The following is a 115343-nucleotide window of genomic DNA, read 5'->3' as shown; positions in this document are numbered from 1 at the left end:
CTCATAGCTCCTCCGCCTCAATTAGTGGTAGTACCAAGCTAAAACGCGCGCCCTTACCTTCAACGTTGTCTGCCTGCGCAAACCCTTTATGCGCGTTAGCGACCGAATTAACCACCGCAAGTCCTAACCCAGTCCCCTGCGACTTAGTTGTGAAAAATGGCTCAAACAACTTGTCTACTAAGGTTTCATCAATACCTGGTCCATTATCAATAACTGAAATACGTACATACTCGCCACACGGCTCGCGCTCTGCATTAAGTTCAATGTGTGCCGCACTGCCAATTATTTGAACACTGTTGTGGATCAGATTTTGGATCGCACTTGCAAGCGCAGTGCGATTACCTAATATTTCGATATCTGGCTCAGGTAAAAATGCTTCCAACTTTGCTTGGTTAAGCTCAACCATAGCGTCAGCACCCGCTTTGACTTCACTCAATAACTGTTGCATTGACACTCGCTCAACCACTTGTTGTTCACCGCTTTTAGCGAACAACAGCATGTCATTAACTTGGCTTTCTAAGTCTTTTAACCGAGACATCAACTTATCGTGAAACTTTTCTCGAGAAGCCGGAGGAAGATTAGCTGCACCTAGATTTGCACCATATAACATCGCAGCCGATAACGGCGTACGCACTTGATGCGCCAATGAAGCAACCATTTTTCCTAACGCACTTAACCTTTGCATATGCGCAACACGGCTTTGGAGCCGGCGCGTCTCGGTGAGATCTGTCATCAAAATGAGTTGCCCAGGTTCTGGTGTTAGCGCGGTTATATCTAACTTAATTCTTCTGCCATCTTTAAGAGAGACTTCATGACCATCGTCCTGCTGTGGTCGAAATGAACGCTGAATAACGCTAAACCACTTTTCACCTTCGAGTGGTTCACCCAACATATCCATCGCAATTTGATTCGCCTTGGCAATCATACCTTGACCATCAAGTACCACGACTCCCGCAGGCATAGTATCAACAAGATGACTTAACCAACTCGCCTGCTGCCTAAGGTCGCTTAGCTCACCGACGTAGGCTTCTTGCAGCAAACAGGGATTGTAGCGATTCGTCGTTGGTACAAATTGTGGATTAATAACATGTGCTAATGCCATTTTTCCGCTCTCTTAAAAATAAACTCAATGGATAAAAGCAAAAAACGATCCAACTTTATATTTTATTTAAAACATAGAGTTACATAACACTTAACAATATCAATTTATTGACACTGTTTTTATATACAGCATTATGCTAGAGTTTTTGAAAGCCAAATGTGATGCCGCAATGAGTAGTTGGCGTAGTAAATCATTTAGCTTATTCATATTCACAATTAGATAGAAGAGAGCCAACAATGACAATACGATGCGGCTGGGTGGACGAGAGCAAACCCGATTATGTTGAATACCATGATAAGGAATGGGGAAGACCTGTACTGGATGACCAGAGCTTGTTTGAGTTTATCACATTGGAATCTGCACAAGCTGGCTTAAGCTGGTATACCATTTTGAAAAAACGTGAAGGCTATAGAAAAGCATTCCACGATTTTGATGTACACAAAGTGAGCCAGATGACAGAGCAAGATGTCGAGCGGTTATTAGCATTTGACGGAATTATCAGAAACCGCGCAAAAATCGCAGCCACGATAAACAACGCTAAGCGATTTATTGAAATTCAGCAAGAGTTTGGCAGCTTTGCAAAATACCAGTGGCAATTTGTTAATTACAAGCCTGTTATCAATCCCATGCGTGACAAACACGATGCCGTTGCCACCAGTGAACTCAGCGACAAATTTGCCAAGGACTTAAAAAAACGTGGGTTTAAGTTTTTAGGTTCAACCACCGTGTATGCGCATATGCAAGCTTGCGGCATGGTTAACGACCATGCCGATAACTGTTTTTGCAAACAAACCATTATTGCCAGTTATCAAGACTTGGATTTTACTCGACTTTAAACAATAAAACACAAGGCCGCGTATTAAGCGGCCTTGCTGAGTTGATTCGGTAGTAATTGATGAACTATCAGTCACGATTGAGATTATACTTTTTCATCTTCTCAACTAATGTTGTTCGGCGAACGCCCAAGATTTCAGCCGCGCGAGCAACCACATAGTCGTAGCGCTCTAAAGCTTGAGTGATCAAATCAATTTCAAGCTCTGCTAAATATTCTTTTAACTCTATCCCCTCGTCCGGCAGTAAGCCAACATTCGCTGCTTGCGGCGCAAAATCTTCCGCGACCATGTCCTCTTCGTCGTCACTAAAACCATCGCTAAATAGTTCATTGAACGCATCTTTTTCTAATAGTTCCTCTGGATATTCAGGCTCAAACGCTTCAACTTCTATATAGCGGTATTTTTGTGGTAAATCCGTCACATCGACAACCTTGTCTGGGAACATAATCACCATTCGTTCCACAAGGTTTGCAAGCTCTCGAATATTCCCAGGCCAAGCATGCGACTTTAAGCTGTCTACGGCTCTATCCGTAAACTTAACCGAATTACCCGTTTGTTCATTTACTCTACGTGTTAGTTCTTTTAGCAGTAGCGCAATATCTTCCGCACGCTCGTTTAAAGAGGGGTTTTCAATGGGGAATACATTGAGTCTATAAAATAAGTCTTCGCGAAACTTGCCGTCTTCAATCATGGTTTCAAGATTACGGTGCGTTGCGGCAATCACACGAACATCGGCCTGAATAGGCTTTGTGCCCCCTACTCGTTCATAGGTGCGTTCTTGCAAAACTCGTAACAACTTCACCTGCATTTGCAGTGGCATATCACCGATTTCATCGAGAAAAAGCGTACCGCCTTGCGCAAGTTCAAAGCGCCCTTTTCTGGCTGAAATCGCGCCAGTAAACGCGCCTTTTTCATGACCAAAAAGCTCGCTTTCTAACAACTCCCCAGGGATAGCACCACAGTTAACTGGCACAAATGGTCCCTGCGCACGTTTAGACAATAAGTGTACGTTACGTGCAACCACTTCCTTACCGGTTCCCGATTCCCCCAAAATAAGGACATTGGCGTCGGTTTTAGCCACTTGAGAAATCAAGAAACGAACGTTTTTAACCGCTTCGGTTTCCCCAACTAAACCATCAAAGCTCTTATTTAGTAGCTTGTTCTCTTTGTTTGGAAGCATACGTAAATATTGCTGACAGTCATGTAGCAATTGCATCGTGACTTCTTGCCCAAAGGGTTCGGTGATGAGCCCTATCACATTCGGCAACGCAAGTAGTGGTCTGAGCGTTTCACCTATTAATAAAAATGGGACGGCTGGATGAGATTTTATTAGTGCTTCGTGTGTTAAGCTTTGCAAAGCGCCTAGCACAAAAATTGGTTCTTGGTTGTTATCAAGGATCTTGGGCTCATAATGCTCTTCGGCCAGCACATCGTTTGCTTGACCGACAAAACTAAGTGCCGCACCTAATCCGATCGCTCTTTTGTTGTTGTTATCTAAGATCAAGACCATTGCTTGAGAACCAATCTACTTAAATTTTTTCAATAGTTAGATTGTAAGAGAGATTAAAGGGGATGCAATACCTAAGTGGCAACTTTTTGACATTAACGCCAAAAAATCGCCACTAGAGCTGTTCTATATCAATACTTTGGTATTAATTTATAATAAACCTAGTACCGATGATGCAGACTGATTAGCTTGGCCACGCAAAGCAATAGAAGCTTGCGACAAAATATCGTTGGCGACTTGATCGCTCACTGCTTGCGCGTAATCGGTGTCTTGAATTCGACTTTGGCTAGCCGCAATGTTCTCACGTTGGTTACTCGCAGAGCGAATCGTACTAGATACCGCATTTTCAAATGCACCAAGCTCAGCACGTTGGCTGTTTAAATCTTCAGAAACGGTATCTGCTGCATCGATGGCTGCTTGTGCGCCCGCCTGCGTCGATATGTCCACACTCAATATTGCACTGGCAAAACCACCATCAGTCTGCTGTAGCGACTGAGTCGTATTAGCGTCGGGACCTACCTGAAAACTACGAGACTCACCGTCAAAAATTTGTGCGCCGCCAAACGTGGTATTTTCAAACGTTTCGCTGATTTGCGTTTGCAGCTGCGATACTTCGTCTTGCAATGCTTGACGGTCACTATCTGTCAACGCCCCATTACCAGCTTGAATCGATAATTCTCTAATCCGAGAAACCGCATCATTCACTCCAGACAATGCCGAGTCAGCGGTTTGCGAATACGAGATACCATCATATGCGTTACGAATGGATTGACTGTAGCCGTCCTGCTGAGACGTCAAACGATTGATGATCTGCAGAGCCGCAGCGTCGTCTGCAGCAGAATTAACCTTCTTACCAGAAGCCAGCTGTTGATTGAGTTTATTAGCAGTCTGCTCCGTGCGATTAAAAAAAGCAGTACTTTGTGATTGGATTTTCATATATACCCCCATTCACTATCATTAGTTTAAATCTACGCTATCGTGAGCAAAAAGTCACCATAGCCGTTAAATTTCCTGCAATGACTGGCATAAATACTGCAAAACACATAGAAGTGATATAAAGTATTGAGTAGTAGCTAATTTATTGTATCGGTGAGATATCTAGAGCAGTTTCGATACTCGATACTGTAAAGTTTTGATTGCACCTGTAGGTGGATACCCTATGTTTGATAATAAAACCATTTTAATAACCGGCGGCACTGGCTCTTTTGGCAAAAAATATGTCAAAACATTGTTAGATCGTTATAAGCCAAAGAAGATCATCATATTTTCGCGCGACGAGCTAAAACAGTTTGAAATGCAACAAGAGTTTAATCAACGCTGCATGCGATACTTTATCGGAGATGTACGAGATAAAGATAGGTTACGAAGGGCAATGCAAGGCGTCAACTACGTCATTCATGCCGCTGCATTGAAACAAGTTCCTGCTGCCGAATACAACCCAATGGAGTGTATCAAAACCAATATAAATGGTGCCGAAAATGTGATTGAAGCCGCTTTAGATAATGACGTCGAAAAGGTAATCGCACTTTCTACCGATAAAGCAGCTAATCCAATCAACTTATACGGCGCTACAAAATTAGCGTCGGATAAGCTTTTTGTCGCCGCAAATAATATGGCTGGCGGACATAAAACTCGATTCTCTGTTGTTAGGTATGGCAATGTGGTTTGCTCAAGAGGTTCAGTGGTCCCGGTATTCCAAAAGTTTATTGATGAAGGGAACGGTCATATTCCTATTACTCATGCAGATATGACTCGCTTTTGGATTAGTCTTCAGCAAGGCGTTGACTTCGTACTTAAGAATTTTGAGCGTATGCTTGGCGGCGAAATCTTTGTGCCAAAAATTCCATCGATTCGAATCGTAGATCTTGCAACCGCAATGGCGCCCAATGTACCGCAAAAAATTATCGGGATACGCCCTGGCGAAAAGCTTCACGAAGTAATGTGTCCTCAGGATTTAAGTTTTGACACCTTTGAATTTTCTGATCATTTTGTTATTGCTCCGGGGATCAAGTTTAGTAGCAGAAGTAATTCTTTTGACCTTAATGCGCTTGGTGAGCAAGGAAAAGCGGTGCAACCTGGATTTGAATACAACTCTTTGACTAACCCAGTTTATATGAGCGTGGAAGAGATAAAAGCGTTTAACCTACAAGCACTATTATGATCCCATACGGAAAGCAATCAATAGACCAAGCGGATATTGACGCCGTTATCGAAGTACTGCAATCGGACTGGTTGACACAAGGCCCCAAAGTCCCAGAGTTTGAGCAAAAACTTTGTCAGTATACTGGCGCAGATCGTGCCGTTGCGGTAAACAGTGCAACATCTGCACTACATATTGCCTGCCTCGCCCTTGAAGTTGGTAAAGGTGATATTGTCTGGACCTCACCAAACTCATTTGTTGCTTCATCTAATTGTGCGCTTTATTGCGGTGCGAGCGTCGATTTTGTCGATATTGAAATCAGTACCGGTAATATGAGCATTCAAGCGCTCAGTAACAAGCTAGCACTAGCAAAGCAACAAAACCAACTCCCCAAAGTAGTTATACCGGTGCATTTTGCAGGGCAATCATGCGATATGAAGGCCATCCATCAATTAGCCGTGCAGTATGGTTTTAAAATAATTGAAGACGCGTCACATGCTATTGGTGGTTCCTATCATGATAAAAAGGTGGGTTGTTGTGAGTACTCTGATATCTGCGTTTTTAGCTTTCACCCAGTAAAAATAATTACCTCGGCTGAGGGTGGTGCTGCGCTGACAAACGACTCAACGCTGGCAAATACGATGGCGAGGCTTCGCAGTCATGGTATTACTGGAAATCCAGACGAGTTTAATGAACCCAGCCATGGGGTCTGGTACTACCAACAGCAAGATTTAGGCTTTAACTACCGTATGACGGATTTACACGCGAGTTTAGGGATAGCACAGCTTACTAAGGTCGATACATTTGTTAAGCAGCGAAATAATCTTGCTAACACGTATGATACGCTATTTGCAGATAGTATTGGGATCACACCTCTCGCGCGCTCTGAAAGCTCAATTTCTGCCTATCACTTATATGTTATTCGACTCGAAAGTTGTACGCCTGATCAGCATAACTTTATGGTCAGCGCGCTTCGGAATAAAGGCGTTTTTGCGCATGTTCATTATATTCCAATATACCTGCAGCCCTATTATCAGAATTTAGGCTTTAAGGCTGGCTATTGCGCTGAAGCTGAATCCTACTACTACAGTGCAATCACTTTACCTTTGTATCCAACCCTCACTTTAACCCAACAAGAGTACATCGTTAGCACGACTGAAGCGCTTTATCTTGAGTGTACCAGCAGTGATGAAAGCTAAAGGAAAGATTATGAATAATAGACCATTGCAACTGGCTTTTATTGGCGGAGGTAATAACTCTGCAGTCGGCTATGTACACTTTTCAGCAGCACATTTAGATAATAAGTTTCAGGTCGTCGCGGGTGCATTTAGTCGAGACGCTAAGGTCAATCAGCACACGGCTGAGCAATGGAATATAAGTACAGAGCGTACCTATAACTGCTGGAAGGAGTTAATTTTAGCAGAGCAAAACGCGGTAGACGCTTTTGTTATTTTAACACCAACCCCTCATCACACTGAGGTGTTAAAGGCCTTATTGGCAAGAGACTTAGCCGTGATTAGTGAAAAGTCATTGACTTGTGGATTGGCTGAGGCGAAGGAAATTGAAGCTTGTTACGATCCCAAAAAACACTTTCTTGCAGTAACTTTCAACTACAGTGGTTACGCTATGGTGAGGGAGCTCAAGCATATCATTTCTAATGGTGCGCTTGGAGAAATACAAAAAATTCATCTTGAAATGCCCCAAGAAGGCTTTAAACGCCCACCAGATATCGCAGGTAAGCCTAGCCAACCTCAATCATGGCGTTTAAAAGATTACGACGTCCCCACTATCTGTCTCGATTTAGGTGTGCACCTTCACCATTTATCTAGCTATCTATTAGAAGTCGAGCCTGAAGCCACCTGCGCGCAATTTGCTAATCACTCAGAGTTCAAAGGATTAGTTGATGACGTTAATATGCTCTTGAAATACCCAAATGGTATCGTTGGCTCAATGTGGATGTCTAAAACAGCAATTGGTCATAGAAATGGTCTGTCCGTACGCGTGTATGGCACAAAAGGAAGTGCTCGCTGGTTTCAGTTAAATCCTGATGAATTAGAACTCAACTATAATGATGGGCGTCGGGAAGTGTTAGATAGAGCAGGCCAATGCCAGTATGCGAATCAATTTCGATATAATCGGATGAAACCTGGCCACCCCACCGGTTTTGTCGAGGCCTTTGCCAATTTATATAGCGATATTGCGGGAGCACTCCAATTACACTTAAGCAACCAACCCAGTCGTTCAGAGTACGTTTTTGGATTTGAGCAAGCCAAGCAAGGTTTGGCTTTATTTGAAGCCGCAAAGCGCTCTGCTGAAAGTGGTACATGGCAGCAGGTGAAGTAGTTTACTTCGCCTGCTTAGGTTATTCACTCTATTGACTAAATTGTGTCTTAACGTCGTTGCGAAGCACTTTTCCCATCTGGTTTCTCGGTAAAGCTTCCACTCTTTCTATAAATCTAGGCTGTTGATAGTCAGTTAGCTCTTGCAAGCACGCTTTTCTAATTACAGGAATTAAGTCGGTGTCTTGGCTTTGCTCTATGACCACTTTTACAATTTCGCCCAATTGCGCGTCTTTTATCCCAAACGCAACGCAATCTTCTACGCCTTCGACTGATTTGACAACTGTCTCTATATCTTGAGGGAATACATTGATCCCGCCGCTAGAAATCACCTCTTTTTTACGGCCAACGTAGTAGAGATATCCGTGCTCATCCACATAACCTAAGTCTCCGGTTTTAAAGAAATCTCCCACATAAAAAGCCGCCCGAGTTTGATCTGGCATTTTTAGGTAGCCACCAAAAATGGTAGAAGTGTTACAACATATCTCTCCTACTTGACCAGCTGCGACTTCACACCCTTGATCATCCGTAATTTTCAATGAGACAAATGGCAGTGCTTTGCCAACACTACCACTTTGATTAGGATTTTCTGAAACCGCAAAATCAGTGACCACACCCACTTCTGAAGCGCCGTAGCACTCATGAAAGCGACAGCTTAGCATACCTAATAAACGCTTTTTGGTCGTATCCTCAAGCACAGCAGATGATGAAACGATACATTTCAAAGAACTTAAATCTGCACCAGATGTACCTTTTGCAATCAAACTTTCTAGTTGAGCAGCTACGGCAAACAAAAAACTGACCTTATACTGCTCAATCGCACTTAGCCATTGTGAAAGATTAAACTTGGGCATAACAACGGTTGTAGCGCCAAGCATTAACGGCATTAGCACCCCTCTTTGTGCTAAAGAGTGATACATTGGCGTTGCTACTAGGATCACATCTTGTTTGGTCAAACCGTAATATTGGATAGTTGCATCCATAGCGCGGTTTATTTTACATGCTTGGCTTAACACAATTGGTTTCGGCTGCCCAGTGGAGCCTGAGGTCATCGTCAAAATAAACGGCGCATCAAGATCAACACCATGTTGCAAGTCATCTAATTTTTCACAAGATTGAACTGCTTCCCAACTTAGCTCTTCACTCACAGCTTTACCAAGAGTTACCAAGTTACTAGGCTCTATCAAATTGGCATCGAGTAATATTTTACTTATCGTCGGCCATGCTACGACCATGGCAACCGGCGTTTTCTTCAGCGCTGTTATTAATGCATTACCTTTGAGGCTAATTGGTAATGGCACAGCTGCGATTCCCAGCTTAGCAATAGCGAGTAGTGTTACGACAAATTCGATGCCATTAGGCGCAAATACACCCACTCGTTGACCGGGGGTAAGGCCCGACCGTACAAAGTGTGCACTTAACTTTAATACCTGTCGATTCAGCTCCTCATAGCTCACTTGCTGATCTAAATAGACAACCGCCGCTTTCTTGGGAGTCTGTTTAACATTTTCTCCGAATAACTCGTAAATACTCTTTGTCATGTATTTACCTCTTTACCAACATAATTAAACTCGCAGAGCGATGCATTTGGAAACAACTGTTGCGTTGCGCGCATTTTCTTTTCATCATGTTCGATAGACACGAAGCCCGCACGCTGGTTGAGCAGATTCACAAACTTATTTTCTTTGTTTATTACCGCAAGCCAAATGGCTTTAGGATATTTAGCTGCGGTTTCACGGAGTTGCCACTCCAAAACCATTTGTGCGTGGGCAAAGTTCACCTCATCAGAGGCTGCAAACCACCCACCAACCAGATATTCTTGCGCTTCAATACTATGCATTTGATGCCAAACGTATAGTAACGGTTTGCTGTTAGACTCCATCACAAATGACTCTCTATTGTTAGCAAACCACCACTGATAATGCCCCAGCACGTCAATACCAGAAGTAATCGTCATACGCCAAGTGTTATCTGGTAAATTCCTCGCTGCAAGGTATCTATTTACGTCTGAGTCGTTGACTTGACGGATCTTCACCTGTGCGGTTAGCTGGCATACATTTTCCTCTTGGCTATTTAGAGTTCTTTGTGTCACAGAAGATCTGATGTCATTCGCTAAAACCAACTCTGCAACTCGAATTGCCCCTTGGCCATCTACCTTAATCCTCGCAGTTTCTCGCGCTTTTATTATTCGCGTAGACTGCTTCACTAACGTCAAAATTAACGCGACAACCTCACTAGCCTCTCGCGTTAATAGCTCTGGTACATGAAAATAATGACCTAAATCATCAAGCGCGCTTTGTTGATTGTCTTGATTTGGTGCAATCGAAAACGTCAATGCTGGCGTGTTGGTTGCGGCCAGCTCATAAAGCGAAGTACCAAGTGCCCCCACAAATAGGCTACAACTTTGATAATAAGGCACAAGGGAAGTCGGTTGCCGAATTAGCTGCAATCTAGAAGTTGTATTCGCAAGCAGAGTTAACGCCTCTACTCTCTCAGCCATTGGCCCTAAGATAACGTCAATTTCAATTTCTGGTGCCATATTTAGCAACAAGGCTATCCAGTCAGAAACACTATGCCAATCCCCTCCACCGCCAAGAGAAAACATCACACGATTTAGCTTACGCTCTTGATGTGTGCAGTGTTGATATGCCGGTGACAGCATAGCAAAATCAGGGCCTAGTAGCTTATACTGCGAGCTTGCGTAGCGCTCACCAGTCTTATCACCACACCACTTGCTATCAATAAGTAGCTTAGCACTATGCGCTCTTTCTAAATCGTCCACTGCGACAATTGAGGGAATCTGTTTCGCAACTTCAAGTTCCCACTCTGAGTCAAAACGGTAGCTGTCCACGATAATGCTTTCAACCGGCTCTTGTATCTCAGAAAGTACCTTCAAAGTATTGTGAGCATCTTCTTTTTGCGTTTGTGCAAAAGGTAAAGTTTTTATGTTGCTCTTCAGCTCAAGTGATAATTGCTCGAGAACGGGTTTATCGACAAAAACTATCACCTCTTTGCCACAAGCTTGAAGCGCTAACGCTAACCACTTACAACGCATAAAGTGGCCAAGGCCACATAAGGTATCAACTCTTATCGCGATCATTGACAAGCTTAACCAGTGAATTTACCAAAGTGCCTACATTTGCATTTTCCGTGTCCATTAATAATTCGGGCGGCACCGCAATACGGTAGTCACTTTCTAACTGCATGATTAGCGTTAATATTTCAAACGAATCCAGTGTCCCTTCTGCTACAAAGTTATAACAGTCTATGTCATTGTCGGCGACCATTACACCTCTTTCTAGCAAAAACTGTTGAATAGTTTGGGTCAGCATTTCTTTGTTCAAATTCACGATAAATCACTCCATGCTAGTTGCTCACCACAGCGCAGATCTCTATTCACTGACCGGCCTATTAAGCTCGGCAGCTCTTTTGGCATAATTTCACCGCCGCCGGGTCGCATCTGCCTTAGATGTTCAGTAGTCAGACGTTCACCTGATTTAATATCTTTTATAATGTAGACACAGCGACGAGCTTTTGACGCTTCAGTAGGATAATTAACCTCACCCATCGCTTTTTCAATCTGTCTAACGCCATGGACTAGCGCCTTTAATTCATCTGGTGTCATTGAAAAAAAGCTATCCGCGGTGTTGTCACTTTTATCGAGCACAAAGTGCTTTTCTATCATGCATGCCCCTACCGCAACTGATGCCAGAGGTACATCATTGCCAAGCGTATGATCGGATAACCCCACAGGACATTTAAACGCTTCTCTCATATGTGGAATTGTGCGTAAATTGATCGTCTCAGCAGGGGCTGGATAGGTACTCGTACATTTCATTAGCCCAAGCTCAGTTACACCCGCCTCTTCAGCTACTTTTACTGCTTCAGCTATTTCTGGTAGCGTCGCGCCCCCGGTAGACATTATTACAGGCTTGCCTGTTGCGGCGACATCTCGGATCAGCTGATGATCGATCAATTCTGGTGAAGCAATTTTATATGCTGGTGCATCCAGCTGGCTCAATAAATCTACTGCGGTTTTATCGAATGGCGATGAGAAACATGTCAAGCCAAGTTTAGCGGCTAGTTCGAAAAGCTCAGCATGAAAATCCCATGGCATGTAAGCTGTTTTGTATAAATCGTGAAGATACTGACCTTTCCAAGGTCCCGTGGCTTCAAAATGCGGCAGTTTGCAGTCCATTGTTAAGGTGTCTGCTGTATAGGTTTGCAATTTAATTGCATCAGCGCCGGATTCATATGCCGCATGCACTAATTCTTTCGCTTTGATTAAGCACTGCCCATGGTTTGCCGACATTTCAGCAATAACATAACAAGGGCGATCGTGTCCTATCACCCTACCATCGATTTTAAAACTGGATTGAAATGTCATTGTGTTCCTAAATTCAATTTTTATCTATGTTCTTCAATACTGTTAAAGATTTAATCTTTCGCCAAGAGCAAAATAGGGGTATCATTTATCTTTTGGCACGGCATAAAACTGAGTTTCTAGTAACCAATGCCCTTCTTGGCGAACGTAATAATGATACCTATTGGCTGCAAAAGATTCGATTAATAACGGAATTTCCCATAAGTCCTCTGACCTGTGGTAGAGAGATAAAGCAAGTGTCGGTGTACACTCCGCTATATAATCTCTGCATTGAACAAGAGCATCATAATCGGCTCCCTCAATATCCATTTTTATCACATTACATTGAGTCATTGCCGTTAATTCACTTAAGTTGATACTCTCAACCAAACAGTCTTCTGACACGTTTGCAACTTCACCTTCTTCAATAACACTCACATAAGTTGCTGATAAGTTCTCTTTCACTAAGAGTTTTTTATTTTCTGGAAGCCCTACAGCTTTGCGATAAATACTAACATATTCAGTAGCATCTCCCATGGCTTTCAAACGCGATTCTAGCAACTTGATGTTCTTAGTACTTACCTCGACAGCAGCATAATGATTGATAGTTTGGGCGTAACGCTGAAAAAAACCAGCCAAAGTATCCCCATCATATGCACCGATATCTAAAACTCGCATCTTCTCGTATTTATACAATTTAGGAATGTCATCTGGGAAGTACATTTCGTATTGCTCGGGTAATGGGTAGTTATCGCGGCACGGACTAACACGGTAGTTAACAAGTAAGTTATAAGTATCTCGAGATTGTTGATCGGATAGCAAAGACAGCACTTTTGCACATTTACTTTCATCAACCAAATCGCTAGAAGGCTGCATCCAGAGTACACCACACTTGTTCAGGCGCTTTAGTGCTGCCGGAAACAAGTCGAACGAATCTAGAGTCGAAACAATTTGATCAAACCCAGATTCAAGTAAACTTTTTTCTACACCAGCGTAACCAAGTATAGAAATAATAACGGGAAAACATTTATCAAGCTTATCGTTGGGAAAAGCGTGACAAGGAATTCCCATGTAATCATTAAATTTTGGCGACTTATCTAAAATTGCGCGAGGCTTGAGACCTTTCTCCAACAAGTACGCAGCTAATACTTGGCCATAATGGCTTGCACCATAAATATAGAATTGACTATCTTGTATGTTCACTGCTGCTCCCTATTGTCTGCTAGAGGATTCTTTTGGGGGAATAATTCAATACTTACTTTTAATCGGCCACTCTAAGCAAAACATTAACTTACTACAAGCTTCTCCAAAAAAACTATAAATAAACAGTAGAAAATCGTTTATTTTCAGAACATTCTCGCTCAAAGAAGGTACCACTATCCCCTTTAAACCATTTCAACTTTACTTGCATGAAACCTCTGTATATCATCTAATTGACAACTATCTCCAATAAATAGGTTTGCCTTGAAGGACTTACAAATAATAATTCAGGCCCGAATGACATCGAGCCGATTACCGGGCAAAGTTATGTTGCCGTTATGCAATAGCTCTGTACTACAAGTGATGTTAGATAGACTCGGGGATTTGGTTAATAATGTAGTTATTGCAACCACCGATGATGGTACTGAACAACCCATAGTAGACCTTTGTAGACGCTTAAATATAAAGTATTTTCGCGGAAGCACAGAAAACGTATTAAGCCGCTATTACCTAGCCGCTCGTCATTATGGTGCTCAAGACAATACAGCAATTGTTCGCCTGACCAGTGACTGCCCCCTTATAGACTCTACGTTGGTACGCTTAGCTATTGATTATTATCAAAACCATAACGTGGATATGGTCAGCTTAGGACCACATAGTGGCTTTCCCCGAGGTTTAGATACCTGTGTATTTGCCTTTCGTCTACTGGCTCGCACGCATGAACTTGCACATAGTGCACCAGACAAAGAACACGTCACCTTAGGTATGCCTAAATTCAACACCATCAATAGCCACACTATCAGCGCTGGAGAAGATAATAGCCACTATCGCCTGACACTGGATGAACCAGATGACTACACCGCTATTCAAGCAATTTACCTGCAATTTAACAACAACCTTAACTTTAGTTACAGCGAATTATTGGAAACATTAAAGAATCACCCCCACCTAGCCGATATAAACAAGCATGTTGAACAGAAAACTGTCTAGCACAGAATAAGTCAATTGTGCATGAATATTTAGGCGCAATTTTTGCTTCAGCAAGATCATGCCTGGTGATTAACGTATTCAAAAAGAGAGAAAAATGAATAAAAAAACCGTATTAGTTACTGGTGCTACCGGCTATAAAGGAACGGTGCTTGTTCCTAAGTTGCTGGCTAAAGGATATCGAGTTATCGCGCTGGACACCCAATGGTTTGGGAATTTCTTGACTTCACATGAGAATCTCACCGTAATTAAAAGCGATGTTAGACAAACTGAAAATATAGACCTCTCAACTGTTGACAGCATCATTCACTTAGCTTCTATTGCTAACGATCCTTGTGGAGATTTAAACCCTAAGTTAACTTGGGAGGTCAGTGCGCTCGCCACAATGCAGCTGGCTGACAAAGCGAAACGTGCTGGTATCAAGCAATTTATATATGCCTCGTCAGGCAGTGTTTACGGTGTAAAAGACGAAGATCAGGTTACTGAAGACTTAACGTTGGAGCCCATTTCCGAGTATAACAAGACAAAAATGGTCGCTGAAAGAGTACTACTTAGCTACGCAGATGACATGACCGTTCAAATTGTCCGACCCGCCACCGTTTGTGGTTTATCTCCTCGCCAACGCCTGGACGTATCTGTCAACATGTTGACGATGCAAGCACTAGAGAATGGCAAGATTACGGTCTTTGGTGGCGCACAGGTGCGGCCAAATATCCATATCGATGATATTACTGACCTGTATATTTATATGTTGGAACATCCCGAAAAAACCAGTGGTGTGTTCAATGCAGGATTTGAAAACATCTCCATTATGGACATCGCCAATATGGTAAAGGCTCGGATCGATTGCGACGTTGAAGTGACGCCATCGAACGATCCAAGGTGTTACCGCATCAACTCGGATAAATTGTTGGCGACTGGATTTAAGCCCACTAAAAATGTCGCCACTGCGATTGAAGAACTGATTGACGCCTATCGCAGAGGCCAGTTAAAAAATGAAGATCGCTTCTATAACCTTAAGTGGATGCAGCGAGAAGTATTATGACTAAGCAACAAAGTATCATCACTCCGTTACCATCAATTGACCCCATCGTGTCGTTAACTGAAAGCTACGTTGAGACATTGCACAAAGTATTAAGCAATCTTGACGGTAATGCAGTCAAACAGCTGGTCAGCACTTTGCTGGATATGAAAGCCAACGGCGGTACCTTGTATTTGTGTGGCAACGGTGGCTCGGCCGCCAATGCCATCCACCTTGCAAACGACTTTACATTTGGTGTTCACCCTCAGGGCGATGCCCTGAAAGTGGAAGCACTGGCAGCAAACAGTTCAGTGTTGACCTGTCTTGGCAATGACATCGGCTACGACAACATTTTTGCTCACCAGCTAAAAGTGAAAGCATCCGCGCAGGATGTGTTGCTGGTTCTGTCTGGCAGTGGCAATTCAGGCAACATCATCCGTGCCATTGAGCAAGCCCAGGCTTTGGGGATGCACACTGTCGGAATTCTTGGATTTGATGGCGGCAAAGCCAAGCCATTGCTCAACCAGGCATTTCACTTTGCGATTCAGGATATGCAGATCTCTGAAGATACCCAGGTGGTGATCGGACACATTCTAATGAAAGCCCTTTATCAGGAGCTCAATCATGGCTAATGCGCCAATCCTTGTACTCGGTAGTAACTCCTTTTCGGGCGCTTCTTTTTGCGCCCATTTACTAAAACAAGAACATTCAGTGTTGGCAGTCAGTCGCTCAGCAGAACCTCACACCGCTCTGTTGCCCTACAAATGGCAGACTAACCAGCCTGATTTTCATCAGTTCGACCTCAACCACCAGCTGGACGATATTATGGCCCTGATCAAACGCCATAAGGTCAGTACTGTTTATAACTTTGCGGCGCAGAGCATGGTGGGACAAAGCTGGCAATATCCGGAACACTGGTTTATGACCAATGCGGTGTCAACCATCAAACTGCACAATCAGTTAAAAGACCTGGATCACCTGGACAAATACGTACATATCTCTACACCAGAAGTGTACGGCAGCTGCGAAGGTCTGGTGAAAGAGCATAATAACTACCAGCCCAGCACCCCTTATGCGGTATCGCGTGCTGCGGCAGACATGAGCTTGCATACCTTTTTTGATGTCTACAAATTCCCAGTGTTATTTACCCGCGCAGCGAATGTGTATGGTGAAGGTCAGCAGCTCTATCGCATCATCCCCAGAACCATTTTGTTTGCGCTGCTCGGTAAGGTATTACCTCTGCATGGCGGTGGTCATTCAACCCGCTCGTTTATCCATATCGATGACGTGTCAGACGCGACACTGAAGATTGGCACACAAGGCACATTGGGTGAGACGTATCATATCTCAACCGAACGCATGATCACCATTCGCGCCTTGGTTGAGCTGATCTGCGATATGCTGCAAGTGCCTTTTGAACAGGTCTGTGCCGTCACCGAGGATCGCCTCGGCAAAGACGCAGCCTACCTGCTTGACAGCAACAAAGTCCGCTCAGAACTGAACTGGCAGGATCAAGTCTCTCTGGAAAACGGCCTGGAGCGTACCATTGCCTGGGTCAAACAGTACCAGAGCGAACTAAGTACATTACCCCATGACTACATTCATAAAGCGTGAGTTCCCTATGTTCGGACAAGAAATCGATTTATTAAAAAATTACCCTAAGTCTAAGCGCGATACTAAGGGCCGTGCCAACGTGATCACCGAAGCAGATCGCGAAATTGCCAGGCAATATGGCAAAGACTTTTTTGATGGTGACCGTACCTATGGTTACGGTGGCTTTAGTTACTTTCCGCGTTTTTGGCAGCCTGTTGTACCGGACCTGAAGGCACACTTCGGCCTTAATGAAAGTTCTAGCCTGCTGGATGTTGGATGTGCAAAAGGCTTTATGCTGTACGACCTGCAGCAGATGATCCCGGGTATGACATTGCGCGGACTGGATATTTCTCGATATGCCCTGGAAAATGCCAAAGAAGAAGTCAAGGAGCTATTGACTTTAGGCAATGCCAAGGCGCTGCCCTATGAAGACAACAGCTTTGATGTGGTGATGTCAATCAACACCATTCACAACCTGGAAGAAAATGAATGTGCCATGGCACTGCGTGAAATCGAGCGCGTCAGTCGTGGCAAATCTTTTATTACCGTCGATGCCTACCGTAACGATGAAGAAAAAGAACGCATGATGGAGTGGGCACTGACAGCCAAGACCATTATGCATGTGGATGACTGGAAACAGTTTTTCCGTGATAACGGTTACACTGGCGATTTTTATTGGTTTATTCCGTAGGCGTATTATGACTTTGAACTCCATCGCAGCGCAGATCCGTTACACTTTGTGTGACGTATCCAGCCAGACTAAAACACCACACCTGGGCAGTTGTTTGTCCTGTGTTGATATTCTGACCGTGTTGTATTGGCGCACGATGCATATCACGCCCAACAACCCCGCTAATCCTGAGCGTGATTACTTTTTGTTGGGTAAAGGACATGCCGCCAGCGCGCTGTACACAACCCTTGCCTACCGTGATTACTTTTCTCCAACGGCACTGTACGAGCATGGTCAGACTGGCAGCCAGTTTGAAGAGCACCCGGGAATACACGCCCCAGCAGGCATGGAGACGGTTTCAGGATCTCTGGGCCATGCTTTATCGTTAGCAACCGGCATGGCACTGAGCAAACAGTTACAAGGCGCTAAGAACCGCTTTTACGTGCTCATGGGCGACGGAGAGATCAATGAAGGGACAGTCTGGGAGGCTGCGATGTTTGCAGCCGGTAAGCGCTTAAGTAACCTGGTTGCCATTGTCGACTTTAACAAATTACAAGGTACAGGTGAAAGTACCGAGATTATGCATCTGGAGCCGCTTGAAGAGAAATGGCGTGCCTTCGGCTGGCATACAATGCGCGTCGATGGTCATGATCTTGGTGCGCTGGAACAAGCTTTGGAAGCCGCAAAATCCATCCAACAACCTGTGTGCATTGTGGCCGATACGGTTAAAGGTAAAGGCGTGTCATTTATGGAAAACGACAACAACTGGCACTACCGCATTCCGACTGAAGAAGAAGTTGCTCAGGCAAAACAGGAGCTGGGAATATCATGAGAAACGCATTTGCACGAGTCCTGACTGAGCTTGCTAAAGACGACGAATCACTGTTGCTCTTTTACGCAGATATAGGTAACCGGTTGTTTAACCCCTTAAAGGAGTTTGCCGAAGAGCGCGCTATCAACGCGGGAATTGCGGAAGCGAATATGGCCTCTATGGCCGCTGGTAGCGCCATGATGGGCCATAAGCCCTTTATTTATACTATCACCCCGTTTACCACGTCACGTAACTTTGAACAGATCAAAATTGATATCGCTTATCAGAATCAGCCTGTGGTCATCGTCGGCACCGGCTCTGGCTTATCTTACGCTAACCTGGGTCCCACTCATCACTCATTCGAAGATATTGCGCTGATGCGCGCACTGCCAAATATGCACGTGGTCTGCCCGGCTGACGCATACGAGCTTGAGCAACTGATGCCACAGCTGATAGAGCTTAACGCTCCTTGCTACTTCAGAATTGGTAAGAAAAACGAGCCGGCAGTCCACGAAGGAAACCCTGCCCTTACCTTTGGCAAGGTGCATGTGATGCAACCAGGTGAGCGCATTGCCGTGCTGAGTACTGGTACCATTATGCCTCTTGCACAAGCATTAGTAAGCGAACTGACGGAGCGCGGATTATCGCCAGAACTGGTGAGTTTCCACACCGTAAAACCGCTCGACCAAGCGTATTTAAACGATGCGATAACCCGTTTTGACCATGTGATCACACTCGAAGAACACAATGTCAGCGGTGGCTTTGGTAGCGCTGTGCTGGAGTACTTTAGTGAACAGGCAAACTGGCCACGGGTGCACCGTTTCGGGATCCCGGACCGCTTTATCGATCAGGTGCATTCCACCGCAGATGCAAGAGCCAAAGCGGGTCTGACTGTGCCTGATATTATGAGCACCTTATCAGAGCGAGGTGTGGTGTGATCATAGGCATAGATTTTGATAACACCATTGCCGACTACACCGGCGTATTTTATCGCGTCGGTTGTGCGCTTGGCTGGCTACCAGAGACGGTCGGTCAAAGCAAAAATGAAGTTAAACAGTATTTTATTGACCAGGACAACGAAGCCAAATGGACCGAGCTACAGGGTATCGTCTACGGGAAAGAAATCACCCAGGCACGCCCCTATCCAGGTGCACTAGCAGCAATGCAATGCCTTTATGCACAAGGACATAGACTGGCCATCGTGTCGCATAAAACTAAATACCCGATTATTGGGGAGCGTGTTGACTTTCATGACGCAGCCACACAGTGGCTCCTCAGCCACGGTTTTATCGGATCAGCCGATGCGCCTGTTGACTCTGATTTGGTCTTTTTTAGCGAGACCAAAGTACGAAAGGTTGCGCGTATCTCACAGCTCAAGTGTGACGTGTTTATTGATGATCTGCCAGATATTCTGACGCACAGTGATTTTCCTGCACAGTGTCATGGGGTATTGTTCGCACCCAACGCACTTCAGGGGTTCAGCGGCCCGCAAATCAACCATTGGCAAGCATTGGATGCCTGGCTATGTTCTCTGCTGAATTAACAGACTTTATCTCATCTACTCTGGGACAAACCCACTGGCGCAGTTCCAGCTTGCCGCAGGGCGCAAATAATCAGGGGCATAAGCTCTTTTCGGATAACAACGCCTATTTTCTGAAATGCTTTGCGCCAGGCGCACGGGCATTCGACAAGCTTTACAATGAATTTCAGTTTAGTCAGCAGCTACACAAGGCCGGTATCTCAAATATAGCCAGGCCTATCAGTTATTGTTCTAACACCCTGTCTGCCATATACGAGTTTATTGACGGCCACACCTTTGACACAGTGAGAGCACAGGATGTCAGTGCAGCATGCAATTTCATTGCAGCCATCAACAGTCATCAGGTTGAGCGCACGGCGCTCAATACGGCTGCGGATAGCCCGGCTAAACTGGAAGACTTTATTCAATTAGTCACACGGCGTCTTTCACGATTCGAATCTCTGCGTGACAACGTTGAACTCAATACTCTGCTGACGGCGATAGAACTTCGCACCAGAGTTATCAGCACAACGCCCGGTATAGACTGGCAACAGCCCTGTCCAAACGACGTGGTCTCCCCCTCTGACTTTGGCTTTCATAACGCACTGAAATATCGCGATGACGTGTATTTTATTGATTTCGAATATGCTGGAAATGACAGTGCCTGGAAGCTGCTATGCGACTTTTTTGCCCAGCCAGCTGTGCCCGTGCCACTGTCTTACTTACCACTGTTTTTACGCTCGCCACTATTTGCAGCACAAGCATCCGCTGGGAACACTCTAAAGTGCGTCTTTGAGCTCACGCTGCTCAAGTGGTGCTTAATCATGCTCAACGAGTTTTTACCTGATGTTCAGGCCAGGAGACTGTTTTCCTGGAACATTTCTTGCTTAGAAGAAAGAAATGCAAAATTACAGCACATGCAGGCGCAGCAACTTGACAAGAGTCAACGCTACTTTGCTCAAATTAACGTTAAAATGCATACGTTACAAACCCAATTAAGAGACAACTAGAATGAAAGCAGCAGTACTATTTGAAACAGGTCAGCCTCTTAAGATAGTTGACAACATTCAACTGCCGGCGCTTATCACAGGCCAGGTGCAGGTCAAAATTCTCTACAGCGGCTTGTGCCACTCCCAGTTGATGGAAGTCAATGGTGGTCGTGGTGAAGACAAATATCTGCCCCACCTGCTTGGATATGAAGGTGTTGGTATTGTCGAGGCGGTGGGTGACGGCGTCACCAAAGTACAGGTCGGCGACAAAGTCGTAATAGGCTGGATCAAAGGTGAAGGTCAGGATGCTCCGGGCGGAAAATATCCACATGACGGATACCTCATTAACTCGGGGAGCGCGACGACGCTGTGCGATCAAACCATAGTGGCTGAAAACCGGGTTGTGAAGCTGCCTGAAGGCTTTCCGGACAAGCTCGCCATACTACTTGGCTGCGCCTTGCCCACAGGGCTTGGCCTGGTGTTCAACGAGCTGAAGCCTGAGACAGAAAAAACTCTGGCCATTTTTGGACTTGGCGGGATCGGCATGAGCGCGCTGCTCGCCGCAAAGCTGAGTAATCCAACAAAGTTAATCGCTGTTGACGTTAGCGACGAGAAACTCGCCATCGCCAGGCAGCTGGGTGCCACGCACACCATCAATGCCAACGATTCAGATCCTGTCAGTGCCATCTATGACATCACAGAGGGCCTCGGCGTTGACTATAGCCTGGAAGCCGGCGGAACCACAACCACCATAGAGCAAGCTTTTGAATCTGTGAGAGATGGAGGCGGTCAGTGCATCTTTGCCTCTCACCCTAGCAGTGAACTCAAGATCCAGCTGGAACCCCATGCCTTCCACCGTGGCAAATCTCTTCGCGGCAGCTGGGGAGGCGGAAGTCAGCCAGACAAAGACATTCCTATCTTTGTCGAATTATTCAAACAAAATAAGCTGGATCTGCACTCTTTGATCAGTAAAACTTATGAGCTCGACCAGATCAACGACGCTTTGGACGACCTCGCAAACAAAAAAATTATCCGAGAAGTAATTAGGATGGAATAGAAACGATGTAACAAGGAAAAAATATGAACAAACAAGATAAGACATTTTTTGGCACCGGCTCATCTCAGACGGCCAAAGAGACCTGGCTAAAACAGGATGAGAACGTTGACATCGAAGAACAGGATCTGCTGACACTCGGTCCTTATAACAGCCAGGGGATTTTACAAGACCCAAAGCGCTTTAGCTTCTTGATGTCTCGCCATAAATTTGTTTCTAAAATGTTTGCAGACTTCGATAATGTACTTGAAATTGGTTGTCAGGAAGGGATGGGATCTTTGATCGTTTCTCAGACTGTGAAAAAGCTCACATCCGTGGACTTTTACAAGCCACATATTCAAGATGCACAGAAATATATGGGGAAAAATCTGGACAATGTGACTTTTCAGGGGCACGACATTATTGGTGGTCCGGTTGAAGGCACATTTGACGGTGTATTTACGATGGATGTATTCGAGCACATAGATCCCCAACAAGCTGGTTTGTTCATGGAAAACATTGTTGCTTCAATGACTCCTCAGGGTACTTTAATCTTGGGGATCCCCTCGCTAGAGTCACAGAAGTATGCCTCAAAGGCATCTAAAGAGGGTCATATAAACTGTATGTCAGGCGCGGATCTTAAGGTATTTTGTGAACAGTATTTTCACAATGTCTATCCCTTTGGGATGAACGATGAAGTGGTTCACACCGGCTTCTTCCCAATGTGCCAGTACCTGATCATGCTGTGTGTGGCACCCAAGAAAGAGTGAGTTGGTTATGCACGTTGGTATTTTCACCTATCAAACAGGTCACTTAATGACCTATCAGTTGATGCAAAAATTTTTGACTATGGGGTATGAAATCTCGCTATTTGCTTTTCCTTTTTCATACCGCCCAAGTCAGCCGCGCCCTTTTGAGGAGCGGCCATTTCAACTCATAGAGCTAGATGTAGAGGCCTTTTGCCATACCTGTGGCGTTCACTACCACGCTATGAATTGCTGGGGTGCAGCTTCGTCAGAGCGTCTGAATACGCTGGCAAACAAACCTGATTATTTTGTCACAGCCATCGCAAAAATCATCCCGCAGCACTTTATTGAAGGTAATACTATTTTTAACTGTCATCCGGGTCTGATCCCGGAAAACAGAGGCTTAGACTCGTTTAAATGGGCCATTGTCAGACGGCAGCCAATCGGTATTACTCTGCATAAAATTGATAAACACACTGATGCAGGCACCGTGATTAAAAAAATGACAGTGCCGGTTATAGCATCAGACACCTACAAAGAGGTCTGTGACAGGGCGTATAACATGGAGTGTGAGCTGCTCTCGCAGTTTGCACTTTATCTCGACGACACTTCGAGCCACTTTACGGTAGACCCGCAAACGCCATTAAGCAGGCAGAAGATCCCGTCCGAAGTCGATGCTGATTTTGAACAGGTATTTGCACACTATCTTAAAGCACTACACAGCGATGTGAGCCAGTAATGTTTCAGCTTGTCTGATCCAGGAAGTCCTTATGAGTGAAATAAAAACCCGGTTTCTCGAACAGTATCACAAGCACAACTTGGCCACCGAGCCTTATGCCATTTACGGCAGTGGTGGTGGATGTGAGCAAATTCTGGCGCTGATTAAACAAGATGCTTTAGTCTCTCCGGCTATGCTCATCGATGACAAATCCGGCACAGACACCGTCACCGGATTAACCGACTTAACGCGTGAAGATTTACAGCACTATAAGATAGTAGTGTCATCACAAACATTTTTTATGCCATTAAAGATAAATTACTCGAACGCTTCGCTCCGGCAGAGCTTGAGATAATCTCACTGCTTGATTATCAAACCAGCTTTGATAACCCCTTGTATCGCTCAGAGCAGGCATGGAAAGAACACACCCATCTGGCTCGACGCGACTACGAAGGCGCGCACACAGCAGATTTTGCTCGCAACAAATTTTATATTGGTGAGGTTGACCCAGCTTTTGCCGACCGCTTCAGGCAGGTTGCCGAATCTCTGCCTCGCTCAGGCTATGACACAACTGCCAGTCAGTCAGACTACACCTATTACCGCAACTTTACCTCACTGAACGATGATTCGGAGGTGCAACGATTACAATTAACGCATGAGGCCCGACAGCATATCGATGAATTTCTGGCTCATGTGTATGACGATGTCTGCACTCAGCTTGGTTATAACTGGCAAGTCGTCAATGGCCGCATTACCCGCCTGGCGCAAATATCAGACTCTCAATTGGGCTCAAATGCTTATCACACCGATAGTTTGCCAGACACAGTCATAAAGCTGCTGCTCTTTTTGACACCACCAAGTAAAGCGCTTGGTACAACAGCAATAAAAACAGAGCAAGGCCAGGAAGTGTTTGTGACCGGGCCAACCGGCACCTGGGCTTTATTGGAGGTCAGCCAACTACTACACAGAGGCATTTCGAGTGACTCTGCACAGCGCATCGTCTGCGAGCTAACCATTACGCCCAGCCGTCGTCGCAACACTGCGGCCATGATAAAAGGGATTGTCTCACATTATCCCCTTATGCCGTGGCAACGTTGTAGTGAACTCAAAGTGTGTGTTTATCCAATTGGCTCACTGGAAAACGACAACTGGGCCATCTATGGCGACTCACCATCGCTGTTTTACAACACACTCAGCCCAGAGAATGAGCAACCAGTCGTTCTCTATCATGACGCCAACAGCGTAGCGTTGGTTTATCTGACCCCCCGCACACTCAATCTTGAGCACAGCCGGTTACAAGCGTTACCGGCCGAAGCATTGCGTGTACTTAAGCCCGGTGGGGATCTGCTGTTACAAGTGAACGACCAAACACAGTCAAATCAGGCAGCGTTGCTAGAGCGCACAGCAATAGAGCTTGGGTTTACGTTTATTAGCTCGGAGCAGGCGTTACTGAAAAGCATCTTCAGCGATATCACAACGCTTAATGCAACCGACACACATATTTTATTATTTAAAAAGCCTAAGGGAGACCTTCTATGAGAGTGATCATTTTTGGCACAGGAAAAGGCGGGCAAAATACCCTGCAGCTATTCTTAAATCAGCAAGGGCATGAGGTTGTATGCCTGATAGATAACAACGCTGCACTTTGGGGCTCGATGCGTGAAGGAGTAGAAATCAAAGGGCCTGACGTTTTACCGTCTTTGTCCTGTGATCAGATCATCATTGCCAGTCAGTACCACAAAGAGATTAAGCCCCAACTGCTCTCTTTAGGTGTCCTGGAAGAAAAAATCTATGTCGCGCACCATAATATGATGAACGGGTTTAGCTTGGAGTTTGGCATTTTCACTGGCTACCCACAAGGCAAAGCGCCCGACGTTCACACCTATTTTAGCTTCCGTGAAGACGTGCTTCGAACGCTAGCGATGCAAGTCGAGTTAGTCATGGCCAATCAGGTCGCAGGTAATATTGCTGAGTTCGGATGTGGCACTGGCCAATCCAGCTATATGCTTGCCAGAACCCTCAGAGACTGCAGCCAGTACTACAATATGCCGGCTAAGCACCTGCACCTGTTTGATAGTTTTGAGGGCTTGCCAGCTTCTACCCATGATATCGATCTGGAGTCCCCTCTTGTCCAGAGTAACGTCTGGGGAGAAGGCGCCTGTGCAGATATCAGTGCACAACAGCTGGCAGATACACTCAATACTCAGCTAAAGTTTTCAGATTTTAGTATTTATCAGGGTTGGTTCGAAGAAACTATGGTGCAAATCAAACCCGAAGAGCGGTTTGCACTGTTGCACCTGGACTGCGATCTGTACGAATCTACCTATCAGGTACTCGATTATATGTTTACCAACGAGCTGCTTTCTAAGGGTGCCATTTTGCTGTTTGATGACTGGAGCTGCAACGGTAACCTCCCGGAGTTTGGACAGCAAAGAGCCTGGGCCGATATCTGCAACAAATACAACATCGAGTTTGAACCGCGTGGCCACTATGGCATCGGCTCATATATCCTTGCGATACGTGGCTACAGTAAAAAATCAGCGAGCAACACCTGATGAGTGTTGCTATCTTCAACGACAAAGACGTGTTGACAGTCGATAACAGTACCTTAGACATGTTAAAAGCGCGTGCGTTGGCTTCCCCGACCAAGCGCTTTAGATTGTGTTGTCACAGAGATAATCAAGACCCTATCCAGGAGATGATTATTGTGTTGCATCGCAGCGCGTTAATGACGCCTCACCGCCACCCCCAACATAAATCGGAGTCCTATCATCTGATTGAAGGGGAAATGGAGGTCTTTATTTTTGACGACAAGGGGCTGGTATCACAGCGTATCCCCATGTCAGATAATGGTCAGGGTGCTTTTATGTATCGCCTTAGTGCGCCATTATGGCACCTGCCAATTGCCCGCTCAGAGTGGGTTGTTTATCACGAATGTTATGTCGGCCCATTCGACAAAGACATAGATGTTGAATACGCCCCCTGGGCACCGTCAGAAAATAAACCTGACGAATTGCAAGAGTATTATAGAAGAATAACAGGTCAGTAATGAAAATAGCTTTATACGGTGTTAATACAGTCACCGAACAACTTACTTCAACACTAGCAGATGAGCACGAACTAATATATGCCTGCACATCGGGACAAGAGCAGTTTGAATCCCACCCTACTTTATCTTTGCCTGAGCTAGTCCAGACAGAGATTGACAGGATCATCATCTGCTCCATGTTTGTCGACGAGATCGCACATGACTTAGTTAAACACGGTATCGACCTGGAAAAAATTTACTTTTACAACCAGATGCAAAGCATCATCGTAGCGTGCAAGGATGTTATTATCCCCACCGTGCGCAAAGACAAAGTACTCTACGCTGTCTTCGATTTGTCTCGCAACGTTGCGACATTTGATTGCTGCTGTTTTGCTATCCAAGCAGAATTGTACCGAGAAGAGCACCAATACGATTCCATCCATTTTGTGATCCAGCCGAAGCGCTCTTCAGATCCTGACTCCCTGAGTTTTACCACTTCTCATGAGCTGGATGATGTTGAATGGCGACTCAATCATATTGTTATTCCTGTTTTTGAAGCGCTCCCAGCCTGCTCGGGAGTGTCTAAAATGTCCTACCGCCAACAAGCGGTCGAGATGTTGCAACATCAGCCCCATGTCTTTCCTGAGTCATTCCGTGAAACACATAGAGGTATCCACCTGAAAATTGAGCAAGTGCTTAAATATAAACGAGCGGGTATAGACACAGCACGTTTCAGACCGCACGCCCATGCCGAAGCATTAGTGGATAGCTTTGTTCAGGACCGTAATATTGGCGGTAAAAAGTTGCTGGTCATCACACTACGTGAGTACCCTCTGCATGAACACCGCAATAGTCCGGTGGAAGAATGGGCTGAATTTACCAAACGGGTCGACAGCGAAGAATTCCACATTATTGTCGTGCGCGATACCAGCAAAGCATGCGAAGCTCTGCCCGAGTGCCTGAGTCATTGCGATACCTTGCCGCTGGCTTCTATAGACATGCATGTCCGGTTTGCCCTGTACCGTCGTGCCCATATCAACATGAGTATCAATGGCGGCACCAGTTATACCTACTTCTTTACCGAAAACGTCAATTCGATCATGTTTATCCCCACTAGCCGGGAGCATTTTTCAAACAGCGTCAAAAATGTTGCCACCGGTGGCTATTTCTTTGGTGAACAACCAGAATTTAGAGCTCATGAGAATCAGGTTGTTATCTGGCACAGTGGCACCACTGAAACCATTAATGGTGCCTTCTTAAAACTCCATCGTCAGATACAAACCGGCGAGCTACAAGACTTCTCCGACCTTTATGACGATCCTGCTGATATGGAGCAAAGCTAAATAATGAGCGCACACACTTCACTTTCACTGGCACTGGTTGGACTCGGCAGTTGGGGACAAAAAATTGCGCGTACACTCAATGAAGAAATCACCAGCGCGTCTCTGGACTTTGTAGTCACAAGCAACGAAAACCCTCACGACTTTGTATTACCGCATTGCCAGGTGTTTAATTCTGTAGATGCGCTACTGAGCAGTGATGTAATAAAAGTAGATGGCGTGATTTTGGCCCTGCCTCCGCATCTCAACAAAGCTGCGTCACTGAAAATTATGGCCGCTGGTATTCCTTTATTTATCGAAAAGCCTATGGCTATGAGCATTGCAGATGCAACCGAGATGCTTGACTTCGCCAGAGCACGTAAAGCCATTGTGGCTGTCGATCACATCGACCTGCATCACAGTGCAATTACACAACTGCGCCGCCTGCAACCTGGTGTGCCTACACATCTTGAGGCCAAAATAGGGGCGGCCTACAATCCCCGAGAAAATTGGCCGCCACTTTGGGAGTATTCCCCCCACTTTATTGCCGCAGCACTGGAGTTTTGCGGCGAATTGCCTGACACCATTTCCAGTCGGGCACTCCCTGTCGACGCTGATCTGTCACAGGATGTATTAAGAGAAAATATTGAAGTGACTATGACCTTTAGTAATGGCAGCACGGCAACCGTTGTTGGTGGGAATGGGATGGCCAAGAAAACCAGACAAATGGCTGTGACCTATGGCAACGATGTCTACCATTTCGTAGACAGAGAGGACCCGGATCTGTTTGTCGAACACCTGGATAGCGGACAAAGTCAGCCGCTTAGCTCACCAAATCGGATGCCACTTGGGCTGTCTCTTGAGTCTTTCATCGCTAAGGTTCAACGCGGTCAGTCATGTTGTGAGGAGTTTGAGCTGGGCCTCAATGTAGTGAAAATACTCACTGGCGCAGATCTGTCGCGTCAGACAAAACAACCTGTCAGGTGGAGTGCGTTATGAGTAAACAACCCCTTGCTATCTTGGGCGGCAACCCGGTACGTACCACACCTATGCCTGCCCGAAAGGCATTTGGCACGAGTGAAATAGACGCGCTCAATAAGGTGATTGCACATTATCAGCACAGTGAATCTGATCCCCCCTACGGCGGCGACTTTGAGCAAGCTTATTGCAACGCCTTTTCAGAGTATATGGGTGGCGGTTACAGCGTAGCCGTTGCAACCGGCACCGCATCCGTATTCGTTGCCCTTGCAGCGCTGATGCTACCTCAAGGTCAGGAAGTTATTCTTTCACCGGTGACCGATTCGGGGCCCCTCGCGTCCATTATTCACCAAGGATATGTGCCTGTGATAGCCGATGCGGCTGAGGATAGCTATAACAGCACCTGGGAACAAATCGAACCGCTGATCACGGACAAGACCGGTGCGATTATTCTGGTTCACTGTGCGGGTATCCCCACCGACGTTGAAACCATAGTGACCCAGGCCCACCAGCGCGGTATCAAAGTCATTGAAGACTGCTCTCAAGCGCCAGGCGCGAGATGGAATGGTCAAAAGGTTGGTGGGTTTGGCGATATCATGGCAACCTCTACCATGTATCGTAAAAATATTGCCGCCCCTGGCAGCGGCGGCATTGTCTACACTAAAAACCAATCTTTATATCACATGGCTCTGGCACATGCGGACAGAGGAAAACCAGTTTGGCAAGAAGGATACGCAGAACGAGACCCCTCGCTTAACCTGTTTCCCGCCCTTAACTGGAACACCAACGAGCTTTCCTGTGCGGTTGCCCATGCTTCTTTGTCTCGTCTTGACGAGACCATCACTGCGCGTAACGCGGTGCAAAATGCGCTAATTGAATGGATTAACACCCAATCGACATGTTGTTATGTTGCCAGATTCTCTGGCAGTGCGTCACCGTTTTTCCTTCAGGTGTTTATTCGCGAGGAGACACTCAGCGTAGATAAACTGACATTTTGTCAGGCCCTGCAAGCTGAGGGAGTAGACCTGAATCCGGACTATAAATTCCTGATCAGTGACTGGAAGTGGGCATTGCCCTACATCAAGCCCCCATTATCAACGCCAAATACCGTGTCTGCGCGGGACAGATCGTTTAACCTGTACTTAAATGAACAATATACCCAGCAAGAAGTGACGGATATTTGCGCCGCCATTGTCAAAGTCGAACAACACTATGCCAAATGACACTCCACAGAAACACACAAGATCTGTCCTGGTCCAAGGCAACTTTGACGTCTTGCATGCAGGACACATCAGACTTCTTAAATTCGCCAAAGAATGTGGGGACAAGTTGATTGTCGCTGTCAACGCGGACAAATCTATGGCCGTACGCAGCCGTGTCAGTGAAGAGCTTAGACTGGAAGTGGTGCGGTCCTTAGAGTGTGTTGATGAAGCGCATATAACCACGGCCACACCTGAGCAAGAGGTTGCACGGTTCAAGCCCCAAATAGTTGTTAAAGGAAAAGAGTTTGAGTCACGTTCAAATCCTGAACTCGCAGTCTTAAACAGCTACGGGGTAAGCTTATTTTTGGCTCAGGTGAGTTTGAAAGTAATTCTGAGCACTTTTTCCGCCGCAGCAAAAAGCCGGTGCCGGGCATGGATTTTGCCGAGGCACGAGGATTTGCCAACCGTCATAAGATTGCAGCTGACGACTTATATGAGTTGTTTGATGCAATGAAATCCCTGCGTGTCCTGGTCATTGGCGAAGTCATCGTCGACGAGTATGTACAAGGCACAGCCGTAGGGTTGTCACAGGAAGATCCGACTATCGTGATCACCCCAAACCGCAAAGACACATTCCTAGGCGGCGCAGCTATCACAGCAGGACACATAAAAGCACTGGGAGCAGAGCATGTAGTGCTGGCTTCGGTATTGGGCGAGGATCAGACCGCTAATTATACACGCTCGCAAATTGCAAACTACCAAGTTGAGCCTTTGTTCTTTAGCGATCAAAGTCGTCCGACCCCTTTAAAAACACGTTACCGCGCCAGCAATAAAACCTTGCTGCGGGTTAATCAGGTACGTCAACACAAGATATCACAGGAGTTGCAGGCACAAATATATCAGGCAATCGAAAGCCAGCTCAACCAGATTGACCTGTTAGTATTTTCCGATTTTAACTACGGTTTGCTACCACAACCACTGGTTGAGAAAATTGCTGCTGCCTGCCACCTGCGAGGGATCAGACTGGTTGCAGACTCTCAGACTTCTTCGCAAGTGGGAGATATTGCCCGCTACTGCAATATGGATCTGTTAACCCCAACAGAGCGAGAGGTGCGAGTATCTCTGAATAATCCGGATGACGGCTTGGTTATCCTGGCGCAGAAGCTCACAGAGGTGTCACAGCCAAAAAACCTGGTGATTACACTCGCCGAAGAAGGGATCCTCATTCACAAGCCCAATCACACATTTGATGACTGGGAGAACGACCGCCTGCCCGCGCTGAACACCAACGCCGTCGACCCTGCTGGCGCAGGTGACTGCTTTTTAGCTGCCAGTTCACTGGCGTTGGTTGCAGGTGCAAACATTTGGCAGGCCTGCTACCTGGGTAGCCTGGCTGCCGCATGTCAGGTTGCGTCACTGGGTAATACCCCTTTGTCTTGTCAGCTCCTTGAACAAGCCGTTAAGGATTCATTTAGTTAATATGAAAGCTATTTTGCTTGCCGCAGGCCTTGGCACCCGCCTGCGACCAATCACAGATACTCTGCCAAAGTGCCCTGTTCCGCTCAACGGTCAACCCTTGCTGGGTTTATGGATAGATAAACTCGTTCAACTTGGGGTTGATGAGATCCTGGTTAATACCCATTACTTTAGTGAGCAGGTTGAAGCCTTTGTAGCCGCCAGCCCGTATCATGACCGCATTATCCTGAGTTACGAACCTGAATTGATGGGCACGGCAGGAACACTGGTACGCAACCGAAATTTCTGGCACAGAGAAACATGTATGGTGATCCATGCTGATAACTACTGTCAAAGCTCATTAGCGGGCATGCTTGAGGCACATAAACAACGCCAGACGCAGACCGATGCTACTTTACTTTTGTTCGAAACCCCGACGCCACGTAGCTGTGGTATTGTTAAATTGGATGAAAATCAAGTTATTCAGGAGTTTCATGAAAAGGTCGAACACCCTCCTGGCAACCTTGCCAGTGGCGCCCTCTTTATATTTACACCTGAAGTCTATGAACGCTATTTCTCGCACCTAGAAGTGGATCGGCCCTATGAGCTTAGCCTGGATGTAGTGCCTAGTATGATTGGTAAGTTACAAGGCTGGCTGGTCGATGAGCATTACATTGATATTGGTACACCAGAAAGCTACTCAGAAGCGCAAAAGATTGCCGAAAATCAGACAATGCCACTGTTATAATGGCGCAAACTTTGCTTAACTTAAAAGAATAATCTAAGTCTAAGGATTTATAATTTATGTCATTTTGTCAAAACTGGGATCAACTTTACCGCAGTAATCAGCACATGTCCGTTTGGCCATGGAGCGAAATTGTGAGCGGAGCTCTGCGCAACACTAAGCTGCGCGAGAGCAATCCAGACTTTACTATTTTGGAAGTCGGATGTGGTGCTGGCGCAAACTTTCCCTTTTTTCTCAGTTATTGTCCCAACGTTTATGGTATTGATGGCAGCGAGTTTATTATTGGTGAGCTGAAACAAAGATTCACTAACATTTCAAATAATCTGTATGTGGGTGACTTTACACAACCCTGGCCCTTTCAAACACAGTTCGACTTAATCGTCGACCGGGGCGCATCCGTACACAATCCAGCCAGTAGCATTCAGCGCTACCTAGATGAGGCTTACGATAAACTTAAGCCTGGCGGTGTATTACTGATCACTGACTGGTTTAGCACTGAGCACTCTGATTATGCTAAAGCGCCTGAGTCGGTCGATGAATATACTAAAACAGGCTACACTTGGGGACCATTTGCAGGTGTTGGAAACGTCAATTTCTTTAACGCAGACCTCATCCACCAGCTAGTATCGCGATTTGAAATTGTGTCACTCAGTCACGCTCAGTCTAGCGAGTACGGCAGCGATGGAGTACATGCTGCTTGGAGTATGGTACTGAAAAAGCCAACTCATGAAGAATAAGTTTACTCTTGAGCGTTGTGAGCTGGACCATCACTGGGACAGCTTTATCGCCACATCTCCCCATGGTAGTCCGTTTATTCATAGCCAGTTTATTGCGCTGCTGGGTGTGAAGTATCACGCCTATTATTGCTGTAAAGGCAAAGAAAAAATAGCCGCTGTGCTACTGATCGTAGATGAAAGCGAAACTCAGGTCATCGGCCACCATGATGTTATCCATGACGGCATAGTGCATCGCAATATCAGTCACCTTAATCGTGCCCAGGGCCACTCCGAGTTGTTCGCAGCGCAAGAATATATTGCCGAGTACCTCACAGAGCACTACACTCAGGTGCAGCTCAAATTGCACCCGGCCATTAAAGATATTCGTGCCTTTTTGTGGATCAATTATCATAATGATGGCCCTATGTTTGCAGCTGTGCCGCGCTATACTTCCATACTTGAACTCGATGAATTTAGCACCACAGAGGTAGAACTTGAACAGTCTGATAACTACAGCAATAGCTCAGTATCAAGGCGTCAGGAGATACGCTATGGCATTAAAAAAGGAGTAACACTCCAGCCGTCACAAGACTTTGATTTGTTCGCTCAATATTACGGGCTGACCATGGCGCGTCAGGGAATTGAGGTCGATGGTAGGCAGTTATCGTCACTAGCACTAAGAATAAAAAGCTTAGCAGAACAAGGGCTGCTATATATGTATCAAGCACAAACTCAGGACCAAAAAATCGGTAGTTTTGCGACCTATTTAATTCATCAAGATACTGCTTACTATTTTTACGGCGCAAACCACCCAGACATGCGCGATAGCCATACTGGGACGGCTGTTTTGTGGCAAGCCTTCCCGCTACTAGCGCAAAAAGGTATCTCGCGATTGGATTTAGAGGGGATTAACAGTCCGCAGAGGGGCTGGTTCAAATTGAGTTTCGGTGGCAATATCGAACCATATTTTCATATCAGGCTTGGCTAACACAGGCCGACGCTTAACTCGCGTCGGCTACCCGCATAATTGACTCATAAGCCTCAATCAATACCTCAGCCTGACGCCAGCATTTTCCACTGAAACGACCCGAAACAACGACATTGTCGACGCAGTTTGTCAATGTCTCGTAGTTCTGCTGATTAACGGCCTGAAACTCTGTTGTTGGAACTGGAAAAGTATTATTGATCACTTGAGTATGACCGCTTACCAGCTTCGCTTCTGAGTCAACAATCCCCATCTCCTTGAGTTGTTTGATAATCTCAGCTTCTGTAAAGGAACTTACTTCATCAGGACCGCACAAAATCTCCGCAGATATGTGATGATGTGTGCTTCGGCCAATTAAGTTTGGATATAACGTCAAACGAAAAATAGCGCTATCTGGATCCCAAACCCAAAGATAATGGGAATTTCTATCTAGTAAAGGACGGTCAAAATTTAGGTGAAAAATTAGCGCAGTTCGCAAGGTAACTTGGCCTCTGGAAGGCGTCAGCCCCATTGCTCTCAAAGCAATGAAAGGTGGAGCACTCCAGAATAAAAAGTCACACTTTAACACTCGTTCAGTATTAGCCAACATCAAGTTGGTAACCTTATTGTTGTGATGCACTATTTGCGTAACTCGCTCTGAAGTAATGATTTCTACTCCTGCTTGTTCAACCTGCTGTTGCAGTTGCGTTACCCAGTAACCAATCCCCTCCCCCTTGGTTGGATAGTAATAGGTTACCTCACTGAGGTTATCTTGCGCCTTGCGTTTTTGAAAGTCAGATTCACGCTGGTATCCAAGCTTAGCATCAAATGCTGGTAACTGCTTGAGGTTCGCAGTCACATCTGCAGGTAATGCAAGAATGCGTGTAAATCCAAACAGCCCCGCCGCCATTGTTAACTCCTTCAGTGGCGCATCCTTACCATAGAGCTTTTCTAAAATAGGCAGCACAATACTTTCAGTAAAAACAACGCCTAAGGAGTCTACACAATAATCGTAAATCAGGTCAGTATCCGGTAGTTCTGTACAATTGATCAGTTCACCGCAGCCACTTAAGTAAGTCTCTTTTGGTAACTTAGTCGCATCAGGAAATGGACTGTTCAAATCCCAACTACCGCCGAAGAAGTTTCCTGAGCGTAGTCTAGATATTTTATTCCAACTGCCACTATCGGCATCCGAAAACAAAATCTTATCAAGCTCTTCTATTCCAGTAGCATTAGGTATATGCGAACCCATATCGTAAGCAGCACCAGAGCTATCTTTCACGGAACAAAACAAACCACCAACGGTTTCTGCCTGTTCAATCAGTACCACATTGGTAAAGCGTCGTTTTAACAGTAAAGCTGCGACCAGACCACATATACCTCCCCCAACGACTACCGCTTGACTATTTGCCATCATGACTCCTCCCTATTAGGAGATAACATTTTTAGTAGCGCATGCCCCTCAAGTTTACTGATTGCACTTGCAAACTCCGTAACCGGTTGACTGTACTTACGTGCAATATCTATCGTGTCATGTTCCCCGTCGCTGTAGCAAAGTAACATCTTGATATGATTTAGTTCATCCAGTTGGCGGGTTCGCTCTTCACTAAAAAAGCTGAGAGTTGGGTATAAATCACGACTACCCAAATTGGGCTCACCATAAGGATGCGTGTTTTCAAACCGCGCACTTTGCTCAAAGGCTAGGAAGATCTTTTCCAGTTTGTCTATGCTATCTAATAACGGCTTGATCCCCATATATTCTTTGTTATCTAATGATGTATGGTATTCTTTGTAACCTGTGTGGAAACTGCGGCTGACGCAACAAACTGGAAACTGGAACCCAGGGGCATTATACTGACGCTCATCAGAGCCACTCAGTGGTGTGAACGGAATATTGCTATGGCCATATCCTTCTTCGCTAAGATGATAAAGCAGCTTATCTAATAACCCATTATCATTTCGACTGTGCTTAAACACTAACTCCCGTGGACTTCCGCCCAAGCAATTCAGTACAAGCCCTGAAACTAAGTTTTGGCGGAAATGATTTTGCATTACATGTAACATCCCCAAACTTCCAATGGTCTCGGGGTGAAGCGCAAAACGATATGAGTAGCGGCGCTTTGGCCATTGCTTTATTCGATGATAAAGCCCAAGCAACACCAGAGGACCACTAAGCTCATTGTTCGCCATAGAGGGGTGACATAGATAAGAGCTAAGTAGCACTTCCTGTTTAGATTGCCCTGCAAGCAGCGTGTGCTCGATATCTAAATGACCGTCCACAAATTTGCTTTTAATTACAGCTCGATACTGACCAGCCTTTAGTTCGTCTCTACGTGTCTGGCTCAGGCAAAAGCCCCAACGCTTTTTATAATAACTAGTAACATAGGGAACAGCTTCTGGTAATTCAGGTAAGCTATACAGGTGAGGCTGGAGTTCTTCTAGCGTTAAGATCTTATCTACTGGCTCAGAATAATTAACAACTTCAAGGTTAAGCCGTTTTATGTCAGCAATACGTTCGCCGTCAGGGCCCACCAAGTAAGCCTCATCACAGTGCCACTCCTGAGGGACCTGCCAGTCAAATAAAGCAGTACCAGTTGGAATAGATAGTCTCTCCAATGGCATATATCGTCCAAAAATGTCGTAACTTTGTCTGAGCCCAGGCCCTGTGATAGACCTCAAGATTGGAAACAACTCGTCATAAAGGTCACTGTAAAATTGCTCACTTTCTTCGTAGTGCACTACTGCAACTCCTTTCCTAGATCACATTTTTCAGTGTAATGATCACAAAAATGAGTATAAATTTCCTTGATATAACTCATCCAAAGCTGATTCAGCCTTTCATATTGTGCTAAACAAAAAGTTTCATCTTCGTATGTATAAAGTAAGGTTATCATCGGACAGTGATAATACAGTAGCGACCCTTTTAGCAAGTGAAATAGGTGTCCCAGAATAGAGTCACGATATGCAAACAAATAGCGTGATTGACGTCTTAGCTGATCCGCTGCTTCTTGCCTAGACTTCACGGGTTCTGACGCTATCTCACAAATATGCAAAACAAGTTCACTAAGGCGATCTAAAGCAATAAATTCGTCACTTACATCATCAAGATTAAATACATCAAAGCAATCAGACTTTATTAGCTCTACAGTTTCAGTAATATCATAATCTTCTTCAATATCGAGTAAGTCATCTGCTTTTACTGGTAGTGCCTTTTCAATTTTAGCGCCGCTCCCGATATTTAAACATGTATTGACGTCATAATAATTAAGCAGCTTTTCAAGTTGGGCATGAGCGATCATAAATAGATCGTTTGATACAACAATGCCACCGAGATTACCGTCTAAAGTGTGGCCTTGTATCTCTAAGTGGCCCAACCCCAACGATTCATCATCGTCATTACTAGGTCTGTAAATACTGTCTTTACTGTGATGAGCACCTCTAGGGTCTTTTCCATTATCAACGCCAAATAGGTACACATTTCTAAACCCTAAATACAAGGCAAATGATAAAGCGGTATTCGCAACAACTGGATTACTATACGGGATTTTTGGCAAAGTCTGTGACATATAACGCAATGCGATAATGTCCATCATCGAAGTACCAGCCTCAGAGCCTTTCGCAGCGATGCCAGCCCATTTGTATCTTTTATTTGTATCTGGGTATAAGGTGCTTAACCCGATTAGATTGGTATTTTGATAAACCTCTGGTGGAACAATATCACCAAAGATTTTGTAATTTGAATATGGCCTTTCTACTAAAACGTGGAAATCAACTGGGATCCCCTTTCTGTACAAAGTGGCGATCGATGTGCCTGCAGCAATTACAATTGCTTTTTTGTGATTGCGCTTAATAAAATCTTCAGCTTCATCTAACGAAGGACCATTGCCTATAATGAAAACAGGTGTGTCTTTATTTAAGCTTGTGCTTGCTTTGGTAAGCCATGCCGCTTTGTTTCTAACATGGTGAATGCTGTGAGCTAATCCTGTCACGGCGTCATTGTAAAACCCGTGTCCAAACTGAAAGCGGAAATAATCCTTCGCCCATTGTTGAATAAGCACATTCAATCGTGCATCTGGTGTGTGCTGATAACAAAAGCTTCTAACAAGAGCAAATGCACCAACATCTTCCGCTATTTTTTCAATGTCTCGGATAAACGTACTGTGGTCAACTCCCAAGTGAAAAAATAAGCATCCACCCTGCTCGTCAATATCTGAAATAATCTGGTACCAGTCGGTACAAAATAGGCTCGCAAAAAACTGCTCAAAGTCGGGCTCTATTAGGAAAGTATAATCAAACTGAGTCCGTTCAAACAATAATGGGATGTGATACCCCAAACCAATACCAAAAATAATTGCTGTTGGGAAATGTTCAGGTAAATTAGTTAGTTTTTCTTCGCCTTGGTTTCGAATATCAACCATCAAATTAGTCAGTTCGGTCATATAACGGACATGCAGGCGATCATCTTCTTGATTTTGACCGTATCCGGTATAATCAGTAAGACTTAGTACAGGTTTACTGAGCTGCTTCTCAACTTGAGTTTGGGTTTGTTCTATCGGTGACTGAGAATAAATTGGCGCTGTGCAGCCCTTTGGAATAAAGTTACCATGCCCTGATGCAGTCACGTGCAGACAAAAGTCTTCACGAACATGATACTCCTTGATGGTCTGTGCAATACTGGGGAAATATTTTTCGAAACTTTTTAAATTTAGATTAAAACGTTCGTTAGCTTCTTCAGCAAACTTGGCTTCTTTAGCCTGATGAGCAGCGGTATCCGAAAGTTGCTCACTCAGAGACTCTAATTGTTGTGATAAGGGGTCTTTGTTCATACATTTGCCGGTGTCGTATTAAATATTTTTATACGCTTTGATCTTTTTTTTATTGCCAATAACTTGTGATAGTTCTTTTGCAACAGCGCTTTTTTCCTGCAGCAACTGGCTCATTATTGATTGGATATGATTGAATATGACTAAAGCCGATTGTTGAGCTTGTTCTGAATCAGCTAACACATCAGCTGTTAATGTTGTCCGGAGCTGTTTGTCTATCTGAATGAAAAGACATTGAGCCTCTTCCAACTCACCTGCCTGACAAGCAGCATCCAGCTTATTAAGGGTTGCTTCTATGTGAGCTAACTCAGCCGACATTAGCATCCGCGCCGTTAGCATCCAGTGTCTGCTTACGTACATCAATTGGAATCGCGTCCCAAGCAGACTTGATTTCCTTCAGCAAATTCGATACTTCATCAACTATAGCAGGATCATTTTGCATGCTAGCATCTAACAACCTGTCTAACATGTATGAATAGAGGGCATACAGATTCTCTGTTACTTCGCCACCAACTTCAAAGTCTAAGCTTCCACGAAGTGCTTCAATGATGGCTGAAGCCTTAGAAATATGTTCTGCTTTGGCTTCGAGATGACGCTTTTCAATAGATACCTTCGCAAGTACCATTTTTTCAACGGCACCAGCCATCAACATTTGAATTATTTCATAACGGTCTGCACCTGCAACTCTCGTTTTCAATGCTTCTCTTTGGTAATTTTTGACTCGGGCGTTATACATATCACATGCCTCTTAGTTTACTTAGATTTAGTGAAGCCAGGTAAATTTGCTAATTGAGCACCTAAATAGGACTGTGTTTGCTGCATTTGAGCAATCAACACGTCTAGACCAGCATATTTTTGACGTAACCCTTCTTCCATCGATTTCATTCGATATTCATGATTCAGGACGTCATCTTCTAAATCATCTAACTGGCTATTTAAGCTCGTCTCACGTTGCTTCAATATGCCTTTAGAATCGACGTAATTACCTAGCAACTCTTCAAGTTGTTTAGCTACACCGTTATCACCTGCAAAAGCCTTGCCAATATCATCGTAGTTATCGTCCATAGCTTCATTAAGACTTCTTACCAGTGAAGATTTTTCAAGATATCCATCTTTTTTAACGCCGAGGCCAATATCAAAAATGGAACCAAATGGACCTGCGTCTGTAAGCTCTGACGATAGAGTCGATATCATCTGGTCGCTCAATGTCCTCATTGAGGAGTCACCGTTTAACGGTCTACCAACTCGAGTGTGAAGACCAATAGTGCCAATCAAATTATTATAATTTGCAATAAACTCGTCAATCATTTTGCTAATAGATTCACGATCGTAATCAATATTTAATTTAGCTGTCGCATAACCATCAGTATCGTTACCTTCACTAACTTCAAGGGCTCTAATCGTCATGTCTTGTACCGCATCCTTGAATGTGTTGCTATCACTTGTCACTTCAAGGCCATCAACAGTAATAATTGCGTTTTGCGCAGCTTGAACTGTTGTCATTCCACCAGCACCACCACCAGATGCAGTTGTGCTGATTGCATCAAGCTCTGCAGTATCCGAAGTTATTGTTAAGTCGTTATTGTCGCCGGTGACATTGGAAGTAAGTACAAGCTTGGAACCAACATTACCCGTATTCACGATATTCGCGGTTATCCCGAAATTAGACTCAGAAGAGTTTATTGCGTCTCTGAGTTCAGCAAGTGTCATTCCCGCTGTCACATCTAAATCAAATGACTTATCTGGCCCAGCTCCGAACGAAAGTGTACCTCCGGATGCACTAACGACCGCATCAGTCGATGCAAATGCGTCGTCTGCTGAAATGATACGGCTACCCTCTGCCAATTGTTTGACGGCAACTTTAAAGTTTCCTACGGATATATCTGATGTTGGAGTAACGCTGATTATATCTCCGCCACTAGGTTGGGTAATGTTTGCTACTCGCTTACCAAAGTTGTCAGGATCTGCAAGCTTCGCCATCGTGTCTTTGAGTTTAGAGATTGCGGACTTTAACTCACCAACCGCAGATAACTCCACTTTTAAAGAGTCTTCTTTTTTGGCAAATGCTTGTAACTTAGGAACATTTTCAGCATCAATTGTCGCTTTAATGATGCTTTCTAAGTCAAGCCCCGAGCCTATACCCGCTGATGTAATTAATGGCATACAACCTCCAACCCAATATTAAGCTGTTTTATCAAACAGCAATCCTCTACTTGACACCTTATCGGCAAACTCTTCGAGAGCTTTAGCCATTTCACGAAACTCCTCGGAAGGAATTTCCCGTATTACTTCATCATTGTTCGTATCGATCACCTTTACAACGGGAGGATCTCCACGTTCGTCAAACTCGAAAGACAAATTAGTTGCTGTAACAGGAATAAACTGATTCAGCTTTTCTAAGTTGCTTTTAATTTCTTCCAAAATGTCAGGCTTTACAGCACCTTGTTCCTCGCTTTGCTTCGTACTAGATTCTGTTTTGCTAGTAGACTCAACCGCACGAGTCGTCTCAGCAGAAGATGCCGTCCTAATTAATTCTTCTGGTTTTGTATGATTGACGAATCCATTTGGTGTAGACGCTTGAACTTCTTTCACAACACACCTCCAAACCTTTTACCGTAAAGTATACGCCAAGTTTGAGAATTATTCACAAACCTGACGCTACAATACTAATCAATTAACCTAGTAGCGATAAAGCTACTTGCGGTCTTTGATTCGCTTGGCTCAAGATAGAACTACTTGCTTGTTGCAAAATCTGCATCTTAGTCAAGTTTGCAGTCTCTTGTGCGAAGTCTGTATCTTGGATCCGAGAACGTGCAGCCGTTAAGTTTTCAGCAACATTCGATTGGTTACGAATAGTTGATTGGAATCGGTTTTGAACCGCACCCAGCTCTGCGCGTTTCTTATCAACTACCGCAATCAAGTTATCCATACCAGCTAATACAGCCTGGGCATTCGCTTGCGAAGATACAGAAATACCAGCCGCCGTGAATACATTTGAGAAGACTTTCGCATCTGCTTCGGTACCAATCGTGGTACTAATTGTACCTGTAGTCGCACTGAGTGCCACACCAGTTACACCACTTGCGATACCTGCGATACCAGACAGTGTGAAACCGCCATCCGCTTGTAAATCGTTTGTAGTACCTGCTACGTTTTGCATACTAAAGCCGATAGTTTGAACTGCATCGGCACCGACTTGGAAGTTCGCATCATAACTGCCATCAAGCAAGTTTTGGCCACCGAATGTCGTATCCGCAGCGACGCGGTTTACTTCTTCAGCTAATGAACGAATTTCCTCTTGTAGTGCAAGCCTATCTTCATCCGTATTCGAACCGTTCGAAGCCTGCTGAGCAAGCGTTCTAATACGCTGGAACATCTGAGTGGTTTCATCCAGTGCACCTTCGGCTGTTTGCGCTAATGAAATACCGTCGTTGGCGTTTCTCATGCCTTGATTCAGACCATTGATCTGACCATTTAGACGGTTTGTGATTTGCATACCTGCAGCATCATCTTTTGCGCTGTTAATGCGCAAACCTGACGACAAGCGTTGAAAGGATGTATCTAACGCACCTGAGGATTTATTTAGTTGCCGCTGCGCGTTCAATGAACTCACATTGGTATTTACATATAAAGCCATAATAGCCTCCGCTTTATCAACATAACTCGCTGGAGCGGGATACCCCTACCCTGCTACCAACGATGAATAAGAGTCCTAAATTTATAGTTCTCTAATTCTGCTATCGGCTGCTAAAGCGAAAGCTTGAGCTTTATTTGTAATTTTTTTATTTTTTATTCATTTCTAACCCTGAAGTAGGCTCAGTGCCGCTTGTGGACGCTGATTTGCCTGACCGAGAATCGTCTGACTTGCTTGCTGTAATATCTGATTCTTCGTTAATTTGGCTGTTTCTAGTGCAAAGTCAGCATCCTTAATTCGCGATTTTGCTGCCGACAAGTTTTCAGAAATATTAGCTTGGTTCCGTATTGTTGACTGGAATCGGTTTTGTACAGCACCCAACTCTGCACGCTTTTTATCAACTACCGCAATCAGCGCATCCATACCTGCCATAACAGCTTGTGCATTGGCCTGTGAAGAAACCGAGATCCCTCCTGCTGTGAAAACATTTGAGAACACTTTGGCATCAGCCTCAGTACCAATATTTGTACTAATCGTAGCAGTTGTTGCACTTAATGCGGCGCCAGAAACACCACTAGCTACCCCTGCAATCCCAGAAAGTGTAAAGCCACCATTGTCAGCCAAACTATTTGCTGTCGCACCTACATATTGCATGCTAAACCCAATAGTTTGAACCGCATCACCACCAACTTGGAAATTAGCAGCATAAGAACCGTCAAGTAAGTTCTGTCCACCAAAAGTGGTATCAGACGCTACCCTATTAACCTCAGAGGCTAACTGTCTAATTTCTTCTTGAATGGCCAAGCGATCTTCATCAGTGTTAGAACCATTCGCTGCCTGTTGAGATAGGGTACGGATACGTTGGAACATAGAAGTGATTTCATCCATTGCCCCTTCAGCGGTCTGAGCCAATGAAATTCCGTCATTGGCGTTTCGGTTCCCTTGGGTTAAACCTAAAATTTGAGATTGTAATCGATCGGAGATTTGTAACCCGGCCGCATCGTCAGCAGCACTATTAATACGCATACCAGATGACAAACGTTTGAAAGATGTATCTAGTTCATTGCCCGAGTTAGTTAGCTGTCTCTGTGCATTAATAGCACTAACATTTGTATTTACATATAAAGCCATAATTCACTCTCTTTTTGTCAAATCAATATCTAATTGATAGATAGTTAAATGACAAAGCGGCACTTATGCATCGGGTATTCAACCAACTAAGGCAACCAATTGCCACTTTGACGCCAGAATTTACTGTAACTAGTAGCAAGCAAATAGCAGGCCAAAAATCCAAAGCTATGATTAAATAACACAGGGAACTTAAAAATAGGTATTAAATACTTTGTTTATCGAGGAACGACTAACTAGCATTTCGGCATCTAGCCGCGGCTTTTTTGATGGGTGGAGAGGCTTCAGCTCAAAGTGTAGGGAAATAAAAAGAGGCCAGTTGGCCTCTTTAGATAAATTTGAGAGTGAGTGTCATTTTTCTAGCATAAAGTTGGCATACTTAATGCTTTAATTAACGTGTTCATTGTTTTAATGAACGCTATTGGATTTAAGCACCTCCGCTTTATCATCCAATTCGGTGCCTAAGCAAATACCCCATTCGGCTTAGGCACCTTTACCTTCCAACTGTTATCCTAGAAGACTTAAAGCAGCCTGAGGACGTTGGTTAGCCTGACTTAGGATTGTTTGGCTAGCCTGTTGAAGGATCTGCATTTTGGTTAAGCTTGCAGTTTCCTGAGCGAAGTCAGTATCTTTGATACGTGATTTCGCAGCCGACAAGTTCTCAGAGATATTTGCTTGGTTACGAATCGTTGATTGGAATCGGTTTTGAACCGCACCTAACTCTGCACGTTTCTTATCAACTACCGCAATCAAGTTATCCATACCAGCTAGTACAGCCTGAGCATTCGCTTGCGAAGATACTGAGATGCCGCCAGCTGTGAATACATCTGAGAATACTTTTGCATCAGCTTCAGTACCAATGTTTGTACTAATAGTTCCTGTTGTTGCACTTAGTGCTACACCTGTTACTCCACTTGCGATACCCGCGATACCTGACAGTGTAAAACCGCCGTTTGCCTGCATATCATTTGCTGTACCAGCAACATTCTGCATACTGAAACCGATAGTTTGTACCGCATCAGCACCTACCTGAAAGTTTGCTGAGTAACTGCCATCCAGTAAGTTTTGACCACCAAAGGTCGTGTCAGCAGCGACTCGGTTTACTTCCTCGGATAGTGAACGAATCTCTTCTTGAATCGCCAAACGATCTTCGTCTGTATTTGAGCCGTTTGATGCTTGTTGTGCCAGTGTACGAATACGCTGGAACATTGAGGTTACTTCATCCATCGCACCTTCGGCTGTTTGCGCTAGTGAAATGCCGTCGTTCGCGTTTCGGTTACCTTGGTTTAGACCATTGATTTGTGAACTCAAACGGTCAGAAATCTGTAGGCCTGCAGCATCATCAGCAGCGCTGTTGATACGAAAACCTGATGATAGACGTTTGAATGAGGTATCTAGTGAATTACCAGATTGCATTAATTGTCTTTGTGCGTTCAATGAACTTACGTTAGTATTTACATAAAGTGCCATGATGGTTCTCCCACTTTAAATCGAGTCTTTCACTCTCAAACTTAGATTCTTTTCCAACCTTTGAATGTTTTTCACTCTCCGGCTTGGTTAATTAAGTTATCGGTCGGCAAAAAATTTCCTTTAGTATTTTTTTTAAAAAAAAATTATCGTCATGATTTCTATATGCTTTTATTATTGCTCAAACAAATATGGCAAAGTTTTGACGCACCTAGGTTACGGTCAGGTAATTATATAAAACTGTATTATTATTCAGCTTGTTACGAGGAAAAGTTGAGTTTAGAGCGGTGTGAGAGTAAACGGCCCGTAAAGGCCGTCTTTTAACGAATATAGTCTAATAAAGAAAGGTTAGTTAGGCGGCCAAATGTTGCCTGAGAGGCCTGCAGCGCAGTTTCATGCTTAGTGAGTTCTGAAATCGCAGAATAAAAATCGACTTCTATTAAAGCCGCTTTATTTGCTTTGTTATCGACGTCCAAGTCTGAATTTGCATCAGATACAAGCTTTGCAGCATTTAACCTACCGCCGAGCCCCGCTTGTCCTTGCGATATCTTGATTTTGGCATTATCTAGGCCAGTAATACCATCAGCCAGGACCTGTTTGTAATCATCACCCGTAATACTAGTGTCTCTCAATGACGTAATCATAGATTCTAATGTATTTAGAATGTTTTCCTTCTGGGGCTTTTCTAAATCAAAACTGATTTGACCAGAACCGGCACCTTCATATTTAAATTCCATACCTGCCACTTTAACCGAATTACCTTCAAAGCTACCCGTTGAAATAACCGTTCCTCCCTGCTCAAGCTGGTAAGTATTTGGCGTACCCGCTGTCACCACTAAGTCAAAGGTGTTTGCACCGGCAGGCGCACTAGGATCAGCGTTGTAATTTGCCTTATGAAACTTGTCAAAAGTCCCTTGTTCGTCCACATAAACGGAGGCCGATGTAATACCACCAGAAACCACAGCTGTATTTGACGTAATATTCAGTCGCTTTTCTGCACTTTCAAATACATCAAAACCGTTATCACTTGAGCGTATTTCAACCCCTTCAGAAACCTTTATTTTATGCTGTCCTTGATCACCATTATATACGTACTTTCCAGTGGCAGAATCAAAGCTGTAGGTTTGCGTATTATCTTGGTAGCCGGAAAATATAAACTTACCATCCTCACTTTTTGAGTTCATTAAATCCAAAATAGTATCCTGAATGGACTCGAGCTCATCAGCAATCGTTTCACGGTCAACGTCAGATAACCCACCGTTACCTGCCTGTATCGACTTCGCATAAGCGCTATCAATGGCCGTTTTAATATTTTCTAGTACTGATTCTTGAGTATCTAATCTCGAAGACAACATAGTCAGGTTCTTGGTAAACTGATCGTTTGCTTGGATCCTGTCATCAAAAAGCATGGCTCTTGCAGTCGCTGAAGCATCATCAGAAGCACTCAGTACCCGCTTTTGCGTGTTCAGCTGCTGTGTTGCTTTATTCACGTCCTGCTGATTACGCAAAATAGAATTGAGATTAGAATTAAAAATTTGATTTTGAGATAAACGCATAATTACCTCGCTGCACTTAATAAGGTATCGAACACAGTTCTTGCTGCTGAAATGACTTGCGCCGAAGCCGAGTAAGACTGTTGAAAACGTAACAAGTTGGCCGCCTCTTCATCTAGGTTTACACCCGATAGAGACTCAAACCATGCACTCGACTGATTAGCCAGCGCTTCAAATGCCGCGCTATTAGTTTTCGCTTGATTGGTAATAACGCCTACACCTGTGACAATATCGGCATATGCTTCATTAAAGGTTTTATGGCTTTCGGTACTACCTGTAGACTCTACATTTTGTCTAACTAAATCCGATGATTTCAGACCATCGAGCGCTGCACCATTACGGTTGTCATCAAAGCCACCTGTGTTAAAGCTAATCTCAAAACTATCACCGGTATTCGGTGTACCCTCGATATCGAAAGTGAAGCCAAGATTATCAAAAGGTACAGGCGCGGCTCCCACTCCAGAAAGAATATCTTTACCATCGGCAGGAGCCGTAAAAGTATGCGTTGTACCTGAATTACTGGTTAACGTATATTCGTTAGCATTTGCTGTTTTAGTCAGGGTATAAGGACCATCATTCAACGTTGGCGGCGTTCCTGCAGTAAACGCACTAGTCGCTGGATCGGTATCAGTGACAACCCCAGCTGAAATGGTTGCCGTACCATTATTGTCTGCTGATTTTTCAGTACGAATTGGCGACGCTAATGCGAGTGCTTCTGGTCTTTGAGTTGCAAGCTCCAACCCAGTTGCAGCCTGTTGATTTAATTTCACAAGAAATCTATCACCTGTTGCACCACTACCCGTTACGTTCATTTGTAAGCCAAAATAATCGCCCGTTCCCGCGATGACTCCACCTGCAATATTACCAGTCGTCGGAGTACCGATAGGATTACCTTTGGCATCTACAGCTGTTATTTCAACGGTTGTTGCACTGGTATAAGTAACTTGGAAATCGGTAGCTGGCAACTCATTGCCGCGCCCAGGCTCAAGTGTTGCCGTAAGCGCTGCGGTGCCTGTATTTTCGCTGTAAGCAAAGCCACCCACGGTAGGTATTTTAAATATATCTCCACCTATGTTGCCATCTAAGTCCATTCCCAATCTATTTTGCTGATTAAAAGCATCTGCCAATGCGAGGCCAATTTGACCTAGTTGGTTTTGTGCCGGGATTAAGACTTCATCTCTAAACGCCAGTAACCCGCCGATTTTGCCTTTCAAGCTGCCGCTATCTAACTCGAGCTGCACAACATTTTTATCTTTAATGTCTAAGATTAGTTCTTTATGGTTAGGATCTGGGTTGCCTTTCATCGCGAATAAATTGAAGGCTCCACCTTGCATCACAAGCGCATCCCCAGTGCCTAAAAACACGAGCTTCTCGCCATTTTCACCGTCGAGTGTTTCTATATCTACGAGCTCAGCAAGCTCTTTAATTGCTTGATCTCGCTCATTAAGCACGCTGTGATCGACATTGTTAAGATTGAGCGCTGACTTACTCGCTACTTGCTTGTTTAATTCACTGATTTTTTGAACAAGGTTATTGGCTTCTTCCGAGAAAATATCCAATTGCTCGTTCACGATACTGTTTTGATCAACAACAATACCTGACAATCTATCCATTTGATCGACTAGGCCTTGAGCGCCTGTCATAAATAAAGAGCGGTTAGTTGTCGATGAAGGCAAGTTAATCGCGCTTTGTAAATTATTAAACATCGAGTTGATGCTCTTGCTCAGACTGTTTGAGTCTTGTGCAAACAACGTGTCAACGCGGCTTGCCTCAGTGACAAACTGCTCATAGTAAGACTGATTAGAAATATCACGATTTAACTGCTGCTGCGCAAATTGGTTGAGTAAACGCACGGTTTCACCGCGGCCAACCATCCCACCTATCATAGTTCCGTGTTCAGTCCGTTCACGGATATACCCTTTGGTATTTAGGTTAGCGATGTTTTTACTGGTGGTTTGTAGTAACTCAGAGTTAGCCCTAACCCCTGCCGCACCAATATTTAATAGATCAAATGACATCTCATCTGACTCCCTTTGTTAGCGCACCGGATAAGAAATCGGATACATCAATACGCTTTAGAACTGACTTAATTTTGTTGGCATAATTCGGATCGGTCGCGTAGCCTGCATTTTGAAGCTCACTTAAATAAGCATGACTATCACCAGCCTTATTTAAGGCTTGCTCGTATCTCGGATTACCTTTTAGGAAACTGACATAATCATCAAAGCTTTGTTCAAGCGACTTATAAGCACGGAAATCGGCTTGCTTTTGCACCGGTAACCCTTGCTCAAATTCAAGTGTCGATTTTCTGGCGCTTTCACCACTCCAGCGGCTATCCGCTTTGATATTGAATAGATTAAAACTGCTACTACCATCTTTTTTGCTGATGATGTGTTTACCCCAACCGGTTTCCAGTGCAGCCTGTGCAACCATTACCGCAGGGTTCAAGCCTAACTTTTTCGCAGCTGTTTGAGCGTATTTCCAAATTCTGTCGACGAATTCCTCCGGAGAACCAAAGCCTGTTTGTTCATCGCTTGAGGTATCTGCCTTCACATTGACAGCCTGCGGTTCAGACTTATTCATACTTTCACTCGTTGTCGCCTGTCTTTTAAAGGAAATATCGCCGTCAGCTCTCATTACTGAGGCAGGCTTATACTTTTCAGAATTAGGAGACAATTGCTGCACAATCAGATCTGCAAGTCCTAAGCTGCCCTGCTCAGATAAGTGCATCGAAAGTTGCTGATCATGCATTTCTTCAAAAAATTTGACACCGCTAGAGTTAAATGGACTGTCTTTATCCTCTAGCGCCTCATTCGCTTTACGCATGCTTTGTAACAACATTTGCGTAAAGATAGACTCAAACTGTTGTGCCGCCTTCTTCAATGCCTGATCTGAGGCACCTTGATCGCCAGCACCTTTCAGCGCCTCTTTACGGATCGAATCAAGGTTTCCTAGGTCAAAAAAGCTTTGATTTTTCAATTGGTCGGTGTTCATACACTCAGCACTGTTTGACGTTAATAACTATACAAATAGAAATGCAAAATCCGAGCCAAAAAAAAGCCTCACAATTGTGAGGCTAACTAGTTGATTAATAATAGAACATTAAATGACGACTAATTGACCATTTATTGCGCCCGCTTCCTTTAGCGCTTCAAGGATCGCCATTAAATCACCAGGCGCTGCGCCAACTTGGTTAATTGCCCTAACCAAATCATCAAGGCTCACACCCGGGTCAAACACAAACGCTCGAGAATCATCCTGGTTTACATCAATAATACTTTGTTGCGTCACTGTTGTTTCGCCATTCGCCAGCGCATTAGGTTGTGACACATTTTGCTGCTCAGCAATTGTTACGGTAAGGCCGCCATGAGTAATTGCCGCAGGCTGCAACTTGACATTTTTGCCGATAACGATAGTGCCAGTGCGCGAGTTAACGATGATCTTCGCAGCGGTATCCGCTGGTTTGAATTCAAGATTCTCTAGCGTAGATAAATATGCAACGCGCTGAGACGGATCTCTTGGTGCAATTACTCGAACTGATGCTGCATCCATAGGTTTTGCACTATTTGGTCCAACAAGGCCATTGATAGTATCGGCCAAGCGTTTTGCCGTAGTAAAATCTGGTCTATTCAAGTTAAAGGTAATGTAATCCCCCTGAGTAAACGGGCTTGGAACTGCTCGCTCCACTGTCGCGCCGTTTGCCACCCGACCTACTGTCGGGGTGTTGATCACAACTCGACTCCCGTCGGCACCATCAGCGCCCAAACCACCAACAATCAAGCTACCTTGCGCGATTGCATATACGTTACCATCGACCCCTTTTAGAAAGGTCTGAAGTAAAGTACCACCTCGTAAACTACCAGCACTACCAATAGATGAAACAGTAACGTCAATGGTTTGACCGGGTTTAACAAAAGGTGGTAAGTCAGCATGAACCGCAACAGCCGCAACATTTTTAATTTTTGGCTTTAAGCTTGCGGGCATCGTGATCCCAAAGCTATTCAACATCGCTTTAAAGCTTTGCTCGGTAAATCTGGTTTGCTCACCGGTACCAGGCAAGCCTACAACTAGGCCGTAGCCAACCAGTTGGTTTGAACGAACACCTTCAACCATACTGACGTCTTTAACTCGCTCAGCAGAAGCCAAAGAAGAAAAACTAACCAACGTAATGGCCGCACCGATAAGCAAAATATTCTTAAGCATATTGTTCATTTTCAGCACCTTAAAACGGCATCAGCGCGCTCATAAAGAAACTCGTTAACCAACCTGCACTTTGCACTTCTTGTTGGTCGCCTTTACCTGAGTATTGAATTCTAGCGTTTGCCACTCGATTGGACTCAACAGTGTTATCTGCCGTTACATCCTGAGGTCTTACTAATCCTTCTAAGCGAATAAATTCCTCGCCAGTATTGAGAGTTAACCACTTTTCGCCGCGGATCACTAAATTGCCGTTTGGAAGTACTCGGGTGACGTTTACTGAAATATTACCAAATAGGCTGTTTGACTGATTGGCTTGAGAATCACCAGAGAATGAAGAGCTTGAACTTGCTCCAAATTGTATCGCTTCCTTACCAATATTGATGGCATTGCCACCAAGACCAATAATCGGATCGAGACTAGCATCACTAGATTTATCAAGTTGAGAATTCGCAGCTTTGGTAGCCTGAGTCGTTTCTCTGAGTACGATGGTAATAATATCACCGACTCTTAACGCCTTTTTGTCAGCATAAAGATCATTGGAAAACTGCGTATTAAACAATGATCCTGTTGCTACCATTTGGGCTTGATTATCCTCGGGATAGATAGGTGCATAATACGGATCGTCACGCACCACATTTTTATTTTGTGTTGTACTACATCCAGATAATGCAGCGACCGTTACGATGGCTAAATATAATGCACGCATAATACCCCCTACCCAATTACAACTGTTGATTAATGTAGCTCAGCATCTGATCTACCGTTGAAATCACTTTTGAGTTCATCTCATACACGCGCTGTGTTTCGATTAGATTTACAAGCTCTTCGGTCACATTAACGTTTGACGTCTCAAGTGCGCCTTGCACAATCTTACCTAGCCCTTCAACACTTGGATTACCTTGCACTGGTGCACCACTTACCGCAGTTTCCGTGTACAAGTTTTGTCCAATCGGTTCAAGACCTAATGGGTTAATAAAGTCACTGATCGTCAATTGCCCAATGACAACGTTTTCAGCTTGTCCAGCAACGCGCACTGATACTTCGCCATCTTGAGAGATAGTGATTGACTGTGCATCGTCGGGCACATTCATCTCAGGTAACACAGGAAAACCCGCACCAGAGGTAACTATCCGCCCCTCTTCATCCGTCGTGAATTGACCGTTTCTTGAATACGCAGTTGTGCCATCTGGCATCTGAATCTCAAAAAAGCCCGGACCTTGGATCATCCAATCCAAAGAGTTTTCGGTACTTAACATATTACCTTGAGAAAAATTCTTTTGGTTAGCGACCACTTTGGCACCTGCACCAAGCATTAGGCCTGATGGTAGTTCTGTATCTTGAGAGCTGCGGCCACCTGGTTGATTGATGTTTTGATACAGCAAGTCTTCGAATATCGCCCGACTCTTTTTGTAGCCGACGGTACTGGCGTTCGCCAAGTTGTTCGAAATAACTGAAATATCAGTTTGCTGAGCATCTAAGCCTGTTTTACTTATCCATAATGCCGGATTCATAATCTCTACCTCACTCTTAAACTATGCGTAGGAGCGAAGTGTGTCGCTCATCTATTTCTTCAGCTGTTTTCATCAGCTTAATTTGCATTTCAAATTGTCTTTGATGGTTGATCATATCCACCATCTCATGAACGGGATTGACGTTGGACATCTCTAAGAAGCCACTCATTACTTTTGCAGTTGGAGATATTTCACAAAAGCCACAGATCCCATCTTCTAACTTATCTTCTTTTGGTCTATAGAGGCCGTCATTACCTTTCTGTAGCTTACTATTATCTGCTTCAATAATTTTCAGCCTATCAACCACCTCAAGAAAGTTAGCGGGGGCACCTTGTGGACGCACTTGAATAGAGCCATCGTCACTAAACACCACTTTATCAACGGGGATAGGTAAGACAATAGGTCCACCTTCGCCAATAAGTTGACGCCCGTGAGCTGTGACTAACGCACCGTCATTACGAATGTTAAGCGTGCCGACTTTGGTGTAAGCTTCTTCGCCCGACGCATCAACGACGCTGATCCACGACTTATCATCCACTGCAATATCAAGCTCACGGCCAGTTTCAACGATTGCACCACCGGTCATATTAGTACCTGGACGTTCTTGCATAGCAAAAACCCGAGAGGGTAACCCTTCTCCGAATGCCTGCATTGAACGCGCTTGAGCAAAATCTGCTTTGAAGCCAGTCGTGTTGGCATTAGCAAGGTTATTCGCTTTAAGTGCCACACCGCGTAAGCTCTGCTTAGCGCCTGACATTGCGATATACACCATTTTATCCATGACGATGACCTATAAAATTCAAACTTAATCTAGTTAATGCAAACACAGTGCCAAAGTGATGAGATGTTTTTGACGGACATAAAAAAGGCTGCTTTTGTAGCAGCCTTTGGAGGGCATAATATATTATCGGATCTGTAATATATTTTGTTGTAATGTTGAGTTAACCTCAAGCGCTCGAGAGTTCGCTTGGAAGTTACGTTGGGCACTGATAAGGTCAACTAACTCGTTTGTGAGGTTGACGTTCGATTGCTCTAGGGCCGATGAACTAATACCACCGAGAGTACCTGTGTTTGGCTCGCCTGCAAGTGGTTCACCAGAAGATAGGCTCTTCTTCCACTCAGTATTACCAATCGCCTGAAGGCCTTGAGAATTCGGGAAGCGTACTAGCGCGACTTGCCCTAGGAAAGTCGAGTCACCGTTAGTGTATGAAGCCACAACTTTACCATCAGTACCAATATCAATACCTGCTAAACGGCCAACGGTCGCACCGTCTTGCTCCAATGCTTTTACTTCAAACCGACCCGATGAATATTGTGTCGGTAACCTCTGAGCCGTGTTTGCTTCATCGCGCCAGTTAACAACAATATCATTCGGGAAAGTTGCGCCGTTTTCTAACAGGTTTGACATACCAATAGTTGGATCGACCGCATCTTGAGGACCTGCAAGACTAAGCGGGTTAAACGTTATCCCCGTATTGTTACTAAATGTCAGTGGTGAAGCTGATGGATCATCCGCTGTTTGTGAAGGAATACCACTTGCGTCGAAACGGAAAACACTGACAGGTGTATAAGGAACAGGTGGTGTTGCAGCTGGATCAATTTGCTGCGCATTGTGGTTAAATGGCTTATCGTCCATTGTTGCATAAGTTGACCATTCATTATCCGCCGTTTTTCTAAAAAACAGTTGTAACGTGTGCGCCTCACCCAATGAGTCATATACCGTAATAGCTGTTCTTGAATTATATGAGGCACGTTGCTCAGGATCAAACGCAATCGTAGGTGGCTGCGCCGTTGCATCTAGATTAAATGAAGTATAGATTTGCGACGTTGCTCGTGGTGAACCCGATGCATCAGGAATTTGAATTGGTGACGTCTGACTTAAACTCAAAGATGTATTATCACCTGTCGATGGATCTACAGGGAAGCCTTGCAAGTAGTCACCTTTTGCATTAACGATAAAGTTGTCTTTATTTAGTTTAAATGCACCAGCTCGAGAATACGTAAAATCCTGAGACTGAAGAGAGTTTGACATGGCAAAATAGCCTTCACCCTCAATCGCCAAGTCTAACGAGTTCTGCGTGAACTTTAATGACCCTTGGTGAAACTGCTGCGCTACCATGGTAGTTTGTACACCATCACCATTTTTCGTTTTGCCAGAGCTAAAAACCGAAGACGCGTAAACATCAGCAAATTCTGCGCGAGATTCTTTAAAACCCGTCGTATTCACGTTAGCAATGTTATTTGCTGTTACGTCCAAGTCTTTTTGCGCGGCGGCAATGCCTGTCAGTGCTATATTGAAACTCATACTCTCACCTCTAAGTTCTTAAGGTTAATTCTTTAAAACTACTATGCTATTTCAGCAATATCAGTTAAGCGCACCGCGCCTTCTTTGGTATTAATGACGATGCCGTTAGCACCATTAACATTAACACTGTCTATATTTCTAAATGTGGCCGAAGGTAAAGTCTGATATTCACCTTCAATCATGCCTTCCGCTTTTATGGTGTATTCACCAGGGGGCATCATCTCGCCATCTTTATTCTTACCATCCCAATCGAATCGCACTGCGCCCACACTTTGTTCGCCAAACTCAAGCGTCTTAACAAGCGCTCCAGATTCATCATAGATACCCACTGATAGATTCTGAACTGGTTCCTGTACAATCACCGAGCCTTTGGTAAGTGCATCATCGCCATGTTCTAACGTCGTTGATTCGAGTAATGCTTTTTTACCAATCAGCGTTGATGCTTGAAGCGCCGAGTTAGAAGTCATTGATGCAGCCAACGAGTCAAAGTTTTCATTTAACTTTGAGATCCCCTCGGCCATAGTAAAACTTGTCATCTGCGCGATCATTTGATCGTTGTCCGCAGGCTTACTTGGATCTTGGAAAGAGAGCTGTTGAGTAAGCAGCGAGAAGAAATCTTCTTGCGATAGCTCATCTCTGGGCTTTTTCTCCTCGGCCTGTTTTTGCCTATCCCAGTAGAGTGAATCTACACCCGTTGAAGAAGTGGCATTTACATTATTACTCATCAGCTGTTACTCCCAATTTAGCGCTGGCCTAGTTGCAATGTTTTACTAAGCATTTGCTTTGCAGCGTCTGCAACTTGAACATTGGTTTGGTAAGAGCGAGAAGCAGAAATCATGTTTGCCATCTCCTCTACCACATTCACATTCGGTTTATAAATGTAGCCATTTGCGTCAGCACTTGGGTGGTTTGGGTTGTACTCAACTTGAAGCGGCTTGTCGCTCTCAACCACACCTAAGACTTTTACTCCAACTGAAGATCCCGCAACATTATTCTGGGAAGCTGCAGCTTTGGAAAGTTCTGCGGCAAATACAGGGTGCCTAGCGCGATACACGGTATCTTGGCTAGAACTCACTGAGTTTGCGTTTGAGATATTACTTGCGGTGGTATTTAGTCGCACATTCTGTGCACTCATTCCTGAACCCGCAATATCGAAAACGTTATATAAACTCATAATTATGCCCCTTGCCCACCGAGTGCCTTTTTAAGACCACTGAACTTACCACCAAGAAATTGCAAACTGGCTTGGTACTCTAATGCATTTTGTACATACAAGTTTCGTTCCACTTGTATATCAACTGAGTTACCATCACCTGTATCTGCTTGATTTGGCGAACGATATAGTTCAGATGAATTACTCATTTTGGTACCACCACTAAGGTGTTTTGCATCTGTTCTAACCATATCATTGCCGCTTCTTTGCATTGTCTTTGCCGCTTTTAAAGCACTAGCAAAGTCAATATCTTTAGCTTTGTATCCTGGAGTGTCTGCGTTTGCGATATTGCTTGCTAGAATTTCAGCGCGTTGTGAGCGAAGCAGCATAGTATGCTGATGTATACCCAACGCTTTATCGAAACTAATTGCCATTATCTGACTCCAAAAAATTGACTCAGGTATGACAAAGCAATCTTTAGGCCAGTTTTGAATTAAAATTTATCCCTTAATTTTCAATACGTTAAACTTAATTCTTGAAATAATTAAACTTGAATTAATGTTTAGGAGGTGACGTAAATAAGAGCAAATATTCGAATAATTGACAACTTGACTGAAGCAATTTGAGGCTGAAAGGTAGGAGATAGTTATTAGAATTACATTACAAATTGCAAATACTAGCTATAGCGACTATCCCTGCCGCTATATGTGAGTATTAAGTCTTTTTCTGGTAGATAATCCCAGGATTACAACGGATCATATTAAAGTCGTCACTCAACCCCGCCATCGATTCTGACGCACCTAAAAACAAATAACCATTAGGGTTTAACGACTGAGCAAATTGCGAAATGATTTTGGCTTTCACTTCCGGTGAAAAGTAGATCAAGACGTTACGGCAGAAAATAACATCAAACTTACCCATCAATGCATAAGAATCTAACAGATTTAAATGCCTAAAACTGACCATTTTACGGATCGGTTCAACGACCTTAGCCATTCCATTGCCACTATCCATAAAAAATTTCTTTCTGCGCTCAGGCGATAACCCTCGCGCCAACGCCAACGCGTCATATTCAGCATTCTTACACATATCCAGCATGGTGTTAGAAATGTCTGTACCAACGATCTGCACACCCATTTTCAGCGCACCTGGGCTTTTACTCACATACTCACTCGCAGACATCGCGATTGAATATGGCTCTTGTCCTGATGAGCTTGCCGCCGACCAAATCTTAACTGGACGTCTCAAGTCTTTAAACTCTGGTAAGATTTTCGATTTAATTAGCTCGAACGGATAAGTATCCCTAAACCAAAGTGTTTCATTCGTTGTCATCGCATCCACCACAGCGGCACGCAATTGCCGCTCATGGGGACTGAGTGTTTTAGCTACTAAGGACGAAAGTGTTTCCACACCAAAGCGAGCCATCAGAGGAGCGAGTCGGCTTTTGACCAAGTACAATTTATTGTCACCCAGTACAATACCGCACTGTTGCTCCAAAAAGGTTCTAAATTGATCGTACTCTTTTTGCTCTAAATGCTTATTTTCCAAGTGCTACCACCAGCTTTAATCACAATGAACCCATTTTTTAACCGCTGAAGCTAATTCATCTGGGTTAAACTTAGCAATAAAATCATCAGCGCCCACTTTCTGAATCATGGCCTGATTAAATACACCACTCAGTGAAGTATGGAGTATCACATGCAATGGCGCTAATTTTGGATCAGCTTTTATTTCAGCCGTTAGCGTATAACCATCCATTTCTGGCATTTCAACGTCAGAAATCAATAGCCCAACTCGCTCGGTGACATTATTTTGACAGTCCATTTCCGCAATTTCGCGAAGCCTGATAAGTGCTTCTTTGCCGTTCTTTGCCAGCTCAGTCTGAACACCTAATGGCTCCAATGCACGTTTGACCTGATTACGAGCAACCGCGGAGTCATCAGCGATAAATACAATACGTTCGCCTAAATCTTTTTGCATTTCACCATCAGAGACAATATCAGCACTGACTTCTGTGTTGATTGGGCAAATTTCATTGAGGATCTTTTCTACGTCTAATATTTCAACTAGCTCGTTTTCAATTTCTGTAACCGCTGTCAAATAGGAATAACGACCTGCCCCAGATGGTGGGGGCATTATTTTTTCCCAGTTCATATTCACAATGCGTTCTACTGCACTGACTAGAAAACCTTGGACTGAACGGTTGTATTCTGCAATCACAATAAAACAGTTACGAATATCTTGAATAGGAGGTCCACCTACCGCAAGTGACATATCAATTACGGATATAGTTTGGCCTCGAATATGAGCAACCCCTCGGATAAGCGGGTTTGACTTGGGCATGCTTGTCAATGCTGGACATTGAAGCACTTCTCGGACTTTGAAAACATTAATGCCGAAGCGCTGTCGACCTTGAAGTCGAAAAAGTAATAGCTCGAGACGGTTTTGTCCAACCAGCTGTGTACGTTGGTTAACCGAGTCTAAAATACCTGCCATTTCAATCTCCTACTGTATAAACCGCTAATCGGAACGATCTTTGCTTCGACTCTGATATGGTTTACCACCCTTGATTAGGTGCAGTTATTAAAGCAGAATCTTTATACCTTGTTTCACCCCATAAGCATAGTCGAAACATCATGAGTTTGTTAAAAAAAACCCATTACATTCAGTTTTTTTGTTTGTTCGCTTATTTTATAGGCGTTGATTATGGTTATTGTCAGCAATATGACAACAAAACTTTAGAACAAAGCGCTATAGAATTTGTTGAACCGAATGTAGAGCAGGATCCCGATAGTCAGCTGTCACTGACTGCGATACCACTTGATTCAAGAATTCCAGCACGGGATTGTCAATCGCCGTTGCAATATAGTACAGCGATGGCTCCGCCTTTTGATACTCAAGTGACAGTTCAAATTAGATGCAACGATACCCTCAGCTGGACTCAATACGTCCACGTACGTATCGATCACCTCTTCCCCATATTAGTTAGCGCAACCATGTTAGAAAAAGGCCGTGTTATTCAAGATGAAGATGTAAAAATAGAGTATCAGCCAAAACGTTTTCGCAGAGTTTCTTATGTTGAAGATAAGTCGATACTAATAGGTAGTCGCAGCAAACGTAATATAAGAGAAGGCCAAGCCTTTACTCAAGCCCATATCTGCATGGTCTGCAAAGGCGATACTGTGACGATTATTGCTAAATCAGGTGGACTCGTGATCAAAACTCAAGGAGAAGCGCAGCAAGATGGCAACCGTGGTGAACTGATTAATATTAAAAACTCTCGCTCTGGCAAAACCTTACGTGCTAGAGTAATAGAAGTGGAAACAGTAGAGGTGAATTTATAAAAAATTTGCTAAAGTAATACTATTAAACGCCGATAACAAGGCTGAGAGTATAATTTTATTGGGTCTACAATCATGGTTAATCAAGTTAACGGTCAGAATCAGTCTACATCCGTTGCTAATAATGTTAAGCAACAGAAAGCTGAATTGCAAAGAAATGATGCCAACAGCGCATCAGTTAAATCACCAGCTACACCAAAAGCAGCTGCGGATTCAGTCAGTCTGACTCCACAAGCGCAACAGCTGAAAACAGTCAACGAAAAAGCGCAGCAATCATCAGGCTTTGACGACAAGAAAGTCGAAGAATTGAAAAAAGCGATTGCAGAAGGCAAGTACCAAGTTGACGCGGAAAAACTCGCCAAAAACATAGCTGCATTTGAGTTCGAAATATATGGATGATTTGGTTCGGCTTTGCCACCACAAACTTTCTGAACAAATCTCAACGCTAGAAGCGATGACCCAGCTTCTGGCGCGTGAGCTTGACGAGCTTGCATCTCGGCGTGGCGACAACTTAAAAGAAATCGCTCGTGAAAAGCTAACTCTCATTTCAAAACTGCAAAAGCTCGACAATGAATTGTCAAAAACAGAGTCTCACGTCTTTGAACACAATGAAGTAGCCCCGCTCGTTACTAAAGTGCGAGCACTACTCAGTGAATGCCAAACCAAAAATGAAATCAATGCTAAAACTGCTCATCAGGCGAATGTAAGCACACGTGAATTAAAAGGGATCTTAATTGGCGCACCAACTTCGATTACATATGGTCAGGATGGTAGTGTTAAAAGTAGCGACAGTGAGTTAGTACGTAACCTAAAGGCGTAGCCACGCCAATCATATTTCAGTATTGAAGAACAACCGAAATGCAGCATATTAAGTAAGCGACATGTGATGAGTGCTTACTTAAAACTATAAGATATTTTCTTAATTTTCTGCGGCTTGACTTGAGTAATATACAAATCATAAACGCGTTTCATATCAAGCTCTAATTCCGTCGTGTAAGTATCACCAACAGCGTAACTTTTCAGCACCTTAGCCCCTCGAACGAGTCCATTTACTTGGCTCTTAAGGCCGTCGTTTTGCGCAACCGCCCCTTTTACCGTAATAGTAGATGTCAAATTCTGGCCATACAGTTGCTCAGCCAATTCACGATACGCTTCTAATTTTGAGACTTTAATAGCCATTAGTTGCTTCTCACCCGCAGTTTTACCCGGCTGAGCACTCAAAGGAGCGTACCCCACAGCCCGTAAAACAGGAAAGGTTTCCGGTTGCACCGTCTCATATTCAATGTGCTTGTCAACGAGGCTTGAACAGCCACTGAGTCCCGCTAGCGAGCAAACCATAACAACTGCACTGATAGAATTAGTGATACGCATTTCACTACACTCCGCTACAATAAATACCAATCAAAATTTAACGCTTCCCCAGCATCTTGGTCTTGCAAGGGTTGTTGTGGTTTCATCGAGTATTGGCAATAAATAAAATTAACTTTCATAAAATATGATTATGCACGAACCTTGCCAAAATTTGGCACAGGTATTGCTGAGTTAAAGGGTAGTTTTTGATCTGGGCATTTAAACATGAAAAAGCAATTCGCGACCAGTCTATCATTGTTGTGTATCACCTTAACTAATCCTGCTTATGCCGAATGGTTTGAAGTTACCGGCATGGCTGACGTTAAAAATGGCGATCATCAAAAAGCAAAAAGAAAGGCCGTAAATGACGCCATTACACAAGCATTGCTGTTTTCTGGCGCTTCGGTGAGTAGTGTACAAACCGTCACCGATGGTGTGCTCACCCAAGATCAACTTAAGATCCGCTCAAATGCTGAAATCCAGAGCGCCAACGTGATTGCTGAAGCAAAAGTCGGTGACTCATGGCAAGTAACATTGCATATCGATATTACCCCACAGAGTGCTCAGTGCCCAACGAGTGCTTACAATAAACAGGTTGCAGTCACACAAAGCCAGCTAAAAAATAAACATCAAGCAACTTTAGGTCAAATTTTTGACATAAATAAAGCCGTGAGCGAGCGCCTATATCAAACAATGACCGAACAAAAGTCGAGCTTAGAACCCGTTCCCTATTTTGCACAGACCATAGATGTTAGCCGCTTTTTCAGTCAGCGTTTTGATTATAATGAACAGCTAATCGAGACCATTACAGCAAATACCAACAGCCAATTTGTACTGCTGAATCAAATTACTGATGTTGCTAGTGTCGATAAACTTAATAGTGACCTCGCATTTTGGCAAAGTGATAAATACTTAAGAAGCTTCAAGGTAGACTTTGCGCTGTTTGATGCACTTTCTCATGAAAGGGTATGGCAAAAACAATATGCCACTCAAGGCGTGTGGCCGTTTAAGAAAACCAAATTAATTGATGTGTACAGTGAGCGCTTTTGGCAGACAGATTATGCTGATGAGATCCAAACCACGCTGACACAAATCGCAACTGATTTAAACGCAGCGGTCGCCTGCTTACCAACCAATGGCAAAATCCTACATATCGATGATGAACAAGTCGTTATTAATTTGGGCCGTATGCATGGCTTAGAGAATGGCCAGATCCTTAACGTAGCGCATAGCAATCCGCTGACTAATGTCGATGGTAAAGTGTTTATGCATCAAATTAAAACCATCAATAAACTGCAAGTTATCCAAGTGAATGCGCAAAACGCCATTGCGGTAAATATCAGCAATCGCCCACTTCACAATGTGCAAATTAACGATTTGGTTGAAATTCAAATAGAAAATGAAAATGAGTTTGAATTGTAAGGCAGAGCATTCCTGTAGCAAAAGGCAAGATTTTCGATGACTTTACACCCTCTGCATCATGCTTCCACCACCCATTTACTTTGGTCATTCCACGCAGAAATGAATACCAATGGCGTCCCCAGTAGGAATCGAACCTACATCTAAGCCTTAGGAGGGCCTTGTTTTATCCATTAAACTATGGGGACAATCTCTAAAGTCAGATAACAATCGCTTTTTTGACCTTCACTAGCGGGATCTGCGGTACTTAATACCAATGAAGTCGAGAGTTGTCGATTCTCTGTTGTACTGCATCTCAGTGACTTCGCTTTAGTATACTGATCTTAATGAACTTTTAAAGATTAATAGTCAATTTATTCGCGCTAATAAATGAGGTGGTTCAGTAGGTGAATACGCAGCAGTTAAGACCCACTACTGCGCTATCAGTTACTTCGCTTGAGGTGTGAATAAGAAGTAGGATAGTTCTTCGTTTAATAAAACCTAAACGGTATTTTCTTCTAAAAAACGCTATTTGAAGTACTACCTTGAAGCGGTTGCCTGATCATCAAGGATAAAATACGGGATAGTCACCACCGTGCTTGCGATCACTAAGTTAGTATTAAACTCTAACAACCTTGCGTTCACCTCCACGCCTCGTGGACGGTAAACCATAGTGCCTGTGAGCAAATGACTGGGAGATTGAGTGTTTTTCAAGCGACTTGCATTACGCGAAAAAGTCAAATCACCACTAGATGTCACTTCAATTTTCCCCAATGCTTTAAAGTCTAATGCTTGATAACCCAGCTTTTGCATTTGATGCATTAAAGACTCAGCCAATTGGTTTCCTAGCTGGTTTGTATCCCTTAATGATTCATTAAAGTTAACAAAACTAGCTACCGCTATCGACTCGGGCTTTTGCCCTAACACCGTATCTGACAGCTCCAACGCAATTTGATTGGCGTAGTTAGCAATTTCTTTGCGATGACGATAGCTAACGAAGCCAATATCTTGCGATATCGCCGCTTGTGAATCTTCATTACGCTCTTGCTCTTCCATCATGGCATATAATATTTCCATATCGGATTGCTGCGTTTCTGTAGATTCAGGAGTCGCCTGATTTGTCACTTCGCAACCACCGAGTAATGCGAGTGTCGTCGCGAATAGCACTACATTTTTCATCATCGCCTCCGAATTAGTTCGCACGCTCTATACGAATGCCATCGTATGCCGCACCATCTTGTAGGGCGTTAACTACGTTTTGCGGTAAAAACCCTTGAGCAGAACCCACGACACTTTTACTTCTAAGCCCAACCACTCTGGCATTAACCATAACTCCGCCCTGATGATTCACCAAAGTACCACCTAGCACGTACAAAAAAGGGTGGTCGTCAGATAGCTCTAAAAAGTCACGACTAAAAATAAAATCGCCTTCAGGTGTCACCCGGATATAGTCTGTTGTTTTAAAGTCCACAACAGGGATCCCAAATGCATGAAGCTCATGGATAAAGCTTTCAGCCAACTGGTTACCCAGCAAGGAACCTTTATCAAATTCTTTATCTAAAAATACAAAGCTTGTCACTGCTACCGGTGTTTTCTCATTCACGTGTTTCAAGTTTGCAACCATGTCTTGCATTATAGACTGGACATAGTGAGTGACATTTTTACCAGCCATTTGCTGAGAAACAGAAAATTGCTTCATACCGTTTGGGTTACTTTGATACATCGAAGATTTTTCAAAGCCATTACGCACGGGCTCAGCCTGAGCATTATCCACCGCAAAAAAGTGACTCTGAGCACAGCCAACCATCAATGAAAGCGGCAAAACCAAACTTAATACTTTTTTCATTACTTTCATCTCCACTAATATTGGCTTCGTATAATCTGACCGTCACGATTTGTGACACGCTCCGTACCCCACATCACAGCTTTAGGTATGCTGATTGATGCGGCTGAGACGGCTCGATTATGTAACGTATCAACCAGCCGCGCATTGACCAAATAGGTATCTCGACTTTCTACGATTGTCCCAACCACCACGAGGTCAATTTTCTGGCGCTGATTCAGCACATTCAATTCTCGACTTAACATACTATCGGCAGAACTTTGTAAAGATAAAGCGTTTCTGAGTCGATATTCCACGACATCTGCCCCCATTTGACTTAAATGGGTCATGAGGGATTCTTGCAAGGCCACGCTCAAGCCTGAACCTTGCCCAGCAACGGTATCATCCAGCTGATTAGCCTTAAAAAAACTCGTCACAGCAAGCGTTGAATTCGGCTTGAACGGCCGTACATACTGCCCAAGTTCCGCGGCTAACTGAGCGCCAAACCCATCTAAGTCAGGTAAGATTTCTTGCTGCTGGGTCGCTTCTCTTTTGCCGACCTGTTGGCTGTTTGTACACCCCGCCAACAACATAATCACTATGAGTGCTAGATATTTCATTTCACCAAGCCCACGATAAACTTATTGGATAAAATGCAAAATACGCACCAAGTTTTAAAGTCGATGACTGGTGTAATGGCTAACCAAGCAACTTAAACCTGCACGCTTAAGCTGCTGGCAACCTTTGTATGCAGAGGCCTTATCTGTAAATGCACCTAATTTGAGTCGATAATATTTGGTATTTTGAATATCTATTTGCTCGATATTCACTTCGCTTGTTGCAAAGTCTTGCGGTAACTTATCCTTGAGTTGCTCGTAGGTTTGCCTAAGCTTGGTATATTCCGTTGTAGAGGCCAATTGAATTGCAAATTCAGCTATCTCTACAGGCTGTTCTTGTTTCTCGGTGGGCTTTGTTTTTTGCTCTATCACTTGCTCGGGTTGCTCTGCTAAAAGCTCAGCATCCTTTTGCTTTGCAAGCGAATTTGATAGCTGCATCGCAATAACATCTAAATCTTCCTGCACTTCTTCAAACCTAGCAACCTGCTGTTTTAGCGCTCTGAGCTGCTCTACTTCTTGTTGTAAGGTGCTTACCTGCTGTTCCAATAAAGATATCTGCTTCTTCATTTGTAATGAGTCAAGTTGACTCTTGCTCGCAGTTGCTTGGCAACCACTTAACGCAACGAAACTGAGCATAATGAGGTGCCACTTAATTGATTGCATTGTTTTCTCTTTCATAAATAGTTAAGGCTTCCACCGTGCAAGAAACTTTGAAGGGAAGTAGATTTTGGCAAATATTTGCCGCATTTTGTGTGGCGTCATCTCTTAATATAAGTAAATAAGTGGCGTCGCCTTCTTTTTGCGCATACCCAAAACCACCGCTTAATAACGCGGGATAACGCTTAGCCAAAATCGCCGCATACACTTTTAATATCGTTAATGTCTTGAAGCGTCCAGCTACAGCAAACTCTTGCGTGGTTGCGCGCTGTCGTTGTAGTTCGTGATTTACATCAAGCAGTAAGTCTCCCTCTGCACTTAACTCCACTTCTATCTGTTGAGTACTGGCTACCGCGAGCCTTTTCGCATCACTTATCGCTGTACGGTAAGTCCCAGGCTTCAAACCAGTAAATACATAGTAGCCGTCATATGCCGTCTGAGTGCGCGCGACTTCGTTACCCGTTTCATCAAGTAAACTCACGGTGGTGAACCCTGCAGGTCGGCGCTCAGTACCCTCATTGATTTCAACAATACCTTCAACTTCCGACGAGTTTACAAATGGTATTTCAACATATTCAATATGACCGGGTCTTGGAGTGAATGAAAAGCCATCGTTAGCGGGAATTAAAAAGGGTTCGGGGATCGTTTCTTTGTCAACAATAATATCTGTTCGTTTGTAATTAACCATTGCGGGTAATAGAGCCACACCATCGTCGTCAGTTTTACCTTGTGCAAAGTTTTGTAATGCTTTTATAGTTACCCCCTTCAGCGGTAACTCCCCATCGTCAAGATAGCCGTTATTATTTTGGTCGATAAAAGCACGAACCATCAAAGAGCCAAACTGCGACAAGCGTTTGCCAGTTAAAAAAACCTGATCTATGGATTCGCCCGCTCCGATACTTACTTGTCCAGAGAGGCCTACTTGCCAGTTATCATCGTTATCGTATTGCAAGTCTGTTAACAACCTAAACTTCTCATGGTTCCAGCTCAATCCAAGTTCGGTTTTATAGTAATCGGCAGCAAAGTCTTTGTATAAGGTAATGCCAAGATCAAGCTCAGGACTTAGTTCTTTGCTCAACTCTAGCTCTGCGGATGTAATTTCATTAGAAGGTTTTATGTCATACCAAGTAGTAAAGCGACTATATATCCCAAACACTCTGCGCTGCCAGCGCAAGTAGCCACTCACATCGCTGGCTTGATTTGTCTGCTCTTGCCACACAAATTGGTTACTGAAAGTGCCCCAATAATTACCCGTACTAAACAGTAGCGACGCTTGCTCGGTGGTGTCTATATTAGCTCTATTAAGCTGAAAGTATTCAGCACGATAGTAAATCTTAGCGGCATCAAAAAGAGACCAATCTCCCGCCGCCGTTAATTTTATCTCGGTCGCATTTTCATCCCGTTCTAAATCTTCCTTTAGCTCAAATTTAGCACCTACCTGCTGGCCAAATAGACGGGTTCGAGTATTTGCAGAGAGACGTTGGTTCGTTTCGCTCTTACTATAGTCAACATCCAGTAATAGTCGTTTATTAATATTGGTGTTAAACCCTGCAGAAAAGTACTGTTCCGAGGCGCTATGTTTCACACCTTGACGATGCTGCAAACCTGCATACGCCACAAAGTTTTTAGTAAGACCGTAGTCAAATCGACCATTTACTTGCCAGCTTGATGCTCCTGATTCCGCAGTCTTGTCGCCCAGTATACTTTTGCCCGTCTCAGTAATTGATACGGCAAAAAAGCCTTCACCTTCGTTTACGGTGCTCTGTTCAACATAATAGGTCTGCACTTCTTTTGATACTTGACCTTGGCCTCCATACATCACCAGTTCAAAGGTATTTTCACCAAATAGTAAATCAATATTTTCAAACTCATAGCGCCCAGATTGGACATTATTTTCTTGTCCTATTAGCAATCCATTTCGATAAAGCTCTACGTCCCACCCTACCTGAACAGGACCTGAGATGACAATGCGCTGACGGTTCGTACGCCTATCTAACGGCGCGTTACTGAAGCTCACTCCTCGCCCTTCTTCATTTAGCGCATCGACTCCAACTTGAACACTCTGGACATCACCGAGCGATACCTTGGTAAAGTTGCCAAACGGTAAAACATCGGCTTTTTTAGAAGCACGGTTGAGGGATAATCGCGAACGATTAATCACATCCCCTTCTCTACCAGCAATAAAGTACTGAGCTTGCCAATAGGCGATGTCTTGCGAGCCAATAAGGGAATAAGACATCTGGCTAATGTCTTCAGTCACCTGCGCATTTATCTGAGCATCCAACACTGGTTTACCGATGCTTTGATAAGGACTTGACCGCCACGGTAATGTTGCGCTGGCATTGCGGTCAAAGCTAACAACCTCTCTTCCTAATCGCTGTTGCTGCGCTTCTATTGGCAGAACTTGCCTACTTTTAACCGTAAGAGATAAATCCTGTATATCGGTAAACAGGCTCACATCGAATAAGGTCGCAACGATATAATCAGCGAGAAATACCTCACCATTGATAACCTGGATCTCCCTATTACTCAATTGCGTTCGCTGTCCTTTGCTCTCAACTAAAAGCGCTTTGGCATTAAGACTAAAAGTGTTTTCAGGTGTGAAGAACCAGCCATCAAAAGTTCCTGACACATCTTCTGATACCACAAACCCCAAAGCTGAAAACAAGCTCAAGAGTTCCACATTGACGCCTTGTTCCGACGTCACCGCGATCACTTCACCTAAATATAAATTCCCTTTATAGGCGGATAAAAACAGTTCCGTACCAACATCAACCCGAGAGACCACCCGCTCACTTTGCTGTATCGCAAGTTTTGCTTTCACTCGTTCAACCCGTTCAAATAGCTGTTGCAAAGTATCAACCTGCGATGCCATAGCAGGTTGATAGCATAGTATGCCTATTAGTAACGTGCGCCAAATAGCGGGGGCTCTCATTACGTTCGCTTACCCTAAACTACAAAGATACCGAATCATCTACAAAGGTGCGGTCAGTGTACTCCTCATCACCCACATACTTGATTAAGACCTTGCCTGATGGCCCGAGCTTGATTGCAGGGTCTATCGAGAATTCTACACTCCTTTGATTAAGCTCTGGATATACGGCAAACTTATTTAATACTCCGATCCGCACAGGTTTAACGTCATTTTTCCCCTGCCAATAAGCGGATAATTCGCCAAAGCTACTATATTTCCCAGTTCGATTAAGTAGTACCGTAATTGCCTGACGACCATTTTTTGCGTTGCTTACAATGACATCCTCAAGCTGTACTTGCGGGTTCGCATCGCCAACTCGTAGCATCACCGGAATGCTATAGCTCATCAGCACGTCAATATTGATACCTTCTTGCAGCTTGCCTTTATTATTCGGCAGCTCCCTAAAAAGCAAATGTGAGCGATACTCTCCTTGTTCCATATTCGCCTTTCTGCGCACAGCCAGCTTTATTACCTGACGCTCACCAGGTCCCAGTGTTACTTGCCTAGGTGAAATACGGATGAAATGGCTTGCAGCCATAGGGTTCATTTTTTGCTCGGAAAAGTTGGCATAACCACCTTCTTTAAGTGCTAGCTTCTCTTGAAATTCAAGTCGATAAGATTTGGTCACATCACCATTATTAATGATTGTAACCCTCTCAATTCTCTGACGCTCTTCGAAAGCAACCCGTGTTGGGGTGATCATTAGATTGGCGCTTACTTTACAGCAACAAAACAAAAGCAGCGTTAATATTAATTTATTCATAATGTAGGGCCTGTTTATCTTTCAAGTTTGTTTTTGCAGCAGTTTAATTGCCATTTATACAAGGCGGAGCCTGCGTAGCATAGTTATTCTATGTAAGTCTGGCGATAAAGACTTTGTGCTCCTGCAAAGTCACCTTACCCCACATCCTTGTGGGGCAATACAGAAGAAATGCCAATCAAGCGCTGCCCTTTGGGTTCCCCTGAGTGCGCTTTGTTCATTGTTGCTCAACTTTTGCTTAGATTACTAGGCGGCAAGTCGAGCGCCGCGACCAAAACCCACTCAGGGGAACAAAAATCAAACAGCAAAGGTCAACAGGCCCTAGTAAGACAAAGTTATTTCAACGTTCAAGGTTTGCACCCCATCCGATAGCGATTTACCGTTGCCAGCAAAGCGCAATTGCCCCCCGACCTTAAACTCACCAGACCCAACACTATCAGTGTAAATAGCCTTCTCGTGATACAACTCAGTCAATTGGAAGGCATCGGATGCACCAAGATTCCAATAGCCAAACCAGTCGTTGTAAACGGTAGATTGGACGCTAATTTGGCGATTATGAGGAAAATCGGTCAAGAGGATTTCTGCCGCATGACCAAACTCTACGAATAGAATATTGCTTGAGGTTTGTGATCTAACATTAGGTTCTATCGTCACTGTGCCTGCGCTATTTTGGTCAATAATCGCAATAGTGCCAAAGCTCAATTTCTTAACGACCGATATATCTTGAGCTTTGGCCAAGTGACTGGCAAAAAGCAATGCCAGTACCATGTAACGCCACATGTTTTAGTAAGCGATTTCGATATCAACTTTACTGGTGTATACACCACCGCCATACGTATCTGTTCCAGAAAGTGCTTTCGTACTTAATGTCGCACCAACGGAAAGCGTTGCGGCACCATTTGCATCAACCCTAAACTTGTTGTTTGTCACTTCACTGTTAGGCTGAGCACCGCTCACCACATAAAACTCAAAATCCTTTAAATCAAAAGAGGCATTACCTACGCTATCAACCGTAGTTGCGGCTGGAACCGTAATCGTTAACTCAGTATTTGGCGCGGCATCGGTGATATTGATAGAGCCAGCTCCACCTGTACTAATAAGGTTTATTATTGCATCACCAGTATTCTTAATTTCAGGATCGGTCAATGTTGGATCCGCCTCAATCTTTATAGTGGCGACATCCGCTGCATACAGAAGAAATGCCAATCAAGCGCTGCCCTTTGGGTTCCCCTGAGTGCGCTTTGTTCATTGTTGCTCAACTTTTGCTTAGATTACTAGGCGGCAAGTCGAGCGCCGCGACCAAAACCCACTCAGGGGAACAAAAATCAAACAGCAAAGGTCAACAGGCCCTAGTAAGACAAAGTTATTTCAACGTTCAAGGTTTGCACCCCATCCGATAGCGATTTACCGTTGCCAGCAAAGCGCAATTGCCCCCCGACCTTAAACTCACCAGACCCAACACTATCAGTGTAAATAGCCTTCTCGTGATACAACTCAGTCAATTGGAAGGCATCGGATGCACCAAGATTCCAATAGCCAAACCAGTCGTTGTAAACGGTAGATTGGACGCTAATTTGGCGATTATGAGGAAAATCGGTCAAGAGGATTTCTGCCGCATGACCAAACTCTACGAATAGAATATTGCTTGAGGTTTGTGATCTAACATTAGGTTCTATCGTCACTGTGCCTGCGCTATTTTGGTCAATAATCGCAATAGTGCCAAAGCTCAATTTCTTAACGACCGATATATCTTGAGCTTTGGCCAAGTGACTGGCAAAAAGCAATGCCAGTACCATGTAACGCCACATGTTTTAGTAAGCGATTTCGATATCAACTTTACTGGTGTATACACCACCGCCATACGTATCTGTTCCAGAAAGTGCTTTCGTACTTAATGTCGCACCAACGGAAAGCGTTGCGGCACCATTTGCATCAACCCTAAACTTGTTGTTTGTCACTTCACTGTTAGGCTGAGCACCGCTCACCACATAAAACTCAAAATCCTTTAAATCAAAAGAGGCATTACCTACGCTATCAACCGTAGTTGCGGCTGGAACCGTAATCGTTAACTCAGTATTTGGCGCGGCATCGGTGATATTGATAGAGCCAGCTCCACCTGTACTAATAAGGTTTATTATTGCATCACCAGTATTCTTAATTTCAGGATCGGTCAATGTTGGATCCGCCTCAATCTTTATAGTGGCGACATCCGCTGCATCGCCCTGCACTCGAATGATACCGAAATCAAGCGGATCACCGGCTTCAGCTGAAAATAAGTTTTTAACTTCTACTTTAACTTCAAGACGAGCAGTATCCTTAGCAATTGCTGAAGAAGTAAGTAAAGCAGCGGAAATAGAGCTTGCAATAAGCGCAGATTTAATCAGTGTTTTCATCTTTAAATTCCTTTAGGAGTCATTTTTATCATCACCGCAATACCGTTTTTTGGTGACTTATTGTTTATCGTTCCCAAATGGGAAAACTTTAGTAAAATTAAAGCATTAATCTTCTACAATCAATGCTTTGGATAGAAAATAGTCTACAGTAGACTTTTGCTTCTTGAGTTGTTCTTAATCCAGAAACTGTTGCCCAATTTCGCATTTCAAACGCTTGAATTTGCAATTCTGCCTCAGAAAATATACTAGGAAACTTTCGCTTTACTGCCGCTAATAGCGCTTGATGCTGCTCAACTTGAGGCATGGAATTGATAGATAGGGGAAACAACTTGAGTTGAATTCCAGTCGTTTGATTCGCCTTTTGTTTACTCGCGGAATAACGCTTAATCTCTACGTCAGGATTCGATGTTGCTTGGATATTATCGACGCTAGCTTGAGACTCTAACAAAGTCAGCAGGTTTGAGAGATCCTGCTCTAATGAGCTCAATCGCTCAATACTTTTGAGCTGCTGCTCACTTAACAGCGAAGGCTCTTTAGATGAATGACTACAGCCACCTAAGGTGATTACAGAGCCGAGTAGTAAAAATTTAAAAAAACGAATATACACAATAAGTTATAACAAAAATCCATTTTCACCTATGGTACATAAATCGCGGTAAATAACCAAATGCTTTTACCGCAAATATCGGTACATTTAACTTTATGTAATTACCTTTTAGCAATTGAATCGATAAGAGAAGCAAGCTCAGTTGAATACTCGTCTCTTCTCATCGCATGCTCAACTATCGCTTTTAAATAGCCGATTTTACTCCCGCAATCATGACTCTTTCCTCGTAACGAGTATGCATCGACTTGCTCTTGCTCCATCAACATAGCAATAGCATCAGTCAGTTGAATTTCGCCACCAGCGCCTAGCGGTGTTTTTGCCAAAAGTGGCCAAATAGATTTGTTAAGTACGTAACGACCAACAACGGCTAAGTTTGAAGGTGCACTTTGCAGTTCAGGCTTTTCGACAATAGACTGCATGGCGCCTGACTCTCCTTGCGCGAGTGCTGCTCCTCCCAAGTCCACAATACCAAACTGAGAGACGAGTTCAGGCGCTACCGCTTCTACCATCACTTGGCTATTACCTGACGTTTTAAAACGCGCGATCATATCAGCAAGATTATCTTTTGTTAGATCGCATGCAGCGTCATCAACCAATACATCGGGCAGCATAACAACAAAGGGCTCATCGCCAATCACAGGTGCAGCGCAGTTGATGGCATGACCAAGGCCACGAGCCTCACCTTGACGCACATGGATCAGCGTAACACCTTTGGGGCATATAGATTGTACTTCTTCTAGCAGTTGACGCTTAACCCGCTTTTCCAGTGTCGCTTCCAGCTCAAAGCTCTTATCGAAGTGATTTTCAATTGAGTTTTTACTTGAATGAGTTACCAGTACAATTTCTTTGACGCCAGCCGCAGCTGCTTCATCTACTACATACTGGATCAAAGGTTTATCGACAATTGGCAGCATTTCTTTGGGAATGGCCTTCGTCGCGGGTAACATGCGAGTGCCAAGACCCGCCACTGGAATAACGGCTTTCATAAATGCTCCTAAATCGCGACCGGTGCCTTTATATGCGGGTGACATTCGTAGTTCACCAACTCAAAGTCCTCAAACTTAAAACCAAATATGTCTTTTACTTGAGGGTTGATCTGCATTTGTGGCTTCGCAAACGGCGCTCGGCTTAGCTGCTCTTCAACTTGTTCCATATGGTTTAGGTATAAATGGGCATCGCCGAAAGTATGTACGAAATCCCCCACTTCTAAGTCACAAACTTGTGCAATCATCATCGTTAACAGCGCATAACTTGCGATATTAAAGGGCACACCTAAGAAAATATCCGCACTGCGCTGATAAAGCTGACAAGAAAGCTTGCCATCTAGTACATAAAATTGGAATAACGTGTGGCAAGGTGGCAACGCTTGTTTGCCCATCGCTGCATTTTCTTTGGGTGAATAGTTAGTATCAGGCAAAAGCGCAGGGTTCCAAGCACTCACAATCAGGCGACGAGAGTCAGGGTTGGTTTTGATTTGCTCTACAACATCTTTGATTTGATCTATCACTTCACCATTTGGCCCAGTCCAAGAGCGCCACTGGCTGCCATAAACTGGCCCTAAGTCCCCTTCATCCGTTGCCCAGCCATCCCAAATGCTAACGCCATTTTCCTTTAAGTATTTGATGTTAGTATCGCCTTGCAAGAACCAAAGTAGCTCGTGAATAATCGAGCGTAGATGACACTTTTTCGTCGTTACAAGTGGGAAGCCTTCTTGCAAGTTGAAGCGCATCTGGTATCCAAAAACACTCACTGTGCCAGTGCCCGTGCGGTCTTCTTTTTTTGTGCCATTATCACGCACATGGCGCATCAGTTCTAAATATTGCTTCATTGTTCGCTACTCTTTAACTTTTAACTTGCCCGGTAGATGGGTTGCTACCTTCTCGCTTATATGCCCACACCATAAGGATAGCGCCTGCAATCACCATAGGGAGGGATAAGATCTGACCTTGAGAAATAAAGCCACCATATAAGCCAATATGTGCATCTGGTTCACGGAAATACTCGATTGAGAAGCGGAACACACCGTAACCGGCTAAAAATAGACCTGCTACACTGCCCGCTGGGCGCGGTTTTTTCCTAAACCATACCAACATCACAAACAATACCAACCCTTCAAAAAACGCTTCATAAAGTTGTGATGGGTGGCGCGGCTGTGGTCCGCCCGTTGGGAAAATAAATGCCCAAGGAACATCCGTTATGCGACCCCATAATTCGCCATTAATGAAGTTACCGATACGACCGGCAAAAAGCCCAACAGGCACCATAGGAACGACAAAGTCGCCTACCGATAAAATCGAACGTTTGTTTTTAAGCGCATACACGATAATCGCCGTGATAACGCCCAATGCACCGCCATGGAAAGACATACCGCCTTGGTCCACCCTAAATAAATAAAGCGGGCTTTCAATAAAATGAGAGAATTGATAAAACAACACGTAACCAATTCGCCCGCCCAAGATCACGCCGAGCATACAGTAAAAAACTAGGTCGCCAACTTGGTCTTTATTCCAACCAGAGTTTGGTTTTTTTGCTTCTTTCCCTGCCCACCACATGGCGAACATAAAGCCGATCAAATACATTAATCCATACCAACGAACACTTAACGGTCCGATGGAGAAAATCACAGGGTCTATCTGTGGAAACTGCAAAGCCATAGCCTTTCCTTAATTCATTAACATATTGCCAGCGATAACAATGAGTAACGCCGCAAACACTTTCTTAATCGTTGTGACAGGTAAGTGGTGCGTAGCTTTAGCACCAATAGGCGCCATAAACCATGAAGTTGCCACTATACCAAACAAAGCCGGTAAATAGACAAAACCTAAAAATCCATGTTCAATATCCACATGTTGGCTGCCAGAGGCGATATAGCCAAAGGAGCCAAAGATAGCAATAACAATACCACTGGCAGACGCACATCCTATCGCTTTTTTCATATCAACAGAGAAAAATGTCAGTAGTGGGACGATTAATGCTCCCCCGCCGATACCAATCATTGCAGACAGCGCCCCCGTTACCGAGGTTAGCATCGCAAGTATCGGTCCTTGTGGTATAACTCTGGTTGATTGTGGCGGTCTTCTGGAGCTCCACGCCATTTTCAATGCAATGCCTACAACACTAACCACAAAAATAATTCTGACGAGTTTTTCAGGCAACATCACTGCGGCAAAACCACTGCCCAACGCGCCGACTGCCACACCTAACATCACCCATGGAGCAATGTGCCATGGAACATTGTCATTTTTATGATGCGCTTTGGCTGAAGATGTCGAAGTGAAAATAATGGAGGCGAGAGACGTCGCAATTGCAACTAACACCACTTGATCTGTGGGTATAACATTAAATTTGGTCAAGATGACAGATAAAATAGGGACTATCAGCAGCCCGCCGCCGATACCAAGCAGACCTGCCAAAAAGCCAACTGCACAGCCGAGCAAAGCGCAAAGTACAACGATGAGTATAATAGTTTCCATCAACAAGCTCTTATTCTTATAGCGCCGTAATGGTAGCGTAAATAGCCTTAAGAAGCACCCTTTGCTTGGTGGCTGGTATAGAGTAATTCTGCAAAATGATGCTCTATCATGAATTCTTTAATAATTCGGCGCACTTGCTTAGATGAAGGTTGTGCTAAACAATTTTCAAGTAGAGCTTCCATATCCGTTACTCTCAGTCTGCGCAGCACCCATTTTACTTTGTTCAGTGATGAAATATTCATACTCAAACGGCGATACCCCATTGCAATAAGCAAGATTGCTCCCTCAGGCTCACCGCCTAACTCTCCACACAGGCTAAAAGGCAGCTCGTGTAATTCACACTGCTGTGCAATCTGGTTTAACACTCGTAATACACTGGGATGATAAGGGTCAAAAAGATCTGCCACTTGTGCGTTGGTTCTATCCACTGCTAATAAATACTGCGTCAAATCGTTACTGCCCACAGAACAAAAATCGATTTTTTTCGACCACTCAGGTAACAAGTACACGCTAGACGGTACTTCAAGCATTACGCCAATTTCTGGCCGGTCGATGGTGTAAAAAGGATCGGCCCATTCGTCTTGCAGCTCAAAACAAGCCTGCTCAATGAGTGCCATCGCTTCATCTATTTCCTCACTATGACCCACCATAGGCAACATGATCTGTAAGTTGCCAAGACCCGCGTTTGCTTTGATCATCGCTTTGATTTGATCCAAAAAAAGCTCGGGATGATCCAGCGATACACGAATGCCTCGCCACCCTAAAAATGGGTTTTCTTCTTTGATATCAAAATAATCTAGAATTTTGTCGCCACCGATATCTAAAGTCCGCATTACTACAGGCTCAAGGTGATAACGTGATAGCACCTCACGATACCAGACTTCTTGCTCCGATTGTGTTGGGAATTGGCCTTTTTGCATAAACCAAGACTCAGTACGATAAAGACCAACGCCATCACAATAACTGGCGCTTAATGTCTCGGTCGATAGATCAAGCCCAGCATTTAAGAGTAAATTTATACGCTCACCATCGAGTGTAATGGGCGGCAAATCATGTTCCGCCTCAAACTTATCATGCAGAATGTTGTCTTTACGTTTAATTTCAACGTACTCATTGACCAACATTTGCGAAGGCGAAATATAAAGCCGTCCAGAATACGCATCCATGATCATAGACTTACCATCAAACTGTAATAATGGAATGTCTTCTATGCCCCAAATAGCGGGGACGCCCATCGCGCGAGTGAGAATGGAAGCATGGGAGTTGGCCGAGCCATGCACACTGACCACCCCTTTGAGCTTTTCTTTTGGTACTTGCGCTAACATAGTCGGGGTCAAAGTATGGGCGATTAGAATCGTATTATCTGGATAGTGTTTAACAGCTTGCTCAATTGAGACTAAATGCTGGAGCACGCGCAGGCCAATATCATTAACATCAATCGCACGCTCTTTGATATAAGGGTCACTCATCATATCAAACTGAGCCACAAGCTTTTCGATAACAAGCTTTAGCGCTGTTTTTGCGTTCCAGCCTTGTTGTATCTCAGACTCCACTTGTTTACCTAAACTCTTGGCATCCAAAAGTTGCTGGTAAACCTCAAACACAGCTACCGCTTCTTTTGGAATATCATCACTCAGAGTTTTGGCTAAAATATGGAATTCTTGCCGAGTCGCAGCCACCGCTTGATGAAACAGCTGAATTTGCTGCTGAATATTGTCACTATGCTGCGGTTCAATACTCGCAAAATCAATATGGGGTAACACCACATAACCATCACCTAAGGCAATACCTGGTGCACTCGATACCCCTTTTAACACTGAGGTTCTGTGACTGCTTGCATCTTGTTGAAGTAAAGTTTGAATTTCGGTGTTGGCAAGCTGTGAAGCCAATTGCGCTGAAAGCGTAATAAGAAAGGACTCTTCATCATGGCTAAATACACGAGCAATCTTTTGCTGCACCACAATAACCCCAAGCACTTTACGCTGGTGTACAACGGGCACTGATAAGAAAGCATTGTAGCCTTCTTCATTGACCTCAGGTGACAGTTTGAATCTTGGGTGTGATTGGGCGTGGACAACATTAATCGGCTCTTCACGCTGGGCAACAAGACCGACAAGGCCTTCGGTAAATCCCATTCGGAATTTTCCGATTGCTTCAGGGTTTAAGCCATCCGTTGCCATCAGGATAAAGTTATCTTGACTGTAATCGGCAAAATAAACTGAGCAGCATTCAGTGTGCATGGCATCTTTGACCATAGTAACAAAGCAATTTAACGCGCTTTGTAGGTCACTTTGCTGCGCCACTGACTCAGCAATCGATCTCAACGTTGCTAACACCTGCTGCTCCTATTTTTATCGTTTTGTGCGCCAGAAATCCTTCTGCCCTTGCTGTTCACGTTTACCAAATGGCATCGCAAACGGAGCGAATTCCTTCATCACTCGACGATAGACATCACGTTTAAACGATACAACTTGACGTACTGGATACCAATAGCTGACCCAGCGCCAATCATCGAACTCAGGGTGATGCGTACGTAATAAGTCTACGTCTTCATCTTTACACCTAAGTTTCAATAAAAACCATTTCTGCTTTTGCCCGATACAAACTGGGCTTGAATCTCGTCTAATTAACCTTTTTGGTAGTTTGTAACGTAACCAATGTTTAGAACTTGCTACTATTTCAACATCTTCTGGCCTAAGTCCAACTTCTTCATGAAGTTCACGATACATCGTTTGCTCAGGTGTTTCCCCTTGATCTATTCCGCCTTGAGGAAATTGCCAAGAGTGTTGTCCGTAACGACGGGCCCAAAAAACCTGCCCCTGATTATTACAAATCACTATTCCGACATTGGCACGAAACCCTTCGGCATCAATCACCTTAGTGCCTCATTTATAAGTCGATTTTTAATGATTGTTCCACAACTCCCGCGTCACGGCAAATTTAATTCCATTCTATACCTAAATTATCTCAGCATACTCTCAAGTTACCCACAACTTGTGCATAACTAAGTATTTTTCAGTTCAAATTACGAACAAATCCACAATTACACACTTCAAACCTCAGGTTTTCCACATATTCTGTGGATAATTATGTTTATAGTCTTGTATTTATCCAAAGCCATAAGATTTCCAAACCGCTCTGACTGTAGTAAAATAAAAATAACTTCATATTTATCATATAGATAATAAAGTTATTACTTTAACCGTATGTTGAAATAACAAGCCACACTTAAGTTGAGTGCAAAATAACCAACTTACTTCACCACATGATTTCTTTTATAATCGTGTTTTTAAGGGATAGACTCAGGAGTATCGCTTGCCATCAGTTACACCACCACGCTCTGTGGGCGAACTTATGCAACGTGTTGAAAACATAGCCGGTTTAACATTGGGAGAACTCGCTCAGCAGCTCTCGTTTAAAACACCACAAGATTTGCTCAAAGAGAAAGGCTGGGTAGGACAACTCATAGAAGCAGCCTTAGGTGCCACCGCGGGCTCAAAGCCTGTACCTGATTTTGAGCATATTGGCGTTGAACTCAAAACTTTGCCAATAAGCTATCAAGGCAAACCGCTAGAGACCACCTATGTTTCTGTCGTGCCGCTGACTCAGTTAACAGGGTTAACGTGGGAAGCGTCGAGTGTTAAAAAGAAATTAGCTCACGTTCTTTGGCTACCCATATTAGCCGAACGAGAAATTCCTTTAATAGATAGGGTTATTGGACACGGCTTCTTATGGCGGCCAGACGCGCATCAAGAACAGTTGTTACGAAGAGACTGGGAAGAGCAAATCGAGTTAATCGCTACGGGTCACGTAGACCAAATCTCAGGGCATCTTGGAGAAGTCATGCAGATAAGGCCAAAGGCGGCAAATGCCAAGGCGCTCACCGACGCCATAGGGCCGAACGGTAAAATAGTGCAAACTTTGCCAAGAGGTTTTTATTTGAAAATCAATTTCACTCAATCGATATTGGCGCAAGAGTTTGGTGCTTAAAAACACCTGTTGACTTTTTATACAAAAAGTACAAATGTAACACAGCCAACATCTTGTATGGATTTGGTTAACATTTATATTTTTATAGAAGGAGACGACAATGAAATTAAAGTTCAACAAAAAATCGATTAAAGAACTTAGTGTGAACAAAACACTTGCTACTAAGATGACGCCGGCTGTTGCTGGAGGTAATGGTCCTGCAACGATGGATGATGCTTGTAATTCACTTCAAGTCTGTTGGACATTTAGAAATGGCCAAGCAAATTGTGAAATTTGGGGTGACGACCGCTAGCAATAAAAAACGCCAGTAGCTAAACTGGCGTTTTTACAATACATCAAGTAATGCTAATTACTGGCCTTTGATTTCACTACGGCCTTTGTATACCGCTTTTTCACCTAGCGCTTCTTCAATACGTAGCAATTGGTTGTACTTAGCTACACGATCCGAACGGCAAAGTGAACCAGTCTTAATTTGACCTGCCGCTGTCGCCACTGCTAAATCAGCAATGGTAGCGTCTTCAGTTTCACCAGAGCGGTGTGAAATAACGGCAGTAAAGCCAGCATCTTGCGCCATTTTGATGGCATCAAGCGTTTCAGACAGTGAACCAATCTGATTGAATTTAATCAAGATTGAGTTACCAATGCTTTCTTCAATACCACGCTTTAAAATCTTAGTGTTAGTAACAAAGAGATCATCACCCACTAGCTGAACTTTATCGCCAATTTTATCTGTTAGGATTTTCCAGCCAGCCCAGTCACTTTCGTCTAAGCCATCTTCGATTGATACAATTGGGTAACGTGCGGCAAGATCGGCCAAGAAGCCAGCAAAACCTTCCGAGTCGAATGTTTTACCTTCGCCCTTTAGGTCATACTTGCCATCGACATAAAACTCAGACGCTGCACAGTCAAGTGCTAGTGTTACGTCTTTGTTCATTTCGTAGCCAGCAGCTGCAACTGCTTCAACAATTACTTCTAGCGCTTCTTCATTTGATTTAAGGTCTGGAGCAAAACCACCTTCATCACCAACTGCAGTGTTCAGGCCACGTGACTTAAGTACGTTTTTCAGGCTATGGAAGATTTCAGCACCCATTCGTAGTGCTTCACGGAAGCTCTTTGCGCCAACAGGCTGAACCATAAACTCTTGAATATCAACGTTATTATCCGCGTGCTCACCACCATTGATAATGTTCATCATTGGAACTGGCATTGAGTACTGACCTGCTGTACCGTTGATGTCTGCGATATGTTCGTATAGCGCCACGCCTTTGTCTTGTGCAGCTGCTTTTGCTGTTGCTAGAGATACCGCAAGGATAGCGTTCGCACCTAGTTTTTCTTTGTTTTCAGTGCCGTCTAAGTCCAACATGATTTGGTCGATTGCACGTTGCTCTAGCGCGTTTTGACCTTCAAGTGCTGCCGCGATTTCGTTATTTACGTAGTTTACCGCTGTTAATACACCTTTACCTAAGTAACGAGACTTATCACCGTCACGTAGCTCTAGTGCTTCACGGGTACCCGTAGATGCACCTGATGGCGCACATGCACGGCCCCATGCACCTGACTCTAGGTGTACGTCCGCTTCTACTGTTGGGTTACCGCGTGAGTCCATAACTTCACGGCCAATCACTCTAACGATTTTTGACATCTTGATTCCTCTTATTCCCAAAGTGGTGTGTGTTGCACTGCTTCTGTCGCAGGCGAATTCAGGGTCAATAAACCCGCTTTAAAGTTTGCCTTATCTCTGTTGCTTCGCAAAGTGAAGAATTTACACGTATCACATTGACGCGCCGGCAGATAAGAAAAAGTTTGGCGATAAACACTACACTTAGCGCCTATTGCAAAACCTTCTGCAACAAAAAAGCCGTGCAAGAGCACGGCTTTTTCTTATTACGAAGATGCTTTTTGGTGGCTGTATGCCGCCGCAACAAAACCTTCAAATAATGGGTGACCATCACGAGGCGTTGACGTGAACTCAGGGTGGAACTGAGCCGCGATAAACCAAGGGTGATCTTTATTCTCGATAATCTCAACTAGTTTCTTGTCTTCTGACAGACCAGTAAATTGCAGACCCGCTTTTTCAAGCTCAGCAACATAGTTGTTGTTTACTTCGTAGCGGTGACGGTGACGCTCAACGATTTCGGCATTACCGTATACTTCACGTACCTTAGAGCCCTCTTTTAAGTGGCAAAGCTGCGCGCCAAGACGCATAGTGCCACCAAGATCAGAGTCGTGGTCACGTACTTCAATCTTACCGTCAGCATCTAACCACTCAGTGATCAGACCAACTACTGGGTGTGGGCTTTCAAGATCAAATTCAGTTGAGTTAGCACCAGTCAGACCTGCAACGTTACGCGCATACTCGATTAACGCAACTTGCATCCCTAAACAAATGCCTAGGTATGGTACTTTGTTTTCACGTGCATATTTTGCAGCTAAGATCTTACCTTCAACGCCACGGTTACCAAAGCCACCTGGTACTAAGATAGCATCAAGGTGTTCAAGTAACTCAGTGCCTTTGCTCTCGATATCTTGAGAGTCAACATATTCAATATTCACCGTTAAACGGTTTTTCAAACCAGCATGCTTCAATGCTTCGTTAACTGATTTATATGCGTCCGGTAATTCGATGTATTTACCAACCATACCAATTGTCACTTCACCAGTAGGGTTTGACTCTTGATAAAGTACTTGTTCCCACTCAGATAAATCCGCTTCCGGACGTTCAAGGTAGAAACGACGACAAATGATGTTATCAAGCTCTTGCGACTTCAATAGCGCAGGGATCTTATAAATACTGTCTACGTCTTGTAGTGAGATAACTGCTTTTTCTTCCACGTTAGTGAATAGTGCAATCTTTGCGCGCTCGTTCGCTGGTAGTTTACGATCTGAACGACAGATCAAAATATCAGGTTGAATACCGATTGAACGAAGCTCTTTCACTGAGTGCTGAGTTGGCTTAGTTTTCACTTCACCCGCAGGGCCTAAGAAAGGCACTAGCGTCAAATGCATAAACAAAGCGCTCTCACGACCAAGCTCTGTGCCTAGCTGACGAATTGCTTCTAGGAAAGGTTGTGACTCGATATCACCAACCGTGCCACCAATCTCTACGATAGCAACATCATGGCCTTCCGCGCCTTCAAGCACGCGACGCTTGATGTCATTTGTGATGTGAGGAATAACCTGAATAGTGGCACCTAAGTACTCACCTCTGCGCTCTTTGCGCAACACGTCTTCAAATACACGGCCTTGTGTAAAGTTGTTACGCTTGGTCATTTTAGTGCGAATAAAACGCTCGTAGTGACCAAGATCAAGGTCGGTTTCCGCGCCGTCTTCGGTTACGAATACTTCACCGTGTTGGATAGGGCTCATGGTCCCAGGGTCAACATTGATGTAAGGATCCAGCTTTAGAATCGTTACTTTCAAGCCACGTGCTTCTAATATAGCGGCTAAAGAAGCAGCTGCAATACCTTTACCCAAGGAGGATACTACTCCGCCCGTTACGAAGATAAATTTTGTACTCATGCGAACCCTAGAAATTTCAGGAAAATTGGAATTTAAATAAGAATCAAGACGGGGCGATAGTATAGCAAAAGCACCTAAGTCATTCCAGCTAAAAATGACTTAGCACGGTAATATATTTTATCAGGGGGTCGTTTTAATTAACGAACAAACCGTAAAAATCAGTCTCTGTTTTTGCTGCGTTGACGACGTTTCACTGTCTCCCAAGCGCCATCCATCTCCTCCAAGCTCGCATCTTTAAGTGATAGTGAGGACTCATTCAAAACGGCTTCGACTTGCACAAAGCGATTTCTAAATTTCTCGTTGGCTTGACGTAGCAGCTGCTCAGGATCTCGTTTTATATGTCGGCTCACATTCACAGTTGCAAACAACAAGTCGCCCACCTCTTCCGCAGCATGTTCAGAGAGTGGGTCAACTTGCAGCGCCTCGCTCACCTCTGCGACTTCCTCTTGTACTTTATCCCACGCGCCGTGGTAACTTGGCCAGTCAAATCCGAGTTTGGCTGCTTGCTTTTGAATTTTGAAGGCTTTTGATAATGCTGGCAAGCTACTTGGAATATCCGCCGCGAACGCCCCTTGTTTTTGCCCCTGTTTTTCTTGCTGTTTAATGGCGTGCCATTGCTGCTCAAGCTCTGCTTCGCTTAAACTTTCCTGCTTTTCAAATACATGAGGGTGACGTCTCACTAATTTGTCATTGAGAGTTTGCACTATGTCAGCAAAATCAAACAACCCCTGCTCTTTTCCAAGCTGAGCATAAAAAATCACTTGGAACAGCAAGTCTCCCAACTCTTCTTTTAAGTGAGCAAAGTCGCCTTGCTCGATAGCATCGGCAACTTCGTGTGCTTCTTCTAACGTATGAGGGACAATGGTTTTAAAGGTTTGCTTCTTATCCCAGTCGCATCCAGTGCTTGGGTCGCGCAGCTGCGACATAATCTCTAGCAGCTGCTCTATCCCAATTGCTGTAGAAGGCTTAGAGTCGTTTAGCATCAAAAACACCTTCGATTTGCATCAATTTAGTCAGCAAACGATGCATAGCAGAAAGGTCATCCACCTCTACCTTCATCATAAATACTGCTACGTTTTTATCGTCTTGTGTTTGTACGTTCATATTGAGCACATTGACTTTTTCATTGGCAAGCACAGAGCTAATGTCTCGGATCAGCCCTTGACGGTCGTGCGCTTCAATTTTTAATGTAATGGCGTACGACGCTTTAACATCATCTGACCAACTGACCGCAATCTCACGCTCTGGATGTACATCCGTAATATGAGCAAATGACTCACAATCAGAGCGATGCACAGCAATACCTCGCCCTTGCGTGATGTAACCCACAATTTCATCGCCCGGTACAGGCTCACAGCATTTCGCCATATGACTCATCAAGCTGCCAACCCCATCAACCACCACTGCGTTTTTGTCGCCTTTAGTGTGTTTTGGCGAGGAGATTTTTAACTTAGGTGTATCCTCAGGTTTATCTTGAACGTAGTTCAGGAATTGGTTGATACGAATATCACCGGCACCAATCGCCACCATTAAATCGTCGAGCTCTTTAAAGTTAAAGCGGTCAATCGCGGGTTCTAAATCTTTATAGGTAATATCTAGTTTTTGCAGATGACTATCTAAAATTTCCTTACCCGCTTGAAGATTTTTGTCTCTATCTTGCTGCTTAAACCAGTGATGGATTTTACTGCGCGCTCTTGAAGAGTGAATATATCCCAGCGACGGGTTTAACCAATCTCGACTTGGCGAAGCATTTTTCTGGGTAAGAATTTCTACCTGATCGCCGGTGCGCAATGTGTAAGTGAAAGGCACTATTTTACCAAACACTTTTGCACCAATGCAGCGATGTCCAACATTGGAATGAATGTAGTATGCAAAGTCGAGTGGCGTCGAGCCTAACGGCAAATCAAAGATATCGCCCTTGGGCGTGAATACATAAACACGGTCTTCGACAACCTGATTCTTTAGCTCATCAGCTATTTCACTGCCATCTACCACTTCTTCTTGCCACTGCAACAGTTTGCGTAGCCAGCTAATTTTTTGCTCGTATCCTGAGTTTCTGCCCGGCAATGCACCTTCTTTGTACATCCAATGTGCCGCCACCCCAAGCTCTGCATCTCGATGCATGGCCTCAGTGCGAATTTGGATTTCTACCGTTTTGCCCTCAGGACCAAATACCACGGTGTGGATAGACTGATAGCCGTTTTGCTTAGGCGTAGCAATATAGTCGTCAAACTCTTTGTTTAAATGTCGCCAACTGGTGTGCACAATACCCAAAGCGGCGTAGCAATCTTGAATTTCATCTACCACCACTCGCATCGCGCGAATGTCGAACAACTGTTCGAATTCATAGCTTTTCTGCGCCATTTTTTTATAAATGCTGTAAATATGTTTAGGGCGACCGTAGACCTGCGCTTTAATGCCTGCATCCGCAAGTTTTTGTGCCACCGAATTAACCATATTTTCCATATAAGCTTCGCGGTCTAGGCGTTTATCAGAAAGCTTCTTGGCAATAGACTTATACGTATCCGGATGTAAATAACGGAACGAGAGATCTTCAAGTTCCCATTTTAATTGACCAATCCCCAACCGATTCGCAAGTGGCGCAAAAATATTTGCTGCGGCTTTTGCAGCAACGACTCTTTCTTCTTCCGATGCTTTCTTAACCGCACGTAAATGGCAGATTTGCTCAGCAAGCTTAATCACCACGGCACGCACATCTTCCACCATAGCGAGTAACATACGGCGGATGTTGTCGACTTGTACCTTACCCGAGCTTTGGTGTGCTAAAGTGCTGATGGTGTCCATATTCTCCACCCCTCTTAAAAGCAGAGAGATATTTTTGCCAAGCGCTTCCTCTACTTGCTCAAGGGACAACTTTCCAGCAACAAAATAAGGAGTTAAAAACGCAGTTGCTAAAGATTCGCTATCAAAATTTAAGTCTGCAAGGATCTCGACCATTTCGATGGCATTATTGAGATGTTCCGTTGACTCATCCGCGGGACAAAGTTCATAGGCCTTTTGCAGCCAGTCCCTTTGATCCTCTGACAAGTTTAAGATAGTGAGTCGCGCATCAAACTCTAGTGGCAAAGTGGTTTGATGCGACTGCCGAGTAGCAACCATGTTTTGATACCTCCTTAAAATTACTTACCCGCCTCATTTTCGGGTAAATTATTTAACCTAATGCTCGGGCAATAACGGCCTCAAAGCTCAGGTTATTTACACTGTTTTTTAAACAGCGCCATGGTTTCGATATGTCCCGTGTGAACAAACATATTCATTAAGCCAAGCTTTTCTAATTCAAAGCCTGCCTGCGCTATTACCAAAGCATCGCGCGCCAGTGTCACAGGATCGCATGACACGTATAAAATACGGGTAAACTGCGTCAACGGTAATTGCTGCAGAACCTCAAGTGCACCAGGCCTTGATGGGTCCAGTACCAACACATCCAGATTTGCGTCGAACCAAGCAGCCTCTGTAATCGACTGGGTTAGATCAAAACAGTGAAACTGAACATTACTGATTTGATTAGTTTGCGCATTTTGCTGAGCCATTGCAACCGATTGCGCTTCACCTTCTACCCCAATCACATTTTTTGCTTGTTTTGCGAGCACCAATGAGAAATTTCCCACCCCACAGAAAAGATCGAGGACACTTTCATCGTTACTCAGCTGTAGCCAGTCTGTCGCTTGGCGCAGCATTGCTTCATTTACTGATTGATTCACTTGAATAAAGTTGTTCAATTTAAATTCAAGTGTTAAACCAAATTCACCAAGGTGATAGTACGGCATCGGGGAATACACAACTGGCGTCTCGCCATCGTCAAACAGGACCTGGCAATTTTCTAGCTCGTTTTGTAACGTTTCGCGAGTCGAAGCGGACAGTGGCTTTGTATGACGACACAACACATAATTATGGTTGTCGGCCTGACAAAGCTGAATATGACTGATCAGCCTAAACTCACTTAGCGACTGTGCAAGCGCATTTAGCGTATTAACAATACGATCAAAAGGCGACACCAATACGTCACACTGCGCTATTTCGATAATCTGCTTCGACTGACTAGCTCTAAAGCCTAACTTCACGCTTTTGCTTTGTTTATCATAAATACATGCCAAACGAGCTGCTCGGCGATAATGAAGCGGCATAGAAGTGATCGGTGCTTGCCAAGGTAAGTGTTTAATGTTAGCAAAACGCGCAAAAAGTTTTTCAACTGCATGTTGCTTTTCATTGAGCTGACCATCAACACTTTGATGCTGCAAGCTACAACCACCACACTGCTGGTAATGCGGGCAAAACGGCTTAACACGCTCTTTAGAGGTATTAAGTACTTTGGTCATCTTCGCTTCCAACAGTTTAGACTTGGCCTGTACAACCTGTGCTCTCACTCGCTCGCCAGTCAAGGCACCTGCCACAAAACAGACCTTACCTTCGTGACGAGCAACACCTCGCCCCTGATGATCCATTGACTCTATGTTTAATTCTATTTGCTTTGACGGCTTAGCAGCTTTCTTAGCACGAAAAATCTGTGCCATTGGGTTCCTCATTTGTTTGCTTATCACGTCGGTAAAAGATAATCTTAGTTACAGATTTCTCTGCACTTTTTTGACCCTATGACAAAATTAAACCTGCGTGACAGTATTTTACTACTCACTCTTTTGCCAACTCTTTTGGTTGGCTTGCTACTTGGTGGTTATTTTACTATAAATCGCTACGTAGAGCTTGAGGAAATTCTGATAAGTCAGGGAAATCGCATTGCAGATTCTCTGGCCATGTCAGTAGAATACCCAATAGAAAAACAAGATAAAGCGCATTTACACCGCATTTTAAGCCAAGCACACAATAAACACGCACCACTGGTAAAAAGTATCGCGCTGTTTGATAACCAAAATCAGCTTATTCTTACCAGTAATTATCATAGTGAATTCGACAAATTACATTATTTTGGTGAAGTGCAAAAGCTACAAACCACCGAAGTTACTGCACTAAAAAATACCTTTGTGTTTTATTCACCAGTTAAAAACCATTTAGCCAAAAAAACCGATTGGCACAGTGCAGAACCAGCTACGCTCGCGATTTTAGTTGTAGAGATCAGTAAAGACCAAGCGTTGATATCGCAGCAGCGCGCGCTGATCTTGAGTGCTATTGTTATTATTTTCTCCTTTTTACTTAGTGTTATGTTGGCCATGCGATTATCACGTATGCTGACCAAACCGATTGCCAGTTTGATTTTAGCCACAGACAAGCTCAACGAAGGTAAACAAGACATCGCTATCAATGAGCCGATGCGGGGTGAGTTTGAGCTGTTGCGCCAAGGCTTGATTGTTATTGGCAGAAAGATGGCCAATCAAAAAGACGAAATGCAAAAGCACATTGATCAGGCAACTAGTGATTATCGCGAAACCCTAGAGCAGTATGAAACGCAGAATATTCAGCTCAATATTGCCAAAAAAGAAGCACAAGACGCTAACCGCGTAAAATCGGATTTCTTGGCTAAAATGAGTCATGAACTTAGAACGCCGCTCAATGGGGTCATAGGCTTTACTCGTCAACTTTATAAAACACCATTAAATAAACACCAAAAAGATTATTTAGATACCATAGAGCTATCTGCAAATAGCCTGCTTACCATCATTAGTGACATCTTGGATTTCTCAAAACTAGAAGCCGGTGCTATGGAGCTGGAGAATATCCAGTTTGAATTACGCGACGCCGTTAATGAGGTCATGACCTTATTAGCGCCAAGCGCCCACGACAAACAGCTAGAATTTTCGATTTCTGTTAATCGCCAGGTGCCCGACAACTTAATTGGCGACCCAACGCGATTTAAGCAGGTATTGACCAATCTAATTAGTAATGCCATCAAGTTCACGGAAAAAGGCTCAGTCAAAGTGGATATTAACCATCGCTTGATGGATGAATCTCAGTCCTCCTTGTTAGTGTCTGTCAGCGATACAGGAGTTGGTATTGCGCAGGATAAACAAGACGCGCTATTTACACCGTTTGCTCAAGCCGATACCAGTATCACCCGTAAATTTGGCGGCACCGGCCTAGGTCTTATCATCACTAAGCACATTGTTGAGGCGATGAATGGCCGTATCACTCTGAACTCAGCACCTGGAAATGGTACATGTTTCTCATTTAATGCCGTCTTTGCCCTGCCAAACCGTCTCTACAACGACGATTTACCAAGCAAGCCGCTGGAAAATAAGCGCGTGCTTTACTTTGAACCGCAAGAGCATACTCATCATGCTGTTATGGCTCAGCTACAAGCATGGGACATGCAAGTAACACGCTGCCTCACCGAAGAAGAGTTTGATACAGCCTTGGCGCAGGATTTTAATTACGATATCTGTCTAATCGGCTCTATGGCAAGCGTCGATCAAATGCAGACGGTTAAGAGTTACATCAAGCAAGCTCGCGGCTCCGCAGACTACTTATACTTGATGGTTAATACAGTGTCTTATAATATGCGTGAGGCGCTTATTGGCAGTGGTGCTGACGCTTGTTTAAGCAAACCGCTTAATCACAGAAAACTCTGCGAAATGCTTGCAGCACCTTATCGTTTAGACCACCCAGACATGAGTGCCAATGAAATCGAAGCTACCAGTTTACCACTTAAAGTGCTCGTTGCAGACGATAACGATGCTAACTTGAAGTTGATCTGTACTTTGTTAGATGAGCAGGTAGAGGCAATAGATACCGCACATAACGGCGCTCAAGCAGTCAGTTTATGTAAATCAAGGAAATACGACCTGATATTTATGGATATTCAAATGCCCATAATGGATGGTATAAGCGCCTGTAGAAGCATAAGAGATTCGTCCTTAAATGAGGATACCCCTATCATCGCCGTCACCGCACATGCGCTTGCGGGCGAAAAAGAGCAATTGCTTAAAGATGGTTTTAGTAACTATATGACTAAACCCATAGATGAAGATATGCTCAAACAAATTATTTGCGACCATAGCGCATCTTCACCAGTCGCGAGACAAAAAAATATCGAGAGTCATCAGCACAGTGTGCCGCCATTTAATAGCCAAATGTTAGATTGGGGATTAGCGTTACAGCGCGCGGGTAATAAACCTGATTTAGCATTGGAGATGCTTAACATGCTGCTTTCTAGCGTGCCCGAAACGTTGCAGCAGTTGGAGTCTGCACAAGACGCAGAGGATCTCCCAACGTTGCTCAAAGTAGTGCATAAATTTCACGGGGCATGTTGTTACACTGGCGTGCCAACCCTGAAGAAATTGGCCGAAACCATTGAAACAGGATTAAAACAAGAAAAACCACTCAGTGATATCGAGCCTGAGCTATTTGAGCTGGTTGATGGACTCACTTTATTGCTTTCTGATTCCGAGCCCACACAATCCAACTGACCTTTATGTTCACACTCTTCTATTCGCTACTTTTATGCAAACAACCATAGAAATAGCGAATAGAAGAGTGTGGCAAATGACTCCTAGCACACCAGACAACGCTTCCCGACAATTTATTACACTTTCTAACAGCACTTTTCCAAGTCTTGTAATAAACTTCTTACATTCTAAATTCTCGCAACCTTTAACTTACGAAAGGAATTCTGTATGTATCTCATCAAGTCAGCACTTACCTCTGCTGCCATCTTCACTCTCGCTTTTGCTTCTTGTAGCCACGCCATTGAAACGTCATCTGACGAATGGCAAGTTCGTCTAGGAGGAGGAGCTGCCGCTGCAGATTTGCCATGGAAAGGCATTGAAAGTGAGCTGATCTCAATTCCCATTATCGATATCCAAAAAGGAAACTGGTTTATCAACAAAGACAGCTTAATTGGCTATCGCTTCCCTATTACCGAGGATTTATCTGTCTACTCCGGATTGGGCTATCGTCAAGACGGCTATGACGGCGTGTTCCGAGATGCGAAATCTGAGGACGAGGTTTTTGAAGGGTATGACGCACCGGATGGCGATGTTACCGTTAACTATGGCGTCACCTATTTGTGGTTTACGCTCGCTGGTCACAGTGATATTTCCGATAATTCAGATTCAACCACGGCTACTTTTTCGGTATCAATCCCACTGTACAACGATGGTCGAGGATTTAAAATCTCGGCAGTAGGTAACGTAGAGTGGCAGCAATCTGATTACGTCAATTATATTTACGGGGTAAGCGGGAAAAACATCGATATAAGCCGTGGTCGAGTGGGCTATTTAACTGCTGATGACGCCGTGAATTATTCGGCAGGGTTTACCGCACATTATCAGTTAAAAACACAACTCAGTTTGGTTGGTGGGATAACACGAACTAAGCTCGATGATGCTATCGCCAATAGTCCTTTGCTAGACAGAGACACCAGTGACCTCGCTTATGTTGGCCTAGTCTATCAATTTTAGGCTGTTGCCTGAGTTAAAATTAAATAAAAAAACCCAAGTTTAACTTGGGTTTTTATCTTAATGCTTATTCACATCATCAAATAGTTTAATCGCTTTCGGCGCTTTCCGCTTCTTGATTATGTAACTCAAGGCTTGCAGACATCGCAGCTTCACGATTAGACTTTGCCGAATCATTGCGCAATTCATCAATGTGATTGAGGTAGTTTTGGTCAACATCACCTGTGATGTATTGACCATCAAATACCGAAGTCTCAAAGCGAGCTATCTCTGGGTTTTCTTGACCAACGGCTGCAATCAAATCACTTAGTGATTGGTAGATCAAACCGTCCGAGCCAATACTCGCATTGATATCTTCCACTTCACGACCGTGAGCGATTAGCTCTGATGCAGAAGGCATATCGATACCATATACGTTCGGGAATCTTACCTCTGGTGCTGCTGATGCAAAGTACACGTTTTTCGCACCCGCTTCACGCGCCATCTCAACGATTTGCGCTGATGTAGTGCCTCGTACAATCGAATCGTCGACAAGTAGCACGTTCTTACCAGCAAACTCTCTGTCAATTGCGTTAAGTTTACGACGTACAGACTTCTTACGCAGCTCTTGGCCTGGCATAATAAAAGTACGGCCAATATAACGGTTCTTAACAAACCCTTGGCGATAAGGAAGCCCTAGCACGGAAGCAATTTCAAGTGCGATATCACATGATGTTTCAGGAATTGGGATAACCACGTCGATATCTTTATCGCCCCACTCAGTTGCGATTTTCTCACCGAGCTTGGTACCCATATTCACGCGAGTTGCATAAACAGACATTTTATCAATGTTTGAATCTGGACGGGCAAAATATACAAACTCGAAGATACAAGGTGCAAGCGTCGTTTTAGCTGCACAGATCTGAGAGAAAAACTCACCTTTTTCGGTTACGTAAATAGCTTCACCAGGTGCAACATCTCGCACAAACTCAAAGCCATCGGTTGCCAATGCAACACTCTCTGAAGCGAACATGTATTCCATGCCACGCTCAGTTTCTTTCTTACCGAAAACAAGCGGACGAATACCGTGAGGGTCTCTAAATGCCAAAATACCATGGCCGATGATCATCGCGATACTCGCGTAACCACCAGAAACAATAGACACAACCTCAGTTACTGCCGTAAACATGTCTTCCGCGTCTAATTTCATCTTGTCTGTTTTGCCAAGCTCGTGAGCTAAGATGTTCAGCAGGATCTCAGAATCAGACGTAGTATTAACGTGGCGACGTGCTTGAGTAAATAAACGCTCTTTTAATTTTTCTGCATTGGTTAAGTTGCCGTTGTGCGCAAGGGCAATACCAAATGGAGAGTTTACGTAGAAAGGTTGAGCTTCTGCTGAGCTTGAAGAACCAGCAGTAGGATAACGTACATGACCAAGACCAATGTTGCCCTGTAGGCGTTTCATGTGTCTTGTATGAAATACGTCTTTCACTAGACCGTTTGCTTTTCGTAAGCTAAACGTATTGTTGTCAATGGTAATAATGCCAGCCGCATCTTGGCCGCGGTGTTGCAAAACAGTTAAGCCGTCATAAATCGCCTGATTTACAGGAGATGTTCCGACTATCCCAACGATACCACACATTAAAAATTTCCTCGCCGATTAACGGTTTACTGAATCTAAAAAGCTCGAGTTATGTTCAAGATAGGAGAAAAACCACTCTATCACAAAGCCAAATTCAGGAATTAAGTTTGATGTTTTCCACCACTGCGTGTCTGGTGCACTGGTAAACGCATCAAGGAAAAAGAGTAAGGCACTAACGACCAACACACCTCGAAGTCCACCGAATACAATCCCAAAGATCCTATCGGTGCCTGAGAGCCCAGTTCTTTGAACCAGTTCACTCAAGACATAATTAACAAGCCCACCTAACATCAAGGTCGCAAAAAAGAGTATGGCTATTGCGGCTGCATTTCTTAAAAGGGGTTCTGAAATGAATGTTAGGAAGGTTGCGAGATATTGGTAAAAAATACTAGAGATGAAAAAAGCGCCGATCCATACGACAAGTGACATCGCTTCTTTGACAAAGCCTCGAAGCAAGCCAAAGATAGTCGATAAACCAACAATACCAAGAATGGCGTAATCAACCCAGATCATAGTAACCAATAAGTCGTTAATGTGGGGCGCATTCTAAAAGGTTTGGCATCTAAATGCCAGATCATTTTGTCACTTCAAATTGTGTCAAACGACCATTTAACTTAGTTAATTTCTTTAATTCTGGTAACTTAGCTTCAAGTTCAGCTTTATTTAAATCTGGTCCGACAAACACTTTTGTCAATGTACCATTCGGCGTTTTAACGGGTTTAGTAAAGGTTTTAAAGCCATTATCTGCAAGCTTCTTCGTCAGCGCATCGACGTTCGACTTATGTGAAAAGCTACCAAGCTGAATAACGTAAGCCATTTTTGAAAAGTTAGCAGTCTCAGGACGCGTTAATTTTGCCACCTCAACTTTGTCGGTCGTTACGACGGGTTTCGCCTCAACGTGTGTAGGTGACGTATCTGATTGCTGCGTATTGGCTAGCGTTGTCTCTTCTGTGCCTTCTAGCTTAGCATCATCGGCGTCAATATCTTCCAGCGGCTCAGAGGGCAACTCAGGCGCAAGCTTGGCTTGCGCATCCACTTTTTCTTGCAGATCAATTGTTTTGAACTCAGGTCTTTCAGGGATCGCTTGAAATCCTTCCTTGTAGTGGACCTTTTCACCATCAAGGATATTTGGAATAAAGATCACCGCAGCTACGACGACGATACTTGTTCCAACAAGGCGATTTATAAATACTGAGTTCACAACTTTACTCTCTACTTTACATTAAATCATCTATAACTATTTTCGCCAGTACTCCATTGCCTCAGCAACGGTAAAGAACGAACCAAATATCACTAGTACCTGCTCGCTCGCAAATGTATCGAGCTGAGTATCAAGTGCTGCTGTAACGCTATCGAATAAGGTGACATTGCAACTAGAGTCAAGCAATGGCTTAAGGTTTTCCGCACGCTCTCCACGAGGCCCTGAAAGTGAAGCTAAACTCCAGCTATCTACATATCGGCTGACTTCTTTCAGCACACTGGCTTTGTCTTTATCCGCAAGCATAGCGACTAAGGCATGAATTTTAAACCCTTTTTGCTTGAGTTCTTGTAACTTAGTTGCCAAATATCTTGCAGACTCTGGATTATGAGCAACATCGGTATACACCAGCGGCGTGGCATTGAGTTGCTGAAAGCGACCCTCTACTTGCAAATTTGCCAAACAAGTCTTCACGGCATCATAGCTAGGTAGCAACTCAAGTTTAGCTAATACCGTTAACGCTGTCGCAGCATTTTGTGCTGGAATGGCTGGTTTGTCGAAGTGCCAATCAAAATCAAGATATTGCCATCTAAACTGAGAATCTAGCGGGGTAAAATAAAAATCGCGCTTTGATAACACCATATCTGCGGCAATTTCGTCGCCATAGTCCGTAACCGTATGTGGAATATTTAAATCACCAACGATTGCAGGCTTACCACTGCGGAAAATGCCAGCTTTGTCATAGCCTACCAGTTCTCTAGTATCACCCAGATACTCTTTATGATCTAAGTCGACAGTCGTGATAACAGAGGCAAATGGCGAGACTATATTTGTCGCATCAAACCGCCCGCCTAAACCAACTTCAAGCAAAATATAATCAACCTTACAGCGCTTGAAAATACTTAACGCGCCAAGCGTACCAAACTCAAAATAAGTTAGCTGAGTGTCTTTGCGGGTGTCGTCGAGGAATTTAAATGCATCGATATGATACTGATCTTCAAGCTCTGCCCCATTCACTCGGACGCGTTCGTTGTAGCGTACTAAATGTGGTGAAGCGTAGGTGCCAACCGACAACCCTTGTGCGAGCAACAACGACTCCAAGCACCTAGCCGTTGTGCCTTTACCATTGGTACCGCCAATTAGAATTATTTTACTGAAAGGCTCAAGTAATCCGGCTTGCTCGGCAACTTGTGCTACACGCTCAAGTCCCATTTCAATGGTGGCTGGATGAATTGCTTCTAAATAACAAAGCCAATCATCAAGGCTTGATGATTGGCTAGGCTGGTTAACCGTCATAAGTTGAGTAGCTCAATTTGAAAAATTTACGCTACTCTATGCTCTTGTTCAGTGGAAGGCAAGTCCATAAACTTCGCCAAAATACGCGCTAACGTATCACGCATTTCACGACGGTCGACGATCATGTCAATCGCACCGTGCTCTAATAAGAACTCACTGCGCTGGAAACCATCTGGTAAGGTTTCACGTACAGTTTGTTCGATAACACGTGGACCCGCAAAACCGATAAGTGCTTTTGGCTCTGCAACGTTGATATCACCTAACATCGCTAATGATGCTGAAACACCACCCATTGTTGGGTCGGTCAATACTGAGATAAATGGCAAGCCTTTGTCACTCATTTTTGCCAATGCAGCACTTGTTTTTGCCATTTGCATCAATGACATAAGTGCTTCTTGCATACGTGCACCTCCAGATGCAGAGAAACAGATTAATGGCATGTTATGTTCTAAACAAACGTTAACTACATCAACAAATCTCGCACCAACAACTGACGCCATTGAGCCACCCATAAAGGAGAATTCAAAAGCAACAGCAGCAACAGGAATACCCTTTACACGACCTTTCATTGCAACTAAAGCGTCTTTCTCACCGCTTGCCTTTTGTGCTTGAACAATACGATCCGAGTATTTTTTAGAGTCTTTAAACTTTAATACGTCTTGTGGCTCGTGCTCTGTGCCAAGCTCTTGACGATCTGCATCATCTAAGAAACTTTCAAGACGTTTACGTGCCGTAATACGCATGTGATGATCACACTTCGGACATACGTTTAACGACTTTTCTAATTCCGCTTTGTATAGGATTGAATCACAATCTGTACACTTTGCCCAAACCCCTTCTGGGATCTCTTTTTTACCAGAAGATTTAGTGGTTTTAGGTAAGATCTTTTCTAACCAACTCATTTGCAACTCTCTATCGTGCTTTATTCTGTTCCGTCAGCAAAGACAGACATCTTTTCCCAATTAAATCATGATTTAGCTATAGGTGATATAAAAAACTGGTCTTAAGAGTATAAGGTACTACATAAACATGACCGTTACACTAATTCCTCAGGCAAAAATAATGGCCCAAGCGGCATCTTTTCTATTTGCCATTGTTCAGGGTAGTCCACATCAACTAAATACAATCCGTTAGGTTTTGCCGTAGCACTTGCTAAGGTGCGGTCTTTGGCAACAAGAAGCTCCGCCATCCACTCAGGCTCTTGCTTGCCGACACCAATATCAAGTAAACAACCTGTAATATTGCGCACCATATGGTGCAAAAACGCGTTTGCTTTAATATCAATGACAATATATTTGCCAATGCGTTTCACCTCTAAGTGATGGATATTACGAAACGGCGTATTAGACTGACAATGTACTGCCCTGAAAGACGTAAAATCTTGCTCCCCTATCATCATAGGGCATGCTGCTTTCATTCTTTCAACATCAAGCTCGTGGTGAAAATGCGTTACGCCACTGCGTAAAATGCCCGGTCTGTAGGTATGATTATAAATAACGTAGCGGTATCGGCGAGCTGTCGCCGAAAAACGAGCATGAAACTCTGGGTCGACTTCTTTAGCAAATCGTACCGCAATGTCGTCAGGAAGCTGAGAGTTCATTCCTAATGTAAAGGCACTCATATCGCGAGCAGAATCCGTGTCAAAATGCACGAGTTGACCCGTTGCATGAACGCCCGCATCAGTACGCCCCGCGCAAGTTATCTCAACGGGATGATTACAGATATTCGATAGCGCTTTTTCTATTTCTTCTTGGACACTGCTGACATGATTTTGCCTCTGCCAACCACTATAATTTGCACCATTATATTCAATGCCTAACGCTACTCGCATACTTTTTCTATCGCAACCCATAACAAAAACGACATTTTATGCGATTGGCGATGTGAATTAAAGCGCTTAAGCTAAGAAGTAGATGATGATACTGACCAAACAAGGCAATTACTTTGTTTGGTCGGTATCGTTGAAGTGAGTATTAAGGCTCTGTAAGACTGGATTTAAGCGACTTTGCCTCAGCTTGCACTGAATCCGGGCCGTTCTCAATAACATCGTTGAGCGTTGATATCGCCGAATCATAATCTTGAATTTCGATGTAAGCTTTCGCTAAATCTAATTTAGCGGCAAATCCTTCATCCTCTAAATCAACATCCGTGGTATTTTCACCCGCTAATAGCTCTTCAAAATCGCCAAGCCCAACGTCCATATTTGCTCCAACGTAAGGTTCAACATCGCCATCAAGGTCGTCGCTTTGTTCAAGTAAGTCTTCAATTTCTAAGTAATCTTCCGTACCTTCGGCATCCGTTGGTAGCGCTTGGGCTTCCCCTGCGACCAATTCGTCTTGTAACAAGCTATCGAAATCTACTTCGAAATCTTCTGCATTTCCGGCGTCAAAGTCACTGGGATCATCCAGTTCGCTGAGTAGAGCATCGAAGTCTGCTTGGGTGAAGTCAGCCATAAATTCTTTTTCAATTTCGGCTTCATTGACCTCTGGTAATTCAGATTCTGTTTGTGGCTCAGAAAGTAGAGTTTCCAAGTCATCTTCATCGTTGAATTCAGACAGAGTCTCTTCGCCAAAATCTGCATTTAATTCAGGCAGCTCGTCTTCAAGCAAAGTCTCTTCGTCGAAATCCGCAGTTAACTCTGGTAGCTCGTCTTCAACTTCCAGTTCAGGTTCAGACTCTAGCGTGTCACTCTCAGCTTCTTCGACTGGTGCTTCAGGCTCATCAGCAAGCAAAGTCTCTTCATCAAAGTCTGCTGTTAACTCTGGTAGCTCGTCTTCAACTTCCAGTGCAGGTTCAGACTCAAGCGTATCACTTTCAGCTTCTTCGACTGGTGCTTCAGGCTCATCAGCAAGCAAAGTCTCTTCATCAAAGTCTGCTGTTAACTCTGGTAGCTCGTCTTCAACTTCCAGTTCAGGTTCAGACTCAAGCGTATCACTTTCAGCTTCTTCGACTGGTGCTTCAGGCTCATCAGCAAGCAAAGTCTCTTCATCAAAGTCTGCTGTTAACTCTGGTAGCTCGTCTTCAACTTCCAGTTCAGGTTCAGACTCAAACGTATCACTTTCTGCTGCTTTGACCGGCGCTTCAGGCTCGTCTTCAAGCAAAGTCTCTTCGTCGAAATCCGCAGTTAACTCTGGTAGCTCGTCTTCAACTTCCAGTTCAGGTTCAGACTCAAGCGCATCGCTTTTAGCTTCGTCGAGCGGCGCTTCAGGCTCATCAGCAAGCAAAGTCTCTTCGTCGAAATCCGCAGTTAACTCTGGTAGCTCGTCTTCAACTTCCAGTTCAGGTTCAGACTCAAGCGCATCGCTCTTAGCTTCGTCGAGCGGCGCTTCAGGCTCATCAGCAAGCAAAGTCTCTTCGTCGAAATCCGCAGTTAACTCTGGTAGCTCGTCTTCGATTTCAAGCCCAGGTTCAGACTCAAACGTGTCACTTTCTGCTTCTTCGACCTGCGCTTCAGGCTCGTCTTCAAGCAAAGCCTCTTCATCAAAGTCTGCAGTTAATTCTGGCAGCTCGTCTTCGATTTCCAGATCTGGCTCGGACTCTAGCGTTTCACTCTCAGCTTCTTCGGCTGGCGCATCAGGTTCGTCTTCAAGCAAGGTTTCTTCATCGAAATCTGCAGCTAACTCTGGCAGCTCGTCTTCGATTTCAAGTGCAGGTTCAGACTCAAACGTATCCCTTTCTGCTTCTTCGACTAGCGCTTCAGGCTCATCAGCAAGCAAAGTCTCTTCATCTTCGATTTCAAGCTCAGGTTCAGACTCAAGCGCATCACTTTCAGCTTTGTCGAGCGGCGCTTCAGATTCGTCTTCAAGCAAAGCCTCTTCATCGAAATCTGCAGTTATCTCTGGCAGCTCGTCTTCGATTTCAAGCTCAGGTTCAGACTCAAACGTATCACTTTCTGCTTCTTCGACTGGTGCTTGAGGCTCATCAGCAAGCAAAGTCTCTTCGTCGAAATCCGCAGTTAACTCTGGTAGCTCGTCTTCGATTTCAAGTGCAGGTTCAGACTCAAACGTATCCCTTTCTGCTTCTTCGACTGGTGCTTGAGGCTCATCAGCAAGCAAAGTCTCTTCGTCGAAATCCGCAGTTAACTCTGGTAGCTCGTCTTCGATTTCAAGCTCAGGCTCAGACTCAAGTGTATCACTTTCTGCTGCTTCGACCGGCGCTTCAGGCTCGTCTTCAAGCAAGGTATCTTCGTCGAAATCCGCACTAAATTCAGGTAAATTATCTTCATCAAAGCCAGAGATTTCATCGTCGAGAAGATCGTCATCAAGCCCATCCTCTATATCAAATTGAGCGTCATTGGATAATGCTTCTGATAGTGCTTTTTCAGTTTCGCTTTGCGAGTCAGTAGTTTCAAGCTCTTCGCCAAGTTCCAGCTCAGGGTAACTATCTAGCTCTGCGCTTGGTTGCAGATCTTCTTCGTCAAGAAACTCTTCTTCTGCCAGTAAATCCACTTCGTCATTAAGTGGATCATCTCCCAGCTCAATTTCAACTTCTTCATCCGAAAAGTCGTCTTCAAGTTCAGCATCCAACTCAAACTGTTCTTCGGCTTGAAGCTCCTGTAATAGCTCATCAACACTTTTTAAATCAGGATCTTCAAATTCACTGTCGTCGTCAGCTTGAACATTCTCATCACTAAAATCTGCTTCATTGGCTAGATCGGACTGTAATGTATCTTCCACCGGTTCTTCAGATGATTCAGGAATAGCATCCTCTTCATCCAACATACCAGACAAGTGTCCTGACTCCGTTTGCTCAGACTCTGCTAAATGCTGTTCAGACCCCAGTTCAGGCTCGTCAGATTCTTCTTCCAGCTCCGGCAAATCACCTTCTGGTGTTTCGTCAACTAATGCATCAAGATCGTCATTGGCCAGTTCATCAGATTCTTCTTCCAGCTCTGGCAAATCACCTTCTGGCGCTTCGTCTAGTAATGCATCAAGATCGTCATCGGCCAGTTCATCAGATTCTTCTTCCAGCTCTGGCAAAACATCTTCTGGTGTTTCGTCAACTAATGTATCGAGTTCGTCATTTTCCAGTTCATCAGATTCTTCTTCAAGCTCTGGCAAAACATCTTCTGGTATTTCGTCAACTAATGCATCTAGTTCGTCATTTTCCAGTTCATCAGATTCTTCTAGCTCTGGCAAAACATCTTCTGGTGTTTCGTCAACTAATGCATCTAGTTCGTCATTTGCAAGTTCATCAGATTCTTCTTCCAGCTCTGACAAAACATCTTCGGGTGTTTCGTCAACTAATGCATCTAGTTCGTCATTGGCCAGTTCATCAGATTCTTCTTCCAGCTCTGGCAACACACCTTCTGGTGTTTCGTTAACTAATGCATCGAGCTCGTCATCGGCCAATTCATCAGATTCTTCTAGCTCTGGCAAAACATCTTCTGGTGTTTCGTCAACTAATGCATCGAGTTCGTCATCGGCAAGTTCATCAGATTCTTCTTCAAGTTCTGCTAATGCGTCTTCTGGTACTTCGTCTACTAATGCATCGAGCTCGTCCTCTGTAGACTCACTACCTTCCTCTTCAAGATCCGGCCACTTATCTTCCTGCGCTTCACTTAATAAAGCATCAATATCATCGCCAGCTAGATCATCGGACTCGTCTTCTAATTCCGGCAACGTATCTTCTTGCGCTTCATCCAATAAAGCATCAATATCATCGCCAGCTAGATCATCGGACTCTTCTTCCGGTTCCGGCAACGTATCTTCTTGCGCTTCATCCAATAAAGCATCGATATCATCACCAGCTAGATCATCGGACTCGTCTTCTAATTCCGGCAACGTATCGTCCTGTGCTTCATCCAATAAAGTATCAATATCGTCATCAGCAAGATCACTAGGCTCTTCTTCTAATTCCGGCAACGTATCTTCTTGCGCTTCATCCAATAAAGCATCAATATCATCGCCAGCTAGATCATCGGACTCGTCTTCTAATTCCGGCAACGTATCGTCCTGTGCTTCAGCCAATAAAGCATCAATATCGTCATCAGCAAGATCACTAGGCTCTTCTTCTAATTCCGGCAACGTATCGTCCTGTGCTTCAGCCAATAAAGCATCAATATCGTCATCAGCAAGATCACTAGGCTCTTCTTCTAATTCCGGCAACGTATCGTCCTGTGCTTCAGCCAATAAAGCATCAATATCGTCATCAGCAAGATCACTAGGCTCTTCTTCTAATTCCGGCAACGTATCGTCCTGTGCTTCAGCCAATAAAGCATCAATATCGTCATCAGCAAGATCACTAGGCTCTTCTTCTAATTCCGGCAACGTATCGTCCTGTGCTTCAGCCAATAAAGCATCAATATCGTCATCAGCAAGATCACTAGGCTCTTCTTCTAATTCCGGCAACGTATCGTCCTGTGCTTCAGCCAATAAAGCATCAATATCGTCATCAGCAAGATCACTAGGCTCTTCTTCTAATTCCGGCAACGTATCGTCCTGTGCTTCAGCCAATAAAGCATCAATATCGTCATCAGCAAGATCACTAGGCTCTTCTTCTAATTCCGGCAACGTATCGTCCTGTGCTTCAGCCAATAAAGCATCAATATCGTCATCAGCAAGATCACTAGGCTCTTCTTCTAATTCCGGCAACGTATCGTCCTGTGCTTCAGCCAATAAAGCATCAATATCGTCATCAGCAAGATCACTAGGCTCTTCTTCTAATTCCGGCAACGTATCGTCCTGTGCTTCAGCCAATAAAGCATCAATATCGTCATCAGCAAGATCACTAGGCTCTTCTTCTAATTCCGGCAACGTATCGTCCTGTGCTTCAGCCAATAAAGCATCAATATCGTCATCAGCAAGATCACTAGGCTCTTCTTCTAATTCCGGCAACGTATCGTCCTGTGCTTCAGCCAATAAAGCATCAATATCATCGCCAGCTAGATCATCGGACTCGTCTTCTAATTCCGGCAACGTATCGTCCTGTGCTTCATCCAATAAAGCATCAATATCGTCATCAGCAAGATCACTAGGCTCTTCTTCTAATTCCGGTAACGTATCTTCCTGCGCTTCATCTAATAAAGCATCAATATCATCACCAGCAAGATCACCGGATTCTTCCTCTAATTCCGGCAACGTATCTTCCTGCGCTTCATCCAATAAAGCATCGATATCATCACCGTCGAGCATATCTGACTCTTCGTTAATTTCAGCTAACGTATCGTCTTGCACTTCATTTAACAGGGCATCAATATCATCACCCGCAAGCTCAGTGCTTGGTTCCTCAAAATCAGGCAATGCATCATCGTCAGCATCTTGAGAGGCATCAAGTAGCGCATCGATATCATCGGCATCGACTAAGCTCTCACTATCAAAATTGCCGCTAAATTCGGGCTCTTCATCTAGCGCACCGTCAAGAATTGAATCGATATCATCATCGTTTGCAACAGCACCAGCTTGCTCATCAGCGAGTTCCTCGCTCAGGGCTGCAAGGGCATCATCACTAACATCAATTTCTTCATCTTGAGACTCATTGAACAAATCATCAAGATCGCTGTCACTTAAAATATCTTGGCCATCATCAACATCAAGCGAAACTTCATCACCAGTCTCGTCAAAGCTCTGTTGCATAAAGTCTTCATCATGATCATCATCAAACGAAATATCTTCATTTAGTAAGCTATCTAATTCATCTTGGTCTAACGTATCACTTCCTTCATCGAAGTCGTCATCAAGTGAGTCAAAGGTAATTTCATCGTCTTCAGGTAAGATATCGTCATCTAACTGTACGCTTGCGCCCAGTGCGTCTTCATCGTCGCCCATTCCGATATCAAGTGGGTCTGGCTCAGGGTCAAATGCAGTCGCAGCGGTTGCAGCTCCCGCCGCCGCAGCGCCTGCAGCCACAGATGGTGTTTGCGGAAGAAAATCGTCGTCATCTGTCGACGCTTGAGATTGATTTCTTCGGCGTAGAAACATAACGAATCCAGCAATTGCCAGTAGTGCCGGTAATGTGGCAAGTAACGCAATGCCAGCTGGTGAGCTAAAGAATGTGCTTAACTCGCTACTTTCTTGCGCTTTTGCCTGAGCTGCCTGCTGATCAATCATTTCATTTTGCAAGTCAATAACAGCCTTGAGCTGTTGCTGGATTTCGCTGTCTTTACCAAGTTGGGTACGAACCGTTTGAAGTTCAGTAGAAATAGCGCCGAGCTGCTGTTTTAATTTATTGTTTTCGGATAGGATTTCTTCAACATTACGCACCGAGGATTTGAACTCTTTTTGTAAGTCCATCAGGCGCATGTCCTGTTCCATTTTTAAAGAGCGCAGTTGATTAGTCAGGTCTTCTTTTGCTTCTTCTACATCGACTTTACGAGCTTGTGTAACCTTTTTTTCGGCTTCGTATATTGCATTTGGATTCAATAATCCCTTACGCTTCATTTCCCAAAGTTTGTCATCTTGATCCGACTTTTGCTTTGCCAACTCAGGGTTAACACTGCGAATTTCATTGATGGTAGGAATACGTAAATACGCCCCATCCTGCATATGGTTGAGGTTTTTATCTAGAAATGAATTAGGATTTTTATCGTAAAGCGCCTTCATCACCTGATAAATGGTGACCGAGTCATCTGGTCGCACTTTTTGTGCTATACGCCACAATGTATCCGTGGGTCTGATAGGCCCTATTGACCGACCTTGAGCCCCATAATCAACCCCTTTAGGGCCTTTTAGCACTACCCCCTCTTGGGTATATACTGGTGTGGCAATCAGTGCGAATACAAAGATACTAAATAAGGCTAAACCGCGCATGCCGATCCTTTACTCAAATGTTTAACACCCGTTAAACGACGTTTTATTATTATGGCTTTGAAGCAAGCTCTATTCCAAATGCAAACTATAAACCAGATATGTTGGAATATCCATTGCAACGTATTGAAAGTTAACATGGTTATAATGCTTTTTACTGATTTTGGAATAGCTGATATAGGTGAAGAATAGTCAAGTATTTGACTTAACGGCAAACTTCTTGGCAGAAGTTTGCCGTTATAGCGCGGAAAAGTAAGCAAAACTCTGCTTACTTTGCGATATCAATGGGTACTTATAGATAGCTTTCTATCAGGGCTTCTGCAATTTGGATGCTATTTGTTGCGGCACCTTTTCTAGTGTTGTCTGATACCACCCATAAGTTTAAGCCTAGTGGATGTGAAATATCTTGCCTTACACGACCTACATAGACGGTATCGTTACCACTTGCATCACTTACCGGTGTTGGGTAATCATTTTCGTCTTCAATTAGCTCAACACCCGGCGCATCAGCAAGTAACTGCTTAACATGTTCAAGATCATAAGGCATGCGCGTTTCAAGATGAATGGCTTCAGCATGACCGAAAAACACAGGAACGCGAACCGCAGTCGGGTTAACCAAAACACTCGAATCGCCCAAGATTTTTTGCGTTTCCCACACCATCTTCATTTCTTCTTTGGTGTAACCATTTTCTTGGAACGCATCAATTTGAGGAATGACATTAAAAGCGATTTGTTTGCTAAATACTTCGTTTTCCATCGGTCTTGCATTCATTAAGTTTGCAGTTTGCTTAGCCAACTCATCTACCGCTTCTTTACCTGCGCCAGATACCGCTTGGTAAGTTGAGACATTAATTCTGTCAATGCCATAGGCATCATAAATTGGTTTAAGTGCCACTAGCATTTGGATTGTAGAGCAGTTTGGATTAGCAATGATGTTACGATTTCTAAAATCTGCAAGACTGTCTTTATTCACCTCAGGAACTACTAATGGAATATCAAAGTCGTATCTGAAATGTGAGGTGTTATCTATCACAATGCAGCCAGCTTCAGCGGCGATTGGTGCATATTTCTCTGACACGGCACCACCCGCTGAAAACAAACCGATATGGGCATTAGAAAAATCGAATTCTTCAACATCCAGAACTTCGATTTTTTCACCCATAAAGTCAATTTCTTCACCCGCGCTTCGGCTACTCGCGAGTGGGTACAATGTGTCTACAGGAAACTTTCGTTCCGCTAGTAATTCGATAATTTGCTTACCAACAAGACCTGTTGCGCCAAGTACCGCAACATTATATTTTTGCGACATTATTTTTCCTCATTCTGTAATATACCAACCACAGCACTTAACTCTTGCGCTCAGAAAAGCCAAGTTGGTAAAGCTTTTCACTGATTGGTGAGTCATTATTAACTGCAATTGTACTAAATTCTCGGCGCACGGGATATGCCTTACGCAAGGTATCAAAGCCCAATGTGTTTAGCTGTTTTCTCATGATGCCATCATCGCGACGAATGTCATAAACAAGATGCGCTAAATTGACAATATCCTGCTCGTTGGCTGTGCTTTGCAATTGGCAGCCAGTGACACTTGGCTTAGGAAGAAAATCACTAATCGTTTTGCTGGCTGGTAAATCGAATTCTCGGCATACGGCTTCATATAACATTTGCGTGCCTCGTGCCTTGCCTTCTAGCGTGTGGCCGGCTATATGTACAGAAGCAAAACGAGTATATTGCAATAATGGCTGTAAAATATTCGGCTCATTTTCCCAAACGTCTAAGATCAGCTCGAGCGCGTGCCCCTCCTCTACAGCGTGCAAAAGCGCTTGATTATCGATAACATCTCCCCGGCTTGCATTGATTATCACCGTGCCTGGCTTTAATGCCGCTATCCGCGATGCATCAAGTAAATGAACCGTTTTATGCGGGCCCTGCTTAACTAATGGAACGTGAAATGTCACGATATCCGCGCGAGCTAAGGCTTCATCTAGAGCTATATGTGAATCCAATGTCCCTGCTTGCTGCCTTACGGGGTCACACAATAATATCGTAAGACCAAGTCCTTTAAGCTTTGAAGCCAAACACGCGCCAATATTACCAACACCAACGATGGCGATCGTTTTATCTTGAAGTGGCGTGGAGGTTTCTTGTGCGTATGCAAGTAAAGCGCTTATCACGTACTCGGCAACAGCTATCGCATTACAACCCGGTGCGCTGCTGAACGAGATATTGGCGCTGGCCAACAATGAGGTATCAATATGATCAATCCCTATTGTCGCAGTCCCCACAAACTTCAGTTTATCGGCTTGTGCTAACAAGGCCTTGTTGACCTTAGTAACTGAGCGAGTCAACAGAATATCGACATTTTTTAGCTCATCAGGTTGAAGGTTACGGCCATCAAACCGAGTTACCTCACCAATTTCGCAGAAGAATGACTCAACTAAGGGCATATTTTGATCGGCTAATATTCGCATGCGGGTTTCCTGTCACCTATTGTCTCGAGTGCTCAGGCGATAACACATCGCCTGAGTCGAGTTTAACATGGCAAGGTAGGCGACTAATAATAAAACCTTTTATTTTGTGTCACCGTTTTATTGCAACCAAAGGCTATTGCAAAAAACATCACACAGCATACAAAAACGACCGCTCCCTTAAGACTTAACCAACCTCCTGAATCAAGTAAAGGACAAAACGTCATGGCCAACACGTTAATACAACACAATAATAAAGCCCAACGGGTATAAGCACGGTAGCCAAGTAATGCGGCAAACAAGCTGCTAAAAACATTAAAAATTACCGCTTCAGGAAAGAGGTGAAAGGCCGACAACATAGCCGTGAAGGCCAAAATAGTGACTAGATAAAAAATACTCTGCTGCATCTTGTTTCTCCTTAACATGGACAGCAATATCAACCGCTACACTAGGGCGTGGCGGTATATCCTAACTCACATAGCGACCAAAAAAAATGGACTGTATTTGCTACTCCTTAGCAATTCTTAAAAGCACCATTTCGTGGCTATGCTTAACCCAATTGTAGAAACATTAACGTGTATTTCAATGCAAATCAGACATGAAGTTTTGGCAATTATAATGCACAGATAACGAACTTCTCTGAAAGAAATTTCATGTGCATTTTCGTCATATTGCACTACGTTCATTACACTTAAATATCGATCAGTAATTAATAACGTTGAAAATTCTCTCAGGTTATAGCTGGGGGTGTAATCATGTAATCAATAACTTTTAAATTACTGACAGTAAGAAGCATGGCTCATTTAACACTCAGATTAAGTACAAAACGTAAATAATATGTCACAACAAGGCATCAACTAATTCGCATACAGGGTATGAAGACGCTTGAAATATCAGCGTTAACCAGCTAGTCTAACTGGGTGGTCAGACCTCTTATAAGGAAGAACAACATGACACTTATATTTGTTCTCGCGTTGTTAGTCTTGCTCAGCGCAGCAAGCTATCATCGCGCAAGCTGGAATACTGCTCTAGGTATTGCAGCAGTTACAATGCTAGTTGGCACCTTTGCTGGTGCATTTGGCATTATATCTTGGTTAATTTTCTTAGCGATTGTTATTCCGCTTTCAGTAACGAACCTGCGTCAGCAGTACATCGTGGCTCCGGCATTTAAAGCGTTCAAAAAAGTTACGCCGACAATGTCAGAAACCGAAAAGTCAGCGATTGATGCTGGTACTACTTGGTGGGAAGCCGATCTATTTTGTGGTAACCCAAACTGGGATAAGCTTCATCAGTTTCCAAAGCCGCGTTTGAGCGTTGAAGAACAAGCGTTTTTGGATGGTCCGGTGGAAGAAGTGTGTGCCATGCTTAACGATTGGGAAGCAACACACGAGCTGACTGACTTACCGCAAGACGTGTGGCAATACTTAAAAGACAACAAGTTCTTTGCGATGATCATCAAAAAGCAATACGGTGGTCTTGAGTTTTCAGCTTACGCGCAATCTTGTGTACTACAAAAGCTTACCAGTAAATCAACTTTACTTTCGTCTATCGTGGGCGTACCTAACTCGTTAGGCCCAGGTGAACTACTTCAGCACTACGGTACTGACGAGCAAAAAGAGCACTACTTACCTCGCCTTGCTGTGGGTGATGAAATCCCTTGTTTTGCATTAACGTCACCGGAAGCGGGCTCTGATGCTTCATCGATCCCTGACTTTGGTGTGGTATGTAAAGGCGAATGGGAAGGTGAAGAAGTATTAGGTATTAGCCTAACGTGGAACAAACGTTATATTACTTTAGCACCTGTTGCGACTGTACTTGGTCTGGCGTTTAAGATGCGCGACCCGGACGGCCTATTAGGTGATAAAGAAGAGCTAGGTATTACTTGTGCGCTTATTCCTACAAACACGCCTGGCGTAAAAATTGGCCGCCGTCACTTCCCACTGAATGTGCCATTCCAAAATGGTCCTACCCAAGGCGAAAACGTGTTTGTACCACTCGATTTCATTATCGGTGGCGCAAAAATGGCAGGACAAGGCTGGCGCATGCTAGTTGAGTGTTTGTCGGTTGGTCGTGTTATTACGCTACCTTCAAACTCTGCCGGTGGTATTAAATCCCTTGCAGTTGCAAGTGGCGCATACAGTCGCATTCGTCGCCAGTTCAAACTCCCTATCGGTAAGATGGAAGGGATTGAAGAGGCACTAGCGAAACTTGGTGGCTATGCGTATAGCTCCGATGCTGCGGTGACTATGTCAACTGGCGCGGTAGATTTAGGTGAAAAGCCTTCGGTTGTTTCTGCCATTTTGAAGTACCACTTAACCGAACAAATGCGTGCTTCAACCATCCATGCCATGGATATTCATGGTGGTAAAGGGATTTGTCTAGGTCCAAACAACTATGTTGGCCGTGGTTACCAAGGTGCACCAATTGCAATTACGGTAGAAGGTGCAAACATCCTAACCCGTAACATGATCATCTACGGTCAAGGCGCTATTCGTTGCCATCCTTTTGTACTGGCTGAACTTGAGGCTTGTTCTATCAAAGATAAACAAGAAGCGCTTGATAGCTTCGATAAATCCTTGATGGGTCACATCGGTTTCACTATGTCGAACTTGGTAAGAACTAAGTGGTTAGCGCTAACCGGTGCACGTTTCACCAAAGTACCATTTAACGATGAAACTGCGGTTTATTATCGTAACGCTGCTCGTTACAGTGCATCATTGGCATTAATGTCTGATATTTGTATGGCTGTATTTGGTGGTTCACTTAAGCGTAAAGAGCGTATTTCTGCACGTTTAGGCGACTTATTAAGCTACCTTTATCTGGTTTCTGCAACGCTTAAGCGCTATAACGATGAAGGTCGCCGTAAAGAAGACTTACCGTTTGTTCAATGGTCTTGTCAGGAGCACCTGTACCTTTGTCAACGTGCCCTTGCTGACTTAATCAACAACATACCTTCTGCTGCATTACGTGGCCTGTTGAAAGTGGTCCTGTTCCCATTTGGTCGTCCGGTTCGTAAACCAACCGACAAAATGGAGCACAAACTTGCTCAGTTACTTCAAGTACCTAGCGAAACGCGTGACCGCCTTGCAACACATATCTACTTAAAAGATGAGCCGCTGTGCTTGCTTGGTAAGCAAGAGCAAACGCTAAAAGACATTCTTGCCGTAGAGCCGTTATTTGAAAAGGTATGCCGTGGTACTGGTAAAAAGTTACCGTTTATGCAACTTGATAAAGTGGCAGCAATGGGACTTGAAGCAGGTGTACTGAGCGAAGACGAAGCAGCTAAATTGACTGCCGTTGAAGCAAAACGTCTTGCCGTTATCAACGTTGATGACTTTGACCCTGAAGAGTTACTTGCTGGCAAAGCAAGAACCAAGGAATCAAATAAAGCAGACGCAGCGTAACTATTTTTGTTTAGGTAGTGCTATCCATACTACCGTAGCAATTAGCGTGGATATAAAGGTCAGAATTTTCTGACCTTTTTTCTTGGCAGATTAGAGCCGGGGGAACACAGCTCTAGTGATTTAAAATAAATATCGCACCTTAAACGTCACTAAGTCTTGCACTGGTTGCTGCCATAAATCAGCGACACTACCAAACCAGTCTCTGCGCCCGACTTGCGACTTTTCAAGTGTCGAAAAGTTTGCACCTCCGCGTTGATACACTAAAAAAATATCTGAATATGCACCCATGCGATAACGCAGTTTTATCTGGCTTGCTAAGCGCCTGTCGTCAAAACTGGTGTCACCATGAATTTCGTGAAGCTCTCCGTTGGTAATTTGATAAATCGTCTTACTTTGTGCTTCAAGTATCGTCCACTGTAGCGAACCACTGAGTTCAAGGTTGTCGGTGATCCGGCCATTAAATTCAAACTTATTGGAAAACTCATCTCTGTCGTATTCACTCAAGCGGTTTTGCCCGTTTGCCATCAACCAGCCATCACCGCTTCTAAAGAAATTACTCAACTTAAGGTTCCAGTTGTAGTGTGGCATCCAAGTCAAATCCACGGCGTATTGCTGTGCTGAGCCTGATATTCCTTCTTGGTCAAGCTCAACACTTGCTGCCCAAGAAAAATCTCCCACATAAGGGCTTTGATAAAATACTCGAGACTCCACACGGCTTGGCATCTCAAACACCTCAGTGCCTCGCCCTAAGTTGTCTTGTTTACCACTGGTGTAATAATCTAGCCCGAGGTTGAGCTGACCACCATTTGCCAACAAAAACTGCGCTAAATATGCTTGTCTGGCTGCTAAACCTGTTCCAGCATTATTTTGCTCATGCCTCAGAGTGAGTGACTGCTTTAATCTGGTAAACCAGCTGTCTTTTGGGTGCATCGAGTATTCACCATAAAGCTCGCTCACCCGCCAGTCATTGCGTTTCATATAGCCGAGATCATGGTTATCAAATTCGTCATCCACAGCAAAGTAGCGCGCAGCGAACTTCGTCTGTAACGAATGTTGATACTCCGCGTCTAGCGATACACCTTGACCTGTAACACTTTGCTTTTGTGTTTCTACCTCAGTTTGTAATAGCGCGCCTTTGAAAGACCAAGTATCACTACGATATTGTCCATCAAGGGCATAACTCATGGCATCGCGCTCAAGAAACGGCCTGTCTGTTTTAGTCGCAAGTACACCGGCCTGCCAATCTTGCGTGCGATAATTAGCTCTTGCTGCAAAAAACTGCTTACCAATATCGTCCGAAAAGTCCGACTCAGACACAGCAAAAGTACCAAATTGTACCGACTTTCCTTTATGTACAAATCGTAGCGCCGCATCTATGGGGGTGATTGCGCGTGTACCATCATCACTTGATGCCCCTATACGACGAGTATGAATAAGCTTAGTGCTCTCAAGTGCAGCAACTTCAAAAAGGCTGATATCTTGGGTGAAAAATGGACGTTTATCGGTGCGCAACGTTTCTACGGCTGAATAATTCACGTCAACATCATCGATATCCACCTGACCAAAGTCAGGATTCACTGCAAGACTCACCTTCTGATGATGAGAAGGCTTGTAGAACAAATCAAAGCCAACATCGGACTGGTGCTGGCGCTCTGAAGGCGAAGTGCCTACAGGTGCAAATTGAGCCTGATGCGCAAAGTAAGGCACAAATGCCAATTGAGAATGTGCGGGGATCTGTGCTGCAATCTTTGGCATAGTCAGGAAGAAATCGCTATTTGCTGTTGTATCCTCATGGTTTGCATAGATAAAATTACTTTTAAGTTCATACAACTGTACCGAAACCCCAATCTTTGTAAGCCCCTGCTCATCTCCTGGCTGAAACGACACAGTATGCCAAGGGATCAATAATTCCGTGGTCCAATACGTATCGTCAATGTGATTGGCATAGTGCCAGTCCCCATCCCAATCGTAATCCACGTTTAAGCTTGGGGTTACAACACCATCTTGCGAGCCGCCACCTAATGTCACCGAAAATTGATATGCACTACTACCATCCCCTGAAAAGTCCACAACGACCCGATTGAAGTCAGCTTGCATAAAGCGGTCATGGATATTGAATTGTCGCTTGCGCTCGGCTTTATTCTGGAAGTTTTTAATACCAATATAAACGCCGTCAGCGGTTGCAAAGGCTTTGGCGGTAATTTTGTCATTGGCAGAGGCCAAAGTTACAGGCACAACCTGAACAAATTGTTCAAAGTGCGTAGCAGAACCCCACTGCGCTTCATTCAACTTACCATCAACCACGATAGGTTCCGCAAGTACTGCGCCTGCCATCATGGGATAACTTAAACCGAGCCAAAATTTATTGCTTTTATTCATACATACTTTCCTCAGAGTTATGCCTGCTATTGCAACAAACTTTGCCGTAAAAAGTTCTTAACTTTTTCTGAAGAAAGCTGACTTAACCTTTATAAACATTGACTTAATCTTAAGAAACGCTAACGTTATGGGAACAATTGGTTTTGATTATTGAAATTGGTACTCGGCGTGCGGGCACAGGAAGTAGAGATGATTTGTTTTGGACATTGGCAGTTTGATCTCCAGCAAGATTGCCTAACACATAGGCAAAGCCAAGAAACCGTAAAACTTGAGCCACAAATGGCAAGGTTACTCGCGCTTTTTATTGAGCATCATAACGAAGTGCTAGAGAAATATTGGCTTACCGAACAGCTGTGGCAACATGCGGTTGTCGAACCTAATAGTCTTTATCAGCTTCTGACTAAACTGCGAAAAGTGCTCGGGGACGACCCTAAAAACCCGATTTACATCAAAACCATCCCAAAGCGGGGCTATCGCTTTATCGCACCACTAGAAAGACATGAAATAGCGCCTCGTCATACGGCAAAACCAGTCAACGTAATCGCCAAGTCCCGTATTTTTTCACTCAGTGCCGTCGCAATGGCAGTGTTATGCTTTGGAGCAATCGCCTTTTTTAATCAAGCACCAATAGAAAAAACACCATCACGCTACGAAACCTCGAGCCTCAGTCATGAGCTTGGCCTTGAATTTGACGTTGATGCCCACCAAAGCAAAGATCTCATCGCCTATGTAAAAGATTTTACCCACCTTATTATTGCCAACAAACAAGGCTATCAATTAAATGAACACCGCTTTGATTCGCGGATCAGCTTTCCAAGTTGGAGTCCCGACTCAGATAAGCTGGCATTCTGGCAATATCAAGGTAGTGGCTGCCAACTTCATGTTATGACTGCCGCAGGGCAATTTTTTCATAGCTCGCAAATTCTTCCGTGCCAAGTTGGTACTAAACCCGTTTGGAAAAATGACAAAGAGCTCATCCTAACGTTCGGCCAATATAATGCCAAAGCAGCACACCTTTACCGGCTTGAGTCCCATCAAATGGTTAAGCTGCCACTTGCTTTGGCAGCCAACGAGCGGTTAAAAATGGCCCTTCGAGCGTGGCAAGACAAAACCTTTTATTTGATTCAAGATAAACAGCGGTTAGCAAGGCTACAAACGCTTGATGGCACGGTACATCTGCAGTGGTCAGCTCCAGTCACTTCGGTTGCGTTTGATGTTTATCATCAAGCCGTGATTGCGAGTCAATATGGCAGCCTATCACGACACTTTAGAGACGGTGACAGTCAAACCATCAAAGAAACGGAAATTGGCTTATACACAAGCTTCTCAAGCGATAATCGCGGCGATATATTCGCGGCATTGGAAAGTTTTCAAGTTAATATCAAAGACCGAGACGATCTCCCCTTGTTTTCAAGCTCAAGCATCGATTATTTACCACTGACCAACAGCTTGGGAGAAACGGCATTTATGTCGAGGCGCAGCGGCGTATGCGAGGTGTATCTATATCGCGATGATAAAATCAGTCAGCTTTCCTTTCATCAGGGGCATGAGTACGTTGGTTTTTTAGTATGGAGTCCAGAGCTGAGCTATTTGGCCTCAAACCGTGATAACGATTTAGTGATATACGACCGAAAACGCCCACTCACCCAGTTCAATTCACAGCTGAGTCAGCCTATCAAAAGCATGGGCTGGATAGATGAGCAAACACTATGGGCTTATGACGGTGAGACATTAAACCAATACAGCTTGTCTGGGGCGCTTATCAGCAGCCATGACAGTACAGCTGACTTTGTCTTTTATCACCCTGAAAGACAAACTTGGTTTGTGCTACAACAAAACCTATTGCTGGAGTACGAGACGCTCTTCGAAAGCGACTCAGAAGCGTTAAATAAATATACGCTAAGTCAAAAGCAAACCAATCAATTTAGTAACTTAAGAATTCGCGGCAATGACATCTATTGGCAATCCGCTTGGTCAAAAGAGGACTACATTTGGCAACTCACGTTGATGCCAGAGCAAAACCCTACGCTTAAAAAAGTCGGCCACTTGATTTGGCACTACGATATCGACGCGCTTGGGGATCTACTCATAGCAAAAATGGAAAGTGTAGAAGGCGATATCAAGAAACTGACTCGCTTATCTGAAGCTGCTAACTAACGATTATCATTACAACAGCACATACGCGGTATAGCTCAGCACTAAGGTACTGAGCCAAGTCATAGCTAAATGCTGTGGACTTTTTAATGCACTTAACACTAAAAGTGGTAGAAAGACATAGGGTAATAGACTCACTACACTCAGTCCCAATAACATATAGACAGGCACTGAAAAACAGACGGCGGCCGTCAGCACAATAATCCAAATACTCTGCTTTGCCGATTGCAGCTTATCTATACTCAACCAATATGCAGTACGGTCGTAGACTTCAGGTTTGAGATCAATGGCAAGGCTCGACCACCATAATAGATTTAACGTCACCAGACCTGGAACGTAATTTGCCATCAGATCGGGGCGCTCTGCGCTTAAGATCGCGCCAAACCATATCACCAATACACTCATCACAATGCGCCAAAGCAACACAAAATAGTGGTTGTAAGCAAAGCTCAGCCAAAATGTCGTCAATCCTTTAACCATTATCGATAGCGTCACTTTACGCGGTAGCAAAACTGCACAGCCAAGTGCTATTAGATTTACAGCAACCAAATACCAAGTAATTTCGATAACAGCAAAACTGATAATAGCTGTTATCAATAACCCAATACTGGTCCCCAAGGGTCGATAAATAAAACAAAGGGCAATGAAGAATTGCGTCACCGCAAAAACCAGTAATTGCCACGCTTGTGTGATTTTCTCAATTCCAATCGAATAGCAGAGAATTAGAGTCATCAATAATAAGGGATGAACAACAAGCACGGACAACCCATCTGCCACTTTTTGATGGATGGCACGATGGAGGATTGTGTGGTGGTAACTTCTGTGCGCTTTGTCCAAAACCGCATCTCTAAACACAAATAAAATAAAGCTTTGCGCCGCAAGTAATCCCCATGCAATTTGTACCTGTGCAATGGGGTTATCACTTTCTACAATTTTACCTATACCCATAAATAGTATTGCGATAAAACCTAGCAGATAAACTTGAAACAATGCAGCTATCATCAAGCCAAATTGCTGAAGTTGCTGGCCTATCGATTGCAGCGATAAGGAAAGTGATGCT

General features: G+C 44.1%; 105 protein-coding genes and 1 tRNA gene (2 of these 106 only partly in view). 38 read left to right on the top strand and 68 right to left on the bottom strand.

The genetic code is table 11. From position 1 onward, the window contains the following. On the bottom strand, positions 1 to 5 hold the 5' portion of the coding sequence (locus tag PPIS_RS02350) for a sigma-54-dependent transcriptional regulator (protein ID WP_010369157.1). It extends 1375 nt beyond the left edge of the window; 5 of the gene's 1380 nt are visible here — the first part of the coding sequence; it begins with the start codon at positions 3 to 5; the stop codon falls past the left edge of the window. Further along, entirely contained in the window at positions 2 to 1102 is a 1101-nt protein-coding gene (locus PPIS_RS02345) for a sensor histidine kinase (RefSeq protein WP_010369163.1), read from the bottom strand. Before PPIS_RS02345 ends, PPIS_RS02350 begins: the two co-directional genes overlap by 4 nt. Before the next feature lie 236 nt (positions 1103 to 1338). Here PPIS_RS02345 and PPIS_RS02340 point away from each other — a divergent pair, with 236 nt between their 5' ends. Further along, positions 1339 to 1938, top strand: coding sequence for a DNA-3-methyladenine glycosylase I (locus tag PPIS_RS02340; protein WP_010369164.1), 600 nt, complete (start codon positions 1339 to 1341; stop codon positions 1936 to 1938). 67 nt (positions 1939 to 2005) lie between these two features. Here PPIS_RS02340 and PPIS_RS02335 read toward each other — a convergent pair whose 3' ends face one another. Together PPIS_RS02335 and PPIS_RS02330 are read right to left on the bottom strand one after the other, a co-directional pair. Then, positions 2006 to 3445, bottom strand: coding sequence for a sigma-54 dependent transcriptional regulator (locus PPIS_RS02335; protein ID WP_010369165.1), 1440 nt, complete (start codon positions 3443 to 3445; stop codon positions 2006 to 2008). Positions 3446 to 3592: 147 nt separating this feature from the next. Then, positions 3593 to 4378: a flagellin N-terminal helical domain-containing protein gene (locus PPIS_RS02330; protein ID WP_010369166.1), complete on the bottom strand. Its 786-nt coding sequence runs from the start codon at positions 4376 to 4378 to the stop codon at positions 3593 to 3595. A 223-nt stretch (positions 4379 to 4601) separates the two neighbouring features. On the opposite strand from PPIS_RS02330, the gene pseB reads away from it, so the two are divergent. The 3 genes from pseB to PPIS_RS02315 are packed head-to-tail and all read left to right on the top strand — an operon-like array spanning position 4602 to position 7925. Continuing rightward, complete coding sequence (pseB, locus tag PPIS_RS02325; RefSeq protein ID WP_010369168.1) at positions 4602 to 5603, top strand: UDP-N-acetylglucosamine 4,6-dehydratase (inverting); 1002 nt, start codon at positions 4602 to 4604, stop codon at positions 5601 to 5603. Continuing rightward, a complete protein-coding gene (gene pseC / locus PPIS_RS02320; protein WP_010369174.1) occupies positions 5600 to 6781 on the top strand; it encodes a UDP-4-amino-4,6-dideoxy-N-acetyl-beta-L-altrosamine transaminase in 1182 nt (393 codons plus the stop codon). Before pseB ends, pseC begins: the two co-directional genes overlap by 4 nt. 10 nt (positions 6782 to 6791) lie before the next feature. Continuing rightward, positions 6792 to 7925: a Gfo/Idh/MocA family protein gene (locus PPIS_RS02315; RefSeq protein ID WP_010369176.1), complete on the top strand. Its 1134-nt coding sequence runs from the start codon at positions 6792 to 6794 to the stop codon at positions 7923 to 7925. A gap of 28 nt (positions 7926 to 7953) precedes the next feature. Here the strand turns inward: PPIS_RS02315 and PPIS_RS02310 are convergent, their stop codons facing one another. The 5 genes from PPIS_RS02310 to PPIS_RS02290 all read right to left on the bottom strand — a co-directional run bounded on the left by PPIS_RS02310 (position 7954) and on the right by PPIS_RS02290 (position 13487). Continuing rightward, positions 7954 to 9462, bottom strand: coding sequence for a class I adenylate-forming enzyme family protein (locus PPIS_RS02310; protein ID WP_010369178.1), 1509 nt, complete (start codon positions 9460 to 9462; stop codon positions 7954 to 7956). After that, positions 9459 to 11021, bottom strand: a complete 1563-nt coding sequence (locus tag PPIS_RS02305; RefSeq protein WP_010369179.1) for a pseudaminic acid biosynthesis protein PseG — start codon at positions 11019 to 11021, stop codon at positions 9459 to 9461. Before PPIS_RS02305 ends, PPIS_RS02310 begins: the two co-directional genes overlap by 4 nt. Next, complete coding sequence (locus tag PPIS_RS02300) at positions 11002 to 11271, bottom strand: hypothetical protein (RefSeq protein ID WP_010369181.1); 270 nt, start codon at positions 11269 to 11271, stop codon at positions 11002 to 11004. The genes PPIS_RS02305 and PPIS_RS02300 overlap by 20 nt, the downstream gene beginning before the upstream one ends. Then, on the bottom strand, positions 11268 to 12308 hold the full coding sequence (pseI, locus tag PPIS_RS02295; RefSeq protein ID WP_010369183.1) for a pseudaminic acid synthase: 1041 nt from the start codon (positions 12306 to 12308) through the stop codon (positions 11268 to 11270). Before pseI ends, PPIS_RS02300 begins: the two co-directional genes overlap by 4 nt. 81 nt (positions 12309 to 12389) lie before the next feature. Next, a complete protein-coding gene (locus PPIS_RS02290) occupies positions 12390 to 13487 on the bottom strand; it encodes an FkbM family methyltransferase (protein ID WP_010369185.1) in 1098 nt (365 codons plus the stop codon). A 282-nt stretch (positions 13488 to 13769) separates the two neighbouring features. Here PPIS_RS02290 and PPIS_RS02285 point away from each other — a divergent pair, with 282 nt between their 5' ends. The 24 genes from PPIS_RS02285 to PPIS_RS02175 all read left to right on the top strand — a co-directional run bounded on the left by PPIS_RS02285 (position 13770) and on the right by PPIS_RS02175 (position 34002). Further along, the gene (locus PPIS_RS02285) at positions 13770 to 14474 is read left to right on the top strand and encodes a cytidylyltransferase domain-containing protein (RefSeq protein WP_371374091.1); all 705 of its coding nucleotides are present in this window, start codon (positions 13770 to 13772) and stop codon (positions 14472 to 14474) included. Positions 14475 to 14568: 94 nt separating this feature from the next. Beyond that, positions 14569 to 15516, top strand: a complete 948-nt coding sequence (locus PPIS_RS02280; protein ID WP_010369189.1) for an NAD-dependent epimerase/dehydratase family protein — start codon at positions 14569 to 14571, stop codon at positions 15514 to 15516. Next, a complete protein-coding gene (locus tag PPIS_RS02275; protein WP_010369191.1) occupies positions 15513 to 16124 on the top strand; it encodes an SIS domain-containing protein in 612 nt (203 codons plus the stop codon). Before PPIS_RS02280 ends, PPIS_RS02275 begins: the two co-directional genes overlap by 4 nt. Further along, the gene (locus PPIS_RS02270; protein WP_010369193.1) at positions 16117 to 17106 is read left to right on the top strand and encodes a GDP-mannose 4,6-dehydratase; all 990 of its coding nucleotides are present in this window, start codon (positions 16117 to 16119) and stop codon (positions 17104 to 17106) included. The genes PPIS_RS02275 and PPIS_RS02270 overlap by 8 nt, the downstream gene beginning before the upstream one ends. Next, the gene (locus tag PPIS_RS02265) at positions 17084 to 17776 is read left to right on the top strand and encodes a class I SAM-dependent methyltransferase (RefSeq protein WP_021032536.1); all 693 of its coding nucleotides are present in this window, start codon (positions 17084 to 17086) and stop codon (positions 17774 to 17776) included. Before PPIS_RS02270 ends, PPIS_RS02265 begins: the two co-directional genes overlap by 23 nt. A gap of 7 nt (positions 17777 to 17783) precedes the next feature. After that, entirely contained in the window at positions 17784 to 18587 is an 804-nt protein-coding gene (locus tag PPIS_RS02260) for a transketolase (protein WP_081629137.1), read from the top strand. Continuing rightward, positions 18584 to 19504, top strand: a complete 921-nt coding sequence (locus PPIS_RS02255) for a transketolase family protein (protein WP_010369199.1) — start codon at positions 18584 to 18586, stop codon at positions 19502 to 19504. Before PPIS_RS02260 ends, PPIS_RS02255 begins: the two co-directional genes overlap by 4 nt. Next, positions 19501 to 20109: an HAD family hydrolase gene (locus PPIS_RS02250; protein WP_010369202.1), complete on the top strand. Its 609-nt coding sequence runs from the start codon at positions 19501 to 19503 to the stop codon at positions 20107 to 20109. Before PPIS_RS02255 ends, PPIS_RS02250 begins: the two co-directional genes overlap by 4 nt. Next, positions 20091 to 21095 (top strand): phosphotransferase, encoded by a 1005-nt coding sequence (locus PPIS_RS02245; protein WP_248694116.1) that lies wholly within the window; start codon positions 20091 to 20093, stop codon positions 21093 to 21095. The genes PPIS_RS02250 and PPIS_RS02245 overlap by 19 nt, the downstream gene beginning before the upstream one ends. Before the next feature lies 1 nt (position 21096). Further along, complete coding sequence (locus tag PPIS_RS02240) at positions 21097 to 22131, top strand: zinc-binding dehydrogenase (RefSeq protein WP_010369208.1); 1035 nt, start codon at positions 21097 to 21099, stop codon at positions 22129 to 22131. A gap of 23 nt (positions 22132 to 22154) precedes the next feature. Continuing rightward, positions 22155 to 22877 (top strand): class I SAM-dependent methyltransferase, encoded by a 723-nt coding sequence (locus tag PPIS_RS02235; RefSeq protein ID WP_010369209.1) that lies wholly within the window; start codon positions 22155 to 22157, stop codon positions 22875 to 22877. Positions 22878 to 22884: 7 nt separating this feature from the next. Continuing rightward, a complete protein-coding gene (locus PPIS_RS02230; protein WP_010369210.1) occupies positions 22885 to 23592 on the top strand; it encodes a formyltransferase family protein in 708 nt (235 codons plus the stop codon). Between the two features lie 31 nt (positions 23593 to 23623). After that, positions 23624 to 23926, top strand: a complete 303-nt coding sequence (locus PPIS_RS02225; RefSeq protein WP_010369211.1) for a hypothetical protein — start codon at positions 23624 to 23626, stop codon at positions 23924 to 23926. A 38-nt stretch (positions 23927 to 23964) separates the two neighbouring features. Next, positions 23965 to 25110 carry a hypothetical protein gene (locus PPIS_RS02220; RefSeq protein ID WP_010369214.1) on the top strand — a complete coding sequence of 382 codons (1146 nt, stop codon included), beginning with the start codon at positions 23965 to 23967 and terminating at the stop codon, positions 25108 to 25110. Further along, complete coding sequence (locus PPIS_RS02215) at positions 25107 to 26126, top strand: TylF/MycF/NovP-related O-methyltransferase (protein ID WP_010369218.1); 1020 nt, start codon at positions 25107 to 25109, stop codon at positions 26124 to 26126. The genes PPIS_RS02220 and PPIS_RS02215 overlap by 4 nt, the downstream gene beginning before the upstream one ends. 29 nt (positions 26127 to 26155) lie before the next feature. Continuing rightward, positions 26156 to 26620, top strand: coding sequence for a WbuC family cupin fold metalloprotein (locus PPIS_RS02210; RefSeq protein ID WP_249031241.1), 465 nt, complete (start codon positions 26156 to 26158; stop codon positions 26618 to 26620). Then, positions 26620 to 27942 (top strand): hypothetical protein, encoded by a 1323-nt coding sequence (locus PPIS_RS02205; RefSeq protein ID WP_019647278.1) that lies wholly within the window; start codon positions 26620 to 26622, stop codon positions 27940 to 27942. Before PPIS_RS02210 ends, PPIS_RS02205 begins: the two co-directional genes overlap by 1 nt. Positions 27943 to 27945: 3 nt before the next feature. Further along, positions 27946 to 28917 (top strand): Gfo/Idh/MocA family protein, encoded by a 972-nt coding sequence (locus PPIS_RS02200; protein WP_010369227.1) that lies wholly within the window; start codon positions 27946 to 27948, stop codon positions 28915 to 28917. Then, positions 28914 to 30119, top strand: a complete 1206-nt coding sequence (locus PPIS_RS02195) for a DegT/DnrJ/EryC1/StrS family aminotransferase (RefSeq protein WP_010369229.1) — start codon at positions 28914 to 28916, stop codon at positions 30117 to 30119. The genes PPIS_RS02200 and PPIS_RS02195 overlap by 4 nt, the downstream gene beginning before the upstream one ends. Then, a complete protein-coding gene (locus PPIS_RS25270; protein ID WP_248694117.1) occupies positions 30109 to 30612 on the top strand; it encodes an adenylyltransferase/cytidyltransferase family protein in 504 nt (167 codons plus the stop codon). The genes PPIS_RS02195 and PPIS_RS25270 overlap by 11 nt, the downstream gene beginning before the upstream one ends. After that, on the top strand, positions 30531 to 31577 hold the full coding sequence (locus PPIS_RS02190; protein WP_248694118.1) for a bifunctional ADP-heptose synthase: 1047 nt from the start codon (positions 30531 to 30533) through the stop codon (positions 31575 to 31577). The genes PPIS_RS25270 and PPIS_RS02190 overlap by 82 nt, the downstream gene beginning before the upstream one ends. Before the next feature lies 1 nt (position 31578). Next, positions 31579 to 32301 carry a nucleotidyltransferase family protein gene (locus PPIS_RS02185; protein WP_010369230.1) on the top strand — a complete coding sequence of 241 codons (723 nt, stop codon included), beginning with the start codon at positions 31579 to 31581 and terminating at the stop codon, positions 32299 to 32301. Between the two features lie 131 nt (positions 32302 to 32432). Next, complete coding sequence (locus PPIS_RS02180; RefSeq protein ID WP_249031240.1) at positions 32433 to 33035, top strand: class I SAM-dependent methyltransferase; 603 nt, start codon at positions 32433 to 32435, stop codon at positions 33033 to 33035. Then, positions 33025 to 34002 (top strand): GNAT family N-acetyltransferase, encoded by a 978-nt coding sequence (locus PPIS_RS02175; RefSeq protein ID WP_010369235.1) that lies wholly within the window; start codon positions 33025 to 33027, stop codon positions 34000 to 34002. The genes PPIS_RS02180 and PPIS_RS02175 overlap by 11 nt, the downstream gene beginning before the upstream one ends. A gap of 13 nt (positions 34003 to 34015) precedes the next feature. Here PPIS_RS02175 and PPIS_RS02170 read toward each other — a convergent pair whose 3' ends face one another. The 23 genes from PPIS_RS02170 to PPIS_RS02060 form a co-directional block, all read right to left on the bottom strand. Then, positions 34016 to 35395, bottom strand: a complete 1380-nt coding sequence (locus PPIS_RS02170; protein ID WP_248694119.1) for an NAD(P)-binding protein — start codon at positions 35393 to 35395, stop codon at positions 34016 to 34018. After that, positions 35392 to 36717, bottom strand: a complete 1326-nt coding sequence (locus tag PPIS_RS02165) for a DUF4910 domain-containing protein (RefSeq protein WP_010369239.1) — start codon at positions 36715 to 36717, stop codon at positions 35392 to 35394. The genes PPIS_RS02170 and PPIS_RS02165 overlap by 4 nt, the downstream gene beginning before the upstream one ends. Further along, on the bottom strand, positions 36717 to 38804 hold the full coding sequence (locus PPIS_RS02160; protein WP_010369240.1) for a motility associated factor glycosyltransferase family protein: 2088 nt from the start codon (positions 38802 to 38804) through the stop codon (positions 36717 to 36719). Before PPIS_RS02160 ends, PPIS_RS02165 begins: the two co-directional genes overlap by 1 nt. 18 nt (positions 38805 to 38822) lie before the next feature. Then, entirely contained in the window at positions 38823 to 39119 is a 297-nt protein-coding gene (locus PPIS_RS02155; RefSeq protein ID WP_010369243.1) for a hypothetical protein, read from the bottom strand. Beyond that, positions 39109 to 39537: a flagellar export chaperone FliS gene (gene fliS / locus PPIS_RS02150; RefSeq protein WP_010369245.1), complete on the bottom strand. Its 429-nt coding sequence runs from the start codon at positions 39535 to 39537 to the stop codon at positions 39109 to 39111. Before fliS ends, PPIS_RS02155 begins: the two co-directional genes overlap by 11 nt. 17 nt (positions 39538 to 39554) lie before the next feature. Further along, on the bottom strand, positions 39555 to 40964 hold the full coding sequence (gene fliD / locus PPIS_RS02145) for a flagellar filament capping protein FliD (protein WP_010369248.1): 1410 nt from the start codon (positions 40962 to 40964) through the stop codon (positions 39555 to 39557). Positions 40965 to 40982: 18 nt separating this feature from the next. Next, positions 40983 to 41393: a flagellar protein FlaG gene (locus PPIS_RS02140; RefSeq protein ID WP_010369249.1), complete on the bottom strand. Its 411-nt coding sequence runs from the start codon at positions 41391 to 41393 to the stop codon at positions 40983 to 40985. An 82-nt stretch (positions 41394 to 41475) separates the two neighbouring features. Continuing rightward, the gene (locus PPIS_RS02135; protein ID WP_010369251.1) at positions 41476 to 42438 is read right to left on the bottom strand and encodes a flagellin N-terminal helical domain-containing protein; all 963 of its coding nucleotides are present in this window, start codon (positions 42436 to 42438) and stop codon (positions 41476 to 41478) included. A 162-nt stretch (positions 42439 to 42600) separates the two neighbouring features. Then, positions 42601 to 43566 carry a flagellin N-terminal helical domain-containing protein gene (locus PPIS_RS02130; protein ID WP_010369253.1) on the bottom strand — a complete coding sequence of 322 codons (966 nt, stop codon included), beginning with the start codon at positions 43564 to 43566 and terminating at the stop codon, positions 42601 to 42603. Between the two features lie 504 nt (positions 43567 to 44070). After that, entirely contained in the window at positions 44071 to 45033 is a 963-nt protein-coding gene (locus PPIS_RS02125; protein ID WP_010369260.1) for a flagellin N-terminal helical domain-containing protein, read from the bottom strand. Positions 45034 to 45350: 317 nt separating this feature from the next. Further along, positions 45351 to 46586, bottom strand: coding sequence for a flagellar hook-associated protein FlgL (gene flgL / locus PPIS_RS02120; RefSeq protein ID WP_010369263.1), 1236 nt, complete (start codon positions 46584 to 46586; stop codon positions 45351 to 45353). 2 nt (positions 46587 to 46588) lie between these two features. Beyond that, positions 46589 to 48601, bottom strand: a complete 2013-nt coding sequence (gene flgK, locus PPIS_RS02115; RefSeq protein ID WP_010369264.1) for a flagellar hook-associated protein FlgK — start codon at positions 48599 to 48601, stop codon at positions 46589 to 46591. Position 48602: 1 nt separating this feature from the next. Beyond that, complete coding sequence (flgJ, locus tag PPIS_RS02110; RefSeq protein WP_010369267.1) at positions 48603 to 49577, bottom strand: flagellar assembly peptidoglycan hydrolase FlgJ; 975 nt, start codon at positions 49575 to 49577, stop codon at positions 48603 to 48605. Between the two features lie 108 nt (positions 49578 to 49685). Next, a complete protein-coding gene (locus tag PPIS_RS02105; RefSeq protein WP_010369273.1) occupies positions 49686 to 50786 on the bottom strand; it encodes a flagellar basal body P-ring protein FlgI in 1101 nt (366 codons plus the stop codon). Positions 50787 to 50805: 19 nt separating this feature from the next. After that, positions 50806 to 51489, bottom strand: a complete 684-nt coding sequence (gene flgH, locus PPIS_RS02100; protein ID WP_010369278.1) for a flagellar basal body L-ring protein FlgH — start codon at positions 51487 to 51489, stop codon at positions 50806 to 50808. Between the two features lie 16 nt (positions 51490 to 51505). Then, positions 51506 to 52294 (bottom strand): flagellar basal-body rod protein FlgG, encoded by a 789-nt coding sequence (flgG, locus tag PPIS_RS02095; protein ID WP_010369279.1) that lies wholly within the window; start codon positions 52292 to 52294, stop codon positions 51506 to 51508. Positions 52295 to 52310: 16 nt separating this feature from the next. Then, on the bottom strand, positions 52311 to 53075 hold the full coding sequence (locus PPIS_RS02090) for a flagellar basal body rod protein FlgF (protein ID WP_010369280.1): 765 nt from the start codon (positions 53073 to 53075) through the stop codon (positions 52311 to 52313). A 123-nt stretch (positions 53076 to 53198) separates the two neighbouring features. Beyond that, positions 53199 to 54599, bottom strand: a complete 1401-nt coding sequence (flgE, locus tag PPIS_RS02085; RefSeq protein ID WP_010369282.1) for a flagellar hook protein FlgE — start codon at positions 54597 to 54599, stop codon at positions 53199 to 53201. Between the two features lie 41 nt (positions 54600 to 54640). Further along, complete coding sequence (locus tag PPIS_RS02080; protein ID WP_010369284.1) at positions 54641 to 55324, bottom strand: flagellar hook assembly protein FlgD; 684 nt, start codon at positions 55322 to 55324, stop codon at positions 54641 to 54643. A 17-nt stretch (positions 55325 to 55341) separates the two neighbouring features. After that, positions 55342 to 55773: a flagellar basal body rod protein FlgC gene (flgC, locus tag PPIS_RS02075; protein WP_010369286.1), complete on the bottom strand. Its 432-nt coding sequence runs from the start codon at positions 55771 to 55773 to the stop codon at positions 55342 to 55344. 2 nt (positions 55774 to 55775) lie between these two features. Then, entirely contained in the window at positions 55776 to 56186 is a 411-nt protein-coding gene (gene flgB / locus PPIS_RS02070; protein WP_010369289.1) for a flagellar basal body rod protein FlgB, read from the bottom strand. A 280-nt stretch (positions 56187 to 56466) separates the two neighbouring features. Beyond that, complete coding sequence (locus PPIS_RS02065) at positions 56467 to 57300, bottom strand: CheR family methyltransferase (protein WP_010369291.1); 834 nt, start codon at positions 57298 to 57300, stop codon at positions 56467 to 56469. Between the two features lie 15 nt (positions 57301 to 57315). Continuing rightward, on the bottom strand, positions 57316 to 58248 hold the full coding sequence (locus PPIS_RS02060) for a chemotaxis protein CheV (protein WP_010369293.1): 933 nt from the start codon (positions 58246 to 58248) through the stop codon (positions 57316 to 57318). Positions 58249 to 58388: 140 nt separating this feature from the next. Here PPIS_RS02060 and flgA point away from each other — a divergent pair, with 140 nt between their 5' ends. The 3 genes from flgA (at position 58389) to flgN (ending at position 59913) form a co-directional block, all read left to right on the top strand. Then, positions 58389 to 59096: a flagellar basal body P-ring formation chaperone FlgA gene (gene flgA / locus PPIS_RS02055; RefSeq protein ID WP_010369295.1), complete on the top strand. Its 708-nt coding sequence runs from the start codon at positions 58389 to 58391 to the stop codon at positions 59094 to 59096. Between the two features lie 72 nt (positions 59097 to 59168). Beyond that, positions 59169 to 59492: a flagellar biosynthesis anti-sigma factor FlgM gene (gene flgM / locus PPIS_RS02050; RefSeq protein WP_010369298.1), complete on the top strand. Its 324-nt coding sequence runs from the start codon at positions 59169 to 59171 to the stop codon at positions 59490 to 59492. Beyond that, on the top strand, positions 59485 to 59913 hold the full coding sequence (flgN, locus tag PPIS_RS02045) for a flagellar protein FlgN (protein WP_010369300.1): 429 nt from the start codon (positions 59485 to 59487) through the stop codon (positions 59911 to 59913). The genes flgM and flgN overlap by 8 nt, the downstream gene beginning before the upstream one ends. Positions 59914 to 59987: 74 nt before the next feature. Here the strand turns inward: flgN and PPIS_RS02040 are convergent, their stop codons facing one another. Further along, positions 59988 to 60464: an LPP20 family lipoprotein gene (locus tag PPIS_RS02040; protein ID WP_010369302.1), complete on the bottom strand. Its 477-nt coding sequence runs from the start codon at positions 60462 to 60464 to the stop codon at positions 59988 to 59990. 204 nt (positions 60465 to 60668) lie between these two features. On the opposite strand from PPIS_RS02040, the gene PPIS_RS02035 reads away from it, so the two are divergent. Further along, entirely contained in the window at positions 60669 to 61865 is a 1197-nt protein-coding gene (locus PPIS_RS02035) for a flagellar assembly protein T N-terminal domain-containing protein (RefSeq protein ID WP_010369305.1), read from the top strand. A 110-nt stretch (positions 61866 to 61975) separates the two neighbouring features. Here the strand turns inward: PPIS_RS02035 and PPIS_RS02030 are convergent. The 18 genes from PPIS_RS02030 to rppH form a co-directional block, all read right to left on the bottom strand. Beyond that, positions 61976 to 62050, bottom strand: a tRNA-Arg gene (locus PPIS_RS02030). Positions 62051 to 62381: 331 nt separating this feature from the next. Then, the gene (locus PPIS_RS02025) at positions 62382 to 63023 is read right to left on the bottom strand and encodes a FlgO family outer membrane protein (protein WP_232288070.1); all 642 of its coding nucleotides are present in this window, start codon (positions 63021 to 63023) and stop codon (positions 62382 to 62384) included. A gap of 10 nt (positions 63024 to 63033) precedes the next feature. Continuing rightward, entirely contained in the window at positions 63034 to 63687 is a 654-nt protein-coding gene (locus PPIS_RS02020; protein ID WP_010369309.1) for a FlgO family outer membrane protein, read from the bottom strand. A 14-nt stretch (positions 63688 to 63701) separates the two neighbouring features. Then, the gene (locus PPIS_RS02015; protein ID WP_010369312.1) at positions 63702 to 64283 is read right to left on the bottom strand and encodes a FlgO family outer membrane protein; all 582 of its coding nucleotides are present in this window, start codon (positions 64281 to 64283) and stop codon (positions 63702 to 63704) included. Positions 64284 to 64337: 54 nt separating this feature from the next. Further along, positions 64338 to 64943: an SPOR domain-containing protein gene (locus PPIS_RS02010; RefSeq protein WP_010369314.1), complete on the bottom strand. Its 606-nt coding sequence runs from the start codon at positions 64941 to 64943 to the stop codon at positions 64338 to 64340. Continuing rightward, on the bottom strand, positions 64930 to 67872 hold the full coding sequence (locus PPIS_RS02005) for a hypothetical protein (RefSeq protein WP_248694120.1): 2943 nt from the start codon (positions 67870 to 67872) through the stop codon (positions 64930 to 64932). The genes PPIS_RS02010 and PPIS_RS02005 overlap by 14 nt, the downstream gene beginning before the upstream one ends. A 19-nt stretch (positions 67873 to 67891) precedes the next feature. Next, on the bottom strand, positions 67892 to 68674 hold the full coding sequence (locus PPIS_RS02000) for a fimbrial biogenesis chaperone (RefSeq protein ID WP_010369319.1): 783 nt from the start codon (positions 68672 to 68674) through the stop codon (positions 67892 to 67894). 318 nt (positions 68675 to 68992) lie between these two features. Continuing rightward, positions 68993 to 69439 carry a DUF4402 domain-containing protein gene (locus PPIS_RS01990; protein ID WP_010369322.1) on the bottom strand — a complete coding sequence of 149 codons (447 nt, stop codon included), beginning with the start codon at positions 69437 to 69439 and terminating at the stop codon, positions 68993 to 68995. Positions 69440 to 69454: 15 nt separating this feature from the next. Further along, positions 69455 to 69877 (bottom strand): DUF4402 domain-containing protein, encoded by a 423-nt coding sequence (locus PPIS_RS01985; protein ID WP_249031239.1) that lies wholly within the window; start codon positions 69875 to 69877, stop codon positions 69455 to 69457. 143 nt (positions 69878 to 70020) lie between these two features. After that, positions 70021 to 70467 (bottom strand): DUF4402 domain-containing protein, encoded by a 447-nt coding sequence (locus PPIS_RS01975; protein ID WP_010369322.1) that lies wholly within the window; start codon positions 70465 to 70467, stop codon positions 70021 to 70023. Between the two features lie 15 nt (positions 70468 to 70482). Next, complete coding sequence (locus tag PPIS_RS01970; protein ID WP_010369323.1) at positions 70483 to 71064, bottom strand: DUF4402 domain-containing protein; 582 nt, start codon at positions 71062 to 71064, stop codon at positions 70483 to 70485. A 97-nt stretch (positions 71065 to 71161) separates the two neighbouring features. Then, positions 71162 to 71671: a hypothetical protein gene (locus PPIS_RS01965; protein ID WP_010369325.1), complete on the bottom strand. Its 510-nt coding sequence runs from the start codon at positions 71669 to 71671 to the stop codon at positions 71162 to 71164. A 101-nt stretch (positions 71672 to 71772) separates the two neighbouring features. After that, on the bottom strand, positions 71773 to 72657 hold the full coding sequence (galU, locus tag PPIS_RS01960) for a UTP--glucose-1-phosphate uridylyltransferase GalU (RefSeq protein WP_010369326.1): 885 nt from the start codon (positions 72655 to 72657) through the stop codon (positions 71773 to 71775). An 8-nt stretch (positions 72658 to 72665) separates the two neighbouring features. Beyond that, positions 72666 to 73499, bottom strand: a complete 834-nt coding sequence (locus PPIS_RS01955; RefSeq protein WP_010369327.1) for a thymidylate synthase — start codon at positions 73497 to 73499, stop codon at positions 72666 to 72668. A 13-nt stretch (positions 73500 to 73512) separates the two neighbouring features. Continuing rightward, positions 73513 to 74325 carry a prolipoprotein diacylglyceryl transferase gene (gene lgt, locus PPIS_RS01950; protein ID WP_010369328.1) on the bottom strand — a complete coding sequence of 271 codons (813 nt, stop codon included), beginning with the start codon at positions 74323 to 74325 and terminating at the stop codon, positions 73513 to 73515. A gap of 9 nt (positions 74326 to 74334) precedes the next feature. Then, positions 74335 to 75144 carry a sulfite exporter TauE/SafE family protein gene (locus tag PPIS_RS01945; RefSeq protein ID WP_010369329.1) on the bottom strand — a complete coding sequence of 270 codons (810 nt, stop codon included), beginning with the start codon at positions 75142 to 75144 and terminating at the stop codon, positions 74335 to 74337. Between the two features lie 47 nt (positions 75145 to 75191). After that, positions 75192 to 77480: a phosphoenolpyruvate--protein phosphotransferase gene (gene ptsP / locus PPIS_RS01940; RefSeq protein WP_010369330.1), complete on the bottom strand. Its 2289-nt coding sequence runs from the start codon at positions 77478 to 77480 to the stop codon at positions 75192 to 75194. A 15-nt stretch (positions 77481 to 77495) separates the two neighbouring features. Continuing rightward, complete coding sequence (gene rppH, locus PPIS_RS01935) at positions 77496 to 78020, bottom strand: RNA pyrophosphohydrolase (protein ID WP_010369331.1); 525 nt, start codon at positions 78018 to 78020, stop codon at positions 77496 to 77498. Positions 78021 to 78459: 439 nt separating this feature from the next. Between rppH and mutH the strand changes: the two genes are divergently transcribed. Further along, positions 78460 to 79134: a DNA mismatch repair endonuclease MutH gene (gene mutH / locus PPIS_RS01930; protein WP_010369332.1), complete on the top strand. Its 675-nt coding sequence runs from the start codon at positions 78460 to 78462 to the stop codon at positions 79132 to 79134. 100 nt (positions 79135 to 79234) lie between these two features. Further along, positions 79235 to 79426, top strand: a complete 192-nt coding sequence (locus tag PPIS_RS01925) for a hypothetical protein (RefSeq protein ID WP_010369334.1) — start codon at positions 79235 to 79237, stop codon at positions 79424 to 79426. 57 nt (positions 79427 to 79483) lie between these two features. Here the strand turns inward: PPIS_RS01925 and eno are convergent, their stop codons facing one another. The 5 genes from eno to rlmD all read right to left on the bottom strand — a co-directional run bounded on the left by eno (position 79484) and on the right by rlmD (position 87185). Further along, positions 79484 to 80776 (bottom strand): phosphopyruvate hydratase, encoded by a 1293-nt coding sequence (eno, locus tag PPIS_RS01920; protein ID WP_010369337.1) that lies wholly within the window; start codon positions 80774 to 80776, stop codon positions 79484 to 79486. Between the two features lie 242 nt (positions 80777 to 81018). Continuing rightward, positions 81019 to 82653, bottom strand: coding sequence for a CTP synthase (locus PPIS_RS01910; RefSeq protein WP_010369341.1), 1635 nt, complete (start codon positions 82651 to 82653; stop codon positions 81019 to 81021). A 158-nt stretch (positions 82654 to 82811) separates the two neighbouring features. Then, positions 82812 to 83636 (bottom strand): nucleoside triphosphate pyrophosphohydrolase, encoded by an 825-nt coding sequence (gene mazG / locus PPIS_RS01905; protein WP_010369345.1) that lies wholly within the window; start codon positions 83634 to 83636, stop codon positions 82812 to 82814. Then, positions 83620 to 85773 carry a GTP diphosphokinase gene (gene relA, locus PPIS_RS01900; protein ID WP_010369348.1) on the bottom strand — a complete coding sequence of 718 codons (2154 nt, stop codon included), beginning with the start codon at positions 85771 to 85773 and terminating at the stop codon, positions 83620 to 83622. Before relA ends, mazG begins: the two co-directional genes overlap by 17 nt. A gap of 92 nt (positions 85774 to 85865) precedes the next feature. Continuing rightward, positions 85866 to 87185: a 23S rRNA (uracil(1939)-C(5))-methyltransferase RlmD gene (rlmD, locus tag PPIS_RS01895; RefSeq protein WP_010369351.1), complete on the bottom strand. Its 1320-nt coding sequence runs from the start codon at positions 87183 to 87185 to the stop codon at positions 85866 to 85868. A 78-nt stretch (positions 87186 to 87263) separates the two neighbouring features. On the opposite strand from rlmD, the gene barA reads away from it, so the two are divergent. Then, positions 87264 to 90029 (top strand): two-component sensor histidine kinase BarA, encoded by a 2766-nt coding sequence (barA, locus tag PPIS_RS01890; protein ID WP_010369352.1) that lies wholly within the window; start codon positions 87264 to 87266, stop codon positions 90027 to 90029. A gap of 207 nt (positions 90030 to 90236) precedes the next feature. Beyond that, a complete protein-coding gene (locus PPIS_RS01885; protein ID WP_010369355.1) occupies positions 90237 to 91022 on the top strand; it encodes a MipA/OmpV family protein in 786 nt (261 codons plus the stop codon). Positions 91023 to 91107: 85 nt separating this feature from the next. On the opposite strand, the gene purF is transcribed toward PPIS_RS01885, so the two are convergent. From purF to PPIS_RS01835, 10 genes are all read right to left on the bottom strand, one after another. After that, a complete protein-coding gene (gene purF / locus PPIS_RS01880) occupies positions 91108 to 92640 on the bottom strand; it encodes an amidophosphoribosyltransferase (protein WP_010369357.1) in 1533 nt (510 codons plus the stop codon). An 18-nt stretch (positions 92641 to 92658) separates the two neighbouring features. Next, positions 92659 to 93153, bottom strand: a complete 495-nt coding sequence (locus PPIS_RS01875; RefSeq protein ID WP_010369359.1) for a CvpA family protein — start codon at positions 93151 to 93153, stop codon at positions 92659 to 92661. Between the two features lie 61 nt (positions 93154 to 93214). After that, complete coding sequence (locus PPIS_RS01870; RefSeq protein WP_010369362.1) at positions 93215 to 93841, bottom strand: SPOR domain-containing protein; 627 nt, start codon at positions 93839 to 93841, stop codon at positions 93215 to 93217. A gap of 36 nt (positions 93842 to 93877) precedes the next feature. Continuing rightward, positions 93878 to 95134, bottom strand: a complete 1257-nt coding sequence (folC, locus tag PPIS_RS01865; RefSeq protein WP_010369364.1) for a bifunctional tetrahydrofolate synthase/dihydrofolate synthase — start codon at positions 95132 to 95134, stop codon at positions 93878 to 93880. A 26-nt stretch (positions 95135 to 95160) separates the two neighbouring features. Then, positions 95161 to 96036: an acetyl-CoA carboxylase, carboxyltransferase subunit beta gene (gene accD / locus PPIS_RS01860; RefSeq protein ID WP_010369367.1), complete on the bottom strand. Its 876-nt coding sequence runs from the start codon at positions 96034 to 96036 to the stop codon at positions 95161 to 95163. Between the two features lie 134 nt (positions 96037 to 96170). Beyond that, complete coding sequence (truA, locus tag PPIS_RS01855) at positions 96171 to 96965, bottom strand: tRNA pseudouridine(38-40) synthase TruA (RefSeq protein ID WP_010369370.1); 795 nt, start codon at positions 96963 to 96965, stop codon at positions 96171 to 96173. A 142-nt stretch (positions 96966 to 97107) separates the two neighbouring features. Continuing rightward, positions 97108 to 103881 (bottom strand): FimV/HubP family polar landmark protein, encoded by a 6774-nt coding sequence (locus PPIS_RS01850; protein WP_096040861.1) that lies wholly within the window; start codon positions 103879 to 103881, stop codon positions 97108 to 97110. A 289-nt stretch (positions 103882 to 104170) separates the two neighbouring features. Further along, positions 104171 to 105187 carry an aspartate-semialdehyde dehydrogenase gene (locus PPIS_RS01845; RefSeq protein WP_010369374.1) on the bottom strand — a complete coding sequence of 339 codons (1017 nt, stop codon included), beginning with the start codon at positions 105185 to 105187 and terminating at the stop codon, positions 104171 to 104173. 37 nt (positions 105188 to 105224) lie between these two features. After that, complete coding sequence (locus tag PPIS_RS01840) at positions 105225 to 106349, bottom strand: 4-phosphoerythronate dehydrogenase (RefSeq protein ID WP_010369377.1); 1125 nt, start codon at positions 106347 to 106349, stop codon at positions 105225 to 105227. An 83-nt stretch (positions 106350 to 106432) separates the two neighbouring features. Next, positions 106433 to 106753 (bottom strand): DUF6419 family natural product biosynthesis protein, encoded by a 321-nt coding sequence (locus PPIS_RS01835; RefSeq protein WP_010369380.1) that lies wholly within the window; start codon positions 106751 to 106753, stop codon positions 106433 to 106435. Positions 106754 to 107296: 543 nt separating this feature from the next. On the opposite strand from PPIS_RS01835, the gene fadE reads away from it, so the two are divergent. Beyond that, positions 107297 to 109750 (top strand): acyl-CoA dehydrogenase FadE, encoded by a 2454-nt coding sequence (fadE, locus tag PPIS_RS01830; RefSeq protein WP_010369382.1) that lies wholly within the window; start codon positions 107297 to 107299, stop codon positions 109748 to 109750. Positions 109751 to 109870: 120 nt separating this feature from the next. On the opposite strand, the gene PPIS_RS01825 is transcribed toward fadE, so the two are convergent. After that, positions 109871 to 112129, bottom strand: coding sequence for a DUF5916 domain-containing protein (locus tag PPIS_RS01825; RefSeq protein WP_010369385.1), 2259 nt, complete (start codon positions 112127 to 112129; stop codon positions 109871 to 109873). A gap of 189 nt (positions 112130 to 112318) precedes the next feature. On the opposite strand from PPIS_RS01825, the gene PPIS_RS01820 reads away from it, so the two are divergent. After that, a complete protein-coding gene (locus PPIS_RS01820; protein ID WP_010369387.1) occupies positions 112319 to 114286 on the top strand; it encodes a winged helix-turn-helix domain-containing protein in 1968 nt (655 codons plus the stop codon). A 9-nt stretch (positions 114287 to 114295) separates the two neighbouring features. On the opposite strand, the gene PPIS_RS01815 is transcribed toward PPIS_RS01820, so the two are convergent. Beyond that, on the bottom strand, positions 114296 to 115343 hold the 3' portion of the coding sequence (locus tag PPIS_RS01815) for a DUF6136 family protein (RefSeq protein WP_010369390.1). 26 nt of this gene lie beyond the right edge of the window; only the last 1048 of its 1074 coding nucleotides appear in the window; its start codon lies beyond the right edge, outside the window; it ends in the stop codon at positions 114296 to 114298.

The sequence above is a fragment of the Pseudoalteromonas piscicida genome (genome assembly GCF_000238315.3).
GTDB lineage: Bacteria > Pseudomonadota > Gammaproteobacteria > Enterobacterales > Alteromonadaceae > Pseudoalteromonas > Pseudoalteromonas piscicida.
The sequence above is the reverse complement of the archived record's forward strand: the minus strand, read 5'-3'. Positions and strand labels throughout refer to the sequence as shown.

What these genes read in the sequence shown, in the direction of transcription:
- PPIS_RS02345 (WP_010369163.1), bottom strand. Translation starts at nt 1,102, where the DNA reads ATGGCATTAGCACATGTTATTAATCCACAATTTGTACCAACGACGAAT.
- PPIS_RS02340 (WP_010369164.1), top strand. Translation starts at nt 1,339, where the DNA reads ATGACAATACGATGCGGCTGGGTGGACGAGAGCAAACCCGATTATGTT.
- PPIS_RS02335 (WP_010369165.1), bottom strand. Translation starts at nt 3,445, where the DNA reads ATGGTCTTGATCTTAGATAACAACAACAAAAGAGCGATCGGATTAGGT.
- PPIS_RS02330 (WP_010369166.1), bottom strand. Translation starts at nt 4,378, where the DNA reads ATGAAAATCCAATCACAAAGTACTGCTTTTTTTAATCGCACGGAGCAG.
- pseB (WP_010369168.1), top strand. Translation starts at nt 4,602, where the DNA reads ATGTTTGATAATAAAACCATTTTAATAACCGGCGGCACTGGCTCTTTT.
- pseC (WP_010369174.1), top strand. Translation starts at nt 5,600, where the DNA reads ATGATCCCATACGGAAAGCAATCAATAGACCAAGCGGATATTGACGCC.
- PPIS_RS02315 (WP_010369176.1), top strand. Translation starts at nt 6,792, where the DNA reads ATGAATAATAGACCATTGCAACTGGCTTTTATTGGCGGAGGTAATAAC.
- PPIS_RS02310 (WP_010369178.1), bottom strand. Translation starts at nt 9,462, where the DNA reads ATGACAAAGAGTATTTACGAGTTATTCGGAGAAAATGTTAAACAGACT.
- PPIS_RS02305 (WP_010369179.1), bottom strand. Translation starts at nt 11,021, where the DNA reads ATGATCGCGATAAGAGTTGATACCTTATGTGGCCTTGGCCACTTTATG.
- pseI (WP_010369183.1), bottom strand. Translation starts at nt 12,308, where the DNA reads ATGACATTTCAATCCAGTTTTAAAATCGATGGTAGGGTGATAGGACAC.
- PPIS_RS02280 (WP_010369189.1), top strand. Translation starts at nt 14,569, where the DNA reads ATGAATAAAAAAACCGTATTAGTTACTGGTGCTACCGGCTATAAAGGA.
- PPIS_RS02275 (WP_010369191.1), top strand. Translation starts at nt 15,513, where the DNA reads ATGACTAAGCAACAAAGTATCATCACTCCGTTACCATCAATTGACCCC.
- PPIS_RS02270 (WP_010369193.1), top strand. Translation starts at nt 16,117, where the DNA reads ATGGCTAATGCGCCAATCCTTGTACTCGGTAGTAACTCCTTTTCGGGC.
- PPIS_RS02265 (WP_021032536.1), top strand. Translation starts at nt 17,084, where the DNA reads ATGACTACATTCATAAAGCGTGAGTTCCCTATGTTCGGACAAGAAATC.
- PPIS_RS02260 (WP_081629137.1), top strand. Translation starts at nt 17,784, where the DNA reads ATGACTTTGAACTCCATCGCAGCGCAGATCCGTTACACTTTGTGTGAC.
- PPIS_RS02255 (WP_010369199.1), top strand. Translation starts at nt 18,584, where the DNA reads ATGAGAAACGCATTTGCACGAGTCCTGACTGAGCTTGCTAAAGACGAC.
- PPIS_RS02245 (WP_248694116.1), top strand. Translation starts at nt 20,091, where the DNA reads ATGTTCTCTGCTGAATTAACAGACTTTATCTCATCTACTCTGGGACAA.
- PPIS_RS02240 (WP_010369208.1), top strand. Translation starts at nt 21,097, where the DNA reads ATGAAAGCAGCAGTACTATTTGAAACAGGTCAGCCTCTTAAGATAGTT.
- PPIS_RS02235 (WP_010369209.1), top strand. Translation starts at nt 22,155, where the DNA reads ATGAACAAACAAGATAAGACATTTTTTGGCACCGGCTCATCTCAGACG.
- PPIS_RS02230 (WP_010369210.1), top strand. Translation starts at nt 22,885, where the DNA reads ATGCACGTTGGTATTTTCACCTATCAAACAGGTCACTTAATGACCTAT.
- PPIS_RS02225 (WP_010369211.1), top strand. Translation starts at nt 23,624, where the DNA reads ATGAGTGAAATAAAAACCCGGTTTCTCGAACAGTATCACAAGCACAAC.
- PPIS_RS02215 (WP_010369218.1), top strand. Translation starts at nt 25,107, where the DNA reads ATGAGAGTGATCATTTTTGGCACAGGAAAAGGCGGGCAAAATACCCTG.
- PPIS_RS02205 (WP_019647278.1), top strand. Translation starts at nt 26,620, where the DNA reads ATGAAAATAGCTTTATACGGTGTTAATACAGTCACCGAACAACTTACT.
- PPIS_RS02200 (WP_010369227.1), top strand. Translation starts at nt 27,946, where the DNA reads ATGAGCGCACACACTTCACTTTCACTGGCACTGGTTGGACTCGGCAGT.
- PPIS_RS02195 (WP_010369229.1), top strand. Translation starts at nt 28,914, where the DNA reads ATGAGTAAACAACCCCTTGCTATCTTGGGCGGCAACCCGGTACGTACC.
- PPIS_RS25270 (WP_248694117.1), top strand. Translation starts at nt 30,109, where the DNA reads ATGCCAAATGACACTCCACAGAAACACACAAGATCTGTCCTGGTCCAA.
- PPIS_RS02190 (WP_248694118.1), top strand. Translation starts at nt 30,531, where the DNA reads ATGGATTTTGCCGAGGCACGAGGATTTGCCAACCGTCATAAGATTGCA.
- PPIS_RS02185 (WP_010369230.1), top strand. Translation starts at nt 31,579, where the DNA reads ATGAAAGCTATTTTGCTTGCCGCAGGCCTTGGCACCCGCCTGCGACCA.
- PPIS_RS02175 (WP_010369235.1), top strand. Translation starts at nt 33,025, where the DNA reads ATGAAGAATAAGTTTACTCTTGAGCGTTGTGAGCTGGACCATCACTGG.
- PPIS_RS02170 (WP_248694119.1), bottom strand. Translation starts at nt 35,395, where the DNA reads ATGATGGCAAATAGTCAAGCGGTAGTCGTTGGGGGAGGTATATGTGGT.
- PPIS_RS02160 (WP_010369240.1), bottom strand. Translation starts at nt 38,804, where the DNA reads ATGAACAAAGACCCCTTATCACAACAATTAGAGTCTCTGAGTGAGCAA.
- PPIS_RS02155 (WP_010369243.1), bottom strand. Translation starts at nt 39,119, where the DNA reads ATGTCGGCTGAGTTAGCTCACATAGAAGCAACCCTTAATAAGCTGGAT.
- fliS (WP_010369245.1), bottom strand. Translation starts at nt 39,537, where the DNA reads ATGTATAACGCCCGAGTCAAAAATTACCAAAGAGAAGCATTGAAAACG.
- fliD (WP_010369248.1), bottom strand. Translation starts at nt 40,964, where the DNA reads ATGCCATTAATTACATCAGCGGGTATAGGCTCGGGGCTTGACTTAGAA.
- PPIS_RS02135 (WP_010369251.1), bottom strand. Translation starts at nt 42,438, where the DNA reads ATGGCTTTATATGTAAATACCAATGTGAGTTCATTGAACGCGCAGCGG.
- PPIS_RS02130 (WP_010369253.1), bottom strand. Translation starts at nt 43,566, where the DNA reads ATGGCTTTATATGTAAATACAAATGTTAGTGCTATTAATGCACAGAGA.
- PPIS_RS02125 (WP_010369260.1), bottom strand. Translation starts at nt 45,033, where the DNA reads ATGGCACTTTATGTAAATACTAACGTAAGTTCATTGAACGCACAAAGA.
- flgL (WP_010369263.1), bottom strand. Translation starts at nt 46,586, where the DNA reads ATGCGTTTATCTCAAAATCAAATTTTTAATTCTAATCTCAATTCTATT.
- flgK (WP_010369264.1), bottom strand. Translation starts at nt 48,601, where the DNA reads ATGTCATTTGATCTATTAAATATTGGTGCGGCAGGGGTTAGGGCTAAC.
- flgJ (WP_010369267.1), bottom strand. Translation starts at nt 49,577, where the DNA reads ATGAACACCGACCAATTGAAAAATCAAAGCTTTTTTGACCTAGGAAAC.
- PPIS_RS02105 (WP_010369273.1), bottom strand. Translation starts at nt 50,786, where the DNA reads ATGCTTAAGAATATTTTGCTTATCGGTGCGGCCATTACGTTGGTTAGT.
- flgH (WP_010369278.1), bottom strand. Translation starts at nt 51,489, where the DNA reads ATGCGTGCATTATATTTAGCCATCGTAACGGTCGCTGCATTATCTGGA.
- flgG (WP_010369279.1), bottom strand. Translation starts at nt 52,294, where the DNA reads ATGAATCCGGCATTATGGATAAGTAAAACAGGCTTAGATGCTCAGCAA.
- PPIS_RS02090 (WP_010369280.1), bottom strand. Translation starts at nt 53,075, where the DNA reads ATGGATAAAATGGTGTATATCGCAATGTCAGGCGCTAAGCAGAGCTTA.
- flgE (WP_010369282.1), bottom strand. Translation starts at nt 54,599, where the DNA reads ATGAGTTTCAATATAGCACTGACAGGCATTGCCGCCGCGCAAAAAGAC.
- PPIS_RS02080 (WP_010369284.1), bottom strand. Translation starts at nt 55,324, where the DNA reads ATGAGTAATAATGTAAATGCCACTTCTTCAACGGGTGTAGATTCACTC.
- flgC (WP_010369286.1), bottom strand. Translation starts at nt 55,773, where the DNA reads ATGAGTTTATATAACGTTTTCGATATTGCGGGTTCAGGAATGAGTGCA.
- flgB (WP_010369289.1), bottom strand. Translation starts at nt 56,186, where the DNA reads ATGGCAATTAGTTTCGATAAAGCGTTGGGTATACATCAGCATACTATG.
- PPIS_RS02060 (WP_010369293.1), bottom strand. Translation starts at nt 58,248, where the DNA reads ATGGCAGGTATTTTAGACTCGGTTAACCAACGTACACAGCTGGTTGGA.
- flgA (WP_010369295.1), top strand. Translation starts at nt 58,389, where the DNA reads ATGAGTTTGTTAAAAAAAACCCATTACATTCAGTTTTTTTGTTTGTTC.
- flgM (WP_010369298.1), top strand. Translation starts at nt 59,169, where the DNA reads ATGGTTAATCAAGTTAACGGTCAGAATCAGTCTACATCCGTTGCTAAT.
- flgN (WP_010369300.1), top strand. Translation starts at nt 59,485, where the DNA reads ATGGATGATTTGGTTCGGCTTTGCCACCACAAACTTTCTGAACAAATC.
- PPIS_RS02040 (WP_010369302.1), bottom strand. Translation starts at nt 60,464, where the DNA reads ATGCGTATCACTAATTCTATCAGTGCAGTTGTTATGGTTTGCTCGCTA.
- PPIS_RS02035 (WP_010369305.1), top strand. Translation starts at nt 60,669, where the DNA reads ATGAAAAAGCAATTCGCGACCAGTCTATCATTGTTGTGTATCACCTTA.
- PPIS_RS02025 (WP_232288070.1), bottom strand. Translation starts at nt 63,023, where the DNA reads ATGATGAAAAATGTAGTGCTATTCGCGACGACACTCGCATTACTCGGT.
- PPIS_RS02020 (WP_010369309.1), bottom strand. Translation starts at nt 63,687, where the DNA reads ATGAAAAAAGTATTAAGTTTGGTTTTGCCGCTTTCATTGATGGTTGGC.
- PPIS_RS02015 (WP_010369312.1), bottom strand. Translation starts at nt 64,283, where the DNA reads ATGAAATATCTAGCACTCATAGTGATTATGTTGTTGGCGGGGTGTACA.
- PPIS_RS02010 (WP_010369314.1), bottom strand. Translation starts at nt 64,943, where the DNA reads ATGCAATCAATTAAGTGGCACCTCATTATGCTCAGTTTCGTTGCGTTA.
- PPIS_RS02005 (WP_248694120.1), bottom strand. Translation starts at nt 67,872, where the DNA reads ATGAGAGCCCCCGCTATTTGGCGCACGTTACTAATAGGCATACTATGC.
- PPIS_RS02000 (WP_010369319.1), bottom strand. Translation starts at nt 68,674, where the DNA reads ATGAATAAATTAATATTAACGCTGCTTTTGTTTTGTTGCTGTAAAGTA.
- PPIS_RS01990 (WP_010369322.1), bottom strand. Translation starts at nt 69,439, where the DNA reads ATGGTACTGGCATTGCTTTTTGCCAGTCACTTGGCCAAAGCTCAAGAT.
- PPIS_RS01975 (WP_010369322.1), bottom strand. Translation starts at nt 70,467, where the DNA reads ATGGTACTGGCATTGCTTTTTGCCAGTCACTTGGCCAAAGCTCAAGAT.
- PPIS_RS01970 (WP_010369323.1), bottom strand. Translation starts at nt 71,064, where the DNA reads ATGAAAACACTGATTAAATCTGCGCTTATTGCAAGCTCTATTTCCGCT.
- galU (WP_010369326.1), bottom strand. Translation starts at nt 72,657, where the DNA reads ATGAAAGCCGTTATTCCAGTGGCGGGTCTTGGCACTCGCATGTTACCC.
- PPIS_RS01955 (WP_010369327.1), bottom strand. Translation starts at nt 73,499, where the DNA reads ATGAAGCAATATTTAGAACTGATGCGCCATGTGCGTGATAATGGCACA.
- lgt (WP_010369328.1), bottom strand. Translation starts at nt 74,325, where the DNA reads ATGGCTTTGCAGTTTCCACAGATAGACCCTGTGATTTTCTCCATCGGA.
- PPIS_RS01945 (WP_010369329.1), bottom strand. Translation starts at nt 75,144, where the DNA reads ATGGAAACTATTATACTCATCGTTGTACTTTGCGCTTTGCTCGGCTGT.
- PPIS_RS01925 (WP_010369334.1), top strand. Translation starts at nt 79,235, where the DNA reads ATGAAATTAAAGTTCAACAAAAAATCGATTAAAGAACTTAGTGTGAAC.
- eno (WP_010369337.1), bottom strand. Translation starts at nt 80,776, where the DNA reads ATGTCAAAAATCGTTAGAGTGATTGGCCGTGAAGTTATGGACTCACGC.
- PPIS_RS01910 (WP_010369341.1), bottom strand. Translation starts at nt 82,653, where the DNA reads ATGAGTACAAAATTTATCTTCGTAACGGGCGGAGTAGTATCCTCCTTG.
- mazG (WP_010369345.1), bottom strand. Translation starts at nt 83,636, where the DNA reads ATGCTAAACGACTCTAAGCCTTCTACAGCAATTGGGATAGAGCAGCTG.
- relA (WP_010369348.1), bottom strand. Translation starts at nt 85,773, where the DNA reads ATGGTTGCTACTCGGCAGTCGCATCAAACCACTTTGCCACTAGAGTTT.
- rlmD (WP_010369351.1), bottom strand. Translation starts at nt 87,185, where the DNA reads ATGGCACAGATTTTTCGTGCTAAGAAAGCTGCTAAGCCGTCAAAGCAA.
- barA (WP_010369352.1), top strand. Translation starts at nt 87,264, where the DNA reads ATGACAAAATTAAACCTGCGTGACAGTATTTTACTACTCACTCTTTTG.
- PPIS_RS01885 (WP_010369355.1), top strand. Translation starts at nt 90,237, where the DNA reads ATGTATCTCATCAAGTCAGCACTTACCTCTGCTGCCATCTTCACTCTC.
- purF (WP_010369357.1), bottom strand. Translation starts at nt 92,640, where the DNA reads ATGTGTGGTATCGTTGGGATAGTCGGAACATCTCCTGTAAATCAGGCG.
- PPIS_RS01875 (WP_010369359.1), bottom strand. Translation starts at nt 93,153, where the DNA reads ATGATCTGGGTTGATTACGCCATTCTTGGTATTGTTGGTTTATCGACT.
- folC (WP_010369364.1), bottom strand. Translation starts at nt 95,134, where the DNA reads ATGACGGTTAACCAGCCTAGCCAATCATCAAGCCTTGATGATTGGCTT.
- accD (WP_010369367.1), bottom strand. Translation starts at nt 96,036, where the DNA reads ATGAGTTGGTTAGAAAAGATCTTACCTAAAACCACTAAATCTTCTGGT.
- truA (WP_010369370.1), bottom strand. Translation starts at nt 96,965, where the DNA reads ATGCGAGTAGCGTTAGGCATTGAATATAATGGTGCAAATTATAGTGGT.
- PPIS_RS01850 (WP_096040861.1), bottom strand. Translation starts at nt 103,881, where the DNA reads ATGCGCGGTTTAGCCTTATTTAGTATCTTTGTATTCGCACTGATTGCC.
- PPIS_RS01845 (WP_010369374.1), bottom strand. Translation starts at nt 105,187, where the DNA reads ATGTCGCAAAAATATAATGTTGCGGTACTTGGCGCAACAGGTCTTGTT.
- PPIS_RS01840 (WP_010369377.1), bottom strand. Translation starts at nt 106,349, where the DNA reads ATGCGAATATTAGCCGATCAAAATATGCCCTTAGTTGAGTCATTCTTC.
- PPIS_RS01835 (WP_010369380.1), bottom strand. Translation starts at nt 106,753, where the DNA reads ATGCAGCAGAGTATTTTTTATCTAGTCACTATTTTGGCCTTCACGGCT.
- fadE (WP_010369382.1), top strand. Translation starts at nt 107,297, where the DNA reads ATGACACTTATATTTGTTCTCGCGTTGTTAGTCTTGCTCAGCGCAGCA.
- PPIS_RS01825 (WP_010369385.1), bottom strand. Translation starts at nt 112,129, where the DNA reads ATGAATAAAAGCAATAAATTTTGGCTCGGTTTAAGTTATCCCATGATG.
- PPIS_RS01820 (WP_010369387.1), top strand. Translation starts at nt 112,319, where the DNA reads ATGATTTGTTTTGGACATTGGCAGTTTGATCTCCAGCAAGATTGCCTA.